This is a genomic window from Caballeronia cordobensis, from assembly GCF_001544575.2.
GTDB classification, from domain to species: Bacteria; Pseudomonadota; Gammaproteobacteria; order Burkholderiales; family Burkholderiaceae; genus Caballeronia; species Caballeronia cordobensis.
In genome coordinates this window covers 573,132-686,867 of record NZ_FCNY02000001.1, presented here as the reverse complement: position 1 = coordinate 686,867, position 113,736 = coordinate 573,132, and the positions used below count along the sequence as shown (strand labels likewise).

Genomic DNA, 113,736 nt, shown 5'->3' with positions numbered 1-113,736 from the left:
TGCGAATCGAGCGCGAGCCGTTCGACCAGGCCATCGTGCGTGTCGAGATCGCCGACCACCCATCCGCCGCCGTGAAAATAGACCATGAGCGGCAGCGGGCCGCGCACCGCTTTCGGCTTGTAGACGCGCGCGGCGAGCGTGCGGCCTGCGAGCGGAATCGCGATATCTTCCGCGCTCACCGCATCGCCGCGCGGCTGGGCGTATGCTTTGGCGATCTGACTGAAGCGGTCTCGCACTGCTTGCGCATCCGCGCCCGGCTTCAGAAGCGGAAACGCTTCGGCGATGGCGCGGTGGTAGCGAAGCAAGGCTGAGTCGATGGTCATGCGTGTCTCCATGGCTTTCGTGGGCTAATGGGCGGACGCAACGCGATTGCGCTTCGATTTCATGCGTCCACCCGTTCTTTTTTCTTGCGCGTTTAGAATAATCGCACTAGTGCGAAAAAGCGGCATTTTTGTGTCCGGACATTCCGATCGGATAAATCATCTGACTAGCAGACAATATATTTTCGGTAATCGCGCATTTATCCGGAGAAAATTTCCCTCCAGCCTTATGGGACGGGGGTTACAACCTGAAACACTTTGTTACGGCGACCCGGAATCAATTCGCCCACAATCTGTTCAAACGGTTTCAACACGGATGTATTCGGGCGCGCTGTGCAAAAGCCGCGTGTCCGGTGGCAGACTTTTGGTCCAAGCTCTCTTGCCGGGGGCATCCGTGTTGGGATCGTTCTTCGAATGGAAAGGCATTCGAACATCCCACGATTGGTCTCCTCGCGCTAACCCCGTAGCGTGTGGTTTTTAGCGGGCTCCAGGCCCGCTTTTTTTTCGTCTGGACAAACGTTTGCGTTGGCCGCCCGTTCGGTGCGACAACGCCCGGTCCAGGACAGAAGGGAGCGCCGCGGCGCTCCCTTCGTCATTTCTGCGTCCGCTTTCGGTGAAACGTCAGGCGGTCTTCGCCTCGGCGAGCTTCAGTTCGTCGATCATACGCGCGCGCATCACGAACTTTTGCGCCTTGCCGGTGACAGTCATCGGCAACTCGTCGACGAAGCGGATATAGCGCGGAATCTTGTAATGCGCGATCTGCCCCTGACAGAATTCGCGAATCTCCTCTTCGCTCGCCTGCTCGCCCGGCCGCACGACGATCCACGCGCACACTTCTTCGCCGTACTTCTGGTCCGGCACGCCGAACACCTGCACCGATTGCACCTTCGGATGACGGAACAGGAATTCCTCGATCTCGCGCGGATAGATGTTTTCGCCGCCGCGGATCAGCATGTCCTTCAGCCGTCCGACGATGTTGCAATAGCCTTCGGCGTCGAGCGTCGCGAGGTCGCCGGTATGCATCCAGCCGTCGACGATCGCCTCGCGCGTCTTGGCTTCGTCGTCCCAATAGCCCTTCATCACCGAATAACCGCGCGTGCAGAGTTCGCCCGTTTCGCCGACGGGCACGATCTTCCCCAGCGGATCGACGATCTTCACTTCGAGATGCGGCTGAATGCGTCCGACGGTGGTCGTGCGTTTGTCGAGCGGATCGGTCGTGGAGCTTTGGAAGGAGACGGGGCTCGTCTCGGTCATGCCGTAGGCAATCGTGATTTCACTCAGGTGCATCGTCGACACGACGCGCTTCATCGTTTCGATCGGACACGGCGAACCGGCCATGATGCCCGTGCGCAGACGGCTCAGGTCGTACTTCGCGAAGTCGGGGTGATCGAGTTCGGCGATGAACATCGTCGGCACGCCGTGCAACGCGGTGCAGCGTTCCTCGTGAACGGCGGCGAGCGTCGCGCCTGGGTCGAACGCTTCGCCGGGGAACACCATCGCGCAGCCGGTCGACACGCACGCGAGCACGGCCAGCACCATGCCGAAGCAGTGATACAGCGGCACCGGGATACAAAGCGAATCCTGCTCGGTGAGGCGCATCGCCATCGCGATATAACGCGCGTTGTTGACGATGTTCCGATGCGTAAGCGTCGCGCCCTTCGGGTTGCCCGTCGTGCCGCTCGTGAACTGAATGTTGATGGCATCGTCGGGCGCGAACTTCGCTTCGAGTGCGTCGAGCTTCGCCTTGTCCGCTTGCGCGCGGCCGGTGTGCATCACCTCGTCGAAGTTGAGCATGCCGGGCGTCTTGCCGTCGCCCATTCGAATGACGGCGCGTAGCTCAGGGAGCTTTGCGGCGTGAAGGGCGTTGGGCTCGGCGCCGGCGAGTTCGGGCGCGAGCGCCTGAAGCATCTCCAGGTATTTCGACGTCTTGAATTGCTCGGCCGCGATGATCGCCTTGCAGCCGACCTTGTTGAGCGCGTATTCGAGTTCGGCGAGCCGGTACGCCGGATTGATGTTCACCATCACCGCGCCCATGCGCGCGGTGGCGAACTGCGTCAGCAGCCATTCGATGCGGTTCGGCGACCAGATGCCGACGCGATCGCCCGCCTGAATGCCGAGCGCGAGCAGGCCGCTCGCCAGCACATCGACTTCGTTCGCGAATTCGCGCCACGTCCAGCGGATATTCTGCTCACGGAATACAACCGCCGGCCGATCCGGAAAGCGGCCGGCGGTTTCGAGCAGAAACCGCGCGACGGTGGCGTCGCTCAGAGGAATGTCGGTCGCGCCGCGAACATAGGAAATACCGTCGCGCGGTTCGATCTGCGCGCCGGCCTGCGTCGGTTCAATTGCCATCGATGGTCTCCGCCAAGGTGAATCGCCGCCCGATGAAGGCTAAATGGAGGCCATTGTGCATCGCGGAGACGCCTGCGGACATTGAGTGTTTCCCCGCAATGCCGTTTTCTTGATAGCGGGAAAAAGCAAATGGAATCAATGCGTTGCATGAAATTGCCATGCAGGTCACACAACCGATATGCAGATATGCGCGCGCGCTTTGCCGATTTGGAGCATAAAAAAAGCAGCCCGAAGGCTGCTTTCTTCTACTGCTGAACGCCGCGTGGCGCGTCGCGCGCTCAATGCTTCGCGTGCGCCTTGCGCAGACGCTGGATCGCCGCGAGTTGAGCCGTCGCGTAGGCGAGTTCCGCTTGCGCGGTCGCGTACTCGAGCTCCGAGGTGTTGTTCTGAATCGCTTCCTCGGCGCGCTTTTTCGCTTGCTCGGCCTTCGCTTCGTCGAGATCGGCGCCGCGGATGGCGGTGTCGGCGAGTACGGTCACGACGCCCGGCTGGATTTCGAGAATCCCGCCAGCGACGAACACGAACTCTTCCGTTCCGTCTTCCGCCTCGATGCGCACCGCGCCCGGACGAATGCGCGTGATGAGCGGCGTGTGACCCGGCAGAATGCCCAGTTCACCCGCTTCGCCCGGCAGCGCGACGAACTTCGCCTGGCCCGAGAAGATCTCCTCTTCCGCGCTGACGACGTCTACCTTGATGGTTGCCATATGTGTCGACTCCTAGGGTCTCGTGTATTCGTGGACGCCGGCGCATGCACCGGCGTCCGCCTGAAAACACCCGACCTTTACTGGATCTTCTTGGCCTTTTCGAAGGCTTCGTCGATCGTGCCGACCATGTAGAACGCCTGCTCCGGCAGATGATCGCACTCACCTTCGACGATCATCTTGAAGCCGCGGATGGTTTCCTTCAGCGGCACGTACTTGCCCGGCGAGCCCGTGAACACTTCAGCAACGTGGAACGGCTGCGACAGGAAACGCTGGATCTTACGCGCGCGCGAGACCGACAGCTTGTCTTCCGGCGACAGTTCGTCCATGCCCAGAATCGCGATGATGTCGCGCAGTTCCTTGTAGCGCTGCAGCGTCTGCTGCACGCCGCGCGTGATCGAGTAATGCTCTTCGCCGATCACGTGCGGGTCGATCTGACGCGAGGTCGAATCGAGCGGGTCCACTGCCGGGTAGATACCCAGCGAAGCGATGTCACGCGACAACACGACGGTTGCGTCCAAGTGGCCGAAGGTCGTAGCCGGCGACGGGTCGGTCAAGTCATCCGCAGGGACGTACACGGCCTGAACCGACGTGATTGAGCCGGTCTTGGTCGACGTAATACGCTCTTGCAGCTTGCCCATTTCTTCAGCCAGCGTCGGCTGATAGCCCACTGCCGAAGGCATACGGCCGAGCAGAGCGGACACTTCCGTACCCGCCAGCGTGAAACGGTAGATGTTGTCGACGAAGAAAAGCACGTCGAGGCCTTCGTCACGGAAGTGCTCGGCCATCGTCAGACCGGTCAGCGCGACGCGCAGACGGTTGCCCGGCGGCTCGTTCATCTGGCCGTACACCAGCGCGACCTTGTCGAGAACGTTCGAGTCCTTCATTTCGTGATAGAAGTCGTTCCCTTCACGGGTACGCTCACCCACGCCCGCGAACACGGAGTAACCGCCGTGCTCCTTCGCGATGTTGTTGATGAGTTCCATCATGTTCACGGTCTTGCCGACGCCAGCGCCGCCGAACAGACCGACCTTGCCGCCCTTCGCGAACGGGCAGATCAGGTCGATAACCTTGATGCCGGTTTCGAGCAGTTCCGTCGACGGCGACAGGTCTTCGAACGAAGGCGCCTTCTGGTGGATCGAGCGCGTGGTTTCCGAGGTGATCGGACCGGCTTCGTCGATCGGACGGCCGAGCACGTCCATGATGCGGCCGAGCGTCGGCTTGCCGACCGGCACGCTGATGGGCTTGCCGGTGTTCTTGACCACCGTGCCGCGGCGCAGACCGTCGGACGCACCCAGACAGATGGTGCGCACCACGCCGTCGCCCAGCTGCTGCTGGACTTCGAGCGTCAGTTCGGTGCCTTCCAGAATGAGCGCGTCGTAAATTTTCGGCATTTCCGCACGCGGAAATTCCACGTCGATAACGGCGCCGATGCACTGTACGATCTTGCCTTCTACCAAAGCAGTAGTACTCATCGCATTTCCTTTAGATACTGTGTTCTTTCACGCGGTCAGCAAAATCAGACCGCAGCGGCGCCGCCGACGATTTCCGACAATTCTTTCGTAATCGCGGCCTGGCGGCTCTTGTTGTAGACGAGCTGCAGTTCGTTGATCACGGTCTTCGCGTTGTCGGACGCGGCCTTCATCGCGACCATGCGCGCGGACTGCTCCGACGCCATGTTTTCCGCGACGGCCTGATAGACGAGCGCTTCGACGTAGCGGACCAGAAGCTCGTCCACCACGGTTTGCGCGTCCGGCTCGTAGATGTAATCCCACGAAGTCTTCGGCATGGCGCCTTCTTCGTCCTTCGCGTGGAGATCATCCACCGACAACGGCAACAGCTGCTCGATCACCGCTTCCTGCTTCATCGTGTTGATGAAGCGCGTGTACGCCAGGTACACCGCGTTGATCTTGCCTTCCGAATACAGGTCGAGCTGCACCTTGATCGCGCCGATCAGCTTTTCCAGATGCGGCGTGTCGCCCAGTTGCGTCACTTGCGACACGACATTCGCCTTCAGCCGGTTCAGGAAGCCCAAACCCTTGCCGCCGATCGCCGACGCTTCGATCTTCACACCGCTCTGATCGAGTTCCTTGATCTTGTTCAGCGACGCACGCAGGATGTTCGTGTTCATGCCGCCGCACAGACCCTTGTCGGTCGTGACGAGGATCAGGCCGGCCGTATTCACGCCCTTGTTCTCGACCATGAACGGATGGCGATACTCGGGGTTCGCCTTGCTCATGTGCGAAGCGATCGCGCGGACCTTGTCGGCATACGGACGGGCGGAACGCATGCGCTCCTGGGCGCGGCGCATCTTCGATGCGGCGACCATTTCCATCGCTTTCGTGATCTTGCGCGTGTTCTGCACGCTCTTGATCTTGCCGCGAATTTCCTTCATTCCAGCCATTGCTTACTCCTTGATCGAAGCCGCGCGATGTCGCATGTTCGACACCGGCATCGCGCGTTGCTCCTCTATCCCGATCAATAAGCGCCCGACTTCTTGAAGTCCTTCAGCGCGGCATGCAGCGCGCCTTCGTCGTCCTTCGACAAGTCTTTGTTGTCTTCGATGCGCTTAATCAGATCGGCGTGGCTGGTCTTCAGGAATTCGCGCATGCCCTTTTCGAACGGCAGCACTTGCGAAACTTCCAGGTCGTCCAGGTAGCCGTTGTTCGCCGCGAACAGCGAAACCGACAGTTCCCACACTTGCAGCGGCTGATACTGCGGCTGCTTGAGCAGTTCCGTCACGCGGCGGCCGCGTTCGAGCTGCTTGCGGGTGGCTTCGTCGAGGTCCGATGCGAACTGTGCGAACGCCGCCAGTTCACGATACTGCGCGAGGTCGGTACGAATACCGCCCGACAGCTTCTTCACGACCTTGGTCTGAGCCGCACCGCCGACGCGCGACACCGAAACGCCCGCGTTGATCGCGGGGCGGATACCGGCGTTGAACAGGTCGGTTTCAAGGAAGATCTGGCCGTCGGTAATCGAGATCACGTTCGTCGGAACGAACGCGGTCACGTCGCCGGCTTGCGTTTCGATGACCGGCAGCGCCGTCAGCGAACCGCTCTTGCCCTTCACTTCGCCGTTCGTGAACTTCTCGACGTACTCTTCCGAGACACGAGCCGCACGCTCCAGCAGACGCGAGTGCAGATAGAACACGTCGCCCGGATATGCTTCGCGGCCCGGCGGGCGGCGCAGCAGCAGCGAAATCTGGCGATACGCCCAGGCTTGCTTGGTCAAGTCGTCATAGACGATCAGCGCGTCTTGACCGCGATCGCGGAAGTATTCGCCCATCGTGCAGCCGGCGTACGGCGCGAGGTATTGCATCGCGGCCGATTCCGAAGCCGAAGCCGCCACGACGATGGTGTACGCCATCGCGCCGGTTTCTTCGAGCTTGCGCACCACGTTCATGATCGACGATGCCTTCTGGCCGATCGCAACGTAGATACAAATGAGGTCCTTGCCCTTCTGGTTGATGATCGCGTCGACGGCCACCGCGGTCTTGCCGCATTGACGGTCGCCGATGATCAGCTCGCGCTGGCCGCGGCCGATCGGCACCATCGAGTCGATCGACTTCAGACCCGTTTGCACCGGCTGCGACACCGACTTACGCCAGATCACGCCCGGGGCGATCTTTTCGATTGCGTCCGTTGCTTTCGCGTTGATCGGGCCCTTGCCGTCGATCGGGTTGCCGAGCGCATCGACCACGCGGCCGATGAGTTCCGGACCAACCGGCACTTCGAGAATGCGGCCCGTCGTCTTGACGATGTCGCCTTCCGAGATGTGCTCGTACTCGCCGAGAATAACGGCGCCGACCGAGTCACGTTCGAGGTTCAGCGCGAGGCCGAAGGTGTTGCCCGGGAATTCGAGCATTTCGCCCTGCATCACGTCCGACAGGCCGTGGATGCGCACGATACCGTCGGTCACGGAGATCACGGTGCCCTGGTTGCGAACGTCCGCGCTCGCTTCAAGGCCCTGGATCCGGCTCTTGATCAGCTCGCTGATCTCAGAGGGATTGAGTTGCATTATTCGCTCCTGATAGTCAATTCTGTTGCGTGCCAGCTAGGCGCTTCTTTGAAGCGTCAGGCGGTCAGAGCCGTCTGCATGCTGGCAAGGCGCGCGCGGACCGAGGTATCGAGCACTTCGTCGCCAACCGTTACGCGAACGCCGCCGATCAGCGACTGATCGACGGAAACGATCGCTTTCAGCTTGCGCTTGAACTTGCGTTCGAGGCTTGCAACGAGGTCGTTCAACTGTTCGCCTTCGAGGGGAAACGCGCTCACGATATGAGCGTCGGCAGCACCTTCACGGGCGTTTTTCAGCTCGTCGAACTGGATGGCGATTTCTTGCAGCAGCGGCAGTCGATGGTTCTCGACCAGCATGCCGACGAAGTTCTTCGCCTGCGCGTTGCTCTGCGCGAGCGGCGACTTCACTGCGGCGAGCAGGAGATCGACGATCTGCTGACGGTTCACCTTCGGGCTCGAAGCGACCGATTCCACTTCGGGCAGACGCGCAACCTGTGCCAGCTCCTCGACGAAGGTGGACCAGCCCGCGAGATCGCCGGTTTCGGCCACGCGGAACAGCGCTTCTGCGTAAGGACGAGCGATGGTTGCAAGTTCGGCCATGATCAGAGCTCGGTTTTGAGTTGATTCAGCAGATCGGCGTGAGCCTTCTGATCGACTTCGCGCTTCAGAATCTGCTCTGCGCCTTTCACGGCGAGCGCGGCGACTTCGCCACGCAGCGCTTCGCGAGCCTTCACGATTTGCTGGTCGGCGTCGGCCTTGGCTTGCGCGACGATGCGCGCGGCTTCGGCTTGCGCGTTGGCCTTGATTTCTTCTGCGACTGCGGCCGCGCGCTTTTCAGCGTCGGCGATGCGTTGCTGGCCGTCGTTGCGTGCTTGGGCGAGCTCCTGGTCGACGCGCTTGTGCGCTGCTTCGAGTTCCGCTTTGCCCTTGTCGGCGGCGGCGAGGCCGTCGGCAATCTTCTTCGAGCGCTCGTCGAGGGCGTTGATCAACGGCGGCCACACGAACTTCATCGTGAACCACGCGAGGATCAGAAACACGACCATTTGCGCAAACAGGGTTGCGTTGAGATTCACGGTGTTTCCTTAAACGTTGCTTGATCGGAGGTGAAACGGTTAAAAGGCGCTCATCGGCTTGTTGAGCTCGATCAGCGCCTCACCCGTTCCGTTTTGCGTCCTGTCAAAAGATCAGGCGCGCACTTCCGAGGAACCTCAGCCTGCGAGCTTCGAGAGCAGCGGGTTCGCGAACGCAAACAGCATTGCCACACCAACGCCGATCAGGAACGCCGCGTCGATCAGACCAGCCAGCAGGAACATCTTGGTCTGCAGCGGGTTCATCAGTTCCGGCTGGCGGGCGCACGCTTCGATGTACTTGCCGCCCATCAGGCCGATACCGATACAGGCGCCGATTGCACCCAGGCCGATGATGATGCCGATACCGATGGCGGTCAGACCTTGGATGTTGGCGATGAAAGCTTGCATGATCACTCCTTTGATTAAAGACTTTGGAACTGGATTTATAAAAATTGAAACTTGAAACCTTTGAACCTTAACGATCCCGGAACTGCCGCGAAGCGTCAGTGCGAGTCATGGGCCTGGCCGATGTACACCAGCGTCAGCATCATGAAAATGAACGCCTGCAACAGCACGATCAGAATGTGGAAGATCGCCCAAACCGTGCCCGCAACAATATGGCCGATGAAACCGAGCACGGATGCGTCCGCACCGAAGGTCCACATGCTGCCCAAGAGGGCGATCAGGAGGAACAGCAGTTCGCCGGCGTACATGTTGCCGAAAAGCCGCATGCCGAGCGAAACCGTCTTGGCGACGAACTCGATGATGTTCAGCGCGAGGTTCGGAATCCACAGCAGCGGATGCGCGCCGAACGGAGCGGACAGCAGTTCATGCACGAAGCCGCCGGCGCCCTTGATCTTGAAGTTGTAGTAGATCATCAGCACGAACACGCCGAGCGCGATGCCGATGGTGCCGTTCAGGTCGGCCGTCGGCACGATGCGATGATGCGGGAGCACGTTCTCGAGACCCAGCCAGCCGATGATGCGGCCAGGCAGATCGACGGGGATGAAGTCGAGCGAGTTCATCAGGGCGACCCAGACGAACACGGTCAGTGCGAGCGGAGCGATGAAGCGGCGGCTGCCGTGGATCATCGACTTCGACTGGTCTTCGACCATCTCGACCAGCATCTCGATTGCGCACTGGAAACGGCCGGGCACGCCGGACGTCGCCTTGCGTGCGGCAAGACCGAGAATCAGAATGGTGAGGAGACCGCACACGATCGACCAGAACAGCGTGTCGAGATTCCAGACGTGGATATCGAAAATCGACGTCTGCGCGTGAGTGGAAAGATTCTGTAAGTGGTGCGCAATGTACTCGGACGGATCCAGAGCGTGCGTTCCTTCGCTAGCTGCCATATCGTTAAAGCCACCCAAATTGTCAAAAATCTTTCGCCGCCTGTCAGGTCCGAGCCGGCGCTTCGCGTCGCGGCTCCGGACCGGGAGGCCCGAGTGCGGAGCATGGTCCGCACCTGTTCATATGTGATGCTACTTGCAACCCGTGCTGCAGGCACTTACCTGGGACGTCAAGAATCGTCACCGAAGCGCCATTGCAACCCAGTAAGTCTTCAAAGCGACGATGTACGTGACGAGCAACGGCAGCCACAACGCGCTTTTGTACCAGTACGCGACGGCCACGAACATGGCAATCGTCGCTCCCATCTTGATCGCCTCGCCGATCATCCAGCTCATGATCGTCTCCGCGCCGCTCTTTGCCTTCAGGCGCGCGGCGAACAACGCGCTCGGCACCCAGCAGATTGCGCCCCCCAGGAACGCGGACAGCGCAGCATCGCCCGGCGGCTTGTAGAACAGCCACCACAACAGCGTCGCACCCAGGGACAAAACCATTTGCGCTGCCACCACCTTATACGGCGTGACACGCGATGGACGACTCACCTCGGGCCCAAACAGCTTCTGTGCCTGATCCCGCGTGAGCGGAACGATATTGTTATCTTGCGCTTCGGCGTCCCACGACTCGCTCGACGAGCTGCGCGGCTGATTTCCGGAGGCCTTCGCATTGCCGGTTGCGTGAGCGTTCGGCGCTCGATTTTCCTCTCGCACCGTCTTCAAACCTTCAACCAAAAGTCCGGGGAAATCACCCTGCGCTTTCGCAGCGCTTTCGAGGTGGCCTAGCTGATAAATCCGGGCGATTGTAAGCGATTGTTGTCACGGATTCAATAGTTTAGGTGTGTCAAAAGCCAAGCGGACGAACCTTAAAAATCGGTCTCGAAAGCGAGACTTTTCTTGCAATTGCAAGGAGATTCTCAGTTGATGTAGAGGACCTCGGAACGCCTCAGACGAGCACCCAACCGATGATCATCGCCACGATCCAGAACGGTATCGACACGATGTGGAACGGCATCCACATACCCTTTTCGCCGGACAGCCGCACGGCGATGAGATTGGCCAGCGAGCCGATCGCCAGGCCGAAGCCGCCGACGCTCACGCCGAACGCGAGCGCGCGCCAATCCTTGGAAAACTCCGCGAGAACGATCGCGGCGGGCACGTTGCTGATGGCTTGCGAAAGTACGGCGCCGGCCGCATAGGCGCGCACCGGCGTGCCGACGCCGATATGCGCGATCGCCGCGTGGATGGACGGCAGCGCGGCCGCGCTACGCAGCACGATGAACATCAACACAAAGATGAGCAGCAGCAGCCAGTCGATCTTGAACACGACCTCGCGACGCCACAGCAGGAAAACGAGCGCGAGCACGGCGAGCGCGGGGCCGGCGTGATGCGCATCGGCGAGCGCGACGAATATCGCGAATGCCAGCACACTCACGCCGCACAACACGCGATCGACGCGATGTTCTTCCACATCGCCCGACAGATCGAGCGGCGCGGCGCGAAACATCGCGAACGTGACGACGCCGAGCAGCGCCATCAACGCGGCGCACAGCGGCAGCAGCGTCCAGACGAAGGCGGGAAATCCGACGCCGCTCGTCTGCCAGAGAAAGAGGTTCTGCGGATTGCCGAGAGGCGTCAGCACCGAGCCCGCATTGACCGCCAGCGCAATCACGATGACGAGCCGCTTGATGGGCAGCGGCGCGAGCTTATGCAGCGATAACGTGAGCGGCACGACGGCAAAGAGCGCGACATCGTTGGTCAGCACGGTGGAAAGGCCCGCCGCCAGCGCAACGAGCAGCAGCGCGAGCGTGCGCTCGCCGTGAATGTGATGCACGAGCCGATGCGCGGCCCACATCAGGAATCCTGATAATTCGATCGCCTTGGTGACGATCAGGAGTCCGGCGAGCGTGAGCACCGTCTGCCAGTCGACGAGACCGGGCAACGACATCCACGGCCGCGGATGCGCGATTTGCAGCACGATGAGCGCGACGACGAGAATGGACAGAACCGGCTCCCGGGAGACGGCTCGCCAGAGTCGCGCGAACAGATCGGTCCGCGGACGATTGATGTTGTATTCGGACAAGCGATGCTCAGGTCAAGCGGTGGGCGTGGGCGTTTCGATGCTGCCGCGCAGCTTCGTCAGAATGCCTTCGAGCGCGTCCAGATTGCCGAAGTCGATCAGCACCTTGCCGCGCCCTCTTCCGCCCAGTTTGATTTTCACGTTCGCCGACAGCAGATCCGACAGTTCTTCTTCCAGCCGGCGCGTATCGCGGCCACCATCGTTCGCCACGCGCGCTTTGGTGGCGGGCGCTTCCTTGGTCGTCGCGGCGACGAGGCGTTCGGTTTCACGCACCGACAGGCGGCGATTCACGACGTGGTTGGCGAGCTGGATTTGCGTCGCGGCATCGACGGCCAGGAGTGCGCGCGCGTGGCCCATGTCGAGATCGCCCGCGAGCAGCATCGTCTGGACGGGCGTCGCGAGGTTCAGGAGGCGCAGCAGGTTCGATACGGCGCTGCGCGAGCGCCCGACGGATTCAGCAGCCTGCTCGTGCGTGAAACTGAATTCGTCGAGCAGGCGCTGGATGCCCTGCGCCTCTTCCAGCGGGTTGAGATCCTCGCGCTGGATATTTTCGATCAGCGCCATCGCGGCGGCTGCCTGATCCGGCACGTTTTTCACGAGCACGGGCACTTCGTCGAGACCGGCCAGGCGCGCGGCGCGGAAACGTCGCTCGCCCGCGATGATTTCGTAGCGATCGTCGCCCACCGAGCGCACCAGGATCGGCTGCATGAGGCCTTGCGCGCGGATGCTCGCTGCGAGCTCCTGAAGCGCGCCTTCGTCCATGCGCGTGCGCGGCTGATACTTGCCGGCCTGCAATTTGTCGAGCGATAGCACCGAAGGCGTACCCTCGCCGCGGACGGCTTCCGTAATATCGACGCTGCCGCCGAGCAATGCGTCCAGACCTCGGCCCAAACCTTTCTTCTTCATTACAGCGCTCATTTCGGTTCCTCCGTCGGCGTTCCTTGCCGCATCGAATAGGTTGGCTTAGCTGACCTCGAGCGCACGCACGCGCTCCATCATCTCAGTGCCGAATTGGATGTAAGCCTGCGCGCCACGCGAAGACTTGTCGAATACGACCCCCGGCAGCCCGTAGCTCGGCGCCTCGGCCAGACGCACATTGCGCGGGATCACCACATCGAACAGCTTGCTGCCGAAATGTTCCTTCAATTGATCGGACACCTGTTGCTGCAAGGTGATGCGCGGATCGAACATCACGCGCAACAGGCCGATGACCTTCAGATCGCGGTTCAGGTTCGCGTGGACCTGCTTGATCGTATTCACGAGATCCGACAGACCTTCAAGCGCGAAGTATTCGCACTGCATCGGAATGATGACGCCGTGCGCCGCGCACAACGCATTGAGCGTCAGCAACGAGAGCGCCGGCGGGCAATCGATCAGCACGAAGTCATAGTCATCGACTACTTCGGCGAGCGCGGTGCGCAGAATGCGCTCGCGATGCTCCATCTGGACCAGTTCGACCTCGGCACCCGCGAGTTCGCGATTGGCCGGCAGCACGTCGTATCCGACCGCCGACGGGCGCGTGCGGGCCTCTGACAATGTGACGCCATCGACAAGCACTTCATAGACGGTGTTCTCGCACGCCGACTTGTCGATGCCGCTGCCCATCGTCGCGTTACCCTGCGGATCCAGGTCGATCAGCAGCACGCGCTGATCGAGCCCCGCAAGGCTGGCCGCGAGATTGACCGCTGTCGTGGTCTTTCCAACGCCGCCCTTCTGATTTGCGACGCAGAAGATTTTTGCCATCGTTTAGTGTCCTTGTTTTCTCGCTGTCAGAAGATCAGCGTGCCTGGAATGTCGGATGGAAACTGTACGGCGGGCCGTCAGTCTGGCGCGACGGCAATTTCAACGAGATGCCGCTCCGCGTCGAGCATCGGCACATTCAGTCGTTCGGTCCCAAGCACCGTCGCACCTGCGGGGAGACGGGCGATTTCGGCATCGGGCTTGACGCCTTTCATCGCCAGAATCCGTCCATCGTTCGCAACCAGATGACGCGAAAGTGTAACGAAATCGGAGAGCTCTGCGAATGCGCGCGACACGATTACATCGAATTTTTCCGGCACTTCGACGCCAGGACGCAGATTCTCGACGCGGCCGGTCACGATCGACAAATTGCTCAGACCTAACTGCACCTTCGCCTGCGATTGAAATGCGGTTTTCTTGTGAACGATATCGTTCAACGTGACACGCAACTCGGGCAGCACGATCGCCAAGACGATGCCGGGCAAGCCGCCTCCCGAGCCGACATCCAGCGCAGTTCGTGGATGGCGGCCCGCGACTATCGGCACGATCGCCAGCGAATCCAGAATGTGCTGGATCACCATCTGATTGGGATCGCGGATCGCCGTCAGGTTATAGACGCCGTTCCATTTGCCAAGCAGCGCGACGTAATCGAGCAGTTTTTGCGTCTGCGCAGATGTCAGCGCCAGTTCGAGCGCGTCGACGCCCTTTTCGAGCGTCGTCGCAAGAGTTGAATTGCGGTCGATCATTGAGCCGTCGTCGTGTTGCCGGTTGCTGACTCATCGGCTGCCGCATTGCGGCCGCGACGCCCCGCGCCTCGCTTCAGATGCACCATCAGCAGCGAGATTGCGGCCGGCGTGATGCCCGAAATGCGCGATGCCTGGCCGACCGTCTCAGGACGGTGCTGGATCAACTTTTGGCGTGCCTCGAAGGACAAGCCGCGAACGTCGTTATAGTCGAGACCCTCGGGCAAGCGCGTGTTTTCCTGCGCGCCGTTTCGCACGATTTCGTCCGCCTGACGATCGATGTAGCCCTGATACTTCACACCAATCTCGATCTGTTCCTTGATCTGTTCCAGCAGCACGGGATCGTCTGCGAGCGGTGCTTCGGGGCCGCACGCGCCTTCACGCAGCGCGCAGACGCCGTCATACGAGATGCAAGGGCGACGGAGCAAATCCGCAAGGCTGTATTCGTGGTCGATTGGCTTGCCCAGCAGCGCAGTTGCTTCTTCGGCGGGCAAGGTCTTCGGATTTACCCACGTAGAACGCAGACGCTGTGTTTCACGTGAAACAGCATCGCGTTTGCGGCTGAAGGCGTCCCAACGCACATCGTCGACCACGCCGAGTTCGCGCCCGATCTCCGTCAGACGCATATCCGCATTGTCTTCACGCAGCGAAAGACGATATTCGGCGCGACTCGTGAACATGCGATACGGCTCGGACACGCCCCGCGTGACGAGATCGTCCACGAGCACGCCCAGATAGGCCTGATCGCGACGCGGCGACCATGCCTCCTTCCCTTGAACCTGCAAGCCCGCATTGATGCCCGCCAGAAGGCCCTGCGCAGCCGCTTCTTCGTAGCCCGTCGTGCCGTTAATCTGACCGGCGAAGAACAGGCCGTTGATCGCCTTCGTCTCCAGCGACGCCTTCAAAGCGCGCGGGTCGAAATAGTCATACTCGATTGCGTATCCGGGACGAAGAATGTGCGCGTGTTCCAGACCGTTCATCGATCGGACAAGCTCAAGCTGCACGTCGAACGGAAGGCTCGTCGAGATGCCGTTCGGATAGAACTCATTCGTCGTCAGCCCTTCCGGTTCCAGGAAGATCTGATGCGCATCTTTCGACGCAAAACGATGAATCTTGTCCTCGATCGACGGGCAGTAGCGCGGCCCAACGCCCTCGATCACGCCTGTGTACATCGGCGAGCGGTCCAAACCAGAGCGGATGATGTCGTGCGTCCGCGCATTCGTATGCGTGACCCAGCACGGCATCTGACGCGGATGCTGCTCTACCCGACCCAAGAAGGAGAACACCGGCACCGGATCGAGGTCGCCCGGCTGCTCTTCGAGCTTCGAGAAATCGATCGTGCGGCCGTCGATTCGTGGTGGCGTGCCCGTTTTGAGGCGGCCTTGAGGCAGCTTCAACTCCTTCAGCCGCGCGGAAAGCGACACGGCAGCGGGATCGCCCGCTCGTCCGCCGACGTAATTATTCAGGCCGACGTGAATCTTGCCGTCCAGGAAAGTACCCGCCGTCAGCACGACAGCCCGCGACCGGAAGCGCAGGCCGACTTGTGTCACGGCTCCGACGACGCGGTCGCCCTCGACCATCAGGTCATCGACGGCCTGCTGGAAGAGCCACAAATTGGGCTGATTTTCGAGCCGATAACGGATCGCTTGCTTATAGAGCAGCCGATCCGCCTGTGCGCGCGTCGCCCGCACCGCAGGGCCCTTCGACGAATTCAGGATACGGAACTGGATGCCGGATTCATCGGTAGCCGCGGCCATGGCACCGCCGAGCGCATCGACCTCTTTAACCAGATGACCTTTTCCGATTCCGCCGATGGACGGATTGCAGCTCATTTGGCCCAGCGTCTCGATGTTGTGGGTCAAAAGCAGCGTTTTGCAGCCCATGCGCGCGGAGGCAAGCGCGGCCTCAGTGCCTGCGTGACCGCCACCAACGACGATCACATCAAATTCTGTGGGATAAAGCATTGGAGATTTCGTGTGCGAACGACACGAACCTGAAGAGAGAATAGCTTTGAATTATAACGGTTTCTTCCTAGCCCCGAATTCGACCGATCGACTAAGGACGAAAAAAATGGCGTGTTTCACGTGAAACACGCCATTTTGAGGGGACGTCTAGAGCGTTTTATGCGACCTTTTTCGTCAGACCAAGATAGGTTTCGATCACTTGAGGGTTGTGCTGGAGCGCATCTGCGTTGCCCTCCAGAGCGAATTCCCCCGTTTCCAGCACATAGCCGTAGTCGGAGATCTGCAAAGCAGCGCGCGCGTTCTGCTCGATCAGCAATGTCGCGACACCTGTCTGACGGAGCGCGCTGATGATATGGAAGATCTCCTTCACGATCAGCGGCGCGAGGCCCAAGCTCGGCTCGTCCAGCATGAGCAATTGCGGCTTGCCCATCAACGCGCGACCCACTGCGAGCATTTGACGCTCGCCACCGGAGAGCGTGCCCGCCGCCTGTTTGCGTCGCTCCTTCAGGCGGGGGAACAGTTCGAAGACGTGATCCAGTTGATCCAGGAAATTACGGTCGCCCGCCTTCTTCCGTCGATAAGCGCCAAGTACGAGGTTATCCTCCACTGCCATCGTCGAAAATAGCTCGCGCTTTTCAGGGACGAGGCACATTCCGCGTGACACCCGGCGTTCGATCGGCAGCGCGGACACATCCTCGCCGAGATAGCGAACGAGGCCCTTCGCGTGGCCGATTTGCGGCAACGCGCCCATGATCGCATTGAGCAGTGTCGACTTGCCTGCGCCGTTCGGCCCGATCACCGAGACGATCTGCCCCGCGCCGACCGTAAGTTTGCCGTCGTGCAATGCTTCGACCTTGCCGTAACGCACCGACAGCCCTTGCACCTCCAGGATTGCGTCCTGCACCGCGTTCGTTTCTTTCGCCATCATTCCACCCCGCCCAGATACGCTTCGAGAACCGCCGGATCTTTCTGAACGTCCTTCGGCAGACCCTCCGCGATCTTCGTGCCGAACTCCATCACAACGAGTCGATCCGTCAGATTCATGACGAAGTCCATGTCATGTTCGACCAGCAAAATACTCATCCCTTCGGCGCGAAGTTTCCGCAGTAGGTCGGCGAGTTGCACCTTCTCCTGATAGCGCAAGCCGGCGGCCGGTTCATCGAGCAGAAGGAGCGTCGGATCGCAGCACAGGGCACGCGCGATCTCCATAATGCGTTGCTGGCCGAGCGCGAGACTGCCCGCCTCGCTATAGATATGCTTCTCCAGACCGACGCGTGCGATCTGTTTCGCCGCCTCGGACATGAGACGCGCTTCCTCCGGCGCATTCAAACGGGCGATGCTGCGCCACACCCCCGTGCTCCCACGCAAATGCGCACCGATCGCGACGTTCTCCAGCACGGTCATGCCCGGAAGCATCTTGACGTGCTGAAACGTCCGTCCGATGCCGCGCTTCACGATCTCGCGCGACGTCAGCTTCTCGATGCGTTCGCCGTGGAAACTGATTTCCCCGCTCGTCGCCTGAAGCACGCCGGTTACGAGGTTGAACGTCGTGGACTTGCCCGCGCCGTTCGGCCCGATCAGGCCAATGATCTCCCCCGCCTTCACTTCGAAGCTCACATCATTCACCGCGACGAGTCCGCCGAACTGCTTGCGCGCCTTTTCGACGACGAGCAAGCGCTCGCCTGCCGCCGGTTTGCTGCGCTGCGGCAGCGCGTCGCCATGATCCGGCACGTGAGCACGCGGCCCACGCGGGAAAATACGGGCGACGAACGGCCAGACGCCCTGCCGCGCATATTGCAGCAGCAGCACCATCACGACGCCGAAAACGATGATCTCAAAATTACCGTTCGCGCCAATCAGCTTCGGCAGCAGCGTCTGCAGATAATCCTGCAGAACGGTGAGGATAGTCGCGCCGAGAATCGCACCCCAGACATGCGATACCCCGCCGACCACGGCCATGAACAGGAACTCGATGCCATGATTCAACCCGAACGGCGTCGGGTTCACCGCGCGCTGCAAATGCGCGTACAGGAAGCCCGAAATGGCCGCGAGAACCGCCGCGTAGATGAAAATGACCACGCGCATCCAGGCGGTATTAACGCCCATCGCTTCGGCCATCGTGCCGCCGCCGCGCAGTGCGCGAATCGCTCGTCCGGGCCGACTATTAAGCAGGTTCTGAACAGACACCACCGCGAGCAGCACCACGACCCAGATCAGGTAATAGATGCTGCGGCCCGATTCCAGCTCCCAGCCGAACAGATTGAGCACGGGAATGCCGTTGATCCCGTCGTACTTGCCGAGCAGTTCCATATTGCCGAACAGATAGAACAGCGACAGCCCCCACGCGATCGTCCCGAGCGGCAAAAAGTGTCCCGACAGACGCATCGTGATGAGTCCGAGCAGCAGCGCGATGAACGCCGTCAGCACGACGCCCGCAATCAGCGCGAGCCACGGCGAGACGCCATAGCGCGTCGTCAGGAAGGCCGTCGCATAAGCGCCCACGCCGACGAACGCAGCCTGCCCGAAGCTCGTCATGCCGCCGATGCCCGTGAGCAGCACGAGCCCTATCGCAACGATGGAATACAGGCCGATGTAGTTGAGCAGCGTGATCCAGTACTCGGGCACGGCGACCGGCCCCGGCAGCACAGGAAGCGCGAAAACGATCAGCAGGAAGATCCAGAAAGAACGGAATTTCATCGGCTTACTCCTCGTCCTCATCCGAATGCGGGCTCGCGAGACTTCGCCACAGCAAGACCGGAATGATCAGGGTGAAGACGATCACCTCCTTGTATGCACTCGCCCAGAACGACGAATACGATTCGAGCAGACCCACCAGCAGCGACCCCGCCGCCGCGAGCGGATAGCTCACCAGACCGCCGACGATCGCGCCCACGAAGCCCTTCAGGCCGATCAGAAAGCCCGAGTCGTAGTAGATGGTCGTGATCGGCGCCACGAGCACGCCGCAGAGCGCGCCGAGCCCCGCAGCAAGCGTGAACGCGAGGCGTCCCGCCTGCGTCGTGCCGATGCCCACGAGCCGCGCGCCCAGCCGGTTCACCGAGGTCGCGCGCAACGCCTTGCCGGAGATGGAGCGATCGAAATAGAAGTACAGCGCGACGATCAGCACGACAGCCGTGCCGACGACCCACAAGCTCTGTCCCGAGATCGACACATCGCCGAGATTGAACGTGGCGTCGGAGAAGGCGGTCGTGCGCGAGCCTTCCGCGCCGAACATCACGAGCCCGAGGCCGACCATCGCGAAGTGCACCGCCACCGCGACGATCAGCAGCAGCAGCGTGCTCGCCTCCGCGATCGGCTCATAGGCGAGCCGGTAGACGAACGGTCCCATCGGCACGACGATCAGGAGCGTCAGCGCGATCTGCGCGATCATCGGCAAGGGCTGCGCGAACGCCGCCTGCGTGATGCCCCACACAGCGACGGGAAACAGCAGATATTTGCCCGCCAGCACTGGCAGCGAGCGCACGCTCGCCCGACCACGCACGACGCCGAACGTCTCGGCGACGAAGCAGCCCACTCCCATCGCGATGAGCAGATAACAGGTCGCGGGCAGCTTCTGCGTTTGCAGCGCGGCCAGCGTGAGCGCGCCGTACGCGACGAACTCGCCCTGCGGAATGAAAATGACGCGTGTCACGGAGAACACGAGCACCAGAGCGAGCGCGAGCAAGGCGTAGATCGCGCCCGTGGTGATCCCGTCCTGCGCGAGGATCGCCGCAATCGATAAGTCCATACTTCCTCTTCGGAGCTTCGGTGAAACATGGGCAAACGGCGCGCCGTTGCCGGTGCGCCGTCTGTCTTGAAAATAAGCGAAATGCGTCTTGCGAAGATCAGTCGTTCAGCAGCTTCCACTTGCCGTCGACGATCTGCACCATCACGCGGGCGCGATCGTCGAAGCCGTTGTGATCGGTCGGCGTCGTGTTCATGATGCCGTGCGACACCGGCAGATCCTTCAGGTTTTCCAGCGCGGCGCGCAGCGCCTCGCGGAATTCCGGCGTACCCGGCTGCCCTTTCTTGAGCGCTTCGGGAATCGCGCGCTGAAGCATCTGGCCCGCGTCCCAGGCATGGCCGCCGAACGTCGACAGCGAGCCCGCGCCATACGCCTTCTCATACGCGTCCTTGTAGGCCGCCGACGACTTCTTCACCGGATTGCTCGCCGGCAATTGCTCGGTCACGAGCACCGGACCCGCGGGCAGAATCTCGCCCTCGCAATCCTTGCCGCACACGCGCAGGAAGTCGTTGTTGGCGACGCCGTGCGTCTGATACACCTTGCCCTTGTAGCCGCGCTCTTTCAGCGCCTTGGCCGGCAGCGCGGACGGCGTGCCCGCGCCCGCGATCAGCACCGCGTCGGGGTTCGCGCCCATCGTCTTCAGTACCTGGCCCGTGACGGACGTGTCCGTGCGGTTAAAGCGCTCGTTCGTGAGGATCTTCAGCTTGTGCGCTGCCGCCGCCGTGTTGAACACGTTGTACCAGCCGTCGCCGTAGGCATCCGCGAAGCCGATGAAACCCACCGTCTTCACGCCGTGCTTCTCCATGTAGCTTGCGATCGCGTCGGCCATCAGCGCGTCGTTCTGCGGCGTCTTGAAGACCCAGGCCTTCTTCGCGTCCATCGGCGAGATGATGGCGGCCGATGCGGCCATCGAGATCATCGGCGTCTTGCCCGCGGCGGCCGGATCGATCATCGCGAGCGAGTTGGGCGTGACGGTCGAGCCGACGATCGCATCGACCTTGTCTTCGTCGATCAGCTTGCGCGTGTTCTGCACGGCGCGGCTCGTGTCCGAACCGTCATCGAGCACGATCCATTCGACCGACTTCCCGCCGATTTCCTTCGGCAACAGCGCGACGGTATTTTTCTCGGGAATCCCGAGCGATGCGGCCGGTCCCGTCGCCGAAAGCGTCACGCCGATCTTCACTTGCGCGAACGCCGCGCCTGCGAACATGCTGCCCGCGACGGCGAGCGCGATGCCGGTCCTCATCCATGCCTTCTTCGTGTTCATTGCTTGTCTCCAAACGCGACTTGCTTGTTATGCCAACACGCACCCGTGCGGTGCGCTGCTGCGAGCTGTTATCGATGCGAGCCTTCGGGTGAGAATCGAAGGCCGCCCCAATCTATGTACCGCGTCACTGCGTGCCAAGGGTGGATTTCCCTGACTGTTGCGCGGCTGCATGCGTGGCTTCGCGCCCTCTTCTTTCGCCGCCCTTCTTTCACTGCGAAGCACAGAAAAAAAGGCGCGTTATCTTGCAACGCGCCTTTGGCTTCCGAATCGGTTCACATACGGTTGCCGTCAGTTGCCCGAGAGCTTCCACTTGCCGCCGACGATCTCCACCATCACGCGCGCGCGCTGGTCGAGTCCTGCGTGATCGCCCGCGCTCATGTTGAAGATGCCGTGCGACGCGGGCAGATTCTTCGTCTCTTCGATCGCCGCGCGCAACGCTTCGCGGAATGCGGGCGTGCCGGGCTGGCCCTTCTTCAGCGCGAGGGGAATCGCGCGCTGGAGGATGAGGCCCGCGTCCCACGCGTGACCGCCGAACGTGGAGACCGAACCCGCGCCATACGCGCCCTCGTACGCCTTCTTGTACGTGAGCGCGGCCTGCTTCACGGGGTTGCTGTCGGGCAACTGCTCCGCGACCAGAAGCGGCCCGGCGGGCAGGAACGTGCCTTCGCAATCCTTGCCGCACACGCGCAGAAAATCGTTATTGGCGACGCCGTGCGTCTGATAGATCTTGCCCTTGTAGCCGCGCTCCTTGAGCGTCTTCTGCGGCAGCGCCGCCGGCGTGCCCGCGCCCGCGATCAGCACCGCATCCGCGTTCTGCGACATCATCTTGAGCACCTGGCCCGTGACCGATGCGTCGTTGCGCGCAAAGCGCTCGTTCGCGACGACCTTCAGCTTCGCAAGATCGGCCGCTTTCGAGAATTCCTTGAACCAGCTCTCGCCGTAGGCGTCGGAAAAGCCGATGAACGCGACCGTCTTCACGCCGTGATTCGACATGTGCTGCGCGATCGCGGTAGCCATGAGAATGTCGTTCTGCGGCGTCTTGAAGACCCACGCGCGCTTGCTATCCATCGGTTCGACAATGCTCGCGGCCGCGGCCATCGAGAGCATCGGCGTGTGCGTTTCGGCGGCGATGTCGATCATCGCGAGCGAGTTCGGCACGACGGTCGAGCCGACGAGCGCATCGACGTGATCTTCGCTCGTCAGCTTGCGCGCGTTTTTCACGGCTTGCGTGGAATCGGTGGCGTCGTCGAGGACGATGTATTCCACCTTCTGCCCCGCGATTTCCTTCGGCAGCAATGCGACCGTGTTCTTTTCCGGAATGCCGAGCGACGCCGCCGGACCCGTTGCCGAGACCGTTACGCCGATTTTCACTTGCGCCATGACCTGATTGCTGAATGCCGCCGAGAAACTGACACACAGACCCGCGACGGCCATTGCGACCGTCTTACCGCGTAAAGCCAACTTCATTGATTTGCGCCCCGTAAATCGTGTTCTTGCTTGATGGACCGCTTGCGAAAATGCCTGTGATTCACGCCTGATCCGCACTCGAAACGAATCGCCGACCAATGGGTCGGGAAATGCAGTTTAGCGGACTGACGCACCGGGCAGCAAGCATTTTGAAGGGTTTCAGGCGTGCTTCGGCGTTGTGTTTTCGCTGCTTCGGCGACGCGCCCGCCCCAATCCCGATTACCTCGGGAAAACCCCGCTTAAAATGCGCCGCGGGATTATTCGTATTATCGGCGGGCAAATAAAAAAGCGCTGTTGGACTCATCCAACAGCGCTTTTCGGTCGGGCACTTTGTGCCTCATGTCTCCTCGTTCTCCACCTCAAAAAATCTGGGTGCAACAGAACTAGGACGCATATTAAAGAATGCAATACTGCGCGACAACCTAGCATTTACCCTAGTGGTGCACAAAAGCACCTCAACGGGGCGTATTTCTTGCAATACGGCGCGCATCTCGCAATTTTGCCCGATTAACCGGATTCATTCGGATTTCAAAACAAAATCGCTTCAGCCTTGCAACGGCCGGACCCGCGCGACGATTTCCCCGACAATCCCGCGCCTGAACGCCAGCACGCACGCGATGAAAATCACGCCCGTCACGATCGTGACCGACTCGCCGAGCGAGTTGAACCACGAAACGCCCGTCAGCCGCGCGATGCCCGTGCCGATGTCGCCGAGCCGGTCTTCCAGCGCGACGATGATCGCCGCGCCGAGCAACGGCCCGAACATCGTGCTCATGCCGCCGACGAGCGTCATCAGCACGACGAGGCCGGACATCGTCCAGTAGGCGTCGCCGAGCGTTTCGAAGCCGAGCACGACCGTCTTCAGCGAGCCCGCGAATCCCGCGAGACCCGCCGACAGCACGAACGCCAGCAGCTTGTAGCGCGCGGTGTCGTAACCGAGCGAAATCGCGCGCGGCTCGTTCTCCTTGATCGCAATGAGCACCTGCCCGAACGGCGAATGCACGATGCGCACGATCAGCGCGAACGCGAGCAGCATCACAACCAGCACGACGTAATACAGCGTGATGTCGCTGCCGAGATCGATGGCGCTGAAGAGCCTGCCGCGCGGCACCCCTTGCAGGCCGTCTTCGCCGTGTGTGAAAGGCGCCTGCAGGAACACGAAGTACACCATCTGCGCGAGCGCCAGCGTGACCATCGCGAAGTAGATGCCCTGGCGCCGGATCGCGAGCAGGCCGGCTACGAGCCCGAGCAGCGTCGCCGCCGCCGTTCCCGCGATCACGCCGAGCTCCGGCGTGAAGTTGAGCGTCTGAATCGCATATCCGGTGACGTAGCCCGCCGTCGCAAGGAACATCGCGTGGCCGAACGACAGCAGTCCCGTATAGCCGATCAGCAGATTGAAGGCCGCCGCGAAGAGCGCGAAGCACAGCACCTTCATCATGAACACGGGATACACGCCGACGAACGGCGCCACGATCAGGCCAATCAGCAACAGGCCGTAGAGCGCTTTTCTCTGCATCATTTTTCCTTGCCGAAGAGTCCTGCCGGGCGAATCATCAACACGATCGCCATGATGACGAAGACGACCGTCGCGGACGCTTCCGGATAGAACACGCGCGTAAAGCCCTCGATCACGCCGAGCAGCAGGCCCGTCAGGATCGAACCCATGATCGAGCCCATGCCGCCGATCACGACGACCGCGAACACGGTGATGATCATCGACTGGCCCATCAGCGGCGAAACCTGAATGACGGGCGCGGCCAGCACGCCCGCGAACGCCGCGAGCGCGACGCCGAAGCCGTAGGTGAGCGTGATCATCATCGGCACGTTGACGCCGAAGGCCTCGACGAGCTTCGGATTCTCCGTGCCCGCGCGTAGATAGGCGCCGATGCGCGTCTTCTCGATCACGAACCAGGTCGCGAAGCACACCGCGAGCGACGCCACGACCACCCACGCGCGATAATTCGGCAGGAACATGAAGCCGACATTGGTCGCGCCCTGAAGCAGCGAGGGCACGTCGTAAGGCTGCCCCGACGATCCGTAGATGGAGCGGAACACGCCTTCGATCACGAGCGTGAGGCCGAACGTGAGCAAAAGACCGTAAAGGTGATCGAGCTTGTAGAGCCAGCGCAGCATCGAGCGCTCGACGATCACGCCGAAGATGCCGACGATCACCGGCGCCAGCACGAGCATCAGCCAGTACGGGATATTGAAGTACGAGTAGCCCATCCACGCGAGCATCGCGCCCAGCATGAAGAGCGCGCCGTGCGCGAAGTTGATGACGTTGAGCAAGCCGAAGATCACCGCGAGCCCGAGGCTCAGGATCGCGTAGAACGAGCCGTTCACCAGCCCGAGAAGCAGCTGGCTCATCATTGCGGCGAGCGGGATGCCGAAGATTTCCATTGAACCTGCCGTCAGAAACGTGTTGACGCGGGTGCAACGGCAGACGGCCTTTCCGGCCGCCTGCGTTGCGAACGCGCTAGATCACTGCCGAATGCTTACTTCCAGAGCTTGCAGCGCGACTCCGCCTTCGTGCCGAACGCCTGATCGCCCGGAATCGTCGCGGTGATCTTGTAGTAGTCCCACGGCTCCTTCGATTCCGACGGCTTCTTCACTTCCATCAGGTACATGTCGTGAATCATCGCGCCGTCTTCGCGGATATAACCCTTCGCGTAGAAGTCGTCGATCTTCGTCTTGTGAAGCTGCGCCATGACCTTGTCGCTGTCCGTCGTGCCGGCGGCCTTCACTGCGTTCAGATACGTCGTCACGGCCGAGTAATCCGCGGCTTGCAGGCTCGACGGCATCTTCTTCATCTTGCCGAAGTAGCGCTGCGCCCACTTGCGCGTGTTCTCGTCCTTGTTCCAGTACCAGCTATCCGTCGCGACGAGGCCTTGCGTCGTCTCGAGCCCGAGGCTGTGGATATCGTTGATGAAGATGAGCAGCGCGGCGATCTTCATCGACTTGGTGATGCCGAATTCCTTCGCGGCCTTGATCGAGTTGATGGTGTCGCCGCCCGCGTTCGCAAGGCCGAGCACCTGCGCCTTCGATCCCTGCGCCTGCAACAGGAACGACGAGAAGTCCGAAGCCGACAGCGGATGCCGCACTTCGCCGAGCACCTGGCCGCCGTTCGCCTTCACGACGTCAGCCGTGTTCTTTTCGAGCGCCTTGCCGAACGCGTAGTCCGCCGTCAGGAAGTACCACGTCTTGCCGCCCTGCTTGGTCACCGCGGAACCGGTGCCTTTGGCGAGCGCCATCGTGTCGTAGGCGTAGTGGACGGTGTAGGGCGAGCATTGCTCGTTGGTCAGGTTGTCCGCGCCCGCGCCGATGTTGATGTACGGCGTCTTCTTCTCCGCCGCGACTTGCGCGGTGGACAGCGCCGTGGCCGAATTCGTGCCGCCGATGATGACGTTCACGCCATCGCGGTCGATCCATTCACGCGCGCGCGACGCCGCGATATCGGCCTTGTTCTGGTGGTCCGCGTAGACGAGCTCGATGGGCTTGCCGTTCACCTTGCCGCCGAAATCCGCGATCGCCATGCGGATCGCTTCGAGTCCGCCCGGCCCGTCGATGTCGGCATACAGGCCCGACAAGTCGGTGACGTAGCCGATCTTCACGCTGTTGCCGTCGGCAGCGGAAGCGCTCGTGCTCATCACCGCCACACTCGCCGCCGCAGCCGCAAAGCAAAGAGTAGAGAGGCGCGCGAGGGTCTTCTTTTTCATTCCAGTCTCCATGAGTTTTGATTTGTTGCGGTGTTACTGGTGTTGCCCTTCCCAACCTGCCAGACCTGCATGCTGCGCGTGGCTCAGACGCCGAGCAGCTCGTGCAGCACCGGCATCTTCGCTTCGAGTTCCCCCGCGCCGAAATGCTCGACGATGTTTCCGTGCTCCATCACGTAGAAGCGGTCCGCGAGCGGCGCCGCGAAACGAAAATTCTGTTCGACCATGACGATGGTGTAGCCGCGCGATTTCAGCATCAGGATCATGCGCGCGAGTGTCTGCACGATGACCGGCGCGAGGCCTTCCGATATTTCATCGAGCAGCAGCAGGTTCGCGCCCGTGCGCAGAATGCGCGCGACGGCCAGCATCTGCTGCTCGCCGCCCGAAAGACGCGTGCCCTGGCTTGCGCGGCGCTCTTTCAGATTCGGGAACATCGAGTAGATTTCGTCGAGCGACATCGCGTCTTTCTGCTTGCCGATGAGCGGCGGCAGCAGCAGGTTTTCCTCGCACGACAGGCTCGAAAAAATGCCGCGCTCCTCCGGGCAATAACCGACTCCGTGATGCGCGATCTTGTGCGTGGCGAGGCCGATGGTTTCGTGTCCCGCGACGCGAATCGATCCCGTGCGCCGCCCGGTCAGGCCCATGATGGCGCGCAGCGTCGTCGTGCGGCCGGCGCCGTTGCGGCCGAGCAGCGTGACCACTTCGCCGCGGTTCACCTTGAGGTCCACGCCGTGCAGGATGTGCGATTCCCCGTACCACGCCTGCAGGCTCGAAATTTCCAGCGCGGGCGCATTGTTCGCCCCGCCGTTCGCGTTGAGCGAGCGGCGTTCCTCCGCGATCGTACTCATGCATGCGCTCCGGTGAGCGCCGCATCGGCGCTGCCCATGTAGGCTTCCATCACGAGCGGATTCTTCGACACTTCCGCGTAGCTGCCTTCGGCGAGCACCTCGCCGCGCTGAAGCACGGTGATGGTGTCGGAAATGCCCGCGATCACGTTCATGTTGTGCTCGACCATCAGAATGGTCCGTCCCGCCGACACTTTCTTGATGAGCGCCGTCACGCGATCGACGTCTTCGTGGCCCATGCCTTGCGTGGGTTCGTCGAGCAGCATGAGCTCGGGTTCCATCGACAAGGTGGTCGCGATTTCCAGTGCGCGCTTGCGGCCATAGGAAAGTTCGACCGTTTTGGTGTCGGCGAAATCGGTTAGACCGACTTGCGTGAGCAGGTCCATCGCGCGGTCGTTGAGCGCGTCGAGCGAGCGCTCGCTGCGCCAGAAGTGAAACGATGTCCCCAGTTGACGCTGCAAGCCGATGCGCACGTTTTGCAGCACGGTCAGATGCGGAAATACCGCCGAAATCTGAAACGAGCGGATAATGCCGCGCCGCGCGATGTGCGCCGGACGCTCGCGCGTGATATCCGTGCCGTTGAAAACGATCTGACCCGCCGTGGGTTCGAGAAACTTCGTGAGCAGGTTGAAGCAAGTGGTCTTGCCCGCGCCGTTCGGTCCGATCAGTGCATGGATCGAACCGCGGCGAACGCGCAGGTTCACGCCATTCACGGCCGTGAAGCCTTTGAATTCCTTGGTGAGCCCTCGCGTTTCCAGAATGGTGTCGCCGAGAATCATGTCCCCTTCCATGCGAAGTGAAGCGCTAGGCCAACGGTGTTCGCCTGCGCTTTAATTTTTCTTTCCGCGCGCACCCGAACGTTGTCTCCATCCCGGTACTGCTTCGCTTCGATCATCGCTATCGCATCCGCACAAAGTCTGCGCGAGATAAGCCGAGCATCGCGTGTTCCGGGGCCATTGTCGCGCCATTGATGCAGCGCAATCATTGGGATTTGCACTAACTAACGAATTGCTTGGATTCGAAACGCATGCACGCAATAAGGGCATGAAGTGCATATTCGCGGCGCATATAAGCAATGCGTGAAACGACATCGTGCGATGTCGTCCCAACGTATGACGCGTCATGCGGATGTCATGCAAGCGCGGTCGCGATCACTTCCTGCGCTTCGATGCCGCGCCGGTCCTCGCGAATCATGTCGCTCGCGCGCTCGGCGATCATCAGCGTCGGTGAGTTCGTGTTGCCCGACGTGATGGTCGGCATGACCGATGCATCGACCACGCGCAGGCCGCGCACGCCGATCACGCGCAAGCGGCTATCGACGACCGCGCCCGGATCGTTGTCCGTGCCCATGCGGCACGTTCCGACCGGATGGAAGATCGTCGTGCCGACCTGGCCCGCCGCTTCGACGAGCTCCTCCTGCGTCTGAAACGCGATGCCTGGAAGAATCTCCTCCGGCGAGTATTGAGCCAGCGCCGATGCGGATACGATGCGCCGCGTGAGACGCAGCGAGTTGGCCGCGACTTCGCGGTCGCGATCGGTCGATAAATAATTCGGCGCGATCAGCGGTGCGGCATGCGCATCCGGCGATTCGATATGCACGCTGCCGCGCGATGTCGGCCGCAGATTGCACACCGACGCCGTGAACGCGTTGAACGCATGCAGCGGCTCGCCGAAGCGTTCGAGCGATAAGGGCTGCACGTGATATTCGACGTCGGGCCGCTTGATCGACGCATCGTCGGGATTGGACTTCGCGAACGCGCCGAGTTGCGATGGCGCCATCGACATCGGGCCGCTTCGCATCAGCGCGTATTGCATGCCGATCCATAACTTGCCCCACCAGTGCGCGGACAACGTGTTGAGCGTGCGCACGCCGTTCACCTTGTAGGCCATGCGCAATTGCAAGTGGTCCTGCAGATTTTCGCCGACACCGCGCAGACTCTTCACGACATCGATGCCGAGCCGCTGCAAGCGCGCGCCGTTGCCGATGCCCGACAGTTCCAGGATCTGCGGCGAGTTCACCGCGCCTGCGCTCAGAATCACTTCGCATCGTGCGCGCGCGATGTAATCGACATCGCCGCCGCGATACTCCACGCCGACGCAACGCGCCCCTTCGAACACGAGCCGTTGCGTGTGCGCGCCGGTGATGGTCGTGAGATTCGGGCGCTTCATGGCTTCGCGCAGAAAGGCTTTCGCCGCGTTCCAGCGAATGCCGCCGCGCTGGTTCACTTCGAAATAACCGACGCCGGTGTTGTCGCCGCGATTGAAGTCATCGGTGGCGGGGATACCGCTTTGCTGCGCGGCTTGCGCGAAGGTTTCGAGAATCTTCCACTTGAGGCGCTGCTTTTCGACGCGCCATTCGCCGCCCGCGCCGTGCCATTGATTGCCGCCGTCGTGATGATCTTCGCTGCGCATGAAGACGGGCAGCACCGAATCCCACGACCAGTTCGGATCGCCGCTGATGTGCGCCCAGTCGTCGTAGTCTTCGCGCTGGCCGCGCATGTAGATCATGCCGTTGATCGACGAGCATCCGCCGAGCACGCGGCCGCGGGGATAGGACAGCTTGCGCCCGTTGAGGCCCGGTTCCGCCTGCGTTTTGTAGAGCCAGTCCGTGCGTGGATTGCCGATGCAATACAGATAGCCGACGGGGATGTGGATCCAATGGTAGTCGTCCTTGCCGCCCGCTTCGAGCAGCAGCACGTTGACGTCTGGATCTGCGGTGAGGCGATTCGCAAGGACGCAGCCGGCCGTGCCAGCGCCGACGATGATGTAGTCGAATTCGCCTTCGAGTTTGCGGGCGGTTTGTTTCATTTGGCTTTTGTCTCCTTTCTCTTTCGATGCTTTTTTTGTGGTGTTTCCTGTGATCGTGTCGGTCTATTAGCACTGCCCCTGTGCGGGGCGGCACCTACTTTCTTTGCTCGGGACCAGAGTAAGCGCTAAAGCGCCAACTCTGGTCGACGCAAAGAAAGTAGGCAAAGAAAGCAGCTTTCCCCATCCAAAGTGCTTCACGCCGGCCGCGGCACAGGCGATTGGCCTAATGGCCCGGCAATAGCGAGTGCTCTCGTAGGTCTCTCCGGGCGTGGATCGCGCACGGTCTGTCTCTTCAGTCGTTCAAAGTCTCTGGTTCGGCTTCGGTTCGTTCCGCCCCTGCGCTTCGCGCGGGCGATGGGTCACTTGCAGGGTACTTGCGTGTGGGCTCGCGATCCAATCAGATATGTTCAATTGCGATATAAGACGCGCTAATATCAGGCGATGGACTACATTCTCCTGCGCGCCTTTCTCACCGTCGCTCGCGAAGGCAATCTCACGCGCGCGGCCGCGCGTCTGCATCTCACGCAGCCGGCGGTCAGTCTGCAAATCAAGAATCTGCAGGAGATGCTCGGCGTCGTGCTGTTTTCGCGCACGTCGCACGGTCTTTTGCTGACGCGCGATGGCGAAGCGCTGCTGCCGCATGCCGAACGCGCGCTCGCCGCCGCCGCGGATGTGCAGCGCGCCGCTGCTGCGTTGCGTCACGAAGTCAGCGGAACGCTTCGTATCGGGACGATTCTCGATCCCGAATTTCTGCGGCTCGGGGGTTTCCTGCGGCAACTGGTGGAGACGCATCCGCGCATCGAGACGTCGCTGCGGCATGGCATGTCCGGTTGGGTGCTGGAGCGCGTGAAGTCGCGCGAACTCGACGTCGGGTATTACATCGGCGATCCGGCCATCGACGGTACGCGCGACGCCGACCGGTTTCACGCCGTCAGGCTCACACCATTTGTTTATCGCGTGCTCGCGCCAGCCGGATGGCACAACCGGGTGAACAAGGGCAAGCGCAGCTGGGCGGCGCTCGCCAAGCTGCCGTGGATCTGGACGCCGCCCGAATCGGCGCACAACCGCCTGCTGTCGCGCATTTTCCGTGAAGCGGGCGCGATGCCCGTGATCGTCGCGGAAGTGGATCAGGAGCCGTCGATGCTCGATCTCGTCAAATCGGGCGTGGGACTCTCGCTCGTGCGCGATTCGATCGCGCTGGGCGAGGCGCATGCGCACGCGCTGACGATCGTCGAAGGCGTCACCGTGCCGACGCAGCTTTCGTTCGTCACGCTGGCGGAGCGTCGCGAGGAACCGGCGATCGCGGCGGCGCTGCGGCTGATCGACGCGCAATGGGCGGTTTGACAAGACATCTCGGTGCAAATCCCGAGGCGGCGGAAAGGGGCATTCAAGCGCCCTTCATCGATTGTTTGCTAGGCTGGATCCCCTGCTCATTCATTCAACCGGGTCAGAGGGAGTCTTCATGGCACGCAACATCGAAATCAAGGCGCGCGCGCATCAGTTCGAGAAATTGAGGGAACGGGCCGCCGCGCTCGCCCCCGACGCGCCGCTGGTGTTCCGCCAGCAGGACTTCTTCTACGACGTGCCCACCGGACGCCTCAAGCTGCGCCAGTTCGACGACGGCACGCCCTCGGAACTGATCTTCTATCAGCGCGACGACCGCGACGGCCCGAAGGTGTCGTATTACTCGCGCAGCCCGGTCACGAATCCCGAAGCCATGCACGCGCTGCTCGCGCAGGCGCTCACGACGCGCGGCATCGTCTCGAAGGAGCGGCACGTGTATCTCGTCGGGCGCACGCGCATTCATCTGGATCGCGTCGATGGCCTCGGCGATTTCGTCGAACTTGAAGTCGTGCTCGGCCAGGACGACGACGAAGCCGGCGGCGAGCAGGAAGCGCACGCCATGTTTGCGCGCTTAGGCGTAGGCGAAGCGGATCTGGTGCCGCTCGCGTATGTGGATCTGCTGAATCCGGATCAGGAAGCGTCGCTGGCGAGATGAGAAAGCGGCAGCGGGCCGTTGCGCTTGAATGTCGTGAGCACGATGTTCGAGCGCACGCTATCCACACCCGGCACGCGCATCAGCTTCTTCATGACAAAGCCTGAAAGCGCGTTCAGGTCCGGCGCGACGATGCGCAACAGATAATCCGCGTCGCCCACGGTCGCGTGGCATTCGAGCACTTCGGGCAGCGTCTCGATCTGCTGCTGAAACTGCTCGATGATCGAATCGCCGTGATGCTTCAGCTTCAGGCTCGTGAACGCCGTCACGCCGAGGCCGAGCTTCTCCGGCCGCAAGACCACCCGATACCCTTCGATCACACCCGTCGCCTCCAGCCGCTGCAGACGCCGCCCGATCTGCGACGGCGAGAGCGGCACCTGCTCGCCTAGCTGCTGATGCGTGGCGCGCCCGAAGCGCTGAAGCACGTCGAGCAGGGCAAGGTCGAAATGATCGAGTTCGAGCATGAGGCGGACACGCACTAGAGCCGGGACGAATGCGACTTTATCGCATCGACGCGCGCACGCTCACAAACCCCACGCGCAAAAGGGACGTTCCGCGCGCATTTAACGAATTCCTTACGGCAGCCAACAAGGTAACGTCCGTGTTACCAATCATGACAGCATCGAAAGCCGAAATTGGCGTGATTTCGCCGAAAACCGAAAGAATGAAGGCATTCGAACAGGCTGCAGAAAGCTTGCTTGTAAGCTATCTTTCAGTCACGAATGCCGTTCTTGAAACGCTCGTAAGCTTCCCAGGCGGCGCGCGCTTCGTCGTCCAGGTGCTCGGGCGGCACGCCGGACTGACGCTGTACAATCAGCAGCGCATAGGGCCTGGACAACGCGCTCGCCTCCTTGCAGAGGCTGAGTTCGTCGCCGCTAGACGGGGACCGGCCGCGCCAGAAATTGATCGCGGCTTCGAGTTCGTTGATCGGGATGAAAGCCATGTCCGCGCAGAATTACATTCGGTGTATGGCCGCGCGCGGCTTTCGGAATCAGGCGCGCACCGCCGCATGAAATGTGAGATTTGAACCGGCTCGAAGCCCGCGCCGAAACGTCGTGCATGCCTTTGCGCATGGACCGACCGCCCCGCCCGCTAGAGCTCAACCCATTGTACTTGAGCGACTCCATGCGAATCCTTCTGATCGAAGACGACCGCCCCATCGCGCGCGGCATTCAAAGCAGCCTCGAACAATCCGGCTTCACGGTCGACATGGTGCACGACGGCATTTTCGCCGAGCAGGCGCTCGCGCAGAATCGCCATGAGCTCGTGATCCTCGATCTCGGCCTGCCCGGCATCGACGGCATGACGCTGCTCTCGCGCTTTCGCCAGAGCAACCGTCATACGCCGGTGATCATCCTCACCGCGCGCGACGAACTGCACGACCGCGTGCAGGGCCTCAACAGCGGCGCCGACGACTACATGCTGAAGCCCTTCGAGCCGCAGGAGCTCGAAGCGCGTATCCGCGCCGTGATGCGGCGCAGCGGTCCGCATGGCGACGTGCCGCGTCCGGAAGTGTCGCTGGGCGGCCTGCGCCTGTCGGGCGTCGATCGCCGCATCTTCAACGACGAACGCCCGCTCGAACTCTCGCCGCGCGAATTCGCGGTGCTCGAAATGCTGCTGCTGCGCCACGGCCGCGTCGTGAGCAAGGCGCAGTTGCAGGATCATCTGACGCACTTCGGCGGCGATCTCGGCGATACGGCCATCGAAGTGTATGTGCATCGCGTGCGCAAGAAGCTCGAAAACACGCGCGTCGAGATCGTGACGGTTCGTGGCTTCGGCTATCTGCTTCAGGAGATCCGGCAAGCGGCGTAACGCTTCTGCCCTAGAACGCCTTGCGATTTCCCACCCGCCGCGCGGGCGATCAGCGTTTCGCCCGCGAAGACTGGCTCGATCTGGCGCGCTCGAAGCCCGCCGAAACGCCGACGCCGCGAAGCCTGCGGCGCACGCTGCTGCGGCGCCTGGCCGCGCCGCTGTCTCTGCTCGCGCTGATGAGCGGCCTGATGGCGTACTGGCTCGCGTGGCAATACACGCAACACGTCGTCGATCGCTCGCTCGCCGATCTCGCCACCGCCATCTCGAAGCAGATCCAGCTCGCGGGCGTCGATGCGCCCGTCACCGTGCCGCCGCTCGCGCAGGCGATGTTCTCCGATCCCGTCGAGCAGCTCATCTACCGCATCAGCACCGGCGATGAGGAAATCGCCGGCGAGCCCGATCTGCCGCTCACCGGCACCAACGTGCGGCGCATCCATTACGCGTATGTCTTCGAGACGCACTTCGAGGGCGTCTCCGTGCGCGCCGCGCAAGTGCGCGTGCCGCAGCCGACCGGCAATCCGATCGTCGTGGAAGTGGCGCAGCGAGTCGGCTCGCGATACCGGATCGCGGTGGAGTTTCTGATCGCGATCATGATGCCGCTGCTGTTGCTGCTGCTCGCCGGCTGGGTGATCGTGTGGCGCGTCGTGAACCAGCAGTTGAACCCGCTCACCGATCTCGCCGACGCGCTCAATCAGCAGACGCACATCTCGCTCGAACCCGTCGACGAAACCTACGTGCCGAGCGAAATCCGCCCGCTCACGAGCGCGATGAACGCACTGCTCGTGCGCCTGCAGACGGCGCTGGACGCGCAGCGCAAATTCATCGCCGACGCCGCGCATCAGTTGCGCACGCCGCTCACGGCGGTCAAGCTGCATGCCGAGCAGGCGCTCAGTTCGCGCGATCCCGCGAAAGCGGTCGAAGCGGTGAAGGAACTGCGCGCATCGGCGGATCGCGCGGTGCGCCTGTCGAATCAACTGCTTTCCCTCGCGCGCGCCGAGCCGGGCGAGCAGGCCGCGCGCTTTGCCGATTTCGATCTCGCCGCGCTCGCCTTCGAAACCGGTGCGGAATGGGTGCCGCGCGCACTCGCCGCGAGCGTCGATCTCGGTTTCCAACGCCTCGACGATCCCGAGAACGAGCATCCAATGATCGTGCGCGGCAATGTCGTGCTTGCCCGCGAAGTGCTCGCCAATCTGATCGACAACGCGCTCAAGTACATTCCGCCGTTTCGCATCGAAGGCGCGCGCATCACGATGACCGTGTCGGAATGGCGCGACGCGAACGGCCGCCGCTTCGGCGAGGTCGTCGTGGAGGACAACGGGCCGGGCGTGCCGCCGGACCAGCAGGGCGATCTCTTCAAGCGCTTTTTCCGCGGCGACGGACAGAACGTGGAAGGCGGCGCGGGCCTCGGGCTCGCGATCGTGCACGACATCATGGTGCTGCATGGCGGCAGCGTGCATTACGAAGATGCGCCCGAAGGCGGCGCGCGCTTCATCGTGCGCATGCCGCTCAAGGAAGCGCAGCCGGCCGCGGAATAAAAAAGAGCCACGGCTTCTTCCGATGCCGTGGCTCTTTGTCTTCGCGTCGAAGCGCTTACTTTTTCTTCTTCTCTTTCTTCACCGCCAGCATCGTGCCGCGGCACTTCTTCGCGCCGCACCGGCACTCGTATTCCTTCTTGAGCTTCTTCGTGATACGGCCGTCGATGACGAGGCCGTAGTCGTAGTTCAACTCTTCTTCCGGCTCGATGTCGCGCAGCGCGTGAATGAACACGCGCCCTTCGACTTCCTCGGCCTCGCAGTTCGGCGCACACGAATGATTGATGTACTTCGCGCTATTGCCTTCAATCTTGCCGTCGATCACGCGGCCGTCGTCGAGCGCGAAGTAGAACGTGTGGTTCGGTTCGTCGGGATTATGCGGATGGCGGCGCAGCGCTTCCTTCCACGAAATGCGCTCGCCCTTGTATTCCATCACCTGCTCGCCCGCGGCGATATGCTTCACCGCAAATACGCCCTTTCCATGCACGCCGGAGCGGCGAACGGTGACCCTGCGTGAACTCATCGAACGAATCCTTAAATGACGCTTCGCTCCCGCGTTCTCGGGATGAATTTCGGAATGAAAAAAAACGCGGTGGCCTCGACGGCGCCGCGTTGGCTCGGTTGAGCGCATACGCTCAAACCACCGGTATCCTACACTCCCGGCGCGCGTATGCTCAACCGTCTCGACAATGCCCGCAGTATTTCAACGTTGCCCGATGGTGATCTCGCCGAAGAGATTCTTCTGATCGCGCGGCTGCGAACGCCAGTACTGCGGCGGCGCCGCGACCGTCGCGCCGAGTTCCGCCGCCGCGTGCCACGGCCAGCGCGGATCGTAGAGCATCGCGCGCGCGATCGCGACGGAATCCGCCCGGCCGCTCGCGACGATCTCTTCCGCTTCCTTCGCCTCGGTGATCAGCCCGACCGCGACGGTGTGCACGCCGGTCGCTTCCTTCACGGCCTGCGCGAACGGCACCTGATAGCCGGACGACAACGGAATCTTCTGCAACGGCGACACGCCGCCCGACGACACATCGACCCAGTCGACGCCGCGTTTCTTCAACTCCGCAGCAAACGCGATCGTGTCTTCGATGCCCCACCCGCCTTCGACCCAATCGGTCGCGGAGACGCGCACGCCGACCGGCTTGTCGGCGGGAAATGCGGCGCGCACGGCGTCGAAGATTTCGAGCGGATAGCGCATGCGGTTTTCGAGCGAGCCGCCGTATTCGTCGGTGCGCTGATTGGCGATCGGGGAAAGAAACTGATGCAGCAGATAACCGTGCGCGCAATGGACTTCGAGGCCGTCGATGCCGAGCCGCGCCGCACGCTTCGCCGACGCGATGAACGCTTCCTTCACGCGGATGAGCCCGGCGGCGTCGAGCGCGAGCGGCGGCGTTTCTTCGGGCTTGTGAGGAACGGCCGAGGGCGCAGATGTCATCCAGCCGCCATCGGCGACGTCGATCAACTGGCCGCCTTCCCACGGCTTGCGGCTCGACGCCTTCCGACCCGCGTGCCCGAGCTGCATCGTCACCGCGATCTTCGAATACTGGCGAATGGCGGCGAGCACCGGTCGCAGCGCGGCTTCGGTGACGTCGTCCCAGAGTCCGAGATCGCCGGGCGTGATGCGTCCGTCCGGCTCGACGGCCGTCGCCTCGATGAACAGCATGCCCGCGCCGGAGAGCGCGAGCTGGCCGAGATGGATCATGTGCCATGCCGTCGCCTCGCCGCGCTCGGCGGAGTACTGGCACATCGGCGAGACGAAGATGCGGTTGGGAATCTGGAGACTGCGGAACGTCGTGGGAGTGAACAGCGCGCTCATGGCGATGACTCGTCGCTAGAAGAGGAGCGATCGAGAATAGCACCGCGGTTTCTTCCCTGCAGGGACGCCCGCCCGATGCTTCATACCATCACACTTCGTCGCGCTTGCCGTTGAAGCCGTCGAGCCATTCGCCGAACATCGCGTGCGCCGCGCGTTCGAGATTCGCCCCGTGGCGCGCGGTTTCCTCGCGCAATGCGGCGACCGTCGTGCCGCTCCTCGCGATATCGCCCGGATACGCGACGAGCCAGCTTTCGAAGCGCTCCACGAGGACTTCCGGATGACATTGCAGCGCGAGCACGTGTTCTCCCCACGTGAACGCCTGATGCGCGCACCGCTCGGTGGACGCGAGCAGCGTCGCGCCTTCGGGGAGATCGAAGGTGTCGCCGTGCCAATGGAAAACGGGCACGGGCGCGCCGTCCGCTTCGAGATGGCGCAGCGCGGAAGCGCGTCCCGCCTCGGTCAGCGTAAGCGGCGCCCAGCCGAGTTCCGGCTTGCCCGACGGATACACCCGCGCGCCGAGCGCCCGCGCGATGAGTTGCGACCCGAGACAGATGCCGAGCGTCGGCAAACCGGCCGCGATGCGCTTTTCGAGCATCGCGAGCAGCGGCGCGAGATGGGGATAGTGGGCGTCTTCGTACGCGCCGATCGGCCCGCCGAGCACGACGAGCAGCGACGGATCGAGCGGATTGGGCGCATCGATGCGCCCGCGCCCGACGTCGAGATAGCGCACGAGATGACCGCGATCGCCGAGGACGTGTTCGAGACAGCCCAGATCTTCGAAATAGACGTGGCGAATCGCCAGGACTTCATGTTTCATCGGCGGCATTCCGTAGGTCGACTGCGCGTGGCTCGACACCGGATCGTGACGAGCGAGCTGCGCCTCGCGGCGAGGCGCGACGGGCACAGTCTAACCGACTCGCCGCAGCCTCACAGCGCGAGTGGACGCCAAAGCGCCTTACCCGATGCGCCTGCCGTTCAGGCGACTTGCGCGAAGACCTTCCAGCTCTTCTTCTGCGTCGTGACGTCGGCTTCTTCGTATACCGAACAGTCGAGACGCAGATCGGTGTCCGCCATGTTGATCTGGAGAAGCGCGCAGTGATGCGGCGTCTTCTTCGGATTCTTGCTGGCCTCGAAGTGCGAGCAGGACAGGCACATGCGGTGCGCCGGAATCTGCTGCTGCGATTCGAGCTGACGGATGGTCTTGAGCAGCGTGCGATAGAACGCCGTCTGCTCGTCTTCCTTCAGCGTGCCGACCGCCTTCGCGAGGAAGTCCGGCCACTGCAGCGCCTTCTTCGCGGCCGTGCGGCCACGCGCGGTCAGACGCACCGCGAGCGCGCGGCCGTCGTCGATCGCGCGACGCTTCTCGACGAGACCCTTGCCTTCGAGCGTGCTCACCGCATCGCTCGTCGTGGCGGCGGTCAGCGCCGTTTCACGTGCGATCTCGCCGAGGCGCATCGGCCCCTTGCGCTGCATCAGCAGAACGAGAATTTCACCCTGGGTAGGCGTGAGCCCCGCGCCTTCCGCCCATTCCCATGCCTGGCTGCGCATCGCCGTGCTCAGCCGCAGCAGGCCGTGGGTCACCCGCCCCGTCGCCTGCTCTCCGTAAACGCCTTCACTCATAGTCTTTCGCTTGTTGTTCCGCTTATGTGTTTTGACGGCACGCTCGCGCTACCGCCGCGAACACCTCGTTCGAAACGCCGTTCACAGAAAGTACTTCTAACCCCTTGCGAACCGCACTTCGTTCTTGGTCCCCACCGTCTCAAAATTCAGGCGTGCCAACCCAATTGACCGTGCCTGAATGGGGACATTGCAACCCTCTTCGTTATGCGCCTTCTTTTGGTCCTGCTCGTGGCGCTGTTTTCCTGCCGACTATAACGCTACATCTGCAAAGTCGCCATTCTAAGCGACATAGAACAAACGTACACCTTAATTATCCACGCAGAACTGTGGATAACCCGTGGAAAAGCGTCTTCTTGTTGATGGACGTATTCTTAATAACACTGCGCAGCGCATTGCATGCCTTTCGGCTGTCCGTGGCTTCGCGTTACGCCGCACACGTCGCCCGCGTGCTTATCCTCACGCTAGTGCCTTGACTCCGCACCTTTTTTCGACGTTGTCCACAGCAAGGCCCACGCCTTGCTCACAACTATTACGGATGTATACGGCTTTCTCGAAGCAAACCTTAGAGAGACCGAATCGATTCTCATCAAACGTTGTCACCGGCGGCTTTATTCTCGTCGCTCGTCTGCACGTGTTTCATACGGACCAAAGATAAAGGCCGCTTCGAAGCATATCGAAGCGGCCTTTCGTCATTGTTCGCGGCGCTTTCTTTGCGTAAGCGCGTCCTTACCGCCTCCACTGCAGGCATTGCTGCCGCACCGCCTCATGCAGCGATTTTTCCTTGTCGACGACGCCGCGCAGCCACGTCGCATCGTTGGTGCCGCGCGCGATCTCGGCCACCTCCGCGAGCGCGGCCTGCGAGCCGAGCGCTTCGGCGTGCGGCGCGAGCACGTCGAGCGTCGCGAGAATGTCTTCGCCGATGGTGCGCCGCTCGCCCGTCTGCGGATGGATGCAGGTGCCTTCCAGCCCGAAACGGCATGCCTCGAAGCGGTTGAAGGTGTACACGAGATAGTCGTCCTCGCGCGGCGTGAGCGGCTTGTCCAGCAGCAGATAGCGCGACAGCGTCTGGATGTAGCAGGCGATCGCCGCGGCTTTATCGACGGAAAGCGGCGTATCCATCACGCGCACTTCGATGGTGCCGAAACCCGGCTTTGGCCGGATATCCCAGTAGAAGTCCTTCATGCTGTTCACGACGCCCGTGTTCACCATCTTCGAGAAATATTCCTCGAAGCTGTCCCAGGTCAGCACGAACGGCGCGCGGCCCGAGAGCGGAAACGCGAATACCGAATTCAGGCGAGCCGAATGAAAACCCGTATCGACGCCCTGAATGTACGGCGAGGACGCCGAAAGCGCGATGAAATGCGGGATGTAACGCGACATCGAATGCAGCAGGAAGAGCGCGCTATTCGGATCGGGGCAACCGATATGCACGTGCTGGCCGAACACCGTGAACTGTTTGGCAAGGTATCCGTACAGTTCGGAGATGTACTGAAAGCGCGGCGCGTCGTAGATCTGCCGGTCGCTCCATTGCTGGAACGCATGCGTGCCGCCGCCGGCGAGCCCGACGTTCAGCTGATCGGCAGCGGAAACGAGCACGTCGCGGATCTTGCGCAGATCGGTGACGGTCTGCTCGTGCGTCGTGCAGATGCCGGTCGAAAGCTCGATCATGCTTTCGGTGATTTCGGGCGTGATGTTGCCCGGAATCTTCTCGTCCTTGATGAGACGCATGAGGTCCGACGCGGCGCGGGTCAGATCGTAGTCGTGCGTGTTGACGACCTGGATCTCCAGCTCGACGCCGAACGTGAACGGTTCGGAGTTGATGAAAGGTTCGAGTGCCATGACGCCTCTTGAATGATCAATACATGAGCGAAGCCGGGCGCGCTCATTCGCGCCGTTCGCCCACCGCCGACAGGCTGCGGTAGACGACGAAGGGCGACACGATCTGCAGCACGACGATCGAGCACATCACGATCGCGCGCAGCGTGGGGTCGTAGTCCGGATAGAGCACGTACATGTCGTCGACGAGCAGGTACGCGAGCGCCGACATCGGCGTCAGCGCGACGCCCAGCGCCGCGCCCTGTTTCCAGTTCAGTCCGCTCGGCTTCGCGAAAATCAGCACGCCGACCAGCTTGCCGATGAAGCGCGCGACAATCAGCCCAAGCGCCGCCACGCCGCCGAGCGCGATATCGCGCCAGTGAAACGAGGTCAGCGTCAGCGCAAACAGAATGACGGTGAGCAGCCATCCCGCGGAGCCGAAGTGCGTCGGCCAGAGCTGCGGCCGCTCGTCGGCGTTCTTCACGATGATGCCTGCGGCAAGCAGCGCGAGAATCGTCGACAGCTTGAAAATGTGCGCGACCGCGATCGCCAGCAGCACGAGCCCGAAGAGCGCGACGAACGAATGCTCGTCGGTCGCGGGCAGGCGCCGAACCAGCAGATTGCACGCGCGCGCGAGCAGAAACGCCAGCACGAGCGAGCCGATCAACAGATACAGCGGCTGCAGGATCGTCGCCAGCGCATTGCCGTAGATTTCCTGATGCAGCACGCCCGCCGCGAGCTTTTCGACGACCACCGCGTACATGCTGTTCAGCGCGGTCAGCGTCAGAAGACGCTGCGTGACCTGACCTTCCGCGCGCAACTCGGTTTTCAGCTGGATGACCATCGCGGGCGAGGTGGCCATCGCAATGGCCGCGATCACGATCGACGGCATCGTCGGAACATTCAGCAGCGTCAGCGCGATCAGCACGAGGCCGAATGTCAATGTGGATTCCGCGATGCTCGACAGCACCAGATACGGATTGCGGCGAATCCAGCGCAGATCGAGCCGCCCGCCGAGCTCGAACAGCAAGAGTCCGAGCGCGACATCGAGCAGCGGCCGCGACAGGCCGCCCGCACTGGCGTCGATGACGCCGAGACCGGCATTGCCCGCGATCAGGCCGATGATCGCGAAGCCCGTGATGCGCGGCAGCCGCCACGCGCGCCACAGCAGCTCGCCGGCAAGTCCCGCCGTGACGAGCGCAAGACCGGCCCAGAGAATGGCGTCGGGTTCGAGCGGCCAGGCGGGCAGAAATGAAAATGCCGAATTCATCGTGTTGGCTTCTCCTTCGTTACTGCTAGTGCGATGCGTGCACGTACCGTTGCGGGACTCGCATCCGCGACGCGCGCTCGCGGGCGAGGCGCATCCGCCCGGGCAGGCGAGCGTGGGTTCATTCAGGTGATGCCGAAATGCGAACGAACACGGCGTCACGGCCGGGCCGTGCACGAATTAGACGACGTGTCCGGCTGGCGGCGAAGCGCCTTGCACGCGCTCAATGTCGCATCGGAGATAGTGGTTCCGTGTGACACGGCAAACGCGTGCGGCGCCCGCGGGAGGGCCGGGCCGAACACAGCAAACGACGATGCGGCTTCGTGATCAGATTCTTGGCGCGCACCCATCGTTCCATTGAAGCGGTCGCCGTCTGAACGGCGCGACGCAGGAAGAAGCGCGATTGTGCCATACCTCGGAACCCCTGACAGAAAGTCCAAGCTTTTGATTCTTATGAAGTAAAAGCGACAGCCGAACCTGGACCTGAATGGAAAAGCTGACCGGTTGCCGCTTTCACGGCATTCGGACTTTTGGTTTACCGCTGCGACGGCGGCCTCGCCGTCAGGTGTTTACAGGTTTACTGTATATAAACGTAGTAGTAGTTAACAAGAGCCTGCCGCTTCTGTGGATAACAATACTTTCGTCTTTTCATTCAATGATTTGAAGAAAGCAGAAGCGGGCCGTAAACATGTTGGGGCGGCGCGGTTAACACGGAACAACTTTTTGCCGCGCACGGCATGCGTTCGAGTTGTCCCGTTTACGTGCACAACGCATGCACACGACTTTCACCCGCAATCCGACGCGTTATCCACAGCATGCCGTGGACAACTACGCCGCGCAGAATTCGCCGTGTCGCAGTAGACGTAGCAAAAAACGGGCTGGATCGACGGATTCGGCCAGTTCGCGTTCGACGGGCCACGGCTCGCCCTCGATTTGCGATGCGATCAGTTCGGCCGCGAGCGTCGCCCAGACGAGCCCGCGCGATCCGAACGCGAACGCGCCATAGAGTCCCGGCATGCGCGGCAGGTCGAGCGGCCACGCGCCCGACAGTTCGCGCGCATTGAGGCGTGCGGCGTTTTCATCGGCGAACTGGCCGATCATCGGCATGCGGTCGCTCGTCACGCAGCGGAACGCGACGCGCCCCGCGCGAATGCCGGGCGACGTGTTCGCGAGCGCCGGCAACATGCCCGCGACGCGCTCGATGTTTTCCCGATGTCCGTCCGCGCGGATCTCGCCATCGGCGTCGTCGATGTCGTAGGTCGCGCCGATGAGCACGCCATCCTGGCCGAGCGGCACCGCGTAGCCTTCGCCGATCACCGGAAGGCGCAGCGCATCGAGCGCGCATGGATCGAGCACGCTGAGCTGGCCGCGCACACTGCGCGTGGGTTCGCCATGCAGGCCCGCGAGCCGCGCGGCGTCGTGCGCGCTGGCGAGCACCAGCACGGGCGCGCTCGCGATTTCAGCGCCGCTCGCGTCGAACGCGCGCCACACGCGGCCGTCGTGCGCGATGCGCGTCACGTCGGTGTTCATGCGCGGCGTGATGTTCGCCGACGCATCGGCGAGCTGCGCGGCGCAGACTGCCGCCGGAGAAATGGCGCCGCCAAGCGGGAAGAACCAGCCGCCGCGTTCGACATCGACACCGGCCATGCGCGACGCTTCATCGCGCGTCATCGGCTGCACGTAGGCGGGCGGATACGCGAAGCGCGCGATGGCGTGCGCGAGCGCTTTGGCATCGTCGGACGTATCGGCGATCTGCAGCAGGCCCGCGCCCGTACGCTGCAAGTCGTGATGCGCCGATTCGAGCGCGTGCCAGCGGCGCAGCGCGTAGAGGAAGCCCGCGCGCGTGAGGCGAGCGGCGACGCTGTCGTCGCGCCAGACGATCGGATGAAACACGCCCGCCGGATTGCCCGATGCATCGCGCGCGGGCAACGCGTGACGATCGATCAGCGTGACGCGCCAGCCGCGCCCGGCGAGACGCGAACTCACCGCGCAACCCGCGAGCCCGGCACCGATGACGATGGCCTCTCGCGCGTTCGCCTCGCACGGCAGCGGCGGCTCGTGACGGCGCACACGCCAGCGCGGCGCGAAACGCGCGGTCACGGGCGCATCGGTATACGCGTCGCGTGGTGTGCAGGCGAAGCCCGACGCCTGCAACGCGCGCTCAAGTTGTTGCTTATCGGCAGTGAATGCGCACACCGTCGCGTCGTCGCCGGCGAAGCGCGCGAGCGTTTTGCACAGCTTGCGCGGATCGGCGGTTGCGGTCAGATCGAGATGGAAGGCATCGGCGCGCAGCCAGAGTCTGGACAGCAGCGTTTCGATGTCGTCGCCGATGGCAAGCGTCAGCACGACGCGCCCCGCATCGAATTCGAGCCGCTGGGTGCCGGGCACGCGCATCGGCCACGCACGCGCGAGTTCGGCGGCAAGCGGGGAAGGGTCATCGGCTGGAGGCGGCGTGTCGAGCGCGGGAAGATGCGCAAGCGCGACGACATGCAGCCGGTCGCATCGATTTTCGTCGTCGTGCCAGCGTTGCCAGAGCGCGAGGAAAGCGCTGAAAGTCGTGTCGACGAACGTGAAGGCGCGCTTGCGCCGCCAGCGCGCGGGAAGATCGTGCGGCGTGAAGAACTGGGATTCGGTCATGCGATCAACGAAGAGACCGCGCGCTCGCCCAGGCGGACGCGCGAAGTGAGATCAGGCGGAAGACGAATTGGTGACGCCCCGCGTGGCGGCGCTCGCGAGGCCTTCGATCATCAGCGGCTCCAGCGCGTAGCCCGCCGCGCGCCACGCTTCGAGCCCGCCGAGCAGCGGCGCGACGTCCGTGAAGCCGTGCGCCGCCAACTCTTTAGCCGCGAGCGCCGCCGACACTTCGCTCGGACAGTCGCAGTAGGTCACGAGCTTGCGGTTGCGCGCGATGCCGGCAAGCTGCGACGCGGCATCGTCGTGCAAAAGCAATGCGCCGGGAATCGCATACGGGTCCATGGCGCGGCGTTCGTGACGGCGTACGTCGATAACGAGCGGCGGCGGTTCCCCCGCGAGCAGCGCACGCAATGTCGCGATATCGATGCGCGCCATGCGAAGCCGGCGCAACAGCGACACGCGCTGCCACCAGCGCACCGCGAGATAGAGCGCGAGCGCGGCGACGGCGATCGCGATCACGCCGCGCCCGAACAGATCGAGCCAGGCGAGCGCGGCATCGACGAGATCCGCGAAGATCGCGCCAAACGCGACGCCGGCGCCGGACCACAGCAGCGCGCCGAGCGCATCGTAGAACAGGAAGCTGCCGAAGCCGATCCCGGTTGCGCCCGCAACGGGAATCGCCAGTGTCGAGAGCCCGGGAATGAACTTCGATACGGCGAGGATGCGCACGCCGAAGCGGCTGAAGAAGCCGGCGCTGCGGTTGACGCAGGTATCGCGCGAGATGGAGAGCTTGCACATGAAGGCGAGCACGCGGCTGCCGTAACGGCGCCCGAGCCAGAACCAGAGCGTGTCGCCGATCAGCGCGGCAATGGTCGCCGTCACGACGATCGCGGTGAGCGGGCCGATCGCGGTCAATGGAAACAGCGCCGGAAAAGCGTCCGGAACGAGGCTTGCCGAAACCGTGATGGCACCCGTCAAAGCCAATGTGGGCAAGGCTGGGAGCGGCAAGCCGAGGCACTCCATCAGAACGTTGGCAAAAACCAACGGCAGCCCGTATTCAATGATCAGCTCGCGTAGCATGGATCGGACCCAGATGTTCTACGCCACAAAAAACGGCCGGGAGCCCCAAGAAATTAAGGGTAAATCTTTGAAACCCTTGTCCAGATTGGGTTTGCGCTGCGCTATCATACCAAGCGCCGCGTATAGAGGCGGCGTGAAGGCGACGAAGTGCAGCAACGCCGGTGACATGGCCGAAAGCACGCCGATTCGTCGGGGAGGCCCGCCACAAGGCCGTCCCTACTCGACGTCACGGCTTGCGCACGTATAATCGGCGCGTTCGCGCTGTTCGTGTCAACCTAAACTGATAAAGGAACCTTAATGAACAAACAGGAATTGATCGACGCCGTAGCCGCTCAGACCGGCGCCAGCAAGGCTCAAACCGGCGAAACGCTGGACACGTTGCTCGAAGTGATCAAGAAGGCCGTATCGAAAGGTGACGCAGTGCAGTTGATCGGCTTCGGCAGCTTCGGCTCGGGAAAGCGCGCAGCGCGCACCGGCCGCAATCCGAAAACCGGCGAATCCATCAAGATTCCGGCCGCAAAGACGGTCAAGTTTACGGCTGGCAAGGCATTCAAGGACGCAGTGAACAAGCGGTAAGCATCTTGCCGATTGTGCGGCTACATGACGTAGCCCGTTGTACATGACCCGCCTTTGGCGGGTTTTTTTTCGGCCATGCGCTTAATGTTTGTGGTCGTCGCAGTCACAGTCGGGACCGTGGTCGTGGTCATGATCGTGATCGTGATCGTGTTCGTCGATGTCCCATGCCGGGAACGGATCGGCGAAGCGCTGCCATGCGTCGGGGCCGAGCGCCCATTCGTCGTCGGTGAGAAGGCACGCGTCGAAGCTGTCCTGCCATGCGGACCGGTCGAGGTCGAGGCCGATCAGCACCAGTTCCTGCCGGCGATCGCCGATGCTGTTGTCGTCCGGATCGCCATACCATTCCGCAACAATCTCCGCTTCGAGCTCGGGGTCGTCGGTCGGCCATTCGCTGCGATCCTGCGCCGCCCACCATACGCCCGCCGGACCGTGCCGGCACGTGCCGCCCGCTTGCGAGAGCGAACCGCCGACCTCGCTTCTCGTCGCGAGCCAGAAGAAGCCTTTAGCGCGTAGCACGCCCGGCCATTCCCGATGCAGCAGGTTCCACAAGCGTTCGGGATGAAACGGCCGGCGCGCGCGATACACGAAGTGACCGACATCCGATGATTCCGATTCGTCGCTTGCCGAAGCGTCGCCGTCGAGAATGGCGAGCCAGCCGGGCGCGCTCACGGTGGCGTCGAAGTCGAATCGGCCGGTGTTCAGCACGTCGGCGCAACGCACTTCGCCCGCTTGCGTTTGGACCTGAACCGCGCGCGGGTTGAGGGCGTGCAGCATGCGCGCGATTCGCCTCACTTCGTCCGCGCCGGCGAGATCGGTCTTGTCGATGACGATGACATCGCAAAACTCGATCTGCTCGACGAGCGTTTCCACGACCGTCTTGCCGTCTTCGTCGTCGTGGCTTGCCTGCGCGAGCCCGCGTTCCGCCAGCGAATCCGACGAGGCGTAGTCGCGCGCGAAGCTCGTGGCATCGATCACAGTGACGAAGGTATCGAGATGCGCGCGGCCTGCGAGCGCCGCCTCGTCGTCGTCGCCGAACGCGAGTTCCTCGGCGATCGTCATCGGATCGACGAGGTCCGGCGCTTCGACCACGATCGCATCGAATCGCTGCTGCTGTGCGAGCCATGCGATCGCGCTTTCGAGCGCGTCCATCGACGGGTCGGCGAGCGTCATCCGCAGGCAGCCGTTGGGCAGTTCGGTCGTGTCGCGGTCCGCGCCGGACGCGGTCTCGCCGTAGGTCACCGCGCCGATGCGCAGACCTTCGGCGTTGGCGAGCAGCGCATCGACGAGTGAGGCTTTATCCGCGCCGGTGAATCCCGATAGCACGGTGACTGGCAGTGGCGTGTCGTTCATTGCGAAGAGGCGTGACGAAGAAGAGGGCGCGCGAGCGCGAACCCGCGCGGCCACGGGCGCGGCGCGGAAGATCGAATAAGGGATTTTGCATCAAATGCGCCGGACGCGGCGCGCGTGCGGGGGCGGCCCCGGAAGATCAGCGTGTGGCCTGGAGGAGTTTCCAGCGGCGCAGGATCTCAATGATCTGCGACGAGTACTTGTCGCGCAGCGCGGGTGTTTCGGAATGGTAAGCACCGACGGCCTGCCAGGAATTGCCGTACTTGTTCATCTTCTGGCGCAGATGCCATGCGGCGACATAGACGCTCTTGCATGGCTCCATGAGCGTGCCGCTCGAAATGCCGTACTGAGCCAGCGTGCCCAGATGAATGGAGTTGATCTGCATCAGCCCGTAGTCGGTCGAGCCGTTGGCGTTCTTGTTGACGGCGTCGGGCTTGTTGTGCGATTCCTGCCAGGCGATGGCGCGAAGGATGAGCGGATTGACCTTCTGATACTTCGCCGCTTCGTCGAAGCAGTCCGCGTGTGCCGACGCGGCCGCCAGAAGCGGCCCGCATATCGCGAGTAGTCGCACGATTTTCTTCATCTTTCTTCACTCCATCCGCCCGCGCGGAACGTCTTGCCGCCGTTGCGGCGCCTTGGCGCCAACGCCAACAAATCAACGCACCGCGACCGGAATTTGCTCGGGGAAAACCCGTGCTTTCTGCAACGCCCGGATTGCGGAACCGACCGTATCATACCGGCTGATGATTAAGGCCTAAAGTTGGCTATCAGACATACGTCCGGCAGCCGGGCTGAAGAACGCTTGCGCGCGATCGTACAGCCGCGTCAATCGGCAATGTTCTAAATGTATGAATATTAAGACTTCTGGACGGGGTACAATTCGGCTCCCGCGACCATCAGCCGATTCTGGAAACCGCCCAGATACGGTCTATCGGCAAGTTTTTCGAAAGCTTGAGCACGCTGGAAATGTGTATCGTGCGAGCAGCCGAAGTGCGGTCTGATCCGGAACGAATTGGCACAATTTCGTTACATAAAGCTGTTATCGTCACATTTTTTAAAATGACCGCGGTGGACCGGGCGACCGTTTCACCCTGCGGCGGCGGCGCTCTCGACTGACGGCGGCGCGGCTTGGCCGGCTCTTCCAGGACCCGGCTCTGACATCACATCCATGAGAAGACAACCTATCGCACTGCGTCGCAGAGCGACGGCACTGCTGGCGGCGGGACTCATCGTCGCGCAGGCCGCGCACGCGCAAGTGACGTTGAATTTCGTCAACGCGGACATCGACCAGGTCGCGAAAGCGATCGGCGCCGCTACCGGCAAAACCATCATCGTCGATCCCCGCGTCAAGGGGCAGCTCAACCTCGTCTCGGAGAATCCGGTTCCCGAGGACCAGGCGCTGAAAACGCTCCAGTCGTCGCTGCGCATGCAGGGCTTCACGCTCGTGCAGGATCATGGCGTCCTGAAGGTCGTGCCCGAGGCCGACGCCAAGCTGCAGGGCGTGCCGACCTACGTCGGCAACCAGCCGGCCGCGCGCGGCGATCAGGTGATCACGCAGGTCTTTCAGTTGCGTAACGAATCGGCGAACAATCTGTTGCCGGTCCTGCGCCCGCTGATTTCGCCGAACAACACGATCGCGGCCTATCCGGCGAACAACACGCTCGTCGTCACGGATTACGCCGACAACGTGCGCCGCATCGCGGGCATCATCGCGGGCATCGATACGGCGGCGGGCCGCGAGGTCGATATCGTCACGCTGAAGAACGCGAACGCCATCGACGTCGCCGAGCAGATGAACAAGCTGCTCGATCCGGGCACGATCGGCAGCACCGACGCGACGCTCAAAGTCACCGTCACGCCGGATGCGCGCACCAACTCGCTGATGTTCCGCGCCTCCAGCAGCGCGCGCCTCGCGGCTGCGAAGGCGCTCGCGAACAAGCTCGACGCGCCCACGGGCCAGCCCGGCAACATGCACGTCGTGGCGCTGCGCAACGCCGATGCCACGCGCCTCGCCAAGACGCTGCGCGGCATGCTCGGCAAAGGCAGCGGCTCGGACAGCACGTCCGGTTCGTCCAATCAGAGTTCGAATTTCGGACAAAGCGGCGGCGGCCTCAGCAATTCGTCGATGTCCACCGGCCAGTCCGGCATGCCGCCGCTGCCGGGCGGTCTCGGCGGCAGTTCGGGCACGAGCAACAATCCGATGACGGGCGGCTCGGGCAATCGCGATTCGAGCTTTTCGTCGAACAAGGACAACGACCAGGGCAGCGATCAGGGCGGCGGCATGATCCAGGCCGATGCGGCGACGAACTCGCTCATCATCACCGCGCCCGATCCGATGTACCGCAACCTGCGCTCCGTGATCGACCAGCTCGACGCGCGCCGCGCGCAGGTGTACATCGAAGCGCTGATCGTGGAACTCTCCGCGACGACCGGCGCGAATCTCGGCATTCAATGGCAGGGCGCGCTGCTTTCGAACAGCCACAACAACGCGCTGTACGGCAGTTCGAGCTTCGGCGCCGGCAATACGAACATCGTCGATCTGACCTTGCAGGGCAATGCCATTGCGCAGAATCCGTCGTCGCTCACTTCCACGACCGGTCTGCTCGCGCAAGGCCTGAACATCGGTCTTCTGCACCGCTTCGGCGATCTTTTCGGTCTCGGCGGCCTGCTGCAGGCACTGTCGACGTCGGCGGATGCGAACATTCTGTCCACGCCGAACCTGATCACGCTCGACAACGAAGAAGCGAAGATCGTCGTCGGCCAGAACGTGCCGGTCGTGACCGGTTCGTATGCGACGCCGACCGCCAACGCCGCGACCTCGGTGACGGCGTTCAACACCTTCGACCGCCGCGACGTCGGCGTGACGCTGCACGTGAAGCCGCAGATCACCGACGGCGGCGTGCTGAAGATGCAGATCTATCAGGAAGATTCGAGCGTCGACAACGGCACGAAGAACGATCCGGGCGGCGTGACGATCAACACGCGCTCGGTGCAATCGACCATTCTTGCCGACGACGGCGAAATCGTCGTGCTCGGCGGCCTGATGCAGGATCAGTACAACAACAACAACAGCAAGATTCCGCTGCTCGGCGACATTCCGTTCATCGGCAGCCTGTTCAGAAGCGAGAGCAAGACGCGCACGAAAACCAATCTGATGGTGTTCCTGCGTCCGGTGATCGTGCGCGATCAGGCGACGTCCACGCAGATCGCCACCACGCGCTACGACTATCTGCGCCAGCAGCAATACGGCTCGACGACGGACAACCGTCTCATCAAGGACCAGAATGTGCCGGTGATGCCGCCCAAGCCGCTCGGTCCGAGCGAAGGCGGCGGCGCGCCGGCCCAGAACCTGCTGGACTGGAGCAATACGACGCGCGGCCCCGCCCCGAGCACGACGCTGCCGCAGAATCCTGAGGCCGGTCCGGTGCCGCAAGGCGGCACGATGTATCCGATGCCCGCGAACGGCGCGACCAACGCCATGCCGGCGAATGGCGCGACGAATGCCATGCCCGGCAACGCCGCGACCAACAGCAACGGGTATCCCAACACCCAGCAAGGAGTGCGGCCGTGAGCACGGTCAACGATGCAGTCGAGAGCGCGAGCAGCGCGGCGTCGCCGCTGGCGGCCCGGCTCGTGCCCTACGGCTTCGCGCGCAGCGGGCAGATTCTGCTCGCGCATCAGCACGCGGACAGCATCGAGGTGTGGATCAGCGAGCGCACGACCGATGCGGCGCTCGCGGAGGTCGCGCGCAATTTCGGCGCGCTGTCGATCGTGCGCAAGCCCGCCGACGAACTCGCCGCGGCGATCAATTCGGCGTACGCGCGTAACGACGGCAGCGCGGCGCAGGTCGTCGGCGAAGTGGAAGGCGAAGTCGATCTGTCGCGTCTGATGCAGGACATTCCGGAAGTCGAGGATCTGCTCGAATCCGAAGACGACGCGCCGATCATCCGCATGATCAACGCGCTTCTGACGCAGGCGGCGCGCGAGCAGGCATCCGATATCCACATCGAGCCGTTCGAGAACGCGTCGGTCGTGCGCTTTCGTGTCGATGGCACGCTGCGCGACGTCGTGCGCCCGAAAAAGGCGCTGCATGGCGCGCTGATCTCGCGTATCAAGATCATGGCGCAGCTCGATATCGCCGAAAAACGCTTGCCGCAGGACGGGCGCATCACGTTGCGCGTCGGCGGCCGTCCGGTCGACGTGCGGGTGTCCACGCTGCCGACCGGCCACGGCGAGCGCGCGGTGCTGCGTCTGCTCGAAAAAGACGCGCAGCGTTTGAATCTCGAAAAGCTCGGCATGGCGCGCGACACGCTCGTCAACTTCGACAAGCTGATCGGCCGCCCGCACGGCATCGTGCTCGTGACCGGGCCGACCGGCTCGGGCAAGACGACGACCCTGTACGCGTCGATGTCGCGGCTCGAAACGACGACCACCAACATCATGACGGTGGAAGATCCGATCGAATACGATCTCTCGGGCATCGGCCAGACGCAGGTGAACGAGCGCATCGGCATGACCTTCGCGCGCGCGCTCCGCTCGATTCTGCGTCAGGATCCGGACATCATCATGATCGGTGAAATCCGCGATCTCGAAACCGCGCAGATCGCGGTGCAGGCATCGCTCACCGGCCACCTCGTGCTTGCCACGCTGCACACGAACGACGCCGCGTCCGCCGTCACGCGTCTCACCGACATGGGCGTAGAGCCGTATCTGCTCGCGTCCTCGCTGCTCGGCGTGCTCGCGCAGCGGCTCGTGCGGCAGTTGTGTCCCGTGTGCAAGGAAGAGCGCGTCGAGGAAGACGGCACGAAGCACTGGCACCCGGTCGGTTGCGACCGATGCGGCCAGTCGGGCTATGTCGGCCGTCGCGGGGTGTACGAACTGCTGCTGATCGACGACGCGATCCGCCCGCTGATCCATCGCAACGCGGCGGATGCCGAGATTCTCGAAGCGGGACGCGCGCAAGGCATGCGCACGCTGCGCGAGGACGGCGATCGCTGGCTCGCGGCAGGCGTAAGTTCGCTGGAAGAAGTGCTGCGCGTGACGGGCGGGGACTGAACGTATGCCGGCATTCCGTTTCGAAGCGATCGACCACGCGGGCAAGACGCAAAAAGGCGTGCTCGACGCCGACAGCGCCCGCGCCGCGCGCAGTCAGTTGCGCACGCAAGGGCTCACGCCGCTCGTCGTCGAGGCGGCGGGCACGCGCACGCGCGGCGAGCGCAATCAGCGGCTTTCGCTCGGGCGGCGTCTGTCGCAGCGCGAACAGGCGATCCTCACGCGCCAGCTCGCGAGCCTTTTGATCGCGGGCCTGCCGCTCGGCGAGACGCTCTCGGTGCTGACCGAACAGTCGGAGCGCGACTACATCCGCGAACTGATGGCCGCGATCCGCGCCGAAGTGCTCGGCGGGCATTCGTTCGCCAACGCGCTCGCGCAGCATCCGAAGGATTTCCCGGAGATCTATCGCGCGCTGGTTGCCGCGGGCGAACACACCGGCAAGCTCGGTCTCGTGCTTTCGCGTCTCGCGGATTACATCGAGCAGCGCAACGCGCTCAAGCAGAAGATCATCCTGGCGTTCACGTATCCGGGCATCGTCACGCTCATCGCGTTTGGCATCGTCACGTTCCTCTTGAGCTATGTCGTGCCGCAGGTCGTGAACGTGTTCGCGAGCACGAAGCAGCAATTGCCGTTTCTCACCGTCATGATGATGGCGCTGTCCGCCTTCGTCCGAAGCTACTGGTGGGCCGTGCTGATCGGCGTGGCCATTTTCGCGTGGCTCGTGAAGAGCATTCTCGCGCGGCCCGGCCCGCGCATGTCCTTCGACCGGTGGCTGCTCACGGCGCCGCTGATCGGCAAGCTGGTGCGCGGCTACAACACGGTGCGCTTCGCCAGCACGCTCGCCATTCTCACGGCGGCCGGCGTGCCGATCCTGCGCGCGCTGCAGGCCGCGGGCGAAACGCTGTCGAACACGGCGATGCGCAATAACGTCGACGACGCCATCGTGCGCGTGCGCGAAGGCTCGTCGCTGTCGCGCGCGCTCGGCAACACGCGCACATTCCCGCCGGTGCTCGTTCACCTGATCCGCTCGGGCGAAGCGACCGGCGACGTCACCACGATGCTCGACCGCGCCTCCGAAGGCGAAGCGCGCGAACTGGAACGCCGCACGATGTTCCTCACGAGCCTGCTTGAGCCGCTGCTCATTCTCGCGATGGGCGGCGTCGTGCTCGTGATCGTGCTCGCGGTGATGCTGCCGATCATCGAACTGAATAATCTGGTGCAGTGATGAACGTCCTTCAAACTCGCTTGCTGACGCTCGCCGCGCTCGCGCTTTTCTGCGTGACGCTGACGTACTGGATCGTCACGCTGACGTCGCGCGATACCACGCCGTTGCCCGCCGCAGCCGCGACGCGCGCGCCCTCGGTCGAGCAGGCCGCGACCATTTTCGGCGGGCGGCTGGAACGCCAGGCCAATTCGGACGTGCATCTGTTCGGCATTCTCGCGCTGCAGGGCGGCGCGGCGGCCATCGTGAGCTACGGCGGCGAGCCGGCGAAGGCCGTGTCGCTGGGCGGGCCGCTCACGCAGGGCGTGAAGCTCTCGGAAGTGCGCGCGCGCTCGATCATCATCGATCGCAATGGCGTGAAATCCGAAGTGTTCCTGCCGCAGAATCCGCCTGGGCCGACCGTCTGGGTGCGCTGAGCGCGACGCGATGACTCGCTCGCGCGTAGCGAGGCGAGCACGCGTCTAGAATGACCGGCGGTTTTTCCGTTCACAGCGGGCACGAGGCCCGCAAATGTACTTTTAATTCAAGAGGTAAGCAGTTATGCAACTGATGCAACGCCGCATCGAAACCAATCGGGCACGCCGCCAGGGCGGCTTCACGCTGATCGAAATCATGGTCGTGATCGCGATTCTCGGCATTCTCGCCGCGCTGATCGTGCCGAAGATCATGAGCCGTCCGGACGAGGCCCGCCGCGTCGCCGCGAAGCAGGACATCGGCACGATCATGCAGGCGATGAAGCTGTATCGCCTCGATAACGGCCGCTATCCGACGCAGGAGCAAGGCCTGCGCGCGCTGGTCGAAAAGCCTTCCACCGAGCCGGTGCCGAACAACTGGAAGGACGGCGGCTATCTGGAACGTCTGCCGGCCGATCCGTGGGGCGGACAGTATCAGTATCTGAATCCGGGCGTGCACGGCGAAATCGACGTGTTCAGCTACGGCGCGGATAACAAGGCGGGCGGCGACGGCAACGATGCCGACGTCGGCTCCTGGCAGTAAGCAGCAGGCTGCGGAAATCGTGAACGGGCATTTATCGGCGCGTCGTCAGGCAGGGTTCACGCTGCTGGAAATGCTCGTCGTGCTGGTGATCGCGGGTCTGCTCGTGTCGCTCGCGTCGCTGCAACTGACGCGCAACCCGCGCACCGACCTCAACGAGGAAGCGCAGCGTCTCGCGCTGCTGTTCGAATCGGCGGGGGACGAAGCGCAGGTGCGCGCACGGCCGATCGCGTGGCAGCCGCTCGACGGCGGCTTTCGCTTCGACATCCGCACGGAAGACGGCTGGCGTCCGCTGCGCGACGACCTATTGCGCGCGCGGCGCTGGGAAGGCGGCGTGACCGGCGTGACGATCCAGTTTCTCGATTCCGACAAATCCGTGAGCCGGCTCGTGTTCGGCACCGAAGCCATCGACACGCCGATGGAAATCACGCTGATCTCGGCGGCGGGCCGCGTGACCATCGTCGGCAGCGGCAACGGCCGCTTTCAGGTGCGATGATGCGCGCGCGCCGTTCACCTCAACGCGGCTTCACCATGATCGAAGTGCTGGTGGCGCTGGCGATCATCGGCGTGGCGCTCGCGGCGTCGATCCGCGCGGTCGGCTCGCTCGCGACGGGCGAAGCGGATTTGCACCGGCGGCTGCTCGCGGGCTGGAGCGCGGACAACGAACTCGCGCAATTGCGGCTCTCGCGCCAGTTTCCGCAGATCGGCTCGCGCACGTTCGACTGCTCGCAGGGCAATCTGAAGCTCATGTGCACGCAGCGCGTGAGTCAGACGCCGAACCCGATTTTCCGGCGCGTCGAGATGCTCGTCACGACGCCGGGCCGCTCGGGTTATCTGGCGCAAATGGTCACGGTGGTGGCGAATGAAACGAATCGCTCGCTCTGACCGGAACCGGACGCATCGACGGCAGCGCGGTTTCACGCTGCTCGAAATGCTGATCGCCATCGCGATTCTCGCGGTGATCGCCGTGTTGTCGTGGCGCGGGCTCGACTCGGTGATCCGCGCGCGCGCCACCATCGAGAATTCGATGGAAGACGAACGCATCGTCGCGCAGTTGTTCGACCAGATGCGCATCGACGCGCGCCAGGCCGCGACCGACGACGAAGCCGGCCAGCCCGCGGTGCAGATCGGCAACGGCTCGCTGCAGATCGTGCGCGGCGTGTTCGCACCCAACACCGCGCCGCGTCTGCAGGTGGTGCGCTATCGGCTGTCGAACGGGCGGATCGTGCGCTCGGCGTCGCCGCCGCTCGAAAACGTCGGTGAAGTGCGGCGCGCCTTGTCGTCGGGCGATTCGGCGGATGGCTGGAGCGCGATTCCGTTGATGGGCGGCGTGGCATCGCTCGCGACGCGCGTCTACATTCCCGAAAAAGGCTGGACGACGCGAATGACCGACGTGCTCTCGCAGATCAGGCAGAACGACAACAACCTGAAAGTGCCGCAACTGGGCAATGCGCCGCTCGCGCGCGCCGTTTCGGGCATTCAGGTCGCGGTCGGCGCGCGCAATCTGCAAGTGCCGATCACGCGCGTTTTTCTGGTCGGAGAATGACGATGCCAAAGCTCGGCCGGAACCGGAAGGAACGCGGCGTCGCGATCATCAGCGCGCTGCTGGTGGTGTCGCTCGCGGCGATTCTCGTGTCGGGCATGCTGTGGCGTCAGCAAGTGCAGATTCGCCGCATCGAAAATCAGCGGCTGCTCGCGCAGGCGCAATGGATTTCGCGCAGCGCGCTCGACTGGACGCGCCTCATCCTGCGCTCGGAAGCCGATACCTCGCCGACGGTCACGTATCTCGGCGGCGTGTGGGGCGTGCCGATCGCCAAGACGAAGCTCTCGGATTTTCTCGGGCAGATCGGCGAAGTGCGCGCGCAGCAGGGCGCATCGACGTATCTGTCCGGCTCGATCGAAGACGCGCAGGCGAAGTTCAACCTGCGCAATCTCGTATCGACGCCCACGCCCGGCGTGCTGACCATCAACGTCGAGCAGATTCAGGCGTTTCAGCGGCTGCTCGCGATGCTGGGCATCAACGGCTCGCTCGCGAAAACGGTGGCGTTGCAGATGCGCGCGGGCCTCGCGCGCTCCGCGACGCGTTTTCAGATGCAGACCGGCGTCGGCGGCACCACGAGTGCGACGGGCGCGGCGGGCGGCCAGAGCACCGCGGCGACGATCGCCGCGCTCGCGCAGGGCGGCGCTGCGGGCGGCGGCAACTTCACCGACGATCCCGGCCTCAAGGACACCGACGGCAACGCGCCCGTCGCGCCCTTGCAGATGATCAGCGTCGATTCGCTGCTCGACGTGCCGGGTTTTTCGGCGGAAGCGGTCGCGAAGCTCCGGCCGTTCGTCAACGTGCTGCCGACTTCGACGGCTGTGAACATGAACACCGCGCCCGCCGAAGTGATCGCGGCCGTGGTGCCGGGCATGAATCTGTCGCAGGCGCAGGCGTTCGTCGCGCGCCGCGAGACGGTGTTTTTTCACGACATCGGCAACGTGCAGCTCGCGCTGACCGGCGCGGGCGTCAAGACGGTGTCGATGGACCCGAACGAAATGGACGTCACCACGCGGTATTTCGTGATTCACGGACGCGTCGAGCATGAACGCGCGCAACTGGAGCGCACGACGCTCGTGTATCGCGATCCGACGACGCACACGACACGCATCGTATACACGCGCGACAGCCTGTAACGACGTGCCGCTGTCATTGATGAGAGGAAGTGGCCTTTGAGCACACTGATCGTTTTACTGCCGCCGCGCGATCCCGCGGTGCGCTCGGAAGAGTGGCATCTGCCGGATTTGCCGTTTCTGCTGCTCGACAAGCGCGGCGAGCCGCAGCGCGCCGGCCGCGCGGCCCTCGGGCTGTTGCCGCGCGCGAGTTCGACCGTGCTGATCGTCGCCGCGCGCGACACGCTGCTGCTCGCCGCGTCCGTGCCGCCGCTCAAGGGGCCGCGCTTGCGCCAGGCGCTGCCGAACGTCGTCGAGGATCAACTGATTCAGGACCCGCAGACGTGCCACATCGCGGTCGATCCGCTCGAACTCGCCGATGGCAAGCGCGTAGTCGCCGTGATCGATCGCGGCTGGTTCCGCTTCGTGCTCGGCGCGTTTTCGGGCGCGGGGCATCGCAACGTCAAGGCCGTGCCCGCGACGCGCTGCCTGCCCGTGCCGGCCGCCAGCGCTCCCGAAGAAGGCGAGCAAACGGCCGCGGCGCCGACGCCGTTCATCGCCGGGCTGTTCGGTCATGTCGTGTCGACCGCGCCCGCGCTGATCGGCGAGATGGCCGCGCCGTCGCCCGCCGCGTCCGGCACGCCGCGCATCGAGATCGCGATTGCGCGCGGCGAACGCGCGGCGCTCGGCGAAGGCCTCGCGCTGCCCGCCGATTCGATCGAAGCGACGCTGGCCGCGCTCGCGGGCGATCATCCCGCGACGCTGTATTCGCTCGTCGATCTGCCCGGCGACGAGCCGCGTCTGTCCGGCTCGCGCAATGCCGCGGCCGCTATCGCCGGCGCGCAGCCGATCGCCTTCGAAGCGCTCGCGCGCAACGCGCTTGCGAGCCGCTTCGATCTGTGCCAGTTCGAATTCGCCGCGCAGCCGTGGCGTCTCGACCGCGCGACCGTGCGCCGCCTGCGCGTGCCGATCGCGCTCGTGGCGGCGTCGGTCATCGTGTCGGTCATCGGCGTCAATGTGCAATGGCTGCAGCTCGCGCGCCAGCGGGACGCCATCAGCGCGCAGATGACCGAGCTTCTGCTCAACGCGTTCCCGAAGACGACCGTCGTGCTCGACGCGCCGGATCAGATGGCGCGCAACCTCGACCGGCTGCGCGTGGCGTCGGGTCAGTTGTCGCCGTCCGATTTCCTGTCGCTCGCCGATGGCCTCGCGCGCTCGCTCGGTCCCGTGCCGGTGAACGGCGTGGCGGGGCTCGACTATCGCGACCGGCATCTGGAAGTGACCTTCAAGCCGGAAACGAAGGTCGATCCCGATCTTTCGAGGCGTCTCGCGGCCAATGGCTTGAACGGGTCGATCGACAGCAACACCGGCAAATGGATGATCAGGAGCGGCCAATGAAAGCGGAAATCGGACGTTCGCTGTCGGAATTCTGGGAAGTGCGCACACCGCGCGAAAAGACGCTGCTGATGTGGGGCGGCATCGCGCTCGGCATCGCGCTGGTGTATCTCCTGCTGTGGGCGCCCGCGTACGAAGGCCGCGCGCGGCTGCGCCAGAGCTTGCCGGCAATGCAGCGCCAGCTCGCGACGATGAACGCGCAAGCCAACGAAGCGCGCTCGCTCGCGCCCGCCACGGAAGGCGTGATGCCGACCGGCGGCGCGCTGCGCGATGCGCTCGCCAAGTCGCTCGCGGACAACGGCATGCAGCCGACGCAGATTCAGGTGATCGGCGCGGCGGTGCAGATCCAGTTGAAGAACGCGTCGTTCCCGAACTGGACGATGTGGCTCGACGACGCGCGCAAGCAGTTCAAGGTGCAAGTGTCGGACGCGCGCGTCACGGCGCTCAAGCAGGACGGCCAGGTCGATCTGACCGCTTCGCTGCAACCGGCCGGCACGAAATGAGTTACTGGACGCGACGAATCCGGCTCGCCTTGCCGGCGATCTTCGTGATGCTGATATCGGTCGCGGGCACGCTGCTCGTGATGATGCCCGCCGCGTGGATCGTGCCGCAGTTCTCGAAGGCGACGGGCGGCCACGTGAATCTCGTCGATCCATCGGGATCGCTCTGGCAAGGCTCGGCCACGCTGATGCTCGCCGCGGGCAGCGACGGCGCAGGCGCGACGCTGCTGCCGGGGCGCATCGAATGGACGACGTCGTTCCTGCCGCTTTTCACCGGCCGCATCCACATGACGATGCGCCAGACGGACGCCATGCCCGATGCCGTGATTCTCGACGCCAGCCCGCGCGGCGCGACGCTCACGGCCGGACAGATTGCGGTGCCCGCGACGCTGCTCGCCGGTCTGGGCGCGCCGTTCAACACGCTGGATTTCGATGGCGCGGTGCGGCTCTCGTGGACCGAGTTCCGTTTGCTGAACCGCAACGCTTATGGACAAGTGGTCGTCACGCTTGACGACATGGCTTCGCGCGTCTCGCGCGTGAAGCCGCTCGGTTCATACCGCGTCGCGCTGCAGGCGCAGGGCGCGTCCGCGACGATCGATCTGACGACCAGCAAAGGCCCGCTGATGCTCAACGGCAACGGCTCGATCGCGCCGGAATCGACGTCGTTTCAGGGCACCGCGACCGCCGCGCCCGAACAGCGCGAGAATCTCGCGGGTCTCCTGAACCTGCTCGGCCGTCACACCGACCCGGATACGGTCGCGCTCACCTTCATGCGATAGCACTCAGCGGCTGGCGGTTTGCGCCGGACCCGAAGCGGGCGCGGGCGCTTCCACGCCGCCCGTCTCGCGATCCATCTGCGCGACGTCCCAGCCGCCGCCGAGCGCCTTCACCAGTCCCACCGACGACACCATGCGCTGCCCCGCGATATTCGCGAGCTTCTGCTGCGCGGTGAACGCCGTGGTTTGCGCGGTCAGCACGTTGATGAACGCGACCGTTCCCGCCTTGTACTGATTGTTGATGATCGCAAGCGCCTGCTGCGCGGACTCGACGGCCTGCTGTTGCACCACGATTTCCTTCTCCAGAATGCGCAGCGACGCGAGATTGTCTTCGACGTCCTGGAACGCGGTGAGCACCGTCTGCCGGTAGGTCGCGACGTTCTGGTCATAGGCGGCGCGCGCGGCTTCGGTGCGCGCGGCGCGCAGGCCGCCGTCGAAGATCGTCGCGGCGATGTCCGGTCCGAGCGTCCAGAAGCGCGACGGCGCACGCAGCAATTGCGACAGCACCGAGCTTTCGAAGCCGCCTTGCGCCGAGAGCGTGAGCGTGGGGAAATACGCGGCCATTTCGATGCCGATCTGCTCGTTCGCCGCCGCCGCCTTCCGCTCCGCCGAAGCGATATCGGGACGGCGCTCGAGAATCGCCGACGGCATTTGCACGGGCACGGTGGGCGGCGTCGCGTCGAGCGGGATCGGCGGAATCGAGAACGTCGACGCCGGCTCGCCGACGAGCACCGCAATCGCGTGCTCGAACTGCGCGCGGGCGACGCCGTTGTCGATGGCGGATGCCTGCGCGGATTGCAGCTGCGTTTGCGCCTGAATCACGTCCGAACGCGCGACGATGCCTTGCGCATACTGGTTCTGCGTGAGCTTGAGCGACTGCTGGTAAGCCGCGACGGTCTCGTCGAGGAGCTTTTGCTGGGCGTCCAGCGAGCGCAACTGGAAGTAGCTCTGCGCGAGCGTGGCCTGCGCGGAGAGACGCGCGTTGGCGAGATCGGCGGCGGCGCCCTGCTGGCCCGCCTTCTGACCGGCGACCGTGCGCGAGACGCTGCCCCACAGGTCCGGCTCCCAGCTCGCGTCGAGCGCGAGGCTGAACTGGTTGTTCACCGAGCCTTGCTGGCCGAAGCTGGAACTGCTGGTCGAGCGGTTGCCCGCGCCCGTTCCCGCGCGCGACGCCGACGCCGACGCGCCGATTACCGGGAAATAGGCCGCGCGCGCTTCGCCGACGAGCGCGCGCGCCTGCCGGTAAGCCGCCGCGAACTGCGCGATGCTCTGGTTCGACTGATTCAATTGCGCTTCAAGATCGTCGAGGCGCGTGTCGTTGTAGATGGTCCACCACGCGCCGCGGTCGGTCTGGTCGGCGGGCTGCGCGACCTTCCAGCCATCGGGCGCTTCCTTGTAGCTGGCCGGAACGGCGGTGGCGGGGCGCTGATAGTCGGGCCCGACGGCGCAGCCCGCGATGAACATCGCGAGCACGGCGGCAGTCAGGCAGCGCATGGCGGCGGGAGCGGAGGCGGGAAGGGCGGGGCGATACGGCATCTGCTTGTCGGAATTCCTGTCGGCGCGGCTCCGATCGATGCGACGGAGGGCGAAGCCGAGATGGTAACGGAACGCGGCGCGCGCCGATGTGAGGCGCGCGTCAGGCAGACGTTAGCGTAACGGGCTCGCCGTAAGGCGGGTGTTACGCGGCAGGACGTATCGGTTACGACGCGTTACGGCGCGCCGTCCGTGCACGGCGGGCGAAGCAGCGGCCGCGCGGATGCCTGCTTGGACCCGGCAGCGGAGGCCGAATTGCGCCGCCGATGCCGGTTCTCGAACCATCCCATGCCCAGCACCGCGAACGATCCGCCCGGCAGCAGGAACACGATCACATACAACGCGAGTTTCCAGGAACTCAACTTCGCCGGGACGAAGTGACGGGAAGCGTTGGCGATCATGCTGCCGATAGGGCCGATGCGTCGGCGGGCGGTGCGGGCAAAGCGGGTCATGGGTGGGTCCTTCGGGCGTCGAAACGACGCGGCTGGCGATCAGAACATGGTTGCGGGCGGCGCATCGTGCGCGTAACTCGTTGCATAGAATAATATTGACTGAGCAACTACTTTTCAAGATACTGCTGATTGCTTTTCAGCAGTTGTTGCCTTTGCGAAACGCGACCGAGTGTCGCAAGCGTGCATCATCCGTACGATTGACGTGGCATGAACAGCGAACCGCTTTACGATCCCGACACGATTCAACTCGAAACCAGCCTCGGCTACTATCTCGCCAAGGCGCGCAACGTGCTCGTCATGCGAACCGATCAGGCGCTCAAACCGCTCGATCTGACGTCGCCGCAAATCGGCGTGATCATGATGCTGGCGTCGGGGCGGGCGCGCACGCCGCTGGAGTTGTCGCGCGAGATGTCCTACGACAGCGGATCGATGACGCGTATGCTCGACCGGCTCGAGAAGAAGGGTTTCGTCAGCCGCGCGCGCAGCGAGGCTGACCGGCGCATCGTCGAACTGAGTCTGACGGCGCGCGGGCGCGATGCGGCGAGCCGTCTTCCCGCCATCGGCGCGGCGATGCTCAACGAGCAGTTGCACGGTTTCAGCCGCGCCGAGCTGGATCTGCTGATCGCGATGCTCGCGCGCATCATCGGCAATACGCCGATGGCGGACTGCGCGCCCTGCGGGATAGACGAAGAACCATCTGATTAATCCGAGAAACCAGGCAATTCTTTGCGCCATATTCACTGCCTGAGCAGAGAATGCCCCGACAAGAAAACGCTCGCGCGTAACGCGCGCTTCGAGCACCGGAGAACCGAACATGTCCGCATCCACGACGAGCGCGCCCGCCTCGCCGCCCGCACCGTTACCGCTCAAGGGCGGCATCCTCGCCTTGCTCACGATGGGCCTCGCCCTCGGCACCTTCATGGAGGTGCTCGACACGTCGATCGCGAACGTCGCCGTTCCGACCATCTCCGGCAGCCTCGGCGTCGCGACGAGCGAAGGCACGTGGGTCATTTCGTCGTATTCGGTCGCGTCCGCGATTGCGGTGCCGCTGACCGGCTGGCTCGCGCGGCGCGTCGGCGAGGTCAAACTGTTCACGATCTCCGTGCTGCTGTTCTCGATCGCCTCCGCGCTGTGCGGGCTCGCGCACAACTTCGAATCGCTGATTGCGTTCCGGCTGTTGCAAGGCCTCGTCTCCGGCCCGATGGTCCCGCTCTCGCAAACCATCCTCATGCGCAGCTATCCGCCCGAAAAACGTGGCCTCGCGCTCGGTCTCTGGGCGATGACCGTGATCGTCGCGCCGATCTTCGGCCCCGTGATGGGCGGCTACATCACCGATAACTTCACCTGGCCGTGGATCTTCTACATCAACGTGCCGATCGGGATGTTTTCGGCGGCGATCGCGTATTTCCTCCTGCGCGGCCACGAAACCAAGACCACGCAGCAGCGCATCGACGCCGTCGGCCTTGCGCTGCTCGTGATCGGCGTCGCGTGTTTGCAGATGATGCTCGACCTCGGCAAGGATCACGACTGGTTCAGCTCGAACCTCATCGTGACGCTGGCGATCGTCTCGGCGGTGTCGCTCGCCTTCATGTTCGCGTGGGAGTTGACCGAGAAGGAACCGGTGATCGACCTCTCGCTGTTCCGCGACCGCAATTTTGCGATGGGCGTGCTCATCACGTCGCTCGGCTTTCTCGCGTTCTTCGGCTCGGTGGTCGTGCTGCCGCTCTGGCTGCAAACCGTGCTGGGCTACACGCCGTGGCTCGCGGGTCTCGCGACCGCGCCGGTCGGCATTCTCGCGCTGGTGCTGTCGCCGCTCATCGGGCAGAACATGCATCGGCTCAATCTGCGGGTGATCGCGAGTTTCGCGTTCATCACGTTTGCGTTCGTGTCGCACTGGAACTCGACGTTCACGCTCGACACGCCGTTCCACGAGATCATCTATCCGCGTCTGATTCAGGGCATCGGCGTCGCGTGCTTCTTCGTGCCGATGACGACGATCACGCTCTCCAGCGTTTCCGACGAACGGCTCGCGGGCGCGGCGGGGCTGTCGAACTTTCTGCGCACCTTGTCGGGCGCGATCGGCACGGCGGTGAGCACGACCTTCTGGGAGAACGGCATGATCCGCCATCACGCGCGTCTCACCGAATCCGTGACGCCGTATTCGGCGGGCACGACGGCCTATTCGGATCTGCTTTCAGGACTGGGACTGTCGGGACAGGCGCTGACGGCGCAACTGGATCGCGTCGTGTCGGCGCAGGCGTACATGATGTCGACCAACGACTTCTTCCGCATCTCCTTCTATGCGTTTCTCGTGCTGGCGGCGATGGTCTGGCTGACGCGGCCGAAGAAGGGCGCGTCAGCCTCGATGGGACATTGATCCGGCGTCACTGCGGCGCGAGCGGCGTGACCGACTGGCCCGGCTGGCTTTCCAGATTGAGCGGGGCGGGCTGATCGAGCGGGCTGACCTGCACGCCGCCCGGAGCCGGCGCGGGCGCGACGGGCGAAACGCCGGCCTGCGGCGTCGCCGTCTTGCGAAGCCCCGGACCGTTGCGCACGAACTGCTTGAAGTCCGCGCCCGCCTGCCACGGATTCGGCTCGCAGCCGAGCGGATGCTCGCAGTGCGCCGCGAAGCCGATGGTCGCGGTGCCTTCGTTGGTCGGCGTCTTCGTGATCTGATACGCGAGCGCGCGCTTGCCGCTCGACGGTCCCGCCGTCTGGATGATCGAATCCGTGATGGTCTGGAGCTTGTACTCCGAGTGGTTCGTCACCCAGACTTGCGCGCGCGCCCACCAGGCGTCGCATTCGGCCTTGCTCATGCACGTGAGCGGCGCGGTGGCCTGTTCCATCGTCGTGCTGCTGACCTGGTCCTGCACCGCGCAGCCGCTCAACACTGCGAGCGACGCGGCCCCCAGCGCGGCCGCGCCGAAGAACTTCTTAATCATTGCTCCCCCGATCGTCGAAAAACTCGGCAACATTTTGACCTCACTCAGCCGATGATGTTGCGGTGCGTTTCCCACTGTTGCACAACCGGAAAAACTTGCCGTTCGCGAAAACCGCGAGCGCGGAAAAATCTGCGTCAGGCGCTCGCGGCGTTCAGTTTGTAGACCTGATAAGCGGCAACGAAGGCATCGAAGGTTTCGGTGTCGCGGCTTTCGACCACCGTCTGCTCGACGAGCGATTTCGCGGCGAGCTCTTCCATCGCGCGCTCTTCGTCCACGGAAAGCGGACGCGCGCGAAAGTCTTCCGCGTGACGCGTGCTGAGTTCGAGCGCGAAGTCGTCGAAAGACTGGTGCTGCTCGCGCATGATTTGAAGCACGCGGGCCGACGGCGTGAGCGACGCATCCGCGATGCGCGGCCGCAGCGCTGCGAGCGCGCGCGAGTGGTCGTCGTGGCCGTGGAGTGCATCGAGCGTCTTCGCGACGGGCGCGATGGCATCGAAGAGTTCTTCGGCCCATTGCCGCATCGGCACGCTCGCGCCGTCGCGCTGAAGCGCAAGACCCGGTTTGCGTCCTTCCTTCGCCACCGCGCTGAAATTGCCATTCGCCTCGATGCTCGCCTCGCGCGGCAAGAGCGGGCTGTCTTCGAGTGCGCAATACAGCAGATACGCATCGAGAAAGCGCGCGGTTTCGAGCGAAATGCCGGTCGGCACGAACGGATCGATGTCGAGGCAGCGCACTTCGATGTACTGCACGCCGCGCTCGGCCAGCGCATGCAGCGGACGTTCGCCCGAGTGCGTGATGCGCTTCGGACGGATCGTCGAGTAGAACTCGTTTTCGATCTGCAGGACGTTGGTGTTGATCTGCACCCACTCGCCGTCGCGCTGCGTGCCGATGGCTTCGTAGGGCGCGTAAGGCTGGCTCACCGCTTTGGCGAGCACGTCGAGATAGGCGTCGAGGTCGTCGTAGCTCGGCAGCAGGTCCGCCTGCGCCGGATTGTTCGTGTAGCCGAGATCGCTCATGCGCAGGCTGGTCGCGTGCGGCAGATAGAACGTGTCGGCGTCGAACGATTCGAGATGATGCGCCTTGCCTTCGACAAAGCGCTTGTTCAGCGCCGGCGACGCGCCGAACAGATACATCAGCAGCCAACTCGTGCGGCGGAAATTGCGGATCAGCGCGAAGTAGCGTTCCGACTGGAAGTCCTGCGCCGACAGCGTGCTCGTGTTGTCGAGCGCCTGCCACGCGCGCCACACCGCTTCGTTGAGCGAATAGTTGTAGTGGATGCCGGCGATGCATTGCATCGTGCGGCCATAACGCAGCGCGAGCCCGCGCCGGTACACCGTCTTCAGCGTGCCGATGTTCGACGTGCCGTAATAGCCGAACGGAATTTCGTCCTCCGGCGGCAGCGAATTGGGCATCGAGTTATTCCAGAGCAACTCGTCGCCCATGTGCGCGTACGCGAAACGATGCAGCGTATCGAGCGAATCGAGCGTCACCGCGACATCCGATTCGGCCGGCGTGATGAGCTCGACGAGCGCCTCGGAGTAATCGGTCGTGATGAGCGGATGCGTCAGCGCCGATCCGAACGCGCGCGGATGCGGCGTCATCGCGAGCTTGCCGTGCGGCGTCACGCGCAGGCTTTCTTTTTCGATGCCGCGCAAGCCGTGGCGCAACGCGTCGGCGTGCGGGCCCGACGCGAGCGCGGCAAGCCTGCGCTCGAATGCGCCGGCCTTGGGGTGTGCGGGATTCTTGTTTGACATTGAAGCGTTCTGCGAGGAGCGCGAGCGGCGTGCGCGCGGTCGTATTTTTAGGGTAGCGGGCACTTTAACATTTCGGTGTCAGGCGCGCTTGCACCCAGAAACAGCAAGGGTTTGCGGGCTTTTCAGGAGATTTGCCGGAGCCGCTGTGAACGGCTCGCGAGGGATGGGAAGCGCTCGCGCGTCGCGATGACGGCGAGCGTTCGGGCGTCAGGCAACCTTGTCGGATTCGCGGTGCGCGCGCTCCGTTTCGAGCAGCACTTCCTTGCGCGGCGCGCCCCAGCGATAACCCGCGATCGCACCGTCCTTGCCAATCACGCGATGACACGGAATCGCGAGCGCGACCGGATTCGATGCGCACGCATTCGCGACCGCCCGCACCGCGCGCGGCGAGCCGAGCGACTCGGCAATCTCCGTGTAACTGCGCGTCTGACCGTACGGGATGCGCCGCAACGCGTCCCACACGCGCCGCTGAAACGCGGTCGCGCCGATGTCGAGCGGCAAGTCGACGCGCTCGCGCGTGCCTTGCAGATACGCGCGAACCTGCGCGATGAACGGCTCCATGCTCGCGGCGTCCTCGACGCGCCTGGCTTGCGCGAAATCGGCGGCAAGCTGCTCGACGAGCGCGGGCGCTTCGTCGCCGAACGCGATCTTGCACACGCCTTTGTCCGTCGCAGCGACGAGCACGGCGCCGAGCGGGGTATCGGCGGTGGCGTAGCGCACCGTGAGGCCCGCGCCCCCGCGCTTGTACTCGGACGGCGTCATGCCAAGCTCGGCGGGCACCGCTTCGTACATGCGCGACGGCGAGCCGAATCCGGCGTCGTGCGTCGCGCGCGTGACATCGCGGCCGCGCTGCAACGCGTCGCGCAGCACGCCCGCGCGCTGCGCCGCCTGATACTGCCGCGGCGAAATGCCGACGATCCGCGAGAACAGCCGTTGCAGATGAAACGGGCTCACGTGGACGGCTTCGCTCAACTGCGCGAGCGTCATGCGTTGTTGCGGATCGGCGTCGAGCACCTTGCAGGCGCGCTCGACGATGGCGAGCTCGCGCGGCAGGCTCGTCGGCTGGCAGCGTTTGCACGGGCGATAACCGGCGTGCTCGGCGGCATCGGTCGTCGCAAAGAATTCGACGTTCTCGCGGCGCGGCGCCCGCGACGCGCACGATGGCCGGCAGAACACGCCGGTCGTGCGCACGGCGAAGAAGAAGGCGCCGTCGGCGCGCGGGTCGCGGTCCTGGACGGCCTGCCAGCGGCCTTCGTCGGAAGCGAAAGTGGGGTTCAATGCGGTTTTCATGACGACCTCGATGGCTCGTGGGTACGGGACCACTGTAGAGCCGCGCTATCGAGGTTACGCGCCGATTCTTGCGGTGTCATCGCTAGGCAAAATCCGAAAAGTGACGCGCAGATACCACACCTCGACGCTATAGGGGTTTTTACTAAAATTTCTATTGCGTCGCATCAAGCGCCTGTGTATAGTTGGAACTGTCTCCTCCATGTCTCCTCCTGATATGGATTCAGCCCGCCCACCTAGGCGGGCTTTTTTTCGCCTGTACGAAACGCGAGGGCGTAAAAAAACCGGGCGGCGACGCCCGGTTCCGTGTGCACGCTGCCGATGCCGTTACAGCACGTAGCGGGACAGATCTTCGTCCTGCGCCACTTCGCCGAGCGCGCGGTCCACGTACGCCGCGTCGATGCGCACCGGCTGGCCCGCATGATTGCCCGCCGCGAACGACACTTCCTCCAGCAGCTTTTCGATCACCGTGTACAAGCGCCGCGCGCCGATGTTCTCGGTCTTTTCGTTGACCGAGTACGCGACTTCCGCCAGACGCCGGATGCCGTCCTGCGCGAAATCCAGATCGACGCCTTCCGTCGCGAGCAGCGCCTTGTACTGCTTGACGAGGCTTGCGTCGGTCGCATTCAGGATCGCTTCGAAGTCCTCGACCGACAGCGAATCCAGTTCCACGCGAATCGGGAAACGCCCTTGCAGTTCGGGAATCAGATCGCTCGGCTTGGCGAGATGAAACGCGCCGCTCGCGATGAACAGGATGTGATCGGTCTTGATCATCCCGTATTTCGTGTTGATGGTCGTGCCTTCGACGAGCGGCAGCAGGTCGCGCTGCACGCCCGCGCGCGACACTTCGGCCCCGCCGGTTTCGCTGCGCGACGCGATCTTGTCGATCTCGTCCAGGAACACGATGCCGTTTTGCTCCACGTTCTGCACCGCGCGGCTCTTGACCTCTTCGTCGTTGAGCATCTTGCCGGCTTCTTCGTCGGTGAGCAGCTTGAGCGCTTCCTTGACCTTCACCTTGCGGCGCGTCTTCTTGCCGCCGCCGATATTCGCGAACATCGAGCGAATCTGCTCGGTCATGTCTTCCATGCCCGGCGGCCCCATGATGTCCATGCCGGCCTGCGGCATTTCCACGTCGAGCTCGATTTCCTTGTCGTCGAGCGCGCCTTCGCGCAGACGCTTGCGGAAGGTCTGGCGCGTCGCGTTGTCGCCTTCAGCCGGCACGCTGTCGGACGATGCGCTGAAGCCGACCGGCCGCGCCGTCGGCAGCAGGATATCGAGAATGCGGTCCTCGGCGCGGTCTTCCGCCTTCGTGCGCACCTTCTTCATCTCGGATTCGCGCGTCTGCTTGACCGAAATTTCGATCAGATCGCGCACGATGCTGTCGACATCGCGGCCCACATAGCCGACTTCCGTGAACTTCGTGGCTTCGATCTTGATGAACGGCGCGTCCGCGAGCTTCGCGAGACGCCGCGCGATCTCGGTCTTGCCGACGCCCGTCGGCCCGATCATCAGAATGTTCTTCGGCGTGATTTCCTGGCGCAGCGGCTCGGCGACCTGCTGACGGCGCCAGCGGTTGCGCAGCGCGACAGCCACGGCCTTTTTCGCGCGGCCCTGGCCGATGATGTGCTTGTCCAGTTCGGAGACGATTTCGGAGGGAGTCATGGTGGTCATCGCTGGGTTCCTTTACTCGATCGTCTCGATGACGCGATTGTGGTTCGTGTAGATGCACATGTCGCCGGCGATGGTGAGCGCCTTTTCGACGATATCGCGCGGAGCGAGGTCGGTGTTCTCGATGAGCGCCTGCGCCGCTGCCTGCGCATACGCGCCGCCCGAGCCGATCGCGGCGATGCCGTGTTCGGGATCGAGCACGTCGCCGTTGCCGGTGATGACGAGCGTCGTGTCCTTGTCCGCCGTGATCAGCATGGCTTCGAGCCGGCGCAGCATGCGGTCCGTGCGCCAGTCCTTCGCCAGTTCGACGGCGGCGCGCGTCAGGTTGCCCTGATGCTTTTCGAGTTTCGCCTCGAAGCGGTCGAGCAGCGAGAACGCGTCGGCGGTGCCGCCCGCGAAGCCGACCAGCACCTTGCCGCCATAGATGCGGCGCACTTTCTTCGCGCCCCCTTTCATGACGATGTTGCCGAGCGTCACCTGACCATCGCCGCCCAGCGCGACTTTGCCGTCGCGGCGCACGGAGACGATGGTCGTGCCGTGAAATTGTTCCATGTGCGTTCCTTGGATAAACAGACGATGCGTGGCGATGAAAGTCCGCCGCGCAGTCGAGAATTCGATGGAGTGCACGGCGCGGGGTTCCGCCCGGCCTAAGGCTTCGGGCGGACGGCGCCGCGCTCGCGCCCGCCGCATTGATGCTTTTGCGGGGCGCGTCCGGCTCATTTTAGGGCGATGGAAGATTTATCAAGGCGTAGGCCGCCGATGCTTCGCCCGAGGCCCACGAAAAACACGCCAGAAAAGCAAAAAGGCACACGTCGATGTGTGCCTTTCCCTTGATGCGACTGCCTTCGCGCAGCTTTTTGCGGCGGCGTCTTCCCCGTGGCGGGCGATCCCGCACGACGCCGGCCGGCGGCGAGATCAGTCGCCGAACAGCTTCTGACGCAGTTCGCGGCGTTCCTGAGCTTCGAGCGAGAGCGTGGCCGTCGGGCGCGCGAGCAGGCGCGGAATGCCGATCGGTTCGCCGGTCTCTTCGCACCAGCCGTAGTCGCCGGACTCGATGCGCGCGAGAGACTGCTGCACCTTCTTCAGAAGCTTGCGCTCGCGGTCGCGCGTGCGCAGTTCCAGTGCGTGCTCTTCCTCGATGGTCGCGCGATCCGCCGGGTCCGGCACGATCACCGTTTCCCGCAGATTTTCGGTCGTCTGGCCGGCATTCTTCAGAATGTCCGCTTGCAACTGTTCGAGCCGGTTCTTGAAGAAGGCGAGTTGATCCTCGTTCATGTAGTCCTTCTCGCTCATCTTCAGGATTTCGGCTTCGGTCAAGAGTTTCGTTGTCATCTGCTTGCTTCTTCAATGTAGGGCGATGTCTTCGCAACGCCCGCACTTGCGTTACCCGCATGCAGCGCATCGGTACGCGGTGCTGCGCGACACGCCGATGCGGGGCCGAACTCCTCTGGAAACCGATATTGGATGATGCTCCGGACAGGCCCAGGCGGTTTTCGCATGGCCCTGGAATTCCGGCCCCGGTGCTTTGACTTGATTTGCCTTCCCCCGGCAAATCGAGGCATCGTCCCGACGGGACATCCCTTCTCCTAAACATCCCGCGGACGAGCCCGAAGACGCGCCATCAGCGGAACTGCCCTTCTCCAGTGGGGCTGTATTGTAACTGAACCGCAATTTCCGACGAAACCCACGGAAAACCCTGTCAATTCGCGCCGGAATTTCAAAAATATAACGCCTGGACGTGCAAAAAGCGATGTCGGTTCGTGGGCGCGGCTACATACGCGCATCGAAAGTCCGATCGTGAAAAACGCCGCGCACGAACGACTCGCGGCGGCGTTTTGTTCCTGCGTGCGACTTTGCTCCCGCGCGAGTCGCACAATTCAAGCGAGATGCGTGCCGGATTTACTTCACGAGGCAGGCGTCGAGTCCGTCGGTGATCAGGTCTTTCGGCAGCTCGATGCCGATGAACACCATCTTGCTGTTCTTCTTCTCGATCGGCATCCATTTGCCGGCCAGGTCGCTGCCCATCATCTGATGCACGCCCTGGAACACGACCTTGCGATCGACGCCCTTCATGTAAAGCACGCCCTTGTAGCGCAAGAGGCGCTCGCCATAGATCTGCAGAATGCCGCCGAGGAAATCTTCGAGGCGGTTCGGATCGAACGGCTTGTCGCTGCGGTACACGAACGACTTGATCTTGTCGTCGTGATGCGCGTGATGATGGTGATGTCCGTGCTCGTGATCATGACTGTGATCGTGGCCGCAGGTCGAATGATCGTGGTCGTGCTCATGGTCGTGGCCATGCGCATGGTCGTGATCGTGATCGTCTTCCGCGAGGAAATCCGGATCGATCTCGAGCTTCGAATTCAGGTTGAAACCGCGCAGATCGAAGATTTCCTTGATGTCCGCATCGCCGAAATTCACGACCTTGATCGCCGCGCGCGGGTTCATGTGCAGCAGGCGATGCTTGAGCGCGTCGAGTTCGTCGGCGGAAACGAGATCGGACTTCGTGACGAACAGGCGGTCCGCGAAACCGACCTGACGTTGCACGACTTCGTGCTGATCCAGTTGCGAATCGGCGTGTTTCGCGTCGACCAGGGTGATGATCGCGTCGAGCAGGAATTCGTCAGCGACGGTGTTGTCCATGAAAAACGTCTGCGCGACCGGGCCCGGATTCGCGAGACCGGTCGTTTCGATCACCACGCGGTCGAACTGGAGCGTGCCCGCTTTGTTGCGGTTCGCGAGGTCTTCGAGCGCGCGCGCCAGATCGCCGCGGATCGTGCAGCAGATGCAGCCGTTGCTCATCTGGATGATCTGCTCGTTCGTTTCCTGCACGAGGATTTCGTTGTCGATGTTCTCTTCGCCGAACTCGTTCTCGATCACGGCGATCTTCATGCCGTGCTGCTCGTTCAGGATGCGCTTGAGCAGCGTGGTCTTGCCGCTGCCCAGAAAGCCGGTCAGGATGGTTACGGGAATCATGGTGTCGCCTGTGTCCTTGTCTGTGCGCTGAATCGATTATTGAAACATATTTGTCAAGCCGGTGCCGCTCGCGCCGTTCGCGCGGGAATTCCGCGTACTTTGGGCCGGTCACGCGATTTGCAACAGCAGCCCTTTCAGGTATTCGCCTTCCGGAAACGCCGTCAGCAGCGGATGATCGACGCCCGCGCCGAGGCGCTTGAGAATCCGCGCATCGACGCGCGCGTCCGCCGCCGCGCCCGCGACGATCTTCTGGAACAGATCCGCATCGATCGCGCCTGAGCACGAATACGTGAAGAGCAGCCCGCCCGGACGCAGCAGCTTGAAACCGCTCAGATTGATGTCCTTGTACGCCCGCGCGGCGCGATCGACGGTTTCCTTCGACGGCGCGAACTTCGGCGGATCGAGCACGATCAGGTCGAAGCGCTGGCCTTCGTCGTAGAGGCGGCGCAGCGTCTTGAAGGCATCGGCGTCGAGCCAGTCGGCTTTGTCCGCGTCGAAACCGTTCGCCTTGACGTTCTCGCGCGCGAGCGCGAGCGCATCGCCGGACGAATCCACGGACACGACGCGCGTCGCGCCGCCTTTCAACGCGGCGAGCGAAAAACCGCCCGTGTAGCAGAAGCAGTTCAGCACGTCGCGGCCGGCGGCGTACTGCGCGACGAGCACGCGGTTGTCGCGCTGATCGACGTAAAAGCCCGTCTTGTGGCCGTTTCTCACATCGACGTGATGCCGCACGCCGCATTCGTCCACGATGAACGTCTCGGGCGGCGCGTCGCCCGCGAGCACGCCCGTCGTCTGTTCGAGGCCTTCCTTCTGGCGGATCGAGACATCCGAGCGCTCGTAGACGTTCGGGCAGCCGGTCGCGGCAATCAGCGCCTGCACGATGGCCTCTTTCCACGCTTCGACGCCCGTCGCCATGAACTGGCAGACGAGTTGCGCGTGCGTGCCGTCGTCCGCGACGTAGTAATCGACGATCAGGCCGGGCAGGCCGTCCGCCTCGCCGAAGACGAGACGCGTGGCGCCGGTGCCTTTCACCATCGTCTGCCGGTGCGCGACCGCGCGCTGCACGCGCCGCTTGAAGAACGCGTGATCGATCGGCTCGGCTTCGTCGAACGACCAGACGCGCGCGCGAATCTGCGAGTGCGGACTGTACGAGGCGCGCGCGAGAAAGCGCCCATCGGCGGCGCGCACGACGACGGTCGCGCCCGCTGCGGGATCGCCGTCGATGCGCGCGATGGCGTTGGCGTAAATCCACGGATGGCGGCGAACGAGCGACTTGTCCTTCGCCGGTTTGAGCGTGATGGTGTTCATTGCAATCCGGAAGCGGCGCCGACGACAGACCGAAAACGGCGCTCGCGCAAGTTAATCGCGCTTTTTCGCGCGCGGGTGCGCCGCATCGTAGACGCGGGCGAGATGTTGAAAATCGAGCGAGGTGTACACCTGCGTGGCCGTGATGCTCGCGTGGCCGAGCAGTTCCTGCACCGCACGCAGATCGCCGCTCGATTGCAGCACGTGCGTGGCGAACGAATGGCGCAGCACGTGGGGATGCACGTTCGACGGAATGCCCGCCAGCAGCGCGAGCCGTTTCACGCGCTCGCGCACCACGCCGGGCGACATGCGGTTGCCGCGCACCGAGAGGAAAAGCGCCTGGGCGTCGAGCTTGACGAACTCGCCGCGCACCGCGATCCACGCGCGCAATGCGTCGATCGCCTTGCTGCCGACCGGAACCTTGCGCTCGCGGCTGCCTTTGCCGCGAACGTGAACTTCGGCGTTCTCGATATCGAGCCAGCTGACCGATTTCTCGAAATGGCGAACGTCGAGGCTTACCAGTTCCGCGAGCCGCAAGCCCGACGAATAGAACAGTTCGAGGATCGCCTGATCGCGCAGCCCTTCGGTCGTATCGGCGCGCGGCGCGTCCATCAGTTGTTGCGCGTGATCGACGGAAAGCGCCTTCGGCAATGTCTTCTCGCGCTTGGGCGCGCGCACCGTCGCGACCGGATTCGCCGGCAACTCGATGCGCTCGGCGAGCCATCGATAAAACGCGCGCCATGCCGACAGCCGATGCGCGATCGAGCGCGACGACAACCCCGCCGCGTGCGCGCGCACGACCGCGCCGCGAATATCCGTCGCGGTCAGCGTTTCGAGCGGACGGTCTTTCGCGAGCGCGCGCAGTTCGCTGAGTTCGTGCGTGTAGCCGCGCAGCGTATGCTCCGACAGATGCCGCTGATGCTCCAGCATCGCGAGATAGTCGGCGATCGCATCCGCGGAGGGCACTACCTTCGGGGCGTCGGCGGCGGCGTTCATGTTCAGTGCGGCAGCAGGCGCGACAGCGCCGCGCTCGCGAGCGCGCCGATCTGCGTGAGGAAGTCGGTCGCCATGCCGTCGTGAAAGCGGCGCGGATCGGGCGAGCCCATCACGAGCAGGCCGAAGCTCGGCGCATCCGGGCCGGCCTGCGGGTCGCGCAGCGCGATCAGCGAAACGGACTCGACCTTGCGATCGATGTCCGACGGACCATCGCTCGGCGCGACCGTCGCCGATGCCGAGTTCGCGGCGCCCAGCCATTGCGCGGCCGCGAAGCCCGTGTTCACGCCGCAATACGGCGCGGCGAGGCTGCTCGTGAAAATGCGCACTTCCTCGCCGACCTGACGCGCGAAATCCGCCTGCCGATACGCTTCGTCGATATCCCACACGCGCAGCGCGGCATGCGGCACGTCGAAGACTTCGCACAGGCCTTTGCTGATCGTCGCGGGCAGCGCGTACGGATCGCGCTGCGCGATCACGCGCACGGTCCAGCGGTTGAACTTGGACGAGATGCTGTCGTTTTCGTGGCCGTAGCGCAGCAGTTCGGCGAGACGGCGTTCGAGCTGCTTGTTCTTGTCGCGCAGCATTTCCATCTGACGCTCTTGCAGCGACACGGCCGCCTTGCCGTGCGGATTCGAGAGCCGGATGGCGCCGAGCAGCTCCGCGTGCTCGGCGAAGAAATCGGGGTTGTCGAGCAGGTAGTCGGCGACTTCGCGTGGATTCATGATGACGTGGTTGCGTTTAAACGATGCGATCGAGCTCGATTTCGCCTTCGAACACGGTCGCGGCGGGGCCGGCCATGAAAAGCGCGGCGGATTCGTCGCGCGCGCCGTCCCAGGAAATCGTGAGCGTGCCGCCGTGCGTATGAACGCGCACGGGCGAATCGAGCAGACCGCGGCGGATGCCCGCGGCCACCGCCGCGCACGCGCCCGTGCCGCACGCGAGCGTTTCGCCCGCGCCGCGCTCGTAGACGCGCAGCTTGACCGTCTGACGATCGACGATCTGCATGAAACCCGCGTTCACGCGCTTCGGAAAGCGCGCGTGACGCTCGATCAGCGGACCTTCGGTCAGCACCGGATACGCTTCCACGTCTTCGACGGTCTGCACGGCGTGCGGATTGCCCATCGAGACGGCCGAAATCCAGCGCGTCTCTGCGCTCACGTCGAGCGGCCAGAGCGTGTCGTGGCCTTGGCGACGCCCTTCGAGTGCTTGCGCGTCGAACGGGACGTGCGGCGGATCGAACACCGGCGTGCTCATGTCGACGACGACTTCGCCGTTCTCCTGCACCGACAGCGTGATGACGCCGTTTTGCACCTGCACGCGCACGCTCGACGCGTTTGTCAGACCGCGATCGCGCACGAACTTCACGAAGCAGCGCGCGCCGTTGCCGCAGTGCTCGACCTCGCCGCCATCGCAATTGAAGATGCGGTATTTGAAGTCGACGCCTTCGATCGTCGGCTTTTCCACGAGCAGCAGTTGATCCGCGCCGACGCCGAAATGACGGTTCGCGAGCGCGCGCACCTGTTCCGCGCTGAGATCGAGCGCCTGCGAGTAGCCGTCGAGCACGACGAAGTCGTTGCCCGCGCCTTGCATCTTGGTGAATTTGAGTTTCATGGCCGCTATTGTATGTGACCTGCGGCGCGGGATTTCGCGCCGCTTGCGCGTCGATCGGGCCTCAATAAAACCCCGGCTCGCCGGGCGGCCGCGTCTTGAAGCGCTTGTGAACCCAATAGTATTGCTCCGGCATGTGCGGAATCTGCTCTTCGAGAAACGCGTTCATGCGGCGCGCATCGGCTTCGTCGTCGCCGGTGGGGTAGTTCTCCCACGGCTCGAAAATCTTCAGCCGATACCCCTTGTAGTTCGGCAGCACCTCGCCGATGAACGGCACGAGCTGCGCCTTGCCCGTTTTCGCGAGCCGGCCGACGGCCGTCAGCGTGCAGGTGGGAATGCCAAAGAACGGCACGAACGTGGAGTTGCGCATGCCGTAATCCATGTCCGCGCCGAGCATCACCGGCTTGCGGTCGCGCAGCCAGCGCAGCACGATGCGCGCGCTGTCGGCGCGGCTCGCCATGTCGGCGCCGAAGCGGGCGCGCTGCGTCTTCGCGAGTTCTTCGATCTGCGGATTCGAAAACGGCTGATACAGCGAGCCGCACTGCCGGTGCAGCGAGTAATTGAGAAAGATCGAGCCCGCTTCGATGCCGACGAAGTGAAATCCGAGAAAGAGCGTGGGCGGCAGATCGGGATCGGAGAGATCGACAGCGCTGTCCAGCTGGATCAGCTTTTCAAGCTTTTTCGCCGAGCCGAACCATTGCACGCTGCGCTCCACGTAACTGCGGATCGCGTGGCGGAAGTGCTTCTGCGCGATGTCCTCGCGCTTTTCGTCGCTCCACTCGGGGAAGCACAGTTTCAGATTCGTATGCACGATGCGCTTGCGGCGGCTCGGAATCTGATAGAGCAGCCAGCCGAGGCCGTCGCCGAAACGGGCGGTGATGCCATACGGAATGAGCGCCAGGAACTTGAGAAAGCCGATGGCGAGCGCGATGCCGATGCGCCCTAGCATGAGCGGCTCCGGCGTGCGGATGAACGATGCGGGACCAGATAAGCCAAAAGGGTCGATTCTGTGAAATTCAGGGAAGCCGGTATAATAGAACCTTCGCCGAGTTAATGGACAACTTGCGGGGCGAAGCCGGCCGGCAGCACGAAGCTGCCAACCGGAGAAGGTATCCGCTAAAGCGTCGCCGCTTCAGACTCCAAACGAAGTCGGCTACGTGAATAAAAACCGTAACCAACTGGAGTCTGAAGCGTGAAGAACGACTATCTCTTTACCTCCGAATCTGTTTCCGAAGGCCACCCGGACAAGGTCGCCGATCAAGTCTCCGACGCCATCCTCGACGCCATTCTGTCGCAGGACAAATATTCGCGCGTCGCGGCGGAAACGCTCTGCAACACCGGTCTCGTCGTGCTCGCGGGCGAAATCACGACCACGGCCAATGTCGATTACATCCAGATCGCGCGCGACACCATCAAGCGCATCGGCTACGACAACACCGACTTCGGCATCGATTACCGCGGCTGCGCGGTGCTCGTCGCTTACGACAAGCAATCACCGGATATCGCGCAAGGCGTGAACAAGGCGCATGACGACAACCTCGATCAGGGCGCGGGCGACCAGGGCCTGATGTTCGGCTACGCGTGCGATGAAACGCCCGAGCTGATGCCGCTGCCGATCCACCTTTCGCACCGCCTCGTCGAGCGCCAGGCGAACCTGCGCCGCGACGGCCGTCTGCCGTGGCTGCGCCCGGACGCGAAGTCGCAAGTCACGGTGCGTTACGTCGATGGCAAGGCGCACTCGATCGACACGGTCGTGCTCTCCACGCAGCATTCGCCGGATATCGACCTGCCGCAACTGCGCGAAGCGGTGATCGAAGAAGTCATCAAGCCGACGCTGCCGAAGGATCTCATCAAGGGCGACATCAAGTTCCTGGTGAACCCGACGGGCCGCTTCGTCATTGGCGGTCCGCAGGGCGACTGCGGTCTGACGGGCCGCAAGATCATCGTCGATACGTATGGCGGCGCGGCTCCGCACGGCGGCGGCGCGTTCTCGGGCAAGGATCCGTCGAAGGTCGACCGCTCGGCGGCCTACGCTGGCCGTTATGTCGCGAAGAACATCGTCGCGGCGGGGCTCGCCTCGCGTGCGCTGATCCAGGTTTCGTATGCTATCGGCGTGGCGCGCCCGACTTCCGTGATGGTCAACACGTTCGGCACGGGCCGCGTGTCGGATGCCGAGATCACGAAGCTCGTGCTCGAACATTTCGATCTGCGTCCGAAGGGCATCATTCAGATGCTCGACCTGCTGCGTCCGATCTACGAAAAGACGGCAGCGTATGGCCACTTTGGCCGCGAAGAGCCGGAATTCTCGTGGGAAGCCACCGACAAGGCGCTTGTCCTGGCGGAAGCGGCTGGTACGGAACCGGTCGCGAGCGTCGCTTAACGCCGACGTTCGTCGCCAATCAGAAAAACGGCAAGCCGCGCGCTTGCCGTTTTTTTTTGCGGCGCATTTTTTGCGGCGCATTTCTTGCGGCATAGGGCATCGGCACAACCGATCGCGCGGAGCCGCCATGTCGTACGACACGCTCCTTTCTCCCGTCACTATCTGCAATCTCGAACTGCGCAACCGCGTCGTGATGGCGCCGCTCGCGCGCCATCGCGCGTCGCAACCCGGCGACGTGCCCGTCGAAATGAACGCTCATTACTATGCGCAGCGCGCGAGCGCCGGGCTGATCGTGGCCGAGCCCGCGCACGTTTCGCGGCAAGGTCAGGGCGGCTGGGCCGCGCCGGGCATCCATTCCGACGCACAGGCGGCGGGCTGGAAGAGCGTCGTCGGTGCGGTGCATGCGCGGCACGGGCGCATCGCGGCGCTGTTGTCGCATGCGGGACGCCTGTCGCACCGGCGCTTGCGCGACGACGGCTCGCCGCCCGTCGCGCCGTCCGCGATCCGCGCGCGACACGCGCAGGTGCTCGTGATGCTGGACGACGGCACGCACGGTTTCATCGACGCCGACGACCCGCGCGCGCTCGAAACCGGCGAAATCGCGCATGTCCTGCTTGAGTTCGTCGATGCCGCGCATCGCGCCGTGCGCGCGGATTTCGACCTGATCGAAATCGACGCCGCGAACGGCGGGCTGCTGCATCAGTTCATCGCGACCGGCTCGAACCGGCGCACCGACGCGTACGGCGGCAGCGTCGAGAACCGCATGAGGATTGTGGTCGACGTGCTGGAGGCGGTGGCGGGCGTGATCGGCGCGCATCGCACCGGCATTCGGCTGTCGCCGTCGTTCACCGGCGCGGATATCGAAGATGCCGAAGCGCTGGCGTCGTCAGCGTATCTGGCGGGCGAACTGAAGCGCATCGGCATTGCCTACGTGGATCTCGCGGATGCCGACGACGCGCTGCGCCACGCCCTGCGCGATGCATGCGATAGCGCGATCGTCGCGTCGGGAGAGGGCGGCACGGCGGAGGAAGCAAATGCGCGAATAGAACGCGGCGACGCCGATGCCGTATCATTCGGCCGCGCGTTCATCGCAAATCCGGATTTAGTGGAGCGGCTGAGATCGAACGCGGCGCTCGCCGAAGCCGATCCGTCCACGCTCAACGGCGGAGGCGAGCACGGCTATACCGATTATCCGACGCTCGATTAGCGCGCGGCGAAGGCGTACCAGCCGGCGCTGCTCGTCGACAGGCGGCGCGGGCGGCGGCTCGTCAGCGCGGCGGATTTCGGCTTGGGCGCGGGCGCGCGCAACTGCATCGGACGGCGCAGCAGCGCCTGCAGCGACACGCGGCGCGAAGCCGTGCGCACGCGCAGGTTGAAGAAGAAACCGCGGAACCACGACCGGATGCCGTCGACCGGATGCACGTTCTTCAATTGCTCGGTGAGCGCCTGCGTACGCGCGGAATGATGGCGCAGCGCGCGGATCATGCCGCGGCGGGCAGGACGCGCCGCGCGTGCAGCGGCGCGGGTAAGGCCGATAGCGATTCGGTGGTTCATGTCAGCGGGAGGTCGGTTGCGTGGATGCAAACTCGACGATAGTCGTCTCAAAAATAGCGATCAAGGCATTCGATTCGAAGTGATTCAGCAAGTTGCACCGAACTGTCGCGGCCAATTTACACAAGCATCATTACCGGGGTAAGTCCGCGTTTTCCCTGCCGTTTTATGAAGCGGATGCTGATAAATAATCGGCGAAGCGTTGCCGTGCGGGCCTTTGCGCGATATCGGATTTACAATTCACGTATTCGCCCCAATTCCGGATATAGCGTCGCCGGCATGAGTTCATTCGAAAGCCGCCGACGAGGAACTGAAATGTCAGATCAAAACACGCTCAAATCGAAAAAAGATCAGGTTCACGAACTGCGCGAAAAAGGCTACGTGATCGTGAAAGGGCTGGTTCCGAAGGAGCGGCGCGACGCGATGCGCGAAGTGGCCCGCCAGCAGCTTGCCGAGGCCGCGGCGCCGGTGGAGTTCGAAGCCGATCTGAAATATCCTGGCGCGCCGGACTCGAAGGAGGCGCCCGGCGGCCATACTGTGCGCCGTCTGCTCGACGCGTATGCGCGGCATCCGCTCTTCGCGGAGTTCGCGACCTCGCCCGAGGTGCGCGGCTGGATGGAGCTGTACTTCGGCGAAGCGCCGTATCTGTCGCGCGCGCATCACAACTGCATGATGACGAAGCATCCGGCCTACGGCAGTCTGACCGGCTGGCATCGCGACGTGCGGTACTGGGCGTTCGAGCGCGACGACCTCGTCTCCGCGTGGCTCGCGCTCGGCAACGAGACGGTGGACAACGGCGCGCTGTGGTTCGTGCCCGCGTCGCACAAGCTGCCGTTCACGTCGGATCGTTTCGACGCCGCCAAATTCTTCCGTTCGGACCTGCCCGAGAACGCCGCGCTGATCCGCACGGCGGTATCGCCCGAACTGGAAGCGGGCGACGTCGTGTTCTTCCATTGCAACACGCTGCACTCCGCCGGCAAGAACCTCACCGATCAGGTGAAGTTCTCGCTCGTCTTCACGTATCGCGGAGCGAGCAACGCGGCGCTACCGGGCACGCGCTCGGCGTCGAAACCGGAAGTGCCGCTCGCGTAGGCTTCAGCGCTTCGAGGGAATCGCGAGACCGATCAGTCCCGCGAGCGACGCGACGATGCCGCCCGCGATCAGCCAGATGGTCTTGTTCGTGGGCGAGCCGGTGAAAAAGCGCGCGACGTCGTTGGAGAGCGAATGAAACGACGTGCCGCCGAAGTACAGCAGCACGATGCCGCCGACAAGCAGCGCAACGGAAATCGCTCGGGTCATATCGTGGTCTCGTCGGAAATGGGGCGTCAGATTATTCGGTCTGCGCCCGCGCGTCCAGTCACGCGGCGCGCGCCTGCTCGCGCGTGTAGGGCTGGATCTTGCGCAACAGATCGGCCATTACGTGCTGATGATCGCTCCGGCTCGTCCATGCGCCGAGGTTGTACTTGACGCCGGTGTCGGTGTAATCGGTCACGGCGACCCACGGCGCGGACGGTCCGTCCTGCGTGATGCGCGGATCTTCGCTCATCAGCCTGCGCAATTCGCCGAGCACCTGTTCGACGCCCAAACCATGCTGCGCCTGAAAATTGATGACGACGCGCCGGCGGTCGTTCGCGCTGTAATTGGTGATCGCGTTCGCCCAGATGAGGCTGTTCGGCACGTACATGATGATGCCGTCGGCCTTCGTGAGACGCGTCGTGAAAAGGCCGATCTCGTTGACCGTGCCCGCCGTCGTGCCCACGCCTTCGATGTAATCGCCGACGCGAAACGGCCGCAGCAGCAACAGCATCAAACCGGCGGCGATGTTCTGCAGCGTGCCTTGCAGCGCGAGACCGATAGCGAGGCCCGCCGCGCCGAGCACGGTCAGAATGCTGGCCGCGGCGATGCCGAATTTGCCGAGCGCCGCGACGATCGCGACGACGCGAATCGCCCACAGCGCGAGACTGGCGAGCACCGGCGTGAGCGTCGCGTCCACGTTGGTGCGCCCGAGCGTGCGGCGCAGCGCGTTCGCGACGGCGTTCGAGATCCACCAGCCGATCGCGAGAATCAGAATCGCCAGCAGGATGTCGATGCCGTAGGTCACGGCAATCGCGGTAAAGGAATCGTAGGCGGGGCGCAGTCTGTCGATCGGGTCCATCGGTCAAGCTCCTTCATGCGGAATTTGCATTGGTCCGAGTTCGGGCGCGATCGTTCCCCGTGCTGGCCGATCGGCCAGTGCCGAATAACGGGACGGCGGAGCGCGCCGTGCGCGCTCAGCCCCGATTGGCTTACCATTGACGCCCTTGGCAGGCCGCCTCACGCCTGCCGCGAGTCTCATCCAGTCCCATTGAGTCCCATCAAGTCCGCAAATCCGCAGAGGAAATCCGTCATGGCTTACGAAGCAGCGTCCGAGCGTTACTCGCAGATGCAATACCGCACGTGCGGCAAAAGCGGGTTGAAGCTGCCCGCGTTGTCGCTCGGTTTGTGGCACAACTTCGGCGATAGCACGCCGATCTCCACGCAACGCGACATCTTGCGCACCGCGTTCGACCTCGGCGTCACGCATTTCGACTTGGCCAACAACTACGGGCCGCCCTATGGCAGCGCCGAGACCAACTTCGGCCGCATCTTCAAGGACGATTTCCGTCCGTATCGCGATGAATTGTTGATTTCGTCGAAGGCCGGCTGGGACATGTGGCCCGGCCCGTACGGTCAGGGCGGCGGCTCGCGCAAATACGTGCTTGCGAGCCTCGATCAGAGCCTGAAACGCATGGGGCTCGATTACGTCGACATCTTCTATTCGCATCGCTTCGACGCCGATACGCCGCTCGAAGAAACCGCCGGCGCGCTCGCGACCGCCGTGCATTCGGGCAAGGCGCTGTACGTGGGCATTTCGTCGTATTCGGCGGCCAAGACGCGCGAAATGGCCAAGCTGCTCGCCGAACACAAAGTGCCGCTGCTGATCCATCAGCCGTCGTACAACATGCTGAACCGCTGGATCGAGAGCGAACTGCTCGACACGCTCGACGAGATCGGCGCGGGCAGCATCGCGTTCACGCCGCTCGCGCAAGGCCTTCTGACGAACAAGTACCTGAACGGCGTGCCGCAGGACGCGCGCGTGAACAAGCCCGGCGGCGGCTCGCTGAAGGCGGAACATCTGAGCGACGCGAACCTTGCGCATGTGCGCAAGCTCAACGAACTGGCGCAGAAACGCGGCCAAAGTCTCGCGCAGATGGCGCTCGCGTGGGCGTTGCGCGGCGGCCGCGTGACCTCGGTGCTGATCGGCGCGAGCCGGGCGGAGCAGGTCGCGGAGAACGTCGCCGCACTGAAGAATCTCGATTTCACGCAGGAAGAACTCGCGGAAATCGATCAGCACGCGCAGGAAGGCGGCATCAACCTGTGGGAGAAGCCGTCCACGGATCAGCGCATCTGACGCGCGCCGTCCCTTGCCGTCCTTTCAGCGGCAAGGGACTTTCCGGATAGGCGAAGCATCCGTTGCTATCATGCGAATTCGGCGGCTTTTCGGCAGCGAGACGCTTCGCGCCGATCCGGTTGCCGACCCTTGCAGCCCGCCGGAACGCATTTTCTCAGCACGCACGTTCGCCCACGAGGCCGGCGTGCGCGCCTTTGCCGCCCTATCGACGTTCGGACCTCGAAACGACTATCGGGTTAAAATAGCCGATTGCACCAGCCGGGCCGTCTCGTTTTCTGCGAGGCGAACGCAGGGCGCGCGTGATGCGCGGTCTTCGCGCTGTTTCCGAACGAACTCGCGGTCATCATCGATCGATCGTCCTCTTCGCGTAGTGCGGCGCTCCCGGAAGCGCACTTTTCGGCGCCGGGCGTCGGAGTGTCACCGCTTTTGCACAGTTAAAGCACAGTTCAAGAAGCCATGAGCAACCTTAATTCTCAAACCGTTCTGAGCGTCCATCACTGGACCGACACGCTTTTCAGTTTCACCTGCACCCGCGACGCCTCGTTCCGCTTTGAGAACGGCCAGTTCACGATGGTGGGGCTCGAAGTCGAGGGCAAGCCGCTTCTGCGCGCATACAGCCTCGCGAGCGCGAACTACGAAGAGCATCTCGAATTCCTGAGCATCAAGGTTCCCGACGGCCCGCTGACCTCGCGTCTGCAACACCTGAAGGTGGGCGATTCCGTGCTGATCGGCAAGAAGCCCACGGGCACGCTGGTCGCCGACAATCTGCTGCCCGGCAAGACGCTGTGGCTGCTCTCGACCGGCACGGGACTCGCGCCCTTCATGTCGATCATCAAGGACCCGGACGTCTACGACCGCTACGAGAAGATCGTGCTGACGCATACGTGCCGTTTCGTCGATGAACTCGCTTACAAGGACTTCATCACCGAGCACTTGCCGGCGCATGAGCACCTTGGCGAGATCGTGTCCGAGAAGCTCGTGTACTACCCGACCGTGACGCGCGAGGAATTCGCGAACCGCGGCCGCATCACCGATCTGATCGAGACCAAGAAGCTGTTCGCGGACCTCGCCGTGGAGCCGTTCTCGGTCGAAAACGACCGCGTGATGCTTTGCGGCAGCCCGCACATGCTGCGAGACACCCGCGAACTGCTCGACACGATGGGTTTCAAGGAAGGCAGCAACAACCATCCTGGCCACTATGTCGTGGAAAAGGCATTCGTCGGCTGATTGATCGTTCAGCGCTGCGTTTGCACGAACCGGAGCTTCGCGCTCCGGTTTTTTTTCGCCTCAAAAAGGCGGCGGCGCGAGCGGCACTGTTACAAATCTCGTCTCGTCAGTAGGTGTTTTTCCTACGCATTATGTGCGTCGAACTTGGCAAAGAACATGAAGTTCGAGCGCCGCGCCCTTGCTAGACATAGATTTATAATATTTTTGAGATATGATTCATCCACGCTGAGACGGCGCGCTTGCGTGCGTAATCCGTCTTCGATGTTACAGAGTGTAAATTTGGTTACGCCGCTCGTGAGAACGCCCGAGGACGTAGCTGAGGGTGCGCTCAAAGCGAGGAGTGTGAATGAATCCGTCGGCCACTATCACGCTCGATGAGAGCGCGCATCAGAGCCTGAATCGCCGCGCCTCGTTGCGCGGCGTTCCGTCACCGGCGCCGGACTGTTCCGGCGCGCCGTTCGTTTCGCCTTATTCCGCGCTGATCGACGCCAAGCTCAAGGGCGATCGACAGATTCAGCGCCTGACCGCCCGCGTGCAGGAACTCGCCGCGCTGCTCGCCGCGACGGAAGAGCGCGCCCGCCAGTCGCTCGCGCAGGATCTCCACGACAACACCGGCACCGCGCTCACCGTCGCGAATCTCGCGCTCGCGCGTGCCGAACACTGGCTGCCGGCCGACGCGCCGCCTGCGCTCGGCGACGCGCTGCATCAGGCGCGCGCGGCGCTCGCGGAGGTCTGCGAGACGAGTCATCGCATCGTCGAAGGGCTGCAGACGCCGGCCTTCGATACGAGCTTCGCCGCGACGCTCGCCGACTGGATCGGAAGCTTCGGCGCGCGCACGGCGATTGCCGTCGATTTCGCCTGCCCGGACGATGCGCGCCTCGGCCGCCTGTCGCACGACATGTCGCTCGCGCTCTTTCGCGTGATGCAGGAAGCGCTCGGCAACGTCGCACGCCATGCGCAGGCGGCGCGCGCAAGCGTGGCGGTATCCGTGGACGCACAGGCGGTGACGCTCATCGTCGAGGACGACGGCGTCGGCATCAGCGCGGCGGCGCGCCGAAAGAGCGGGCGCTTCGGGCTTGCCGGCATGCGCGCGCGCTGCGAGGCGCTCGGCGGCAACTTGCGCGTCGCCGGGGCGAAGCCCGCCGGGACCAGCGTGCGCGCGCGTCTGCCGTGGGCGGCGGCGCGTCCTGGCCTCTTCGCGCTCAGCGTCGTCAACGCCTGAGGCCGCCCGCGATGCTCAAGATCCTGCTCGCCGACGATCACGCCATCGTGCGCCGCGGTGTCGCGCAATTGTTGCGGGAACGCGGCGTCGCGTCGGAAGTGTCGGAGGCCGAAAACGGCGTGCAGGCCATCGCGCTGGCCACGCGCCATCCGCACGACGTCGCGATGCTCGATATTTCGCTGCCTGACGTCAACGGCATCGATTTGCTGAAGCGCATCAAGCGCGAAGCGCCGCGGCTGCCCGTCCTGATGTTTTCGATGTATCGCGAAGATCAGTACGCCGTGCGCGCACTGAAGGCGGGCGCGTCGGGCTATTTGTCGAAGACGGCGGACCCGGCGCTCATGATCGGCGCGATCCAGCAGGTCGCGGCGGGCCGCAAATACGTGAGCCCGGAAATGGCGGAAGCGCTCGCGACCTACGTGTCGCTCGACAGCGACCGCCTGCCGCACGAGAAGCTCTCGGACCGCGAATATCAGACGCTCTGCATGCTCGCATCCGGAAAACGGCTGACCGACATCGCGCTAGCTTTATCTCTTTCAGTTAAAACGGTAAGTGTTTATCGCGCGCGGTTGCTGGACAAGATGAAGCTCGCGAACAACGCAGAGCTTACGTTCTACGTGATGAGCAACCGTCTGGTTGATATGAATCCCGCTATCGCCGGTTGATATTTTTATCTTGCACAAGATAAAAAAGAGTGCTTTGTCACAAAGCATCGCCATTCTGTGTTGCATGCCCGGATCATGGGCAACATCCGAGTCTCCGATAAAATGTCGGGTTTTCCCGTAGCAGGGGCGCCCGCGCGCGCCAGAAGGAGACTCATCGCAATGTCGTTGTTCCGCAAGAAAAACATCGAGCACATGCTGGCCGGCGCGCACAGCACGTCGCTCAAAAAGACGCTCGGCGCCCTGGATCTGACGTTCCTCGGAATCGGCGCCATCATCGGCACCGGCATTTTCGTGCTGACCGGCACCGGCGCCGTACAGGCCGGCCCGGCGCTCATGGTGTCGTTCATCGTCGCGGCGATCGCGTGCTGCTTCGCGGCGCTCGCCTACGCCGAGTTTTCATCGACGATTCCCGTCGCAGGCTCCATCTATACGTATTCGTACGCCACGCTCGGCGAGCTTGCCGCGTGGATCATCGGCTGGGACCTGATGCTCGAATACGGGCTCGCGACCTCCGCCGTGTCGGTCGGCTGGTCGGGCTATCTGCAATCGCTCCTGGCGGGCTTCGGCGTGTCGTTGCCGACCGCGCTCACGGCCGCGCCCGGCGCGCTGCCCGGTCAGGCCACGTTCTTCAATCTGCCCGCCTTCCTCGTGATGATGGCCATTACCTGGCTGCTGTCGGTCGGCGTGAAGGAGTCCACGCGCCTGAACAACATCATGGTCGCGATCAAGGTGACGATCGTGGTGCTCGTGATCGCGGTGGGCGTATTCCACGTGAAGCCGGCCAACTGGCATCCGTTCATGCCCCACGGCTGGTCGGGCGTGTTCGGCGCGGCGGCCGTGATGTTCTTCGCCTTCATCGGCTTCGATTCGGTGTCGTCCGCCGCCGAGGAAGTCAAGAATCCGAAGCGCGATCTGCCCATCGGCATCATCTCGTCGCTCGCGGTGTGCGCGGTGCTGTATGTGGCGGTGGCGGCGGTCGTCACGGGCATCGTGCCGTCGGCGCAGTTCGCGAACAATCCGCATCCGGTGTCGTTCGCGCTGCAAGTGGCGGGGCAGAACTGGGTCGCGGGCTTCATCGATCTCGGCGCGGTGCTCGGCATGCTGACCGTGATTCTCGTGATGAGCTACGGCCAGACGCGCATCATCTATGCGATGTCGCGCGACGGCCTCTTGCCCGCGCGGCTTTCGAAGGTGCATCCGCGCTTCTCGACGCCGTTTTTCACGACCTGGCTCGTCGGCATCTTCTTCGGGCTGATCGGCGCGCTCGTGCCGCTCAACGTGCTCGCCGAGCTGATCAACATCGGCACGCTCGCCGCGTTCTCGATGGTGTCCATCGCCGTGCTGATCCTGCGCCGCACGCATCCGGACCTGCCGCGCGCGTTCCGCTGCCCGGGCGTGCCCGTCGTGCCGGTTCTCGCGGTGGCGTCGTGCCTGTTCCTGATGATGAACCTCCAGGCAATGACGTGGATCGCATTCGCGGTGTGGCTCGTGATCGGCCTCGCGATCTATTTCATGTACTCGCGCCGCAATTCGGTGCTCGGGCGCGCGCCGCTCGAAGCGCCCCGCGCCGCCGCCGAAAAGCGCGAAGCCGTGACGCACTGAGCGTCTCGCCCTCACGCAAACCACGCGAAAGCGCCGCCCGAAAGGCGGCGTTTTGCTTTGCGGGGCACGCCGCGCGGCGCGGACGGATAAATTTGGGACGGGCGTTCGACGGATAGCGAGGCCTTCCGATTTGTGTTTTACTCATTGCCACAAACACATAACACCCAACCCAGCTGAACGCTCACGCGGCAGTAAAGGCAGGTGCATCGGCGTGAAGCTGGTTCGTCCTCATCAGGAGACAGTGAAATGGCGCTTAGCATCAGCCTGACGGTCAACGGGAAACCCGTGACCGCCACCGTCGAACCGCATCTTCTGCTCGTCCAGTTTCTCCGCGATCAACTCAGGCTTACCGGCACGCATGTCGGCTGCGACACCGCGCAGTGCGGCTCGTGCACCGTTCATCTCGACGGCCGCGCGATCAAATCGTGCAACATGCTCGCCGCGCAAGCCGACGGCATGCATGTGACGACCATCGAAGGCATGGCGAAGGACGGCCAGCTTCATCCGATGCAGGCGGCTTTCAAGGAATGTCACGGCCTGCAATGCGGCTTCTGCACGCCGGGCATGGTGATGAGCGCGTGCGCGCTGGCCGCGCAGTCGCCGAATCTCTCGGAAGAAGAAGTGCGCGAGCAGCTCGACGGCAATCTGTGCCGCTGCACCGGCTATCACAACATCGTGAAAGCGGTTCTCCAGGGCGCGCAGGCCATGAAAGCCGGCGCCTGAATCCACGCGCATCACTTCTTATGATGAATTGCGCCTTGTCGCTCTGCGTGGGCCCAGAGTAAGGCGCTAAAGCGCCAACGCTGGGCGCAATGGAGACCGCGATGAATGCCCCTGAGCAACAGAAACTGATTGGCGCCGGCGTCAAGCGCAAGGAAGACTATCGCTTCCTGACGGGCGCGGGCCAGTACACCGACGATGTCGTCCTGCCGCAGCAAAGCTACGGCGTCTTCCTGCGCTCGCCGCACGCGCACGCGAAGATCAAACGTATCGACACCGAAGCGGCGATGAAGTCGCCCGGCGTGATCGGCATTTTCACCGGCAAGGATCTCGCGGGCGAGAACGTCGGCGGCCTGCCGTGCGGCTGGCTGATCCACAGCATCGACGGCACGCCGATGCACGAGCCGCCGCATCCCGTCATCGCGCATGAGAAGGTGCTGCACGTGGGCGATCAGGTGGCGCTCGTCGTCGCGGAATCGGTGAAGGAAGCGAAGGACGCCGTCGAGCTGATCGAAATCGACTACGACGAGCTGCCCGCAACCGTCGATACGGGCACCGCAGCCGACGCCGGCCGCCCGCTCGTGCACGACAGCGTGCCGAACAATGTCTGCTTCAACTGGGGCCACGGCGACAAGGCCGCGGCCGACGCCGCGTTCGCGCAGGCCGCGCACGTCACGACGCTCGATATCGTCAATCAGCGCATGGTGCCGAACGCGATCGAGCCGCGCGCCGTGAACGCGAGCTTTTCGAAGCACGACGACAGCTACACCGTCTACGTGGCGAACCAGAATCCGCACGTCGAGCGCCTGCTGATGGCGGCGTTCGTGCTGTCGCTGCCGGAATCGAAGCTGCGCGTGATCGCGCCGGACGTGGGCGGCGGCTTCGGCTCGAAGATCTTTCTGTACGCGGAAGACGTGGCGCTCACGTGGGCATCGAAGAAAGTCGGACGGCCGATCAAGTGGACGGCCGAGCGTTCGGAAGCATTTCTCTCCGACGCCCATGGCCGCGATCACGTCACGAAAGCCGAACTCGCGCTCGACAAGGACGGCAAGTTCCTCGGCATGCGCGTGCATACGACGGCGAACATGGGCGCGTATCTCTCGACCTTCGCCTCGTCGATTCCGACCGTGCTCTACGCGACGCTGCTCGCCGGCCAGTACGCGACGCCCGCAATCTACGCCGAAGTGAAAGCCGTGTTCACGAACACCGTGCCCGTCGATGCCTATCGCGGCGCGGGACGTCCCGAAGCGACTTACGTGGTCGAGCGTCTCGTGGAAACGGCGGCGCGCGAGATGAACATCGATCCGGTCGAACTGCGCCGCCGCAACTTCATCCGCTCGTTTCCGTATGCGACGCCCGTCGGGCTCACGTACGACACCGGCGACTACGACACGATCCTGAATCGCGCGCTGGAACTCGCCGACATAAAAGGCTTCGCCGCACGCAAGGAAGAATCGAAGCAGAAAGGAAAACTCAGAGGCATCGGCTACTCGTGCTACATCGAGGCGTGCGGGCTCGCGCCGTCGAACGTGGCGGGGGCGCTCGGCGCGCGCGCGGGCCTCTTCGAAGCGGGCGAGGTGCGCGTGCATCCGACCGGCTCCGTGACGGTGTTCACCGGCTCGCATAGCCACGGGCAAGGCCACGAGACGACCTTCGCGCAAGTGGTCGCGGACCGGCTCGGCATCTCGATCGATAACGTCGAAATCATTCACGGCGATACGGGGCGCATTCCGTTCGGCATGGGCACGTATGGATCGCGCTCGATCTCGGTCGGCGGTTCGGCGATCATGAAGGCGCTCGACAAGGTCGAAGCCAAGGCCAAGAAAATCGCCGCGCATCTGCTGGAAGCCGCGGCGGAAGACATCGAGTTCACGAACGGCGTGTTTCGCGTGAAAGGCACGGACCGCACGAAGTCGTTTGTCGATGTCTCGCTCGCCGCGTATGTGCCGCACAACTTCCCGCTCGACCAGATGGAGCCGGGCCTTAACGAAAACGCGTTCTACGACCCGGCCAACTTCACGTATCCGTCGGGCGCGTACGTGTGCGAAGTCGAAGTGGATCAGGACACGGGCGAGACGCGCATCCAGAAGTTCACGGCGGTCGACGATTTCGGCAACGTGATCAATCCGATGATCGTCGAAGGACAGGTGCATGGCGGGCTGGGACAGGGCATCGGCCAGGCGATGCTGGAGCGCTGCGTCTACGACGACAGCACCGGCCAGCTGCTCTCCGGCTCGTTCATGGATTACGCGATGCCGCACGCGATCGATCTGCCGAGCTTCACGGTGGAAACCGCGAAGGGCACGCCATGCACGCACAATCCGCTCGGCGTGAAAGGCTGCGGCGAAGCGGGTGCGATCGGCTCGCCGCCCGCCGTCATCAACGCGATTCTCGATGCGCTCGCGCCGCTCGGCGTGAAGGACTTGCAGATGCCCGCGACGCCGCACCGCGTCTGGACCGCGATGCAGAACGCTCAGCACGCCTGAGACAGGGAGACCGACACCATGTACTCATTCGATTTTCAGAAAGCGGACGAAGCGAAAGCGGCGGTCGCAGCCTTGAGCGCCAACGGCGACGCCAAATTCCTCGCGGGCGGCCAGAGCCTCTTGCCGACCATGCGCCTGCGCCTCGCGCAACCTTCGGCGCTGGTGGACGTGACGCGCATCGCGTCGATGAAAAACATCGCGCTCGATGGCGACAAGCTCACGATCGGCGGCGCGATGTGTCATGCGCAAGTCGCGTCGAACGCGGAGGTGAAGAAAGCGCTGCCGGGCCTCGCGGATCTGGCGAGCCGCATCGGCGACATGCAGGTTCGCGAGCGCGGGACGATCGGCGGTTCGCTCGCCAACGACGATCCCGCGGCGTGCTATCCGTCCGCCGTGCTCGCGCTGAACGCGACCGTCGTGACGGACAGAAGGCGCATCGCCGCGGACGATTTCTTCATCGATATGTATCAGACCGCGCTCGAACCCGACGAACTCATCACCGCCGTCGAGTTTCCGCTCGCGGAGCGCGCGGGCTACGAGAAGTTTCGCAATCCCGCATCGCATTTCGCGCTCGTCGGCGTGTTCGTCGCGAAGTTCAAGGACGGCGTGCGCGTCGCCGTGACGGGGGCGGCGTCGTCGGTGTTTCGTGCGGCCGAGCTGGAAGCGGCGCTGTCGAAGGACTTTTCGGTGGCGTCGGCGCGCAGCGTGAAGATCGCGCCCGACACGCTCAACGACGACATGCACGCGAGCGCCGCGTATCGCGCGCACCTGATTCCGGTGCTCGCGGGCCGCGCGATCGAGCGCGCGATGTCGTTCTGACCGCGATGCAGGGCGAGCCCGCTTCCATCGACGAGACGCTCGCGCGCTTGCGCGAGCAGCAGTACTTCGCCAATCGCGAGCTCGCAACAGCGCTTTTTCTCGCGCTGAAGATGCAGCGGCCCCTCTTTCTCGAAGGCGAGCCCGGCGTCGGCAAGACCGAGCTGGCGAAGGCGGCGGCGGGCCTGTGCGGCACCACGCTCCTGCGCCTGCAATGCTACGAAGGGCTGGATACCGCGAGCGCGCTGTACGAATGGGATTATCCGCGGCAGATCATGGCGTTGCGGCTCGCGGAGGCATCGGGCGAAAGACCGTCGAACGACTCGCTGTATCGCGGCGAGTTTCTGCTCAAGCGTCCGCTGCTTCAGGCGTTGCTGCCCGATGCCGCGAATCCCGATGCGCGCCGCGTCTTGCTGATCGACGAAATCGATCGCGCCGACGAGCCGTTCGAAGCGTTCCTGCTCGAACTGCTCTCCGACTTTCAGGTGTCGATTCCGGAGTACGGCACGGTGCGCGCGAAGACGCCGCCGCTCGTCGTGATGACGTCGAACCGCACGCGCGAAGTGCACGACGCGCTGAAGCGGCGCTGTCTTTATCAGTGGATCGGCTATCCCGAGCGCGATGTCGAACTGGCGATCGTCGCGGCCCGCGCGCCGGAAGCGGGCAGCGCGCTGCAGGCGAGGGCGGTCGCGTTCGTGCATCGGCTGCGCACGCTGGATCTGTTCAAGGCGCCGGGCGTCGCGGAGACGATCGACTGGTGCCGCGCGCTGGCGGCGCTGTCGGTGTCGGAGCTCGATCCGCAATCGGTGCGGGACACGCTCGGTGTGCTGCTCAAGTATCAGGACGACCTCGCGCGCATGGACGCGGACACGCTCGCGCAGTGTCTTTCCACCGCGCCATGACGATGGAACCGTTCGCCCGCAACGTCGTGCATTTCGTGCGGCTCCTGCGCGGCGCGGGGCTCGGCATGTCGCCGGCGCATGCGGTCGATGCGCTCGACGCGCTCGGTTACATCGACCTGAACCGCCGCGACGATGTCCGCGCGGCGCTCGCCTGCCTCCTCGTGCACGCGAGCGACGAGCGCGAGATCTTCGACGCCGCCTTCGATCTCTTCTGGCGCGATCCCGACTGGGAAGGCAAGCTGCGCGCGCTGCTGCTGCCGAAAGTGACGAACGGCATGCCGCCGCCCAAACGCAACAACCGTCTCGCCGATGCACTGGCGGCGCGCGCCGCGCAATCGCAGGCGCCGGCTGCGGAATCGAAGCCGGAAGAGGCGCACGCGCGCATCACGTTCAGCGCGCAGGAACGCCTGAGCCATCGCGATTTCGATACGCTCTCCGCCGACGAATGGCGCACGCTGCGGCATCAGATTCGCGCGCATCGCCTGCCGCTCGCCACCGAGCCGACGCGCAGACTGAAGGCCGCATCGCGCGGCACGCACGCCGATATCAAGGCGAGCGCGCGCCACGCCGTGCGCTCCGGCGGCGACTGGACCGTGTGGAAATACCGCGCGGCCGTGGAGCGCAGACCGCCGCTCGTGCTCCTGCTCGACATCTCCGGATCGATGAGCGCCTATTCGCGCGCCGTGCTGTATTTCTGCCATGCCTTGTTGCAGTCGCGCGAGCGCTTGCAAGTGTTTCTGTTCGGCACGCGCCTCACCAACGCGACGCGCGCCTTGCGCGAACGCGATCCCGATGTCGCGATCGCCGCGCTCGGGCAAAACGTGGCGGACTGGTCGGGCGGCACGCGCATCGGCGCGGCGCTCGCGGAGTTCAACCGGCGCTGGGCGCGCCGCGTGCTCAGCGGCCGGGCGACGGTGCTGCTCGTCACCGACGGTCTGGATCACGAAGCCATCGACGTGCTCGATGCGGAAATGCAAAGGCTCAGGCGGTTCGCGCATCGGCTCGTATGGCTCAACCCGCTGTTGCGCTTCGCCGATTTCACGCCGCGCGCGCGAGGCGTGCGGGCGATCCTGCCGCACGTCGATGCGATGCTCGCGGCGCATAACCTCGACAGCCTTTCCGCCGTCGGGCCGGAACTGGCCGCGCTGTCACGGCACACAGGAGACATCAGATGGAACTGACCGAAACGCATACCTTGCCGGTGCCGCAGGCGCGCGCGTGGGAAGCGCTCAACGACACGTCGATCCTGAAAGCCTGCATTCCCGGCTGCGACAGCATCGACGCGGACGGCGAGAACGCGTACAACGTCGCGATGACGGCGGCGGTCGGCCCGGTGAAGGCGCGCTTCAAGGGCAGAATGGAGCTCACCAATATCGATGCGCCGCATACGTATACGATCGTGTTCGAAGGGCAGGGCGGCGCGGCGGGCTTCAGCAAGGGCAGCGCGACCGTCAACCTCGAACCGGGCGACGAAGCCGACACGACGAAGCTCAGCTACAGCGCGAATGCGCAGGTGGGCGGCAAGCTCGCGCAAATCGGCTCGCGGCTCGTCGACGGCGCAGCGCGTAAGATTGCGGGAGAATTTTTCAAGCGGTTCAGCGCGCAGTTGCAAGGCGGTGAGGCCGCGCCGGAATCGCAGGACTCGCCGGCCGATGAAAACGGCGGCGAGAAGGAAGAGAAAGGAAAGAAATCATGGACAGCGTGGATCTCGAAGTCCTGAAGAACAGCGCGCGATGGCTCGAAGAGGGCAAACGCGTGCTGCTCGTGACGGTGGTGAAGACGTGGGGCTCGTCGCCGCGGCCCGAAGGCGCGATGCTCGCCGTGCGCGACGACGGGCATGTGGTTGGCTCGGTGTCGGGCGGTTGCATCGAAGACGATCTGATCGAGCGCGTGCGACAACGCGGCATCGAGCAGACGATGCCCGAAGCGGTGAAGTACGGCATCAGCGCGGAAGAAGCGCATCGGTTCGGCTTGCCGTGCGGCGGCACGATCCAGCTCGTGCTGGAGCCGTTGACGGCCGCGAGCGGCATCGCCGATCTGTGCGCGGCGGTCGAAAGCGGCCGGCTCGTCGCGCGCACGCTCGACATGGCGACGGGCGCCGTGCGCCTCGAACCGGCGCGTGCCACCGACGGCGTGCTCTTCGACGACGACCGGCTTCTCACCATTCACGGCCCGCGCTATCGCATGCTGGTGATCGGCGCGGGGCAGTTGTCGCGTTATCTGTGCAGCATCGCGGTCGGGCTGGATTATCAGGTGACGGTCTGCGATCCGCGCGAGGAATACACGGAAGAGTGGGACGTGCCGGGCACGACGATCGTGCGCACCATGCCCGACGACACCGTCATGGACATGAAGCTCGACGAGCGCTGTGCCGTGATCGCGCTCACGCACGATCCGAAGCTCGACGATCTCGCGCTGATGGAAGCCCTCAAGACGCCTGCGTTCTATGTCGGCGCGCTCGGTTCGCGGCGCAACAACGCGGCGCGGCGCGAGCGTCTGAAAGAGTTCGATCTCAGCGACGCCGAACTCGCGCGGCTGCATGGCCCGGTGGGTATTTTCATCGGCAGCAGGACGCCGCCGGAAATCGCCGTGTCGATTCTCGCGGAAGTGACGGCGGCGAAGAACGGCGTGTCGCTGCCCGAACTGTTGCAGGTCGAAGGCGCGAAAGCGGCGCGGGAAATTGCCGGGAAGGGCGAAGTGTGCGGCGTGTGAGCGGCATCTCAATATTACAAAAACCTGACTGAATGCCGTTCGTGCGCGCGGCACGGCTATATAATAATCGTTCTCATTTGCGCGGCCGCAGCAGCGGCTGACGCGAAGCCCGTTTCCTTCTGTTCAACTCATCATCGAATGTCCGGCAAGTTTCTGACCGGCGAGGGCCGGCGCGCAGCCGCACGCGCCGGCTCGCCGACCGACGCCCCTGAGCGCGCGAATCGACGTCACATGAGCCAGTGCGCGCTGCGCGTGTGGTCGATCGTGCATCGCTGGACGAGTCTCGTCTGCACGGCGTTCATGCTGCTGCTTTGTCTGACGGGCTTGCCGCTCGTGTTCGGCCACGAACTCGATATCCTGACCGGCGATGCGATCGAAGCGCCCGCGCTGCCCGCATCGCAGGCCGGCGCACGCGCGAGTTACGACGTCGTCTTGCAGGCCGCGTTGAAGGAACATGCCGGCCACGTGCCGCAGTACATGATCTGGGAGCCGGACGAGCCGCTTCTGCCGATCGTCGTGACCGCGCCGCGCGCCGATACGCCGCCCGACGATACGCTCAGCACGACCGTCGACGCCCGCACGGCGCAGCCGCTCGGCATGCCGCCGGGCAAGGGCTCGCTCAAGTTCGTGCTGCTGAAGCTGCATGTCGACATGTTCGCCGGACTCTTCGGCAAGCTCTTTCTGGGCGCGATTGGCGTCGTGTTTCTGGCGGCGATCGTGTCGGGCATCGTCGTGTATCTGCCGTTCTGGCGAAAGGTCGGGCTCGGACGTGTGCGCCTGAAGAAGAAGCGGCGCATCGTGTGGCTCGACTGGCATAACGCCATCGGCATGCTGACGCTCGCGTGGGCGCTGCTTGTCGGCGCAACGGGTTCGATCAACACGCTCGCCGATCTGATGCTCGAAGCGTGGCGCAACGATCAGCTCGCGCAGATGGTCGCGCCGTACCGCGGCCAGCCGCCGGTGACGGTGCGAGCGTCCATCGACGACGCCGTGAAGACCGCGCAGGGCGTCGCGCCGGCGATGATTCCGTCGTTCGTCGCGTTTCCCGGCACGCGCTTCGCGAGCCCGCATCACTATGCCGTCTGGATGCGCGGCGACGGTATTCTCACGACGCGCATCATGCGGCCCGTGCTCGTGGACGCATCGACGGGCGCGGTCACGGATTCACGCGAACTGCCGTGGTATCTGAAAGTGCTGCTCGGCTCGCAGCCGCTGCATTTTGGCGATTTCGGTGGCATGCCGCTCAAGATCTTCTGGGCGGCGTTTGATGTGCTGACGATCGTCGTGCTGGGCAGCGGGCTTTATTTGTGGATGACGCGGCATAACCCGGGGAGGGGGCGGAAGTAGGCCATTCGGACGAGATGTCCGTGCTCCTGTTGGTCGATAGATTGATCGATCCGGCGAGCGCGCCAGTGAGGCGCGTTCGGGACTTCAGTCACGTCACCGCAAGAGGCACAGATGTCGAACAGTATTTCCAGCGATGAAGCGCGTCACCTGACTTTCGAAAGTATCAAGCAAACAAACGGCGAAGACGACTTCTGGCTCGCGCGCGAGCTCGCCCCAGCGCTGTCGTATCCACACTGGCGCAACTTTCTGCAGGTGATCGAAAAAGCCAAGATCTCGTGTGAGCGGTCTGGCCACAAGCCGCAGGACCATTTTGATGAAGTCATCAAAATGGTCTCCGTGGGTTCCGGTGCGAACCGCCCGGTCTCGGACTACCGGCTCTCCCGCTACGCGTGCTATCTGATCGTTCAGAATGGCGACCCATCGAAGCCCGTGATCGCAAACGGACAAACCTATTTCGCCATACAGACGCGTCGTCAGGAATTACACGACAAAAAGACTTTCGGTGGCTTGTCCGAGGACCAGCAACGTCTGATGCTTCGCGGCGAACTCATGCGTCACAACAAGGCGCTGAGCGCGGCGGCGCGCGTTGCTGGCGTAACGACCACCGTCGATTACGCCGTCTTCCAGGATCATGGTTACAAGGGGCTGTATGGTGGTTTGAGCAATAAGGATCTTCACGCCAGAAAGCGTCTGAGGAAGAGCCAGAAGATACTCGACCACATGGGAAGCATCGAACTTGCTGCCAACCTGTTCCGCGCGACGCAGACCGAGGACAAGCTTCGCCGCGACGGCGTCAGCGGAAAGCAGATGGCCAATCAGACCCACTTCGATGTCGGCAGGAAAGTCCGCGACACCATCCGCGAACTGGGCGGAATGATGCCGGAAGCGCTACCCACGCCGAACACGAGCATCCAGCAGATCGAGCGCGCCCAAAAGCGGTTGGCTGGCAAAAACAGGGCGAGCGAGAAGGCCGATTAGGCGGCCCTTCGAGACCATTTTGATGAGGTCATCAAAATGGTCTGCGAGCGTCACATCAACCCGCAAGCAATCGCCGCAACCAGCGACGCCGCCACGATCACCACGCCCGCCGTGCGCCGCTTGTTCAGTTCCGTCCACAGCAGCACGCCCGTCAGCGACAGCAGGATGATACTGCCCGCGAAAGTATCGATGAGCAGCACCCATCCCACGCTCAGGCCGACGCCCTTGTGCAGGTTGGTCATCATCGCGAGGAAGGTGTTTTCTGTGCGTTTCACCGAAACGAAGTTGTTGCCGACCCAGTACTCGGCCTGCACGCTGCCGCCAGGCGACGCCACCATGACCGACCATTGCTCCGGCTGCATCGTGCTCTTGTCGCCCCAGCCGACCGGATGCGCCGGCTCGCGGCGCGCGCGGCCGAGATTGCCGTCGAGCTTCAATTCTTTCTTGAGCCAGTTGCCCATGTCGCGCGGCGTCTTGAAGCCTTCGGCCGGCAAAGGCATCTGCATTTGCGCCACCTGCGGCTCGCCCGTCGAAATGCGCAGGGGCGGTGCGCGGTGATTCAGCAAAAAGCCCGTCGCGCCGAACAGCAGGCCGAGCAGCGCGCCCCACAAACCGATCCAGCCATGCACCTTGCGCAGCCACTTCAGAAAGGTCGAGCGGCGCGAGCGGTTCTTGCGGACGATCTGCTCGGCATCGTCGATGAGGCGCCCGTGCGGACGATAGTGCGTCGAGCCGCTCGTCGCGGTCGGCTGCGGATTGAGTGTTTCAGGCGCGTTCACGCGTCTCTCCGAATTCGGGCATTGGCAGGCAAAGCCGCGCCGCGATCGGCATTCACGCGATTCAGACGCGGCGATCGACGATGGGCGGGCAAATGAGAATCGTTATCATTGCACGCGCAGTCAAGCTTTTCAATGCTTTGCGATTGCCTAACAGTGCGTGAATGTCACGAAAAATTTCAGACGGCCCAGAGCGGGCCTTCCTGCATCGCGCCCACCTGCTCGCGCAATTCGAGGATGCGGTCTTCCCAATAGCGCTGCGTGTTGAACCACGGAAACGCCGCGGGAAACGCGGGATCGTTCCAGCGGCGCGCGAGCCACGCCGAGTAGTGAATCAGCCGCAGCGTGCGCAATGCTTCGATCAGATGCAGTTCGCGCGGATCGAACTCGCAGAAGTCTTCGTAGCCGGCGAGCAGATCCGCGAGCGCGCGCGATGCGTCCGCGCGTCCGGCCGGCAGCAGCAGCCATAGATCCTGAATAGCCGGGCCCATGCGGCTGTCGTCGAAATCGACGAAATGCGGGCCGGCGTCGGTCCACAGCACGTTGCTCGGATGGCAGTCGCCGTGCAAACGCAGATGCCGCACGTCGCCGGCGCGCTCGAAGCATTGCGCGACGCCGTCGAGCGCCATCGACACGACGGTGTCCCACGCCTCGCGCACATCGCCTGGAACGAAGCCGTGCGCCAGCAGAAACTCGCGCGGTTCGCGGCCGAAGGTGTCGATGTCGAGTGTCGGCCGCTCGCGATACGGCTCGATCGCGCCCACCGCGTGAATCCGCCCGATGAAGCGCCCGAGCCATTCGAGCGTGTCGCTGCGGTCGAGATCGGGCGCGCGGCCGCCTCGCCGCTCGAAGACGGAAAAGCGAAAGCCGTCGAATTCATGCAGCGTCTGGCCTTCCAAGGTGCGTGCCGGGACCGCCGGGATCTCGCGCGCGACCAGACTCGCGACGAATGCATGCTCTTCGAGGATCGCCGCATTCGACCAGCGTTTCGGACGATAAAACTTCGCGACGACCGGCGGGCCATCTTCGACGCCCACCTGATAGACGCGGTTCTCGTAACTGTTGAGCGGCAGCAGGCGGCCATCGGTGCGCGCGCCGGCAGGCATCAGCACGCGATCCACTGCGTCGAGCACGCGCTCGGGCGTGAGACCGGAGAAGGGCGGCGCGTCGCCGTCGTCGGGAAGGGGCGCGCCCTGGGGATCAGGATGGTTCGAGTTCATCCCGGCATTGTGCCGCGCCTTCGCGCGGTTGGCATCGGCGCGCTCAGTGCGTTCGATGCGACGAATGCGCCCGCGTGGCGCTGCGCTTGCTCAATGAACGACCGTATTCGACGGGCGCACGACATCGCCGGTATCGATCAGGTCTTCGAGAAAAAACGGCTCCGTATTGAGCAGTTGGGTGACGCCGGGCTCGCCCGCGTACCAGGCGACCATCGCCATATCGCCGAGAATGCGCATGACGATGCCGCGCGCGCCCTGAGGCACGGCAATATGCACTGAGCGGACAATCGAACCGATTTGCATGATGAATCCCCGTTTCAGCGCCGGCTGAGGATAAGGCGCCGGTCAAATGTTTTCACCAAGCACAGGCTTTTCACGGCTCGTGCACCAGACTGTGCGCCGCGTTCGTTGCGGCAAGCGCGACATAGGCCGTTTCATGAACGGTTGTGCTACCACTTTAACGCAACGCGTCGCGTCGGCGCGATGCCAATCGCCGCCTTGTGTTGTCGATCGCAGACGGCCAGCAGTAATTATGGGGTGATCGACAACGAACAACGGCCGCCGTATCAGGCAAAACCCTTAGGATCGGCGTATCGTCGAGGATTTTTCAGAGAATACTTCAAACGTGAACGCATCACCGGCACCGCAGCGCCCGCCATCCGGCAACGGCGCGAATCCCGTCGCGAACGCCGCGCCGTATCTCGAACGCGGTTCGCGCGCTTACTGGCGCGCGTCGCTTGCGCTGCTGTTCGCCGGTTACGCGACGTTCTCGCTGCTGTATTGCGTGCAGCCGCTCTTGCCGGAGTTCACCCAGGCGTTCGGCGTGAGTCCGGCCGTGAGCGCGCTTTCGGTGTCGGTGAGCACGGCGGCGCTCGCGATCGCCATTTTCATCGCGGGATTCATGTCGGAAAGCTGGAGCCGTCATCGGTTGATGACGCTTTCGCTGCTCGCGTCGTCGCTGCTGACGGTCGTCGCCGCCGTGCTGCCGGACTGGCACGCGCTGCTCGTCGTGCGCGCGCTCGAAGGCTTCGCGCTCGGCGGCGTGCCCGCGGTCGCGATGGCCTATCTCGCGGAGGAAGTGCATCCCGATGGCCTCGGCCTCGCGATGGGCCTGTATGTCGGCGGAACGGCCATCGGCGGCATGGCGGGGCGCGTGATCAGCGGCGTGCTCGCGGATCTGTTCGGCTGGCGCATCGCGATCGGCGGAATCGGCGTGCTGGGTCTGCTGGCCACGCTCGCTTTCCGCTCGCTGCTGCCGCCCTCGCGCCGCTTCCAGCCGCGCCGCGGCGTGGGATTCGCGCATCATCGGCGCTCGCTCGCGGGTCATCTGCGGCACGGCGGCTTGCCGTTCCTGTTTCTGCTCGGCTTCGTGCTGATGGGCAGTTTCGTCACGCTCTATAACTATGTCGGCTACCGGCTGCTCGGCGCGCCGTTTCGACTGAATCAGACGCAGATTGGCGCGATCTTCACGGTTTATCTGACGGGCGTGGTCGCGTCGCCGTGGTCCGGCAAGATGGCCGATGTCTTCGGGCGCGGCCGCGTGCTGATCGCGAGTCTCATCCTGATGATGCTCGGCGTCGCGCTCACCTTATCGAGCATGTTGACTTTGATCATCGCGGGCATCGCCTGTCTGACGTTCGGCTTCTTCGCCGCGCATGCCGTCGCTAGCAGCTGGGTCGGGCGGCTCGCCGCGCAGGCGAAAGGACAGGCGGCCGGGCTCTATCTGCTCGCGTATTACCTTGGATCGAGCCTCATCGGCGCCTACGGCGGACATTTCTGGACCGCGTTCGGATGGACGGGCGTCGCCGGACTGATCGGCGTGCTGTTGTTGATCGGACTTGCCGGCGCGGTTTATCTGAACCGGCGCGAACGCGCTGCGGCCGCGTAAAACGAAAGCGGTTTGAAATACGACAAATCTAAGGGTTTACCGTGTCCGCTTAAAAACGGACGCATATAAGCCATTGTTCCGCAAGGCTTTGGCCGGCCGCGTCGGTCTTCCAGCGCACTAAGTCGCGCCGACGCCGCCCGAGGAGCGGCCTATACTCGAATCGTCGAGGCGGGCGTTTATCGCGCGACGATCGAAAAGCCAGAAGCAGGACGATGGGAGACGCACTATGACGTACTTCACGATCGGCGACTTCATTCTGATCATCCCGATGGCGCTGGCTGGCGCGCTATTTCTCGGGGCCATTCCTTGCGCGACGCATTTCAAGAACAACGTGCTGCGCGTATTCGGCGCGCTGTTGGGCGTGCTCGCCGCATTTCTGCTCGTGGAAGGACTGCCCGCGCTGATATGACGAGCGCGCCGTTCAGGCGCGCCCGATCAGGCAGACTCTTTTACAGATGCTCGCCGAGGAAGGTCAGCGTGCGCCCGTGCGCGAGCGCCGACGCCTTCGCGTTGTACGACGCGCGATCGCCGCAGTTGAAGCCGTGATCAGCCGCCGGGTACACGTGGAGCGCTGAATCCTGGCGGCCCGCGAACTTCTGGCGCACGGCGTCCACCGCTTCGGCGGGAATGTGCGCGTCGAGTTCGCCGTAGTGAAACTGCATCGGCACCTTGACCTGATCGGCCTGGTCGAGCGAATTCTGAATGCCGCCGCCGTAGTACGCCACCGCGAGATCCACCGAACCCTGCGCCGCCGCGAGATACGCGAGACGGCCACCGAAGCAATAGCCGATCGCCGCGACCTTGCCCGTCACTTCGGGCAGCGCGCGCAACGCTTTGGCCGCCGCGCCGACATCCGCGACCGCGGTATTCGCATCGGTCTTTTGCAGCAGCTCCATCGCCTTCTGACGATCCGCGCCTTCGTAGCCCAGCTCGACGCGCGGCTGCGTGCGCCAGAAAACGTCCGGCGCGAGCGCGACGTAGCCATCGGCGGCGTATTGATCGGCGACGCTGCGGATGTGGCTGTTCACGCCGAAGATCTCCTGCAGGATGATGACGGCGGGGCCGCTGCCCGTCTTGGGCAGCGCGAGATAGCCCTGGAAGCTGCCGCCGTCGGCGGGAATGTCGATCCAGCGGGAAGTCACGGATACGGTCACGTCGAACTCCTTGTCGATGAGAGAGTGAGGCGATGGAGTGTGCCAGCTTTCCCTTTCAGTCGCCCTGAACGCCCGCGCGGCGTCAGGCACGCGCTTTGACGCGCGGCGGCATTTTAGAGCAGTGGATCTAAACACGCGCTAAAACGGCATTAAAAAGACAGCTTAATGATGCCGGCGGGCAGAGATTATCGGCGCGCGCCCGGCGAACTTGAATGACGCCCAAACCTTTGCGCGCCAATGTCGCGGAAACCCGCATGTACAGGGCGTCTTCGCAGGAAACGCCACCACAAACGGCGGCGTATCACAACTGGCCGTTAATCGGTAGTGACACCAGTATCTTAAAAAGCTTCCCTAAATTAATTTGACAACCCTACACTTGCGCGCAGTGCGGATGGCGGCCGTCACAAATGGCCTGCCGGAAGGACTTGCCAAGTGCATGACGATGCATCCGGCGTGGTCGTCCACGGGACTGAGCGATCGTGATGAAAGACGGGGCACAGGGCGATTACGTTGTTTTTGGGACCGAAACTGGAGACTTACATGAACACCAAGCTTCACAAACTGTTGCCGATCAGCGCCGCAGCCGTGCTGTTCGCTACGTTGGCAACGTCCGCAGCAGCCGACCAGACGGTCAGGATCGGTCACGTCGCTCCGCTGACCGGCGGTATTGCTCACCTGGGCAAGGATAACGAAAACGGCGCGCGGCTCGCAGTCGAAGAAATCAACGCGAAGGGTCTCACGGTCGGCGGCGAGAAGATCACGCTGGTGCTCGACCCGCAAGACGACGCGGCTGACCCGCGTACCGCTACGCAGGTCGCGCAGAAGCTCGTCGACGACAAGGTCGTGGCGGTCGTCGGCCACCTGAACTCGGGCACGTCGATCCCGGCATCGAAGATCTACAGCGATGCGGGCATCGTGCAGATTTCCCCGTCGGCAACGAACCCGGCTTACACGCAGCAAGGCTTCAAGACGACGTACCGCGTCGTCGCGACCGATGCGCAGCAAGGCCCGGCGCTCGCCAACTACGCGGCGAAGCAACTGAAGGTGAAGACGGTCGCCGTCGTCGACGACTCGACCGCTTACGGCCAGGGTCTCGCGAACGAGTTCGAGAAGACCGCCAAGTCGCTCGGCCTGAAGGTGATCTCGCATGACGCGACGAACGACAAGGCTGTCGACTTCCGCGCGATTCTGACGAAGATCAAGGGCGAAAACCCCGACGCCGTGATGTACGGCGGCATGGATGCGACCGGCGGCCCGTTCGCCAAGCAAGCCAAGCAGCTCGGCCTGCGCGCGAAGGTCCTGGCAGGCGACGGCGTCTGCACGGAAAAGCTGGCGGATCTCGCCGGCGACGCGACCGACAACATCGTGTGCTCGGAAGCGGGCATGGCGCTCGAGAAGATGGAAGGCGGCCAGGCTTTCGCGGCCAAGTTCCAGAAGCGTTTCGGCCAGCCGATCCAGATCTACGCGCCGTTCACGTATGACGCCGTGTACATCATCGTCGACGCGATGAAGCGCGCGAACTCGGTCGATCCGGCCAAGATTCTCGCCGCGATGCCGAACACGGACTACAAGGGCGTGATCGGCCAGACGACCTTCGATTCGAAGGGCGACCTGAAGCACGGCGTGATCTCGCTGTACGACTACAAGAAGGGCAAGAAGACGCTGCTCGACGTCGTGAAGATGTAATTTTTCGCGGCTCGAGAAAAGCGCGCGGCGCCGAAAGGCCCGCGCGCTTTTTTTATATCTTCAGGCGTCTGAGAATGCGCGGGCCGATGACGGTGATGATCGCGCAGCACGCGGCGACGACGCACAGGCCGATCGGCAGATTGCTGATCTGTGCGACGCCGCCGATCAGCACCGGCCCGAACAACAGGCCGAAGTACGCAAGGCCCGCGACCTGCGCGAGCCCTTCGGCCGCGGTCACGCCTTCGACGCGCGCCGCCGCCGCGAACAGCACCGGCATCATGTTCGCGAGACCCAGGCCCATCAGCGTGAAGCCCGTCATCGTGACGATCACGTTTGGCAGCACGAGCGCCATCACCATGCCGACGAAGGCGAGGCCCGCGCTGCCGAAAATCAATTGCGGCGCGCCGAAACGCGCGCGTACCGCGTCGCCGCCGAAACGCCCGGCCGCCATGCCGCCCGAGAACGCTGCGTAAGCCGCGCTCGACACCGAAGGCGTGGCCTCGACGACATCGCGCATGTAGACGGTGGCCCAGTCGTACATGGCGCCTTCCGCGATCAGCGCGACGAGCGCGAGTCCGCCGAGCGCCCACAATGCGCCCGAGCGCCATCGGTTCGACGACGACGCCTTCGCGTGCTCGTCGTGATGCGGCACGTGCGGCAGCACCGCGGGCATCGATACGAGCAGGACCAGCAAGGCCACGCCCGATGCGAGCGCGAGATGCGCGGCCGGCGCGAGCCCGTGCGCGAGCAGCGCGCCGCCCGCGGCCGCGCCCGCCATGCCGCCGATGCTGAACATGCCGTGCAGCGACGACATGATCGGCAGGCCGAGCGCCTGTTCGACCGCGCTCGCTTCGGCGTTCATCGCGACATCGAGGGTCGCCATGCCGAAGCCGAAGATCGCGAGCACGACGAGCAGCATCCAGTAATAAGGCGTCACGAGAATCAGCGCGCCGCAGAGCATCATCGTGGTGCCGCCCGCCATGCATGCGGCGCGCGTGCCGGCGCGCGCGATCCACGATCCAGTGGTCAGCATGGCGAAGATCGAGCCGCCCGCGACCGCGAGCAGCGCAAAGGAGAGCATGCCCGGACTCAGCGCGAACTTGTCGCGCACGGTCGGAACGTGCACGCCCCACGACGCGTACATCATGCCCGCGATGAAGAACACCGCCATCGTTGCGTAGCGGGCGCGGGCGCGCGTGGCGCGCGGAAGGCTGCGATGCAGCGCGAGCGTCGGATTGGCGTCGTGGGCGGCAGAGGAAGCGGTGGTCGAGTCGGACACGAAAGAAACCGTCGTCGGAAAGATTGCGTGGAAAACAAGGGCGGCCGTGGATGATGCCGTCGGACGCGAAGGCTTTCGATTCTATCGAACGGCCAGGCGACACGCTCGCAGGCGCTGCATTAACATCGTCCGACGATCGATGACCGCACGAGGCCCGGATGAACATTCCGTCGCAAGCGCCGCTTCACCTGCTGCATCGCGTGTCCGAGGGAACGCTCGCCACGCATTCGCGCGAGCCGCATGGCTTTCCGTATCCGACGGCGCTGCCGTTCGCGCCGACCGCGCGCCATGTGCCGATGCTGCTCATCAGCCATCTCGCCGAGCACACGCGCAATCTCCACGCCGATGCGCGCGCCGGCTTTCTCGTCGCGCATGCGGCGGATGGCGGCGTGCTGGAAGGACAACGCCTGACCATGCTCGGCAGTTTCGCGCCCGCCGCGCCCGACGCGCGCGCCGAACTCGCGCGCCGCTATTTGCGCTATCACCCGGACGCCGAGCGCTATCTGCAACTCGGCGATTTCTCCTTCTGGGTGATGTCGGTCGAGCGCATGCGCTATATCGGCGGATTCGGCGCAATGGGCTGGCTGTCCGGCGAGGAACTCGACTCGCTGGAGCCGCTTTCGGCAGCGCAAGAAATGTCGCTTTGCGCGGAATTCGACGCTTATCCGGGCCGCCCGGAGAATCTCCGATTATTGGGGATGGACCGATATGGCTGCGATTGGCTCTCGGGAAGTGTGCGCAATCGTTTTACATTCGATTACCCGAAACACACGGCCGAAGAATTGAGGGCTGCGCTAATCGGCTTTATCGCGCAGCAAATGGACGCTTCCGGTCAGTGATTTAGCGCGTTGCGGTCCGAATCAACCTCGCTCGGACCGATTCCGAAAATGAAATGACGGCCAAGTTGCCATCCCATGAAACGTTCGGGGCGCGTCATATTGCCGTGTTTTCATCCGATGCCATCACGCAGTGTGCGGATCGCCTCATTGCCATTTTTTACATTCGAACGACGGCGGCCCCAAACTTCGGATTTTTCGGCAATTGTTACGAAGAAAGATACTAAACTTTTATTGGACGGCAATTTGCGCACGCAGCGATTATAAGAACTGTGTTAATCTCCGTCCCAGTCCGAGGCTATACTGATAATTGAAAGCGAGCGTACCGATTCGCGAGTCAGCACACCACTTAGGGAATTGCCATGCCTTCATACAAGGAACTCCTCGCACAACGCGAGTCTCTCGAACGTCAGATTGAAGAAGCGAAGTCGCGCGAATACGCCGAAGTGCTTAATGAGATCAAGCAGAAAATGGCGGATTATGGCATTACGCTTCAGGAACTGGCTGGCGGCCGGGGCGCAAAAGGCGCGAAGGCGGCACGCAGCAGCCGGGCGGGCGTAGCGCCGAAATACCGTGACCCGGAAAGCGGCAGCACCTGGTCGGGCCGCGGTAAGCCGCCGAAATGGATTGCTGGTCAAGATCGGGACAATTTTCTGATCGGCAAGTAATTCCTCGCCGTACCCAGCATTCAAAGGCCGCGTTTCAAGACGCGGCTTTTTCGTTGTGGCGGCCGTATTTCGTATCGCCTAGAGCGTTCGGGCGGAGTTAAGTAGCTAAATTTTAAAAGATTGGCTCGAACCCTCGAAAGCGCAGGGGCACACCGCTGATAAGATGAGGGAAAGGACGGTTCGGGTAAATTACATGCCGCTTTCGACTACAGGCATTTCCGAAAAACAGCACGTGGCGCGGCGAACCACCTGGACGAGCATTGCCTTAAATAGCGGGCTTGCCACGGCGCAGCTCGTGGTCGGCTTTGTCGCACACTCTCAGGCATTGCTGGCCGACGGCATTCATTCGCTGGCGGACATCGTCTCCGATTTTATCGTTCTCGTTGCCAATCGGCGGGCATCGGCCAAACCCGACGTCGATCATAACTACGGGCATAACCGGTACGAAACGGTCGCCTCGTTATTCCTCGGCGGATTGTTGATCGCGGTCGGCGTTGGAATGCTATGGCGCGCCGGAACGCGCATCGTCAACCTTCAGGATATTCCGCCCGTAAAGGCGGGTGCGCTCGCGGTCGCGATAATCGTGCTCGTTTCGAAGGAGGCGCTCTTTCGCTATATGCTTCGCGCCGCCGAACGCATTCGCTCCGCTTTGCTGGTCGCGAACGCGTGGCATGCGCGGTCGGACGCGGCGTCTTCGCTCGTGGTCGCGCTCGGGATTATCGGCAGTTTGGCGGGATTCCGAATTCTCGATCCGATTGCTGCCGCCGTCGTGGGTTTTCTCATCGGCAAGATGGGATGGACGTTCGCGTGGGACGCTTTACAGGATCTCTCCGACAGGGCGCTCGACGAAGCGACGGCGCAAGATTTGCGCGGCATCCTGTCGAAGACGCCCGGCGTGCGCGAGGTTCACGACTTCCGTACGCGCAAGATGGGCGATCTGGCCATCGTCGACGCGCATGTTCTGGTCGACCCGCTCATTACGGTTTCCGAGGGGCATTACATTGCCGAATCGGCGCGCGCGAACCTGCTGACGGACTCACGCGTCATCGATGCGCTCATTCACGTCGATCCGGAAAGCGATGCGCTCAATCCGCAGCCCGGCAACTTTCCGCAGCGTTCTGCCGTGACCGAGGCCGTGAGCGCCGCATTCGCGCAGCAAGGGCTGCCGGTCGAAGCGTTGAACCTGCATTACCTTGGCAGCGGCTTTAGCGTCGATGTCGTGTTAGCGGCATCGAGCACGATGGATACGGCCATCCGCCTGAAGGCGATCGACTTCGACGCGCTCAAACGGCAGATCGGCGCGCGCGAGATTCGCGTCGCGCAGGCCCTCCGGTTCGCGCCGGCCACGACACCGAAACGCACAATCGATCTGCCGCGCTGAAGCGTCGCGTCAGAGCGGCAGTTGCGTATCGAATTTGATCTCGCGGAGCACGACGCTCGTTCGAACCTGCGCGACCGCGGGAATCTTGAAAATGCGATCGTGCAGGAACGCGTCGTACGCTTTGATATCCGGCGCGACGATCTTGAGGATGTAATCGGACTCGCCGGTCGTGCTGTAGCACTCGGTGACTTCCGGGCAGGTGGCAATTTCGCGTTCGAATTGCTCGACGCCGCCTTCCGTGTGCCGGGTCAGATGGATATGCGCAAGCGCGCAGACGTGAAGGCCGAGCTTTTCGCGATCGAGCAGCGCGGTATAGCGCTGAATGACGCCCGACTGCTCCATGTCCTTGATGCGGCGCCAGCACGGGGTGCTCGACAAGCCGACCTGGTCGGAGATTTCCTGAACGGAGCGCCGCGCGTCCAGTTGCAGAAGACGCAGGATTTTTTGTGAGAATGTATCGAGAGTCAACTGCGCCTCCGTTCGGTCGCGATTTGACTCTAATGGTAGAGGCGTCGGAAAAGAAACGCAATGCAATGCGCCCGCACTGAGGGAGTTTCCCTAACTCGCTGGCCTCATGGCGCGGTTTTACCTTCAGTGCCGTCGTTCGGTTCGTCCGATGGCCGCGCCAGCGCTGCCTGCGACGCCCGTAGCTCCGCAAGCATGTTGCAGAATAGCGCGCCCTGCTCGATGGCGTCGTCGAGCGCGACGTGCGTGTGCGGCAGTTCATCGAACCAATGTTTCGGCAAGCGCGGCTTGATCGCCTTTCGGTACGGCAGGCCGGTCATCGCGAAGGCGAGCGTCTTGATGTCGAGCGCCGACCACGAGAACGGGCAGCGCTCGGCGAAACGCATCATGTACCAGAACATATAGGTGAAGTCGAAGCCCGCCGGATAGGCGACGAACACCGGCTTGCCCGGCAACGCCTCCACCCATTCCACATAGGCGGGCAGCGCGACTTCCGGCTTCTGCAGATCCTTGCGGCAAGCCGCCCACGCATCGGGCTGCGTTTTCCACCACGCGGCCTGAACTGGATGCGGCGCCGCGCCTTCGAGCGTTTCGAGATTCGCGGAGAACGTGCCGATGAGCTGCTTGTCGGCCGTGTACGCGGCCGAGGCGAAGCTCAGCATCGAATGCGGGCCGGGAATCGGACCGTCCGCTTCGACGTCCGTGCTGACGTAGATTTCGGGAACCGCGGTGGCATTGGCGGTCATGCGCTCACTCCGTCACGCACGTACGCATTGCTGCGCCGTTCTTCCCCGAACGTCGATGCCGGGCCGTGACCCGGCACGAACGTGACATCGTCGCCGAGCGGCCAGAGCTTTTCGCGGATCGAGCGGATGAGTTCGGCGTGATTGCCGCGCGGAAAATCGGTGCGCCCGATCGAACCGGCGAACAGCACGTCGCCCACGAACGCGAGCCTGTGCTCGCGGCTGAAGAACACGACATGACCGGGCGTGTGTCCGGGGCAGAAATACACTTCCATCGACTCGTTGCCGAACTGCACGGTGTCGCCGTCCGCGAGCCAGCGTTCCGGCGTGAAGGCCTCCGCGTTCGAAAAACCGAAGCGCTGAGTCTGCGCGGGCAACTGGTCGATCCAGAACGCGTCTTCGCGATGCGGTCCTTCTATTTGTATGCCGTAATGAGCCGCGAGCGCCTTCGCGCCGCCGCAGTGGTCGAGATGACCATGCGTCAGAAGAATCTTTTCGACAGTCACGCCGTGCCGGTCGACCTCGGCGATGATCCGGTCGATGTCGCCGCCCGGGTCCACGATCGCGGCGCGCTTCGACGCTTCGCAGATCACGATGGAGCAGTTCTGCTGAAAAGGCGTCACGGGAACGAGAATGACTTTCATATGACTGTCGGCGGTACAAGTCGGGCTGTAAAAACGTTCATTGTACCGGTGCGGGGAAACCCGCGACGAGGGCGACATCAGCGTGCAAAACCTCAAGAAATCCGGCAATTCTTACGTTCATAGCGAAAATCAATGACAGATTGCACAGTCCGGCGAGCCAAACCCCGCTTTTTTTGTATAATGGCACTACTTGTGCATGGAGTTAACCATGCCGTCACTAGGCGACTGCTGAAACGTTAGTGCGTTTTTACAACCGCCGTCAGTACGCTGTTGGGGGCCAAAAGCCTCGCAATTGCAACTCAAGCACCATCAGTAGGTGCACACGTCTTGTCCGGCCAGACGCCGCGCGTCTGTGAGATGGCCTTAGCTGCCGTCACGCCGGATGGGGCCTACGCCGCCGTTCCTGCGCTCAACCAAGTTGTTATAGCGCACGAATGTGATGCCATGTTCGATGGCGGCATGTGGGGTCTGGTCAGGCTGCCGGGGACAGGTTGCGCCAGACGTGAACAATAACCGGGCGTTTGCGGCACGAGTACGCCGCATCCGAGCACAGTTCGCCGTTCGCTTGACCGAGCGGCGTTCTGCATTGCGCGGAGAAGCCTTGAGCAGCCTTGTGCGCGCCTAACCGGCGCAGCGCGGCCGCTCCTTTATCGTTGATACACGTCTATGAATGCTCGATTTATTCGACATGTCGGGAGCCTGCTAGCAGTTGGCGTGCTGGCGGGTTGCGCCGCGCCGGGTTCGGGCGATGTCGCATCCAATCCTCAGACAACGAACTCCCTCAGCACGGTCGGTGCCCGCTCGACGGCGCCGCTCGCCTTCGATTCGCACTTGTCCGCGCTGCCCGCCGACAAGCCCAGCCCGGCTCCGTCGCTCGCGAACGCCGAGCCGATCACCACCGGCCCGGACGCAGGCAGCTTCGAGCAGAAGGGCAAGGCCTCGTGGTACGGCCGCATGTTCCACGGTCGCAAGACCGCGAGCGGCGAGAAGTTCAACATGAACGCGATGACCGCGGCCCACCGCACGCTGCCGCTCGCGTCGTGGGTGCGCGTGACCAACGAAGCCAACCACAAGACCGTGGTGGTGAAGATCAACGACCGCGGTCCTTATGTGCGCGGCCGAGTGATCGACTTGTCCTACGCTGCGGCGGCCGTGCTCGGCATGCGCGGCGCCGGCACGCAGAAGGTGAAGATCGAAGGTCTCACGCAGCAGGAAGCGCGTGCAGCGCGTGAAGAGCAGGCTCAGGCGCTCGCCGACGACAGCGTGAACTGATCTTTCGCCGTACCGGATCCGGTAGTGCCATGACGGGCCGTCTCGCGACGGCCCGTTTTCTATTCTTCTGCCGTATCGTCGCGCTTCGCGAGTTTCAGCGCGCGTTCATAGAGCGCATTGCGCGGCGCGCCCGTCAACGTGGCGGCAATGCGTGCCGCGCTCTTCACCGACAACTCTTCCAGCAGCGTGGTGAGCAGCGCGTCGTGCGCGTCGTCGGCATCCTGCGCTTCAGGCGCGCCTTGCACGACCAGAACGAATTCTCCGCGCTGGCGATTGGTATCGGCTTCGAGCCACGCTGGCCCTTCGGCCAGGGTGCAGCGATGCAGGCTCTCATGTAACTTCGTCAACTCGCGCGCGATCAGCAACTGCCGTTCGCCGCCGAAAGCCTCGCCGAGCGCACGCGTCGTTTCCACGATGCGATGCGGCGCCTCGTAGAAGACGAGTGCCATCGGATTATCGGCGAGCGTGCGCAACTGCGTGGCGCGCTGCTTCGACTTGGTCGGCAGAAAGCCGACGAACGAAAATTCCGCGACCCACGCGCCCGCCGCGCTCAGGGCCGTCGTGAGCGCGCTCGCGCCCGGCAGCGGAATGACGGGCAAGCCCGCCTCGCGCACGGCATCGACCAGACGCGCGCCGGGATCGGATATGCCGGGCGTGCCCGCGTCCGACACGCACGCGATGCGCTCGCCGTTCTTCAGATGCGCGATCACGCGTTCGGCCGCGCTGCGTTCGTTGTGCTCGTGCACGGCAATCGACGGCTTCGAGATGCCGTAACGCGCGAGCAGTTGCGCCGTGTTGCGCGTGTCCTCGGCGGCGATGCGATCCACGAGTCCGAGCACATGCAGCGCGCGCACGGTGATGTCCGCCGTGTTGCCGATCGGCGTGGCGACGACGTAGAGCGCGCCC

Annotated in this window: 108 protein-coding genes (2 of these 108 running past the window's edge); 43 read left to right on the top strand and 65 right to left on the bottom strand. The window is 63.5% G+C overall.

All coding sequences use genetic code 11. From position 1 onward, the window contains the following. From AWB70_RS03225 to AWB70_RS03090, 27 genes are all read right to left on the bottom strand, one after another. Positions 1-323, bottom strand: the start of a protein-coding gene (locus tag AWB70_RS03225; RefSeq protein WP_053567181.1) for an alpha/beta hydrolase. It extends 625 nt beyond the left edge of the window; only the first 323 of its 948 coding nucleotides appear in the window; its start codon is at positions 321-323; the stop codon falls past the left edge of the window. Positions 324-941: 618 nt separating this feature from the next. Continuing rightward, a complete protein-coding gene (locus tag AWB70_RS03220; RefSeq protein WP_053567182.1) occupies positions 942-2,672 on the bottom strand; it encodes an AMP-binding protein in 1,731 nt (576 codons plus the stop codon). 278 nt (positions 2,673-2,950) lie between these two features. Next, on the bottom strand, positions 2,951-3,376 hold the full coding sequence (locus AWB70_RS03215; protein ID WP_014192674.1) for a F0F1 ATP synthase subunit epsilon: 426 nt from the start codon (positions 3,374-3,376) through the stop codon (positions 2,951-2,953). 77 nt (positions 3,377-3,453) lie between these two features. Then, on the bottom strand, positions 3,454-4,848 hold the full coding sequence (gene atpD / locus AWB70_RS03210; protein WP_014192675.1) for a F0F1 ATP synthase subunit beta: 1,395 nt from the start codon (positions 4,846-4,848) through the stop codon (positions 3,454-3,456). Positions 4,849-4,892: 44 nt separating this feature from the next. Beyond that, on the bottom strand, positions 4,893-5,777 hold the full coding sequence (atpG, locus tag AWB70_RS03205) for a F0F1 ATP synthase subunit gamma (protein ID WP_014192676.1): 885 nt from the start codon (positions 5,775-5,777) through the stop codon (positions 4,893-4,895). A gap of 74 nt (positions 5,778-5,851) precedes the next feature. Further along, positions 5,852-7,393 carry a F0F1 ATP synthase subunit alpha gene (atpA, locus tag AWB70_RS03200; RefSeq protein ID WP_014192677.1) on the bottom strand — a complete coding sequence of 514 codons (1,542 nt, stop codon included), beginning with the start codon at positions 7,391-7,393 and terminating at the stop codon, positions 5,852-5,854. Positions 7,394-7,449: 56 nt separating this feature from the next. Next, positions 7,450-7,992 (bottom strand): F0F1 ATP synthase subunit delta, encoded by a 543-nt coding sequence (locus AWB70_RS03195; RefSeq protein ID WP_014192678.1) that lies wholly within the window; start codon positions 7,990-7,992, stop codon positions 7,450-7,452. 2 nt (positions 7,993-7,994) lie between these two features. After that, positions 7,995-8,465 carry a F0F1 ATP synthase subunit B gene (locus AWB70_RS03190; RefSeq protein WP_008352476.1) on the bottom strand — a complete coding sequence of 157 codons (471 nt, stop codon included), beginning with the start codon at positions 8,463-8,465 and terminating at the stop codon, positions 7,995-7,997. Positions 8,466-8,600: 135 nt separating this feature from the next. Then, complete coding sequence (gene atpE, locus AWB70_RS03185) at positions 8,601-8,870, bottom strand: F0F1 ATP synthase subunit C (RefSeq protein ID WP_007180033.1); 270 nt, start codon at positions 8,868-8,870, stop codon at positions 8,601-8,603. Positions 8,871-8,965: 95 nt separating this feature from the next. Continuing rightward, positions 8,966-9,817 carry a F0F1 ATP synthase subunit A gene (atpB, locus tag AWB70_RS03180; protein ID WP_014192680.1) on the bottom strand — a complete coding sequence of 284 codons (852 nt, stop codon included), beginning with the start codon at positions 9,815-9,817 and terminating at the stop codon, positions 8,966-8,968. 177 nt (positions 9,818-9,994) lie between these two features. After that, positions 9,995-10,540, bottom strand: a complete 546-nt coding sequence (locus tag AWB70_RS03175) for an ATP synthase subunit I (protein ID WP_014192681.1) — start codon at positions 10,538-10,540, stop codon at positions 9,995-9,997. Between the two features lie 211 nt (positions 10,541-10,751). Continuing rightward, on the bottom strand, positions 10,752-11,888 hold the full coding sequence (locus AWB70_RS03170; protein WP_053567183.1) for an SLC13 family permease: 1,137 nt from the start codon (positions 11,886-11,888) through the stop codon (positions 10,752-10,754). Positions 11,889-11,900: 12 nt separating this feature from the next. Further along, positions 11,901-12,803: a ParB/RepB/Spo0J family partition protein gene (locus AWB70_RS03165; protein WP_053567184.1), complete on the bottom strand. Its 903-nt coding sequence runs from the start codon at positions 12,801-12,803 to the stop codon at positions 11,901-11,903. Positions 12,804-12,848: 45 nt separating this feature from the next. Further along, positions 12,849-13,628 (bottom strand): ParA family protein, encoded by a 780-nt coding sequence (locus tag AWB70_RS03160; protein ID WP_014192684.1) that lies wholly within the window; start codon positions 13,626-13,628, stop codon positions 12,849-12,851. 77 nt (positions 13,629-13,705) lie between these two features. Further along, positions 13,706-14,371 carry a 16S rRNA (guanine(527)-N(7))-methyltransferase RsmG gene (gene rsmG, locus AWB70_RS03155; RefSeq protein WP_053567185.1) on the bottom strand — a complete coding sequence of 222 codons (666 nt, stop codon included), beginning with the start codon at positions 14,369-14,371 and terminating at the stop codon, positions 13,706-13,708. Beyond that, on the bottom strand, positions 14,368-16,332 hold the full coding sequence (mnmG, locus tag AWB70_RS03150; RefSeq protein ID WP_053567186.1) for a tRNA uridine-5-carboxymethylaminomethyl(34) synthesis enzyme MnmG: 1,965 nt from the start codon (positions 16,330-16,332) through the stop codon (positions 14,368-14,370). Before mnmG ends, rsmG begins: the two co-directional genes overlap by 4 nt. Positions 16,333-16,489: 157 nt before the next feature. Then, positions 16,490-17,257, bottom strand: coding sequence for an ABC transporter ATP-binding protein (locus tag AWB70_RS03145; protein WP_053567187.1), 768 nt, complete (start codon positions 17,255-17,257; stop codon positions 16,490-16,492). Next, positions 17,257-19,029 carry a branched-chain amino acid ABC transporter ATP-binding protein/permease gene (locus AWB70_RS03140; protein ID WP_053567188.1) on the bottom strand — a complete coding sequence of 591 codons (1,773 nt, stop codon included), beginning with the start codon at positions 19,027-19,029 and terminating at the stop codon, positions 17,257-17,259. The genes AWB70_RS03145 and AWB70_RS03140 overlap by 1 nt, the downstream gene beginning before the upstream one ends. A gap of 4 nt (positions 19,030-19,033) precedes the next feature. Continuing rightward, positions 19,034-20,077, bottom strand: a complete 1,044-nt coding sequence (locus AWB70_RS03135; RefSeq protein WP_014192689.1) for a branched-chain amino acid ABC transporter permease — start codon at positions 20,075-20,077, stop codon at positions 19,034-19,036. Positions 20,078-20,174: 97 nt separating this feature from the next. After that, positions 20,175-21,341 (bottom strand): ABC transporter substrate-binding protein, encoded by a 1,167-nt coding sequence (locus AWB70_RS03130; protein WP_053567189.1) that lies wholly within the window; start codon positions 21,339-21,341, stop codon positions 20,175-20,177. A 288-nt stretch (positions 21,342-21,629) separates the two neighbouring features. Next, positions 21,630-22,808, bottom strand: coding sequence for an ABC transporter substrate-binding protein (locus tag AWB70_RS03125; protein ID WP_053567190.1), 1,179 nt, complete (start codon positions 22,806-22,808; stop codon positions 21,630-21,632). A 544-nt stretch (positions 22,809-23,352) separates the two neighbouring features. Next, positions 23,353-24,324 (bottom strand): branched-chain amino acid ABC transporter permease, encoded by a 972-nt coding sequence (locus tag AWB70_RS03120; protein WP_053567191.1) that lies wholly within the window; start codon positions 24,322-24,324, stop codon positions 23,353-23,355. Beyond that, on the bottom strand, positions 24,324-25,208 hold the full coding sequence (locus AWB70_RS03115; protein WP_014192693.1) for a branched-chain amino acid ABC transporter permease: 885 nt from the start codon (positions 25,206-25,208) through the stop codon (positions 24,324-24,326). Before AWB70_RS03115 ends, AWB70_RS03120 begins: the two co-directional genes overlap by 1 nt. A gap of 95 nt (positions 25,209-25,303) precedes the next feature. Beyond that, complete coding sequence (locus AWB70_RS03110; protein WP_053567192.1) at positions 25,304-26,524, bottom strand: ABC transporter substrate-binding protein; 1,221 nt, start codon at positions 26,522-26,524, stop codon at positions 25,304-25,306. A gap of 83 nt (positions 26,525-26,607) precedes the next feature. Beyond that, on the bottom strand, positions 26,608-27,369 hold the full coding sequence (locus AWB70_RS03105; protein ID WP_053567193.1) for an ABC transporter ATP-binding protein: 762 nt from the start codon (positions 27,367-27,369) through the stop codon (positions 26,608-26,610). Continuing rightward, positions 27,366-28,145 carry an ABC transporter ATP-binding protein gene (locus AWB70_RS03100; protein WP_008352429.1) on the bottom strand — a complete coding sequence of 260 codons (780 nt, stop codon included), beginning with the start codon at positions 28,143-28,145 and terminating at the stop codon, positions 27,366-27,368. Before AWB70_RS03100 ends, AWB70_RS03105 begins: the two co-directional genes overlap by 4 nt. Positions 28,146-28,497: 352 nt before the next feature. After that, the gene (locus tag AWB70_RS03090; protein ID WP_045451527.1) at positions 28,498-30,174 is read right to left on the bottom strand and encodes a GMC family oxidoreductase; all 1,677 of its coding nucleotides are present in this window, start codon (positions 30,172-30,174) and stop codon (positions 28,498-28,500) included. A 441-nt stretch (positions 30,175-30,615) separates the two neighbouring features. Here AWB70_RS03090 and AWB70_RS03085 point away from each other — a divergent pair, with 441 nt between their 5' ends. Together AWB70_RS03085 and AWB70_RS03080 are read left to right on the top strand one after the other, a co-directional pair. Continuing rightward, entirely contained in the window at positions 30,616-31,518 is a 903-nt protein-coding gene (locus AWB70_RS03085; protein WP_053567194.1) for a LysR family transcriptional regulator, read from the top strand. A 118-nt stretch (positions 31,519-31,636) separates the two neighbouring features. Continuing rightward, positions 31,637-32,173 carry a class IV adenylate cyclase gene (locus AWB70_RS03080; protein WP_053567195.1) on the top strand — a complete coding sequence of 179 codons (537 nt, stop codon included), beginning with the start codon at positions 31,637-31,639 and terminating at the stop codon, positions 32,171-32,173. On the opposite strand, the gene AWB70_RS03075 is transcribed toward AWB70_RS03080, so the two are convergent. Both AWB70_RS03075 and AWB70_RS03070 read right to left on the bottom strand, forming a co-directional pair. After that, entirely contained in the window at positions 32,149-32,634 is a 486-nt protein-coding gene (locus AWB70_RS03075) for an Lrp/AsnC family transcriptional regulator (RefSeq protein WP_041730842.1), read from the bottom strand. The genes AWB70_RS03080 and AWB70_RS03075 overlap by 25 nt on opposite strands. Before the next feature lie 248 nt (positions 32,635-32,882). Further along, a complete protein-coding gene (locus tag AWB70_RS03070) occupies positions 32,883-33,113 on the bottom strand; it encodes a DUF3717 domain-containing protein (protein WP_014192701.1) in 231 nt (76 codons plus the stop codon). 182 nt (positions 33,114-33,295) lie between these two features. On the opposite strand from AWB70_RS03070, the gene AWB70_RS03065 reads away from it, so the two are divergent. Both AWB70_RS03065 and AWB70_RS03060 read left to right on the top strand, forming a co-directional pair. After that, entirely contained in the window at positions 33,296-33,982 is a 687-nt protein-coding gene (locus AWB70_RS03065) for a response regulator transcription factor (protein WP_014192702.1), read from the top strand. 20 nt (positions 33,983-34,002) lie between these two features. Beyond that, positions 34,003-35,517, top strand: a complete 1,515-nt coding sequence (locus AWB70_RS03060) for a sensor histidine kinase (RefSeq protein ID WP_235024131.1) — start codon at positions 34,003-34,005, stop codon at positions 35,515-35,517. Between the two features lie 55 nt (positions 35,518-35,572). On the opposite strand, the gene AWB70_RS03055 is transcribed toward AWB70_RS03060, so the two are convergent. The 8 genes from AWB70_RS03055 to AWB70_RS03020 form a co-directional block, all read right to left on the bottom strand. Next, positions 35,573-36,037: an SET domain-containing protein gene (locus AWB70_RS03055; protein WP_041730846.1), complete on the bottom strand. Its 465-nt coding sequence runs from the start codon at positions 36,035-36,037 to the stop codon at positions 35,573-35,575. 180 nt (positions 36,038-36,217) lie between these two features. Then, a complete protein-coding gene (locus AWB70_RS03050) occupies positions 36,218-37,330 on the bottom strand; it encodes an NADH:flavin oxidoreductase/NADH oxidase (RefSeq protein ID WP_053567196.1) in 1,113 nt (370 codons plus the stop codon). Between the two features lie 88 nt (positions 37,331-37,418). Beyond that, positions 37,419-38,147, bottom strand: coding sequence for a glutamine amidotransferase (locus AWB70_RS03045; RefSeq protein WP_053567569.1), 729 nt, complete (start codon positions 38,145-38,147; stop codon positions 37,419-37,421). Positions 38,148-38,305: 158 nt separating this feature from the next. After that, on the bottom strand, positions 38,306-38,950 hold the full coding sequence (locus tag AWB70_RS03040; RefSeq protein ID WP_045451532.1) for a MarR family winged helix-turn-helix transcriptional regulator: 645 nt from the start codon (positions 38,948-38,950) through the stop codon (positions 38,306-38,308). 726 nt (positions 38,951-39,676) lie between these two features. Continuing rightward, positions 39,677-40,789 carry a YbdK family carboxylate-amine ligase gene (locus tag AWB70_RS03035; protein WP_053567197.1) on the bottom strand — a complete coding sequence of 371 codons (1,113 nt, stop codon included), beginning with the start codon at positions 40,787-40,789 and terminating at the stop codon, positions 39,677-39,679. A gap of 43 nt (positions 40,790-40,832) precedes the next feature. Next, on the bottom strand, positions 40,833-42,035 hold the full coding sequence (locus AWB70_RS03030) for a cation:proton antiporter (RefSeq protein WP_014192709.1): 1,203 nt from the start codon (positions 42,033-42,035) through the stop codon (positions 40,833-40,835). 825 nt (positions 42,036-42,860) lie between these two features. Beyond that, positions 42,861-44,669, bottom strand: a complete 1,809-nt coding sequence (mnmC, locus tag AWB70_RS03025; RefSeq protein ID WP_053567198.1) for a bifunctional tRNA (5-methylaminomethyl-2-thiouridine)(34)-methyltransferase MnmC2/FAD-dependent 5-carboxymethylaminomethyl-2-thiouridine(34) oxidoreductase MnmC1 — start codon at positions 44,667-44,669, stop codon at positions 42,861-42,863. Positions 44,670-44,720: 51 nt separating this feature from the next. Further along, the gene (locus AWB70_RS03020) at positions 44,721-45,581 is read right to left on the bottom strand and encodes a VTT domain-containing protein (protein WP_235024130.1); all 861 of its coding nucleotides are present in this window, start codon (positions 45,579-45,581) and stop codon (positions 44,721-44,723) included. Between the two features lie 462 nt (positions 45,582-46,043). Here AWB70_RS03020 and AWB70_RS03015 point away from each other — a divergent pair, with 462 nt between their 5' ends. Further along, positions 46,044-46,322 carry an HU family DNA-binding protein gene (locus tag AWB70_RS03015; RefSeq protein ID WP_008352404.1) on the top strand — a complete coding sequence of 93 codons (279 nt, stop codon included), beginning with the start codon at positions 46,044-46,046 and terminating at the stop codon, positions 46,320-46,322. Positions 46,323-46,403: 81 nt separating this feature from the next. On the opposite strand, the gene AWB70_RS03010 is transcribed toward AWB70_RS03015, so the two are convergent. Both AWB70_RS03010 and AWB70_RS03005 read right to left on the bottom strand, forming a co-directional pair. Beyond that, positions 46,404-47,672, bottom strand: coding sequence for a GTP-binding protein (locus tag AWB70_RS03010; RefSeq protein ID WP_053567200.1), 1,269 nt, complete (start codon positions 47,670-47,672; stop codon positions 46,404-46,406). Positions 47,673-47,808: 136 nt separating this feature from the next. After that, positions 47,809-48,252, bottom strand: coding sequence for a lytic transglycosylase domain-containing protein (locus AWB70_RS03005; RefSeq protein ID WP_014192713.1), 444 nt, complete (start codon positions 48,250-48,252; stop codon positions 47,809-47,811). Between the two features lie 585 nt (positions 48,253-48,837). Between AWB70_RS03005 and gspD the strand changes: the two genes are divergently transcribed. The 12 genes from gspD to AWB70_RS02945 all read left to right on the top strand — a co-directional run bounded on the left by gspD (position 48,838) and on the right by AWB70_RS02945 (position 60,262). Then, positions 48,838-51,240 (top strand): type II secretion system secretin GspD, encoded by a 2,403-nt coding sequence (gspD, locus tag AWB70_RS03000; protein ID WP_374730220.1) that lies wholly within the window; start codon positions 48,838-48,840, stop codon positions 51,238-51,240. After that, positions 51,237-52,724, top strand: coding sequence for a type II secretion system ATPase GspE (gene gspE / locus AWB70_RS02995; RefSeq protein WP_014192715.1), 1,488 nt, complete (start codon positions 51,237-51,239; stop codon positions 52,722-52,724). Before gspD ends, gspE begins: the two co-directional genes overlap by 4 nt. Positions 52,725-52,728: 4 nt before the next feature. Continuing rightward, complete coding sequence (gspF, locus tag AWB70_RS02990; RefSeq protein ID WP_014192716.1) at positions 52,729-53,946, top strand: type II secretion system inner membrane protein GspF; 1,218 nt, start codon at positions 52,729-52,731, stop codon at positions 53,944-53,946. Beyond that, positions 53,946-54,359: a general secretion pathway protein GspC gene (locus AWB70_RS02985; RefSeq protein WP_045451538.1), complete on the top strand. Its 414-nt coding sequence runs from the start codon at positions 53,946-53,948 to the stop codon at positions 54,357-54,359. Before gspF ends, AWB70_RS02985 begins: the two co-directional genes overlap by 1 nt. Positions 54,360-54,492: 133 nt before the next feature. Further along, a complete protein-coding gene (gene gspG / locus AWB70_RS02980) occupies positions 54,493-54,939 on the top strand; it encodes a type II secretion system major pseudopilin GspG (protein WP_041731211.1) in 447 nt (148 codons plus the stop codon). After that, complete coding sequence (locus AWB70_RS02975) at positions 54,842-55,432, top strand: GspH/FimT family pseudopilin (protein WP_374730223.1); 591 nt, start codon at positions 54,842-54,844, stop codon at positions 55,430-55,432. The genes gspG and AWB70_RS02975 overlap by 98 nt, the downstream gene beginning before the upstream one ends. Next, positions 55,429-55,821: a type II secretion system minor pseudopilin GspI gene (gene gspI / locus AWB70_RS02970; RefSeq protein WP_014192720.1), complete on the top strand. Its 393-nt coding sequence runs from the start codon at positions 55,429-55,431 to the stop codon at positions 55,819-55,821. Before AWB70_RS02975 ends, gspI begins: the two co-directional genes overlap by 4 nt. Further along, complete coding sequence (locus AWB70_RS02965; protein ID WP_075644192.1) at positions 55,799-56,482, top strand: PulJ/GspJ family protein; 684 nt, start codon at positions 55,799-55,801, stop codon at positions 56,480-56,482. The genes gspI and AWB70_RS02965 overlap by 23 nt, the downstream gene beginning before the upstream one ends. Next, positions 56,479-57,612, top strand: coding sequence for a type II secretion system minor pseudopilin GspK (gene gspK, locus AWB70_RS02960; protein ID WP_014192722.1), 1,134 nt, complete (start codon positions 56,479-56,481; stop codon positions 57,610-57,612). Before AWB70_RS02965 ends, gspK begins: the two co-directional genes overlap by 4 nt. Before the next feature lie 36 nt (positions 57,613-57,648). Continuing rightward, positions 57,649-58,986, top strand: a complete 1,338-nt coding sequence (gene gspL, locus AWB70_RS02955; protein ID WP_053567202.1) for a type II secretion system protein GspL — start codon at positions 57,649-57,651, stop codon at positions 58,984-58,986. After that, on the top strand, positions 58,983-59,486 hold the full coding sequence (locus AWB70_RS02950) for a type II secretion system protein M (protein WP_053567203.1): 504 nt from the start codon (positions 58,983-58,985) through the stop codon (positions 59,484-59,486). The genes gspL and AWB70_RS02950 overlap by 4 nt, the downstream gene beginning before the upstream one ends. Continuing rightward, on the top strand, positions 59,483-60,262 hold the full coding sequence (locus AWB70_RS02945) for a type II secretion system protein N (protein WP_014192725.1): 780 nt from the start codon (positions 59,483-59,485) through the stop codon (positions 60,260-60,262). Before AWB70_RS02950 ends, AWB70_RS02945 begins: the two co-directional genes overlap by 4 nt. Before the next feature lie 3 nt (positions 60,263-60,265). Here the strand turns inward: AWB70_RS02945 and AWB70_RS02940 are convergent, their stop codons facing one another. Continuing rightward, positions 60,266-61,795, bottom strand: coding sequence for an efflux transporter outer membrane subunit (locus tag AWB70_RS02940; protein WP_053567204.1), 1,530 nt, complete (start codon positions 61,793-61,795; stop codon positions 60,266-60,268). Between the two features lie 173 nt (positions 61,796-61,968). Then, complete coding sequence (locus AWB70_RS02935) at positions 61,969-62,244, bottom strand: hypothetical protein (RefSeq protein ID WP_045451548.1); 276 nt, start codon at positions 62,242-62,244, stop codon at positions 61,969-61,971. Between the two features lie 207 nt (positions 62,245-62,451). On the opposite strand from AWB70_RS02935, the gene AWB70_RS02930 reads away from it, so the two are divergent. Both AWB70_RS02930 and AWB70_RS02925 read left to right on the top strand, forming a co-directional pair. Beyond that, the gene (locus tag AWB70_RS02930) at positions 62,452-62,949 is read left to right on the top strand and encodes a MarR family winged helix-turn-helix transcriptional regulator (protein WP_045451550.1); all 498 of its coding nucleotides are present in this window, start codon (positions 62,452-62,454) and stop codon (positions 62,947-62,949) included. Positions 62,950-63,058: 109 nt separating this feature from the next. After that, positions 63,059-64,621, top strand: coding sequence for a DHA2 family efflux MFS transporter permease subunit (locus AWB70_RS02925; protein WP_053567205.1), 1,563 nt, complete (start codon positions 63,059-63,061; stop codon positions 64,619-64,621). Positions 64,622-64,628: 7 nt separating this feature from the next. Here the strand turns inward: AWB70_RS02925 and AWB70_RS02920 are convergent, their stop codons facing one another. The 12 genes from AWB70_RS02920 to AWB70_RS02865 all read right to left on the bottom strand — a co-directional run bounded on the left by AWB70_RS02920 (position 64,629) and on the right by AWB70_RS02865 (position 77,729). Then, on the bottom strand, positions 64,629-65,186 hold the full coding sequence (locus AWB70_RS02920) for a hypothetical protein (RefSeq protein WP_041730855.1): 558 nt from the start codon (positions 65,184-65,186) through the stop codon (positions 64,629-64,631). 134 nt (positions 65,187-65,320) lie between these two features. Beyond that, the gene (gshA, locus tag AWB70_RS02915; protein ID WP_053567206.1) at positions 65,321-66,940 is read right to left on the bottom strand and encodes a glutamate--cysteine ligase; all 1,620 of its coding nucleotides are present in this window, start codon (positions 66,938-66,940) and stop codon (positions 65,321-65,323) included. A gap of 207 nt (positions 66,941-67,147) precedes the next feature. Further along, on the bottom strand, positions 67,148-68,230 hold the full coding sequence (ada, locus tag AWB70_RS02910) for a bifunctional DNA-binding transcriptional regulator/O6-methylguanine-DNA methyltransferase Ada (RefSeq protein ID WP_053567207.1): 1,083 nt from the start codon (positions 68,228-68,230) through the stop codon (positions 67,148-67,150). Positions 68,231-68,554: 324 nt separating this feature from the next. After that, positions 68,555-69,898, bottom strand: a complete 1,344-nt coding sequence (gene hslU / locus AWB70_RS02905) for an ATP-dependent protease ATPase subunit HslU (protein ID WP_014192733.1) — start codon at positions 69,896-69,898, stop codon at positions 68,555-68,557. A gap of 12 nt (positions 69,899-69,910) precedes the next feature. Further along, positions 69,911-70,447 (bottom strand): ATP-dependent protease subunit HslV, encoded by a 537-nt coding sequence (hslV, locus tag AWB70_RS02900; RefSeq protein ID WP_014192734.1) that lies wholly within the window; start codon positions 70,445-70,447, stop codon positions 69,911-69,913. Positions 70,448-70,810: 363 nt separating this feature from the next. Next, positions 70,811-71,227: an RNA polymerase-binding protein DksA gene (gene dksA, locus AWB70_RS02895; protein WP_008352366.1), complete on the bottom strand. Its 417-nt coding sequence runs from the start codon at positions 71,225-71,227 to the stop codon at positions 70,811-70,813. A 567-nt stretch (positions 71,228-71,794) separates the two neighbouring features. Continuing rightward, entirely contained in the window at positions 71,795-72,871 is a 1,077-nt protein-coding gene (locus tag AWB70_RS02890; RefSeq protein ID WP_053567208.1) for a CobW family GTP-binding protein, read from the bottom strand. Positions 72,872-72,979: 108 nt separating this feature from the next. Further along, positions 72,980-74,179, bottom strand: coding sequence for a class I SAM-dependent rRNA methyltransferase (locus AWB70_RS02885; protein ID WP_045451566.1), 1,200 nt, complete (start codon positions 74,177-74,179; stop codon positions 72,980-72,982). Positions 74,180-74,230: 51 nt separating this feature from the next. Continuing rightward, the gene (xerC, locus tag AWB70_RS02880; protein ID WP_053567209.1) at positions 74,231-75,172 is read right to left on the bottom strand and encodes a tyrosine recombinase XerC; all 942 of its coding nucleotides are present in this window, start codon (positions 75,170-75,172) and stop codon (positions 74,231-74,233) included. Positions 75,173-75,174: 2 nt separating this feature from the next. Next, complete coding sequence (locus AWB70_RS02875) at positions 75,175-75,894, bottom strand: DUF484 family protein (protein ID WP_014192738.1); 720 nt, start codon at positions 75,892-75,894, stop codon at positions 75,175-75,177. Positions 75,895-75,910: 16 nt separating this feature from the next. Then, on the bottom strand, positions 75,911-76,783 hold the full coding sequence (gene dapF / locus AWB70_RS02870) for a diaminopimelate epimerase (RefSeq protein ID WP_053567210.1): 873 nt from the start codon (positions 76,781-76,783) through the stop codon (positions 75,911-75,913). Between the two features lie 61 nt (positions 76,784-76,844). Beyond that, a complete protein-coding gene (locus tag AWB70_RS02865) occupies positions 76,845-77,729 on the bottom strand; it encodes a lipid A biosynthesis lauroyl acyltransferase (protein WP_014192740.1) in 885 nt (294 codons plus the stop codon). 243 nt (positions 77,730-77,972) lie between these two features. On the opposite strand from AWB70_RS02865, the gene metK reads away from it, so the two are divergent. Both metK and AWB70_RS02855 read left to right on the top strand, forming a co-directional pair. After that, positions 77,973-79,160, top strand: coding sequence for a methionine adenosyltransferase (metK, locus tag AWB70_RS02860; RefSeq protein ID WP_014192741.1), 1,188 nt, complete (start codon positions 77,973-77,975; stop codon positions 79,158-79,160). Positions 79,161-79,287: 127 nt separating this feature from the next. Beyond that, on the top strand, positions 79,288-80,367 hold the full coding sequence (locus AWB70_RS02855; RefSeq protein WP_053567211.1) for an alkene reductase: 1,080 nt from the start codon (positions 79,288-79,290) through the stop codon (positions 80,365-80,367). Here the strand turns inward: AWB70_RS02855 and AWB70_RS02850 are convergent. Beyond that, positions 80,364-80,714 carry a hypothetical protein gene (locus AWB70_RS02850; protein ID WP_200826394.1) on the bottom strand — a complete coding sequence of 117 codons (351 nt, stop codon included), beginning with the start codon at positions 80,712-80,714 and terminating at the stop codon, positions 80,364-80,366. The two genes, AWB70_RS02855 and AWB70_RS02850, sit on opposite strands and share 4 nt — an antisense overlap. Before the next feature lie 312 nt (positions 80,715-81,026). On the opposite strand from AWB70_RS02850, the gene AWB70_RS02845 reads away from it, so the two are divergent. Next, positions 81,027-81,803, top strand: a complete 777-nt coding sequence (locus AWB70_RS02845) for a phytanoyl-CoA dioxygenase family protein (RefSeq protein WP_053567213.1) — start codon at positions 81,027-81,029, stop codon at positions 81,801-81,803. Positions 81,804-81,806: 3 nt separating this feature from the next. Here the strand turns inward: AWB70_RS02845 and AWB70_RS02840 are convergent, their stop codons facing one another. Next, on the bottom strand, positions 81,807-82,010 hold the full coding sequence (locus tag AWB70_RS02840; protein ID WP_014192745.1) for a DUF3185 family protein: 204 nt from the start codon (positions 82,008-82,010) through the stop codon (positions 81,807-81,809). Positions 82,011-82,068: 58 nt separating this feature from the next. Continuing rightward, entirely contained in the window at positions 82,069-82,866 is a 798-nt protein-coding gene (locus tag AWB70_RS02835; protein ID WP_053567214.1) for a mechanosensitive ion channel family protein, read from the bottom strand. Positions 82,867-83,097: 231 nt separating this feature from the next. Between AWB70_RS02835 and mgrA the strand changes: the two genes are divergently transcribed. From mgrA to dinD, 14 genes are all read left to right on the top strand, one after another. Then, entirely contained in the window at positions 83,098-84,141 is a 1,044-nt protein-coding gene (gene mgrA / locus AWB70_RS02830) for an L-glyceraldehyde 3-phosphate reductase (protein ID WP_053567215.1), read from the top strand. A 456-nt stretch (positions 84,142-84,597) separates the two neighbouring features. Next, on the top strand, positions 84,598-85,368 hold the full coding sequence (locus tag AWB70_RS02825; protein ID WP_045451585.1) for a ferredoxin--NADP reductase: 771 nt from the start codon (positions 84,598-84,600) through the stop codon (positions 85,366-85,368). A 346-nt stretch (positions 85,369-85,714) separates the two neighbouring features. Next, positions 85,715-86,590 (top strand): sensor histidine kinase, encoded by an 876-nt coding sequence (locus AWB70_RS02820; protein ID WP_045451588.1) that lies wholly within the window; start codon positions 85,715-85,717, stop codon positions 86,588-86,590. Between the two features lie 11 nt (positions 86,591-86,601). Next, the gene (rqpR, locus tag AWB70_RS02815; protein ID WP_053567216.1) at positions 86,602-87,255 is read left to right on the top strand and encodes a response regulator transcription factor RqpR; all 654 of its coding nucleotides are present in this window, start codon (positions 86,602-86,604) and stop codon (positions 87,253-87,255) included. Between the two features lie 159 nt (positions 87,256-87,414). Beyond that, a complete protein-coding gene (bcaP, locus tag AWB70_RS02810; protein WP_053567217.1) occupies positions 87,415-88,857 on the top strand; it encodes a branched-chain amino acid transporter BcaP in 1,443 nt (480 codons plus the stop codon). Positions 88,858-89,103: 246 nt separating this feature from the next. Further along, a complete protein-coding gene (locus AWB70_RS02805; RefSeq protein WP_053567218.1) occupies positions 89,104-89,580 on the top strand; it encodes a (2Fe-2S)-binding protein in 477 nt (158 codons plus the stop codon). Between the two features lie 101 nt (positions 89,581-89,681). Further along, positions 89,682-92,063 (top strand): xanthine dehydrogenase family protein molybdopterin-binding subunit, encoded by a 2,382-nt coding sequence (locus tag AWB70_RS02800; protein ID WP_053567219.1) that lies wholly within the window; start codon positions 89,682-89,684, stop codon positions 92,061-92,063. Positions 92,064-92,081: 18 nt separating this feature from the next. Beyond that, a complete protein-coding gene (locus AWB70_RS02795; protein WP_053567220.1) occupies positions 92,082-92,882 on the top strand; it encodes an FAD binding domain-containing protein in 801 nt (266 codons plus the stop codon). A 5-nt stretch (positions 92,883-92,887) separates the two neighbouring features. Next, positions 92,888-93,781 carry an AAA family ATPase gene (locus AWB70_RS02790; protein ID WP_053567221.1) on the top strand — a complete coding sequence of 298 codons (894 nt, stop codon included), beginning with the start codon at positions 92,888-92,890 and terminating at the stop codon, positions 93,779-93,781. Continuing rightward, entirely contained in the window at positions 93,778-94,962 is a 1,185-nt protein-coding gene (locus AWB70_RS02785; RefSeq protein ID WP_053567222.1) for a vWA domain-containing protein, read from the top strand. Before AWB70_RS02790 ends, AWB70_RS02785 begins: the two co-directional genes overlap by 4 nt. After that, on the top strand, positions 94,953-95,501 hold the full coding sequence (locus AWB70_RS02780; protein WP_053567223.1) for an SRPBCC family protein: 549 nt from the start codon (positions 94,953-94,955) through the stop codon (positions 95,499-95,501). Before AWB70_RS02785 ends, AWB70_RS02780 begins: the two co-directional genes overlap by 10 nt. Further along, complete coding sequence (locus AWB70_RS02775) at positions 95,474-96,493, top strand: XdhC family protein (RefSeq protein ID WP_053567224.1); 1,020 nt, start codon at positions 95,474-95,476, stop codon at positions 96,491-96,493. The genes AWB70_RS02780 and AWB70_RS02775 overlap by 28 nt, the downstream gene beginning before the upstream one ends. A gap of 138 nt (positions 96,494-96,631) precedes the next feature. Beyond that, positions 96,632-97,840: a PepSY-associated TM helix domain-containing protein gene (locus tag AWB70_RS02770; RefSeq protein ID WP_235024129.1), complete on the top strand. Its 1,209-nt coding sequence runs from the start codon at positions 96,632-96,634 to the stop codon at positions 97,838-97,840. A 111-nt stretch (positions 97,841-97,951) separates the two neighbouring features. Beyond that, positions 97,952-98,818: a DNA damage-inducible protein D gene (dinD, locus tag AWB70_RS02765; RefSeq protein WP_053567225.1), complete on the top strand. Its 867-nt coding sequence runs from the start codon at positions 97,952-97,954 to the stop codon at positions 98,816-98,818. A gap of 50 nt (positions 98,819-98,868) precedes the next feature. Here the strand turns inward: dinD and AWB70_RS02760 are convergent, their stop codons facing one another. From AWB70_RS02760 to AWB70_RS02750, 3 genes are all read right to left on the bottom strand, one after another. After that, positions 98,869-99,597 carry a PepSY-associated TM helix domain-containing protein gene (locus AWB70_RS02760; RefSeq protein WP_053567226.1) on the bottom strand — a complete coding sequence of 243 codons (729 nt, stop codon included), beginning with the start codon at positions 99,595-99,597 and terminating at the stop codon, positions 98,869-98,871. Between the two features lie 176 nt (positions 99,598-99,773). Next, on the bottom strand, positions 99,774-100,814 hold the full coding sequence (locus tag AWB70_RS02755) for a serine/threonine protein kinase (RefSeq protein ID WP_053567227.1): 1,041 nt from the start codon (positions 100,812-100,814) through the stop codon (positions 99,774-99,776). 90 nt (positions 100,815-100,904) lie between these two features. Then, positions 100,905-101,117 carry a hypothetical protein gene (locus AWB70_RS02750; protein WP_014192763.1) on the bottom strand — a complete coding sequence of 71 codons (213 nt, stop codon included), beginning with the start codon at positions 101,115-101,117 and terminating at the stop codon, positions 100,905-100,907. A 322-nt stretch (positions 101,118-101,439) separates the two neighbouring features. On the opposite strand from AWB70_RS02750, the gene AWB70_RS02745 reads away from it, so the two are divergent. Both AWB70_RS02745 and AWB70_RS02740 read left to right on the top strand, forming a co-directional pair. Further along, positions 101,440-102,702: an MFS transporter gene (locus AWB70_RS02745; protein WP_053567228.1), complete on the top strand. Its 1,263-nt coding sequence runs from the start codon at positions 101,440-101,442 to the stop codon at positions 102,700-102,702. A gap of 226 nt (positions 102,703-102,928) precedes the next feature. Then, a complete protein-coding gene (locus tag AWB70_RS02740) occupies positions 102,929-103,111 on the top strand; it encodes a hypothetical protein (RefSeq protein ID WP_041730863.1) in 183 nt (60 codons plus the stop codon). A 40-nt stretch (positions 103,112-103,151) separates the two neighbouring features. Here AWB70_RS02740 and AWB70_RS02735 read toward each other — a convergent pair whose 3' ends face one another. Then, positions 103,152-103,856 (bottom strand): dienelactone hydrolase family protein, encoded by a 705-nt coding sequence (locus AWB70_RS02735; protein WP_053567229.1) that lies wholly within the window; start codon positions 103,854-103,856, stop codon positions 103,152-103,154. Between the two features lie 540 nt (positions 103,857-104,396). Between AWB70_RS02735 and AWB70_RS02730 the strand changes: the two genes are divergently transcribed. Next, the gene (locus AWB70_RS02730; RefSeq protein WP_041730864.1) at positions 104,397-105,542 is read left to right on the top strand and encodes a branched-chain amino acid ABC transporter substrate-binding protein; all 1,146 of its coding nucleotides are present in this window, start codon (positions 104,397-104,399) and stop codon (positions 105,540-105,542) included. Positions 105,543-105,594: 52 nt separating this feature from the next. Here the strand turns inward: AWB70_RS02730 and AWB70_RS02725 are convergent, their stop codons facing one another. Next, a complete protein-coding gene (locus AWB70_RS02725; RefSeq protein WP_053567230.1) occupies positions 105,595-106,821 on the bottom strand; it encodes an MFS transporter in 1,227 nt (408 codons plus the stop codon). 158 nt (positions 106,822-106,979) lie between these two features. Here AWB70_RS02725 and AWB70_RS02720 point away from each other — a divergent pair, with 158 nt between their 5' ends. From AWB70_RS02720 to AWB70_RS02710, 3 genes are all read left to right on the top strand, one after another. Continuing rightward, the gene (locus AWB70_RS02720; protein ID WP_053567231.1) at positions 106,980-107,660 is read left to right on the top strand and encodes a HugZ family pyridoxamine 5'-phosphate oxidase; all 681 of its coding nucleotides are present in this window, start codon (positions 106,980-106,982) and stop codon (positions 107,658-107,660) included. Between the two features lie 359 nt (positions 107,661-108,019). Continuing rightward, a complete protein-coding gene (locus AWB70_RS02715) occupies positions 108,020-108,325 on the top strand; it encodes an H-NS histone family protein (RefSeq protein ID WP_014192770.1) in 306 nt (101 codons plus the stop codon). A gap of 193 nt (positions 108,326-108,518) precedes the next feature. Beyond that, complete coding sequence (locus AWB70_RS02710) at positions 108,519-109,706, top strand: cation diffusion facilitator family transporter (RefSeq protein ID WP_053567232.1); 1,188 nt, start codon at positions 108,519-108,521, stop codon at positions 109,704-109,706. A 9-nt stretch (positions 109,707-109,715) separates the two neighbouring features. Here the strand turns inward: AWB70_RS02710 and AWB70_RS02705 are convergent, their stop codons facing one another. The 3 genes from AWB70_RS02705 to AWB70_RS02695 all read right to left on the bottom strand — a co-directional run bounded on the left by AWB70_RS02705 (position 109,716) and on the right by AWB70_RS02695 (position 111,558). Continuing rightward, a complete protein-coding gene (locus AWB70_RS02705) occupies positions 109,716-110,174 on the bottom strand; it encodes an Lrp/AsnC family transcriptional regulator (RefSeq protein ID WP_008352298.1) in 459 nt (152 codons plus the stop codon). A 104-nt stretch (positions 110,175-110,278) separates the two neighbouring features. Next, the gene (locus tag AWB70_RS02700) at positions 110,279-110,917 is read right to left on the bottom strand and encodes a 3'-5' exonuclease family protein (protein ID WP_053567233.1); all 639 of its coding nucleotides are present in this window, start codon (positions 110,915-110,917) and stop codon (positions 110,279-110,281) included. Continuing rightward, positions 110,914-111,558 (bottom strand): MBL fold metallo-hydrolase, encoded by a 645-nt coding sequence (locus tag AWB70_RS02695; RefSeq protein ID WP_053567234.1) that lies wholly within the window; start codon positions 111,556-111,558, stop codon positions 110,914-110,916. The genes AWB70_RS02700 and AWB70_RS02695 overlap by 4 nt, the downstream gene beginning before the upstream one ends. A 666-nt stretch (positions 111,559-112,224) precedes the next feature. Here AWB70_RS02695 and AWB70_RS02685 point away from each other — a divergent pair. Then, on the top strand, positions 112,225-112,830 hold the full coding sequence (locus tag AWB70_RS02685; protein WP_014192774.1) for a septal ring lytic transglycosylase RlpA family protein: 606 nt from the start codon (positions 112,225-112,227) through the stop codon (positions 112,828-112,830). A gap of 59 nt (positions 112,831-112,889) precedes the next feature. Here the strand turns inward: AWB70_RS02685 and rsmI are convergent, their stop codons facing one another. Continuing rightward, positions 112,890-113,736, bottom strand: the 3' portion of a protein-coding gene (rsmI, locus tag AWB70_RS02680; RefSeq protein WP_053567235.1) for a 16S rRNA (cytidine(1402)-2'-O)-methyltransferase. 44 nt of this gene lie beyond the right edge of the window; 847 of the gene's 891 nt are visible here — the last part of the coding sequence; its start codon lies off the right edge, out of view — the gene reads right to left on this strand; its stop codon occupies positions 112,890-112,892.

Excerpts from the sequence above, each read along its gene's own strand:
- AWB70_RS03220 (WP_053567182.1), bottom strand. The coding sequence starts at position 2,672 with ATGGCAATTGAACCGACGCAGGCCGGCGCGCAGATCGAACCGCGCGAC.
- AWB70_RS03215 (WP_014192674.1), bottom strand. The coding sequence starts at position 3,376 with ATGGCAACCATCAAGGTAGACGTCGTCAGCGCGGAAGAGGAGATCTTC.
- atpD (WP_014192675.1), bottom strand. The coding sequence starts at position 4,848 with ATGAGTACTACTGCTTTGGTAGAAGGCAAGATCGTACAGTGCATCGGC.
- atpG (WP_014192676.1), bottom strand. The coding sequence starts at position 5,777 with ATGGCTGGAATGAAGGAAATTCGCGGCAAGATCAAGAGCGTGCAGAAC.
- atpA (WP_014192677.1), bottom strand. The coding sequence starts at position 7,393 with ATGCAACTCAATCCCTCTGAGATCAGCGAGCTGATCAAGAGCCGGATC.
- AWB70_RS03195 (WP_014192678.1), bottom strand. The coding sequence starts at position 7,992 with ATGGCCGAACTTGCAACCATCGCTCGTCCTTACGCAGAAGCGCTGTTC.
- atpE (WP_007180033.1), bottom strand. The coding sequence starts at position 8,870 with ATGCAAGCTTTCATCGCCAACATCCAAGGTCTGACCGCCATCGGTATC.
- atpB (WP_014192680.1), bottom strand. The coding sequence starts at position 9,817 with ATGGCAGCTAGCGAAGGAACGCACGCTCTGGATCCGTCCGAGTACATT.
- AWB70_RS03165 (WP_053567184.1), bottom strand. The coding sequence starts at position 12,803 with ATGAGCGCTGTAATGAAGAAGAAAGGTTTGGGCCGAGGTCTGGACGCA.
- AWB70_RS03160 (WP_014192684.1), bottom strand. The coding sequence starts at position 13,628 with ATGGCAAAAATCTTCTGCGTCGCAAATCAGAAGGGCGGCGTTGGAAAG.
- rsmG (WP_053567185.1), bottom strand. The coding sequence starts at position 14,371 with ATGATCGACCGCAATTCAACTCTTGCGACGACGCTCGAAAAGGGCGTC.
- mnmG (WP_053567186.1), bottom strand. The coding sequence starts at position 16,332 with ATGCTTTATCCCACAGAATTTGATGTGATCGTCGTTGGTGGCGGTCAC.
- AWB70_RS03145 (WP_053567187.1), bottom strand. The coding sequence starts at position 17,257 with ATGGCGAAAGAAACGAACGCGGTGCAGGACGCAATCCTGGAGGTGCAA.
- AWB70_RS03140 (WP_053567188.1), bottom strand. The coding sequence starts at position 19,029 with ATGAAATTCCGTTCTTTCTGGATCTTCCTGCTGATCGTTTTCGCGCTT.
- AWB70_RS03135 (WP_014192689.1), bottom strand. The coding sequence starts at position 20,077 with ATGGACTTATCGATTGCGGCGATCCTCGCGCAGGACGGGATCACCACG.
- AWB70_RS03130 (WP_053567189.1), bottom strand. The coding sequence starts at position 21,341 with ATGAACACGAAGAAGGCATGGATGAGGACCGGCATCGCGCTCGCCGTC.
- AWB70_RS03125 (WP_053567190.1), bottom strand. The coding sequence starts at position 22,808 with ATGAAGTTGGCTTTACGCGGTAAGACGGTCGCAATGGCCGTCGCGGGT.
- AWB70_RS03120 (WP_053567191.1), bottom strand. The coding sequence starts at position 24,324 with ATGCAGAGAAAAGCGCTCTACGGCCTGTTGCTGATTGGCCTGATCGTG.
- AWB70_RS03115 (WP_014192693.1), bottom strand. The coding sequence starts at position 25,208 with ATGGAAATCTTCGGCATCCCGCTCGCCGCAATGATGAGCCAGCTGCTT.
- AWB70_RS03110 (WP_053567192.1), bottom strand. The coding sequence starts at position 26,524 with ATGAAAAAGAAGACCCTCGCGCGCCTCTCTACTCTTTGCTTTGCGGCT.
- AWB70_RS03105 (WP_053567193.1), bottom strand. The coding sequence starts at position 27,369 with ATGAGTACGATCGCGGAGGAACGCCGCTCGCTCAACGCGAACGGCGGG.
- AWB70_RS03100 (WP_008352429.1), bottom strand. The coding sequence starts at position 28,145 with ATGATTCTCGGCGACACCATTCTGGAAACGCGAGGGCTCACCAAGGAA.
- AWB70_RS03090 (WP_045451527.1), bottom strand. The coding sequence starts at position 30,174 with ATGAAACAAACCGCCCGCAAACTCGAAGGCGAATTCGACTACATCATC.
- AWB70_RS03085 (WP_053567194.1), top strand. The coding sequence starts at position 30,616 with ATGGACTACATTCTCCTGCGCGCCTTTCTCACCGTCGCTCGCGAAGGC.
- AWB70_RS03080 (WP_053567195.1), top strand. The coding sequence starts at position 31,637 with ATGGCACGCAACATCGAAATCAAGGCGCGCGCGCATCAGTTCGAGAAA.
- AWB70_RS03075 (WP_041730842.1), bottom strand. The coding sequence starts at position 32,634 with ATGCTCGAACTCGATCATTTCGACCTTGCCCTGCTCGACGTGCTTCAG.
- AWB70_RS03070 (WP_014192701.1), bottom strand. The coding sequence starts at position 33,113 with ATGGCTTTCATCCCGATCAACGAACTCGAAGCCGCGATCAATTTCTGG.
- AWB70_RS03065 (WP_014192702.1), top strand. The coding sequence starts at position 33,296 with ATGCGAATCCTTCTGATCGAAGACGACCGCCCCATCGCGCGCGGCATT.
- AWB70_RS03055 (WP_041730846.1), bottom strand. The coding sequence starts at position 36,037 with ATGAGTTCACGCAGGGTCACCGTTCGCCGCTCCGGCGTGCATGGAAAG.
- AWB70_RS03050 (WP_053567196.1), bottom strand. The coding sequence starts at position 37,330 with ATGAGCGCGCTGTTCACTCCCACGACGTTCCGCAGTCTCCAGATTCCC.
- AWB70_RS03045 (WP_053567569.1), bottom strand. The coding sequence starts at position 38,147 with ATGAAACATGAAGTCCTGGCGATTCGCCACGTCTATTTCGAAGATCTG.
- AWB70_RS03040 (WP_045451532.1), bottom strand. The coding sequence starts at position 38,950 with ATGAGTGAAGGCGTTTACGGAGAGCAGGCGACGGGGCGGGTGACCCAC.
- AWB70_RS03035 (WP_053567197.1), bottom strand. The coding sequence starts at position 40,789 with ATGGCACTCGAACCTTTCATCAACTCCGAACCGTTCACGTTCGGCGTC.
- AWB70_RS03030 (WP_014192709.1), bottom strand. The coding sequence starts at position 42,035 with ATGAATTCGGCATTTTCATTTCTGCCCGCCTGGCCGCTCGAACCCGAC.
- mnmC (WP_053567198.1), bottom strand. The coding sequence starts at position 44,669 with ATGACCGAATCCCAGTTCTTCACGCCGCACGATCTTCCCGCGCGCTGG.
- AWB70_RS03015 (WP_008352404.1), top strand. The coding sequence starts at position 46,044 with ATGAACAAACAGGAATTGATCGACGCCGTAGCCGCTCAGACCGGCGCC.
- AWB70_RS03010 (WP_053567200.1), bottom strand. The coding sequence starts at position 47,672 with ATGAACGACACGCCACTGCCAGTCACCGTGCTATCGGGATTCACCGGC.
- AWB70_RS03005 (WP_014192713.1), bottom strand. The coding sequence starts at position 48,252 with ATGAAGAAAATCGTGCGACTACTCGCGATATGCGGGCCGCTTCTGGCG.
- gspD (WP_374730220.1), top strand. The coding sequence starts at position 48,838 with ATGAGAAGACAACCTATCGCACTGCGTCGCAGAGCGACGGCACTGCTG.
- gspF (WP_014192716.1), top strand. The coding sequence starts at position 52,729 with ATGCCGGCATTCCGTTTCGAAGCGATCGACCACGCGGGCAAGACGCAA.
- AWB70_RS02985 (WP_045451538.1), top strand. The coding sequence starts at position 53,946 with ATGAACGTCCTTCAAACTCGCTTGCTGACGCTCGCCGCGCTCGCGCTT.
- gspG (WP_041731211.1), top strand. The coding sequence starts at position 54,493 with ATGCAACGCCGCATCGAAACCAATCGGGCACGCCGCCAGGGCGGCTTC.
- gspI (WP_014192720.1), top strand. The coding sequence starts at position 55,429 with ATGATGCGCGCGCGCCGTTCACCTCAACGCGGCTTCACCATGATCGAA.
- AWB70_RS02965 (WP_075644192.1), top strand. The coding sequence starts at position 55,799 with ATGAAACGAATCGCTCGCTCTGACCGGAACCGGACGCATCGACGGCAG.
- gspK (WP_014192722.1), top strand. The coding sequence starts at position 56,479 with ATGACGATGCCAAAGCTCGGCCGGAACCGGAAGGAACGCGGCGTCGCG.
- AWB70_RS02950 (WP_053567203.1), top strand. The coding sequence starts at position 58,983 with ATGAAAGCGGAAATCGGACGTTCGCTGTCGGAATTCTGGGAAGTGCGC.
- AWB70_RS02945 (WP_014192725.1), top strand. The coding sequence starts at position 59,483 with ATGAGTTACTGGACGCGACGAATCCGGCTCGCCTTGCCGGCGATCTTC.
- AWB70_RS02940 (WP_053567204.1), bottom strand. The coding sequence starts at position 61,795 with ATGCCGTATCGCCCCGCCCTTCCCGCCTCCGCTCCCGCCGCCATGCGC.
- AWB70_RS02935 (WP_045451548.1), bottom strand. The coding sequence starts at position 62,244 with ATGACCCGCTTTGCCCGCACCGCCCGCCGACGCATCGGCCCTATCGGC.
- AWB70_RS02930 (WP_045451550.1), top strand. The coding sequence starts at position 62,452 with ATGAACAGCGAACCGCTTTACGATCCCGACACGATTCAACTCGAAACC.
- AWB70_RS02925 (WP_053567205.1), top strand. The coding sequence starts at position 63,059 with ATGTCCGCATCCACGACGAGCGCGCCCGCCTCGCCGCCCGCACCGTTA.
- AWB70_RS02920 (WP_041730855.1), bottom strand. The coding sequence starts at position 65,186 with ATGATTAAGAAGTTCTTCGGCGCGGCCGCGCTGGGGGCCGCGTCGCTC.
- gshA (WP_053567206.1), bottom strand. The coding sequence starts at position 66,940 with ATGTCAAACAAGAATCCCGCACACCCCAAGGCCGGCGCATTCGAGCGC.
- ada (WP_053567207.1), bottom strand. The coding sequence starts at position 68,230 with ATGAAAACCGCATTGAACCCCACTTTCGCTTCCGACGAAGGCCGCTGG.
- hslU (WP_014192733.1), bottom strand. The coding sequence starts at position 69,898 with ATGACCACCATGACTCCCTCCGAAATCGTCTCCGAACTGGACAAGCAC.
- hslV (WP_014192734.1), bottom strand. The coding sequence starts at position 70,447 with ATGGAACAATTTCACGGCACGACCATCGTCTCCGTGCGCCGCGACGGC.
- dksA (WP_008352366.1), bottom strand. The coding sequence starts at position 71,227 with ATGACAACGAAACTCTTGACCGAAGCCGAAATCCTGAAGATGAGCGAG.
- AWB70_RS02890 (WP_053567208.1), bottom strand. The coding sequence starts at position 72,871 with ATGATTCCCGTAACCATCCTGACCGGCTTTCTGGGCAGCGGCAAGACC.
- AWB70_RS02885 (WP_045451566.1), bottom strand. The coding sequence starts at position 74,179 with ATGAACACCATCACGCTCAAACCGGCGAAGGACAAGTCGCTCGTTCGC.
- xerC (WP_053567209.1), bottom strand. The coding sequence starts at position 75,172 with ATGAACGCCGCCGCCGACGCCCCGAAGGTAGTGCCCTCCGCGGATGCG.
- AWB70_RS02875 (WP_014192738.1), bottom strand. The coding sequence starts at position 75,894 with ATGAATCCACGCGAAGTCGCCGACTACCTGCTCGACAACCCCGATTTC.
- dapF (WP_053567210.1), bottom strand. The coding sequence starts at position 76,783 with ATGAAACTCAAATTCACCAAGATGCAAGGCGCGGGCAACGACTTCGTC.
- AWB70_RS02865 (WP_014192740.1), bottom strand. The coding sequence starts at position 77,729 with ATGCTAGGGCGCATCGGCATCGCGCTCGCCATCGGCTTTCTCAAGTTC.
- AWB70_RS02855 (WP_053567211.1), top strand. The coding sequence starts at position 79,288 with ATGTCGTACGACACGCTCCTTTCTCCCGTCACTATCTGCAATCTCGAA.
- AWB70_RS02850 (WP_200826394.1), bottom strand. The coding sequence starts at position 80,714 with ATGAACCACCGAATCGCTATCGGCCTTACCCGCGCCGCTGCACGCGCG.
- AWB70_RS02845 (WP_053567213.1), top strand. The coding sequence starts at position 81,027 with ATGTCAGATCAAAACACGCTCAAATCGAAAAAAGATCAGGTTCACGAA.
- AWB70_RS02840 (WP_014192745.1), bottom strand. The coding sequence starts at position 82,010 with ATGACCCGAGCGATTTCCGTTGCGCTGCTTGTCGGCGGCATCGTGCTG.
- AWB70_RS02835 (WP_053567214.1), bottom strand. The coding sequence starts at position 82,866 with ATGGACCCGATCGACAGACTGCGCCCCGCCTACGATTCCTTTACCGCG.
- mgrA (WP_053567215.1), top strand. The coding sequence starts at position 83,098 with ATGGCTTACGAAGCAGCGTCCGAGCGTTACTCGCAGATGCAATACCGC.
- AWB70_RS02825 (WP_045451585.1), top strand. The coding sequence starts at position 84,598 with ATGAGCAACCTTAATTCTCAAACCGTTCTGAGCGTCCATCACTGGACC.
- AWB70_RS02820 (WP_045451588.1), top strand. The coding sequence starts at position 85,715 with ATGAATCCGTCGGCCACTATCACGCTCGATGAGAGCGCGCATCAGAGC.
- rqpR (WP_053567216.1), top strand. The coding sequence starts at position 86,602 with ATGCTCAAGATCCTGCTCGCCGACGATCACGCCATCGTGCGCCGCGGT.
- bcaP (WP_053567217.1), top strand. The coding sequence starts at position 87,415 with ATGTCGTTGTTCCGCAAGAAAAACATCGAGCACATGCTGGCCGGCGCG.
- AWB70_RS02805 (WP_053567218.1), top strand. The coding sequence starts at position 89,104 with ATGGCGCTTAGCATCAGCCTGACGGTCAACGGGAAACCCGTGACCGCC.
- AWB70_RS02800 (WP_053567219.1), top strand. The coding sequence starts at position 89,682 with ATGAATGCCCCTGAGCAACAGAAACTGATTGGCGCCGGCGTCAAGCGC.
- AWB70_RS02795 (WP_053567220.1), top strand. The coding sequence starts at position 92,082 with ATGTACTCATTCGATTTTCAGAAAGCGGACGAAGCGAAAGCGGCGGTC.
- AWB70_RS02790 (WP_053567221.1), top strand. The coding sequence starts at position 92,888 with ATGCAGGGCGAGCCCGCTTCCATCGACGAGACGCTCGCGCGCTTGCGC.
- AWB70_RS02785 (WP_053567222.1), top strand. The coding sequence starts at position 93,778 with ATGACGATGGAACCGTTCGCCCGCAACGTCGTGCATTTCGTGCGGCTC.
- AWB70_RS02780 (WP_053567223.1), top strand. The coding sequence starts at position 94,953 with ATGGAACTGACCGAAACGCATACCTTGCCGGTGCCGCAGGCGCGCGCG.
- AWB70_RS02775 (WP_053567224.1), top strand. The coding sequence starts at position 95,474 with ATGGACAGCGTGGATCTCGAAGTCCTGAAGAACAGCGCGCGATGGCTC.
- AWB70_RS02770 (WP_235024129.1), top strand. The coding sequence starts at position 96,632 with ATGTCCGGCAAGTTTCTGACCGGCGAGGGCCGGCGCGCAGCCGCACGC.
- dinD (WP_053567225.1), top strand. The coding sequence starts at position 97,952 with ATGTCGAACAGTATTTCCAGCGATGAAGCGCGTCACCTGACTTTCGAA.
- AWB70_RS02755 (WP_053567227.1), bottom strand. The coding sequence starts at position 100,814 with ATGAACTCGAACCATCCTGATCCCCAGGGCGCGCCCCTTCCCGACGAC.
- AWB70_RS02750 (WP_014192763.1), bottom strand. The coding sequence starts at position 101,117 with ATGCAAATCGGTTCGATTGTCCGCTCAGTGCATATTGCCGTGCCTCAG.
- AWB70_RS02740 (WP_041730863.1), top strand. The coding sequence starts at position 102,929 with ATGACGTACTTCACGATCGGCGACTTCATTCTGATCATCCCGATGGCG.
- AWB70_RS02730 (WP_041730864.1), top strand. The coding sequence starts at position 104,397 with ATGAACACCAAGCTTCACAAACTGTTGCCGATCAGCGCCGCAGCCGTG.
- AWB70_RS02720 (WP_053567231.1), top strand. The coding sequence starts at position 106,980 with ATGAACATTCCGTCGCAAGCGCCGCTTCACCTGCTGCATCGCGTGTCC.
- AWB70_RS02715 (WP_014192770.1), top strand. The coding sequence starts at position 108,020 with ATGCCTTCATACAAGGAACTCCTCGCACAACGCGAGTCTCTCGAACGT.
- AWB70_RS02710 (WP_053567232.1), top strand. The coding sequence starts at position 108,519 with ATGCCGCTTTCGACTACAGGCATTTCCGAAAAACAGCACGTGGCGCGG.
- AWB70_RS02700 (WP_053567233.1), bottom strand. The coding sequence starts at position 110,917 with ATGACCGCCAATGCCACCGCGGTTCCCGAAATCTACGTCAGCACGGAC.
- AWB70_RS02695 (WP_053567234.1), bottom strand. The coding sequence starts at position 111,558 with ATGAAAGTCATTCTCGTTCCCGTGACGCCTTTTCAGCAGAACTGCTCC.
- AWB70_RS02685 (WP_014192774.1), top strand. The coding sequence starts at position 112,225 with ATGAATGCTCGATTTATTCGACATGTCGGGAGCCTGCTAGCAGTTGGC.